At 69.8% G+C, this 113,430-nt stretch carries 97 protein-coding genes and 1 pseudogene (1 of these 98 only partly in view); 60 read left to right on the top strand and 38 right to left on the bottom strand.

Translation table 11 applies throughout. The features are described 5' to 3' along the window. Together KXR53_RS19315 and KXR53_RS19310 are read right to left on the bottom strand one after the other, a co-directional pair. Window positions 1–1,233, bottom strand: the 5' portion of a protein-coding gene (locus tag KXR53_RS19315; protein WP_437376889.1) for a flavin monoamine oxidase family protein. Its footprint begins 375 nt before the window's first position; only the first 1,233 of its 1,608 coding nucleotides appear in the window; its start codon is at window positions 1,231–1,233; its stop codon lies beyond the left edge, outside the window. 34 nt (window positions 1,234–1,267) lie between these two features. Beyond that, window positions 1,268–2,842, bottom strand: coding sequence for a flavin monoamine oxidase family protein (locus KXR53_RS19310; protein ID WP_437376888.1), 1,575 nt, complete (start codon window positions 2,840–2,842; stop codon window positions 1,268–1,270). Window positions 2,843–3,114: 272 nt separating this feature from the next. Here KXR53_RS19310 and KXR53_RS19305 point away from each other — a divergent pair, with 272 nt between their 5' ends. After that, complete coding sequence (locus KXR53_RS19305; RefSeq protein ID WP_437376887.1) at window positions 3,115–3,843, top strand: response regulator; 729 nt, start codon at window positions 3,115–3,117, stop codon at window positions 3,841–3,843. Here the strand turns inward: KXR53_RS19305 and KXR53_RS19300 are convergent. Further along, window positions 3,807–9,836, bottom strand: coding sequence for an AAA family ATPase (locus KXR53_RS19300; protein ID WP_437376886.1), 6,030 nt, complete (start codon window positions 9,834–9,836; stop codon window positions 3,807–3,809). The genes KXR53_RS19305 and KXR53_RS19300 overlap by 37 nt on opposite strands. Before the next feature lie 169 nt (window positions 9,837–10,005). On the opposite strand from KXR53_RS19300, the gene KXR53_RS19295 reads away from it, so the two are divergent. The 11 genes from KXR53_RS19295 (at window position 10,006) to KXR53_RS19245 (ending at window position 20,904) form a co-directional block, all read left to right on the top strand. Then, a complete protein-coding gene (locus KXR53_RS19295) occupies window positions 10,006–10,194 on the top strand; it encodes a hypothetical protein (RefSeq protein WP_437376885.1) in 189 nt (62 codons plus the stop codon). A gap of 455 nt (window positions 10,195–10,649) precedes the next feature. After that, window positions 10,650–11,435 carry a gamma-glutamylcyclotransferase family protein gene (locus KXR53_RS19290; RefSeq protein ID WP_437376884.1) on the top strand — a complete coding sequence of 262 codons (786 nt, stop codon included), beginning with the start codon at window positions 10,650–10,652 and terminating at the stop codon, window positions 11,433–11,435. A 239-nt stretch (window positions 11,436–11,674) separates the two neighbouring features. Further along, entirely contained in the window at window positions 11,675–12,952 is a 1,278-nt protein-coding gene (locus KXR53_RS19285) for an ABC transporter substrate-binding protein (protein WP_437376883.1), read from the top strand. A gap of 183 nt (window positions 12,953–13,135) precedes the next feature. After that, on the top strand, window positions 13,136–14,047 hold the full coding sequence (locus KXR53_RS19280) for a carbohydrate ABC transporter permease (RefSeq protein WP_437376882.1): 912 nt from the start codon (window positions 13,136–13,138) through the stop codon (window positions 14,045–14,047). Then, a complete protein-coding gene (locus tag KXR53_RS19275; protein WP_437376881.1) occupies window positions 14,044–14,907 on the top strand; it encodes a carbohydrate ABC transporter permease in 864 nt (287 codons plus the stop codon). Before KXR53_RS19280 ends, KXR53_RS19275 begins: the two co-directional genes overlap by 4 nt. A gap of 25 nt (window positions 14,908–14,932) precedes the next feature. Next, window positions 14,933–15,832 carry a nucleoside hydrolase gene (locus KXR53_RS19270; RefSeq protein WP_437376880.1) on the top strand — a complete coding sequence of 300 codons (900 nt, stop codon included), beginning with the start codon at window positions 14,933–14,935 and terminating at the stop codon, window positions 15,830–15,832. A 95-nt stretch (window positions 15,833–15,927) separates the two neighbouring features. Further along, window positions 15,928–16,638, top strand: a complete 711-nt coding sequence (locus KXR53_RS19265) for a transcriptional regulator NanR (RefSeq protein ID WP_437376879.1) — start codon at window positions 15,928–15,930, stop codon at window positions 16,636–16,638. Window positions 16,639–16,688: 50 nt separating this feature from the next. Then, the gene (locus KXR53_RS19260) at window positions 16,689–18,095 is read left to right on the top strand and encodes an adenylate/guanylate cyclase domain-containing protein (RefSeq protein WP_437376878.1); all 1,407 of its coding nucleotides are present in this window, start codon (window positions 16,689–16,691) and stop codon (window positions 18,093–18,095) included. A 161-nt stretch (window positions 18,096–18,256) separates the two neighbouring features. Further along, on the top strand, window positions 18,257–18,958 hold the full coding sequence (locus KXR53_RS19255) for a hypothetical protein (protein ID WP_437376877.1): 702 nt from the start codon (window positions 18,257–18,259) through the stop codon (window positions 18,956–18,958). Between the two features lie 21 nt (window positions 18,959–18,979). Next, entirely contained in the window at window positions 18,980–19,819 is an 840-nt protein-coding gene (locus KXR53_RS19250; protein WP_437376876.1) for a phosphotransferase, read from the top strand. Window positions 19,820–19,962: 143 nt separating this feature from the next. After that, window positions 19,963–20,904 (top strand): ribose-phosphate diphosphokinase, encoded by a 942-nt coding sequence (locus KXR53_RS19245; protein ID WP_437376875.1) that lies wholly within the window; start codon window positions 19,963–19,965, stop codon window positions 20,902–20,904. 55 nt (window positions 20,905–20,959) lie between these two features. Here KXR53_RS19245 and KXR53_RS19240 read toward each other — a convergent pair whose 3' ends face one another. From KXR53_RS19240 to KXR53_RS19215, 6 genes are all read right to left on the bottom strand, one after another. Further along, window positions 20,960–22,009 carry a Gfo/Idh/MocA family protein gene (locus tag KXR53_RS19240; RefSeq protein ID WP_437376874.1) on the bottom strand — a complete coding sequence of 350 codons (1,050 nt, stop codon included), beginning with the start codon at window positions 22,007–22,009 and terminating at the stop codon, window positions 20,960–20,962. Window positions 22,010–22,012: 3 nt separating this feature from the next. Continuing rightward, window positions 22,013–23,086, bottom strand: a complete 1,074-nt coding sequence (locus tag KXR53_RS19235; RefSeq protein WP_437376873.1) for an ABC transporter permease — start codon at window positions 23,084–23,086, stop codon at window positions 22,013–22,015. Then, window positions 23,083–24,630, bottom strand: a complete 1,548-nt coding sequence (locus KXR53_RS19230; RefSeq protein WP_437376872.1) for a sugar ABC transporter ATP-binding protein — start codon at window positions 24,628–24,630, stop codon at window positions 23,083–23,085. The genes KXR53_RS19235 and KXR53_RS19230 overlap by 4 nt, the downstream gene beginning before the upstream one ends. After that, the gene (locus KXR53_RS19225; protein ID WP_437376871.1) at window positions 24,627–25,319 is read right to left on the bottom strand and encodes a DUF2291 family protein; all 693 of its coding nucleotides are present in this window, start codon (window positions 25,317–25,319) and stop codon (window positions 24,627–24,629) included. Before KXR53_RS19225 ends, KXR53_RS19230 begins: the two co-directional genes overlap by 4 nt. A gap of 154 nt (window positions 25,320–25,473) precedes the next feature. Continuing rightward, complete coding sequence (locus KXR53_RS19220; protein WP_026870013.1) at window positions 25,474–26,412, bottom strand: D-ribose ABC transporter substrate-binding protein; 939 nt, start codon at window positions 26,410–26,412, stop codon at window positions 25,474–25,476. Between the two features lie 67 nt (window positions 26,413–26,479). After that, complete coding sequence (locus KXR53_RS19215) at window positions 26,480–27,307, bottom strand: phosphogluconate dehydrogenase C-terminal domain-containing protein (protein WP_437376870.1); 828 nt, start codon at window positions 27,305–27,307, stop codon at window positions 26,480–26,482. Window positions 27,308–27,409: 102 nt separating this feature from the next. On the opposite strand from KXR53_RS19215, the gene KXR53_RS19210 reads away from it, so the two are divergent. Both KXR53_RS19210 and KXR53_RS19205 read left to right on the top strand, forming a co-directional pair. Then, window positions 27,410–28,654, top strand: coding sequence for a ribulose-bisphosphate carboxylase large subunit family protein (locus KXR53_RS19210; protein ID WP_437376869.1), 1,245 nt, complete (start codon window positions 27,410–27,412; stop codon window positions 28,652–28,654). Between the two features lie 274 nt (window positions 28,655–28,928). Further along, the gene (locus KXR53_RS19205) at window positions 28,929–30,302 is read left to right on the top strand and encodes a four-carbon acid sugar kinase family protein (protein ID WP_437376868.1); all 1,374 of its coding nucleotides are present in this window, start codon (window positions 28,929–28,931) and stop codon (window positions 30,300–30,302) included. Between the two features lie 4 nt (window positions 30,303–30,306). Here KXR53_RS19205 and KXR53_RS19200 read toward each other — a convergent pair whose 3' ends face one another. From KXR53_RS19200 to KXR53_RS19185, 4 genes are read right to left on the bottom strand one after another with little or no spacing between them, the layout of a single operon-like run. After that, on the bottom strand, window positions 30,307–31,929 hold the full coding sequence (locus KXR53_RS19200; protein WP_437376867.1) for an ABC transporter ATP-binding protein: 1,623 nt from the start codon (window positions 31,927–31,929) through the stop codon (window positions 30,307–30,309). Next, window positions 31,922–32,887 (bottom strand): ABC transporter permease, encoded by a 966-nt coding sequence (locus tag KXR53_RS19195; RefSeq protein ID WP_437376866.1) that lies wholly within the window; start codon window positions 32,885–32,887, stop codon window positions 31,922–31,924. Before KXR53_RS19195 ends, KXR53_RS19200 begins: the two co-directional genes overlap by 8 nt. After that, window positions 32,856–33,770, bottom strand: a complete 915-nt coding sequence (locus KXR53_RS19190; RefSeq protein WP_437376865.1) for an ABC transporter permease — start codon at window positions 33,768–33,770, stop codon at window positions 32,856–32,858. Before KXR53_RS19190 ends, KXR53_RS19195 begins: the two co-directional genes overlap by 32 nt. Window positions 33,771–33,798: 28 nt before the next feature. Next, complete coding sequence (locus KXR53_RS19185; protein WP_437376864.1) at window positions 33,799–35,304, bottom strand: ABC transporter substrate-binding protein; 1,506 nt, start codon at window positions 35,302–35,304, stop codon at window positions 33,799–33,801. A 260-nt stretch (window positions 35,305–35,564) separates the two neighbouring features. On the opposite strand from KXR53_RS19185, the gene KXR53_RS19180 reads away from it, so the two are divergent. The 4 genes from KXR53_RS19180 to KXR53_RS19165 are packed head-to-tail and all read left to right on the top strand — an operon-like array spanning window position 35,565 to window position 39,716. Further along, window positions 35,565–36,716 (top strand): sialidase family protein, encoded by a 1,152-nt coding sequence (locus KXR53_RS19180; RefSeq protein WP_437376863.1) that lies wholly within the window; start codon window positions 35,565–35,567, stop codon window positions 36,714–36,716. Continuing rightward, window positions 36,713–37,663: a 4-hydroxythreonine-4-phosphate dehydrogenase PdxA gene (pdxA, locus tag KXR53_RS19175; RefSeq protein ID WP_437376862.1), complete on the top strand. Its 951-nt coding sequence runs from the start codon at window positions 36,713–36,715 to the stop codon at window positions 37,661–37,663. The genes KXR53_RS19180 and pdxA overlap by 4 nt, the downstream gene beginning before the upstream one ends. After that, window positions 37,660–38,580, top strand: coding sequence for a dihydrodipicolinate synthase family protein (locus tag KXR53_RS19170; RefSeq protein ID WP_437376861.1), 921 nt, complete (start codon window positions 37,660–37,662; stop codon window positions 38,578–38,580). The genes pdxA and KXR53_RS19170 overlap by 4 nt, the downstream gene beginning before the upstream one ends. A 20-nt stretch (window positions 38,581–38,600) precedes the next feature. Further along, entirely contained in the window at window positions 38,601–39,716 is a 1,116-nt protein-coding gene (locus KXR53_RS19165) for an iron-containing alcohol dehydrogenase (RefSeq protein WP_437376860.1), read from the top strand. Between the two features lie 4 nt (window positions 39,717–39,720). On the opposite strand, the gene KXR53_RS19160 is transcribed toward KXR53_RS19165, so the two are convergent. Genes KXR53_RS19160 through ehuB form a run of 7 tightly spaced genes read right to left on the bottom strand, consistent with a single transcriptional unit; the run spans window position 39,721 to window position 45,519 of the window. Then, complete coding sequence (locus KXR53_RS19160; protein WP_437376859.1) at window positions 39,721–40,461, bottom strand: FadR/GntR family transcriptional regulator; 741 nt, start codon at window positions 40,459–40,461, stop codon at window positions 39,721–39,723. A gap of 9 nt (window positions 40,462–40,470) precedes the next feature. After that, a complete protein-coding gene (locus KXR53_RS19155; protein ID WP_437376858.1) occupies window positions 40,471–41,637 on the bottom strand; it encodes a four-carbon acid sugar kinase family protein in 1,167 nt (388 codons plus the stop codon). A 58-nt stretch (window positions 41,638–41,695) separates the two neighbouring features. Beyond that, window positions 41,696–42,415: a GntR family transcriptional regulator gene (locus KXR53_RS19150; RefSeq protein ID WP_437376856.1), complete on the bottom strand. Its 720-nt coding sequence runs from the start codon at window positions 42,413–42,415 to the stop codon at window positions 41,696–41,698. Then, window positions 42,415–43,218, bottom strand: coding sequence for an ectoine/hydroxyectoine ABC transporter ATP-binding protein EhuA (gene ehuA / locus KXR53_RS19145; protein WP_437376855.1), 804 nt, complete (start codon window positions 43,216–43,218; stop codon window positions 42,415–42,417). The genes KXR53_RS19150 and ehuA overlap by 1 nt, the downstream gene beginning before the upstream one ends. After that, the gene (gene ehuD / locus KXR53_RS19140; RefSeq protein ID WP_437376854.1) at window positions 43,215–43,883 is read right to left on the bottom strand and encodes an ectoine/hydroxyectoine ABC transporter permease subunit EhuD; all 669 of its coding nucleotides are present in this window, start codon (window positions 43,881–43,883) and stop codon (window positions 43,215–43,217) included. Before ehuD ends, ehuA begins: the two co-directional genes overlap by 4 nt. Next, entirely contained in the window at window positions 43,880–44,608 is a 729-nt protein-coding gene (gene ehuC, locus KXR53_RS19135) for an ectoine/hydroxyectoine ABC transporter permease subunit EhuC (RefSeq protein ID WP_437376853.1), read from the bottom strand. Before ehuC ends, ehuD begins: the two co-directional genes overlap by 4 nt. Before the next feature lie 50 nt (window positions 44,609–44,658). Continuing rightward, complete coding sequence (gene ehuB, locus KXR53_RS19130; RefSeq protein ID WP_437376852.1) at window positions 44,659–45,519, bottom strand: ectoine/hydroxyectoine ABC transporter substrate-binding protein EhuB; 861 nt, start codon at window positions 45,517–45,519, stop codon at window positions 44,659–44,661. Window positions 45,520–45,776: 257 nt separating this feature from the next. Between ehuB and KXR53_RS19125 the strand changes: the two genes are divergently transcribed. Genes KXR53_RS19125 through KXR53_RS19105 form a run of 5 tightly spaced genes read left to right on the top strand, consistent with a single transcriptional unit; the run spans window position 45,777 to window position 51,995 of the window. Then, window positions 45,777–46,952 (top strand): M24 family metallopeptidase, encoded by a 1,176-nt coding sequence (locus KXR53_RS19125; protein WP_437376851.1) that lies wholly within the window; start codon window positions 45,777–45,779, stop codon window positions 46,950–46,952. After that, on the top strand, window positions 46,952–48,208 hold the full coding sequence (locus KXR53_RS19120; protein ID WP_437376850.1) for a sarcosine oxidase subunit beta family protein: 1,257 nt from the start codon (window positions 46,952–46,954) through the stop codon (window positions 48,206–48,208). The genes KXR53_RS19125 and KXR53_RS19120 overlap by 1 nt, the downstream gene beginning before the upstream one ends. Before the next feature lie 7 nt (window positions 48,209–48,215). Then, the gene (locus KXR53_RS19115) at window positions 48,216–48,527 is read left to right on the top strand and encodes a sarcosine oxidase subunit delta (protein ID WP_437376849.1); all 312 of its coding nucleotides are present in this window, start codon (window positions 48,216–48,218) and stop codon (window positions 48,525–48,527) included. Next, on the top strand, window positions 48,524–51,484 hold the full coding sequence (locus KXR53_RS19110) for a sarcosine oxidase subunit alpha family protein (RefSeq protein WP_437376848.1): 2,961 nt from the start codon (window positions 48,524–48,526) through the stop codon (window positions 51,482–51,484). The genes KXR53_RS19115 and KXR53_RS19110 overlap by 4 nt, the downstream gene beginning before the upstream one ends. Continuing rightward, entirely contained in the window at window positions 51,477–51,995 is a 519-nt protein-coding gene (locus KXR53_RS19105; RefSeq protein ID WP_437376847.1) for a sarcosine oxidase subunit gamma, read from the top strand. Before KXR53_RS19110 ends, KXR53_RS19105 begins: the two co-directional genes overlap by 8 nt. 83 nt (window positions 51,996–52,078) lie before the next feature. On the opposite strand, the gene KXR53_RS19100 is transcribed toward KXR53_RS19105, so the two are convergent. Both KXR53_RS19100 and KXR53_RS19095 read right to left on the bottom strand, forming a co-directional pair. Next, window positions 52,079–52,861: a glucose 1-dehydrogenase gene (locus KXR53_RS19100; RefSeq protein WP_437376846.1), complete on the bottom strand. Its 783-nt coding sequence runs from the start codon at window positions 52,859–52,861 to the stop codon at window positions 52,079–52,081. A 36-nt stretch (window positions 52,862–52,897) separates the two neighbouring features. Beyond that, complete coding sequence (locus KXR53_RS19095) at window positions 52,898–53,872, bottom strand: sugar-binding transcriptional regulator (RefSeq protein WP_437376845.1); 975 nt, start codon at window positions 53,870–53,872, stop codon at window positions 52,898–52,900. A 261-nt stretch (window positions 53,873–54,133) separates the two neighbouring features. On the opposite strand from KXR53_RS19095, the gene KXR53_RS19090 reads away from it, so the two are divergent. Genes KXR53_RS19090 through KXR53_RS19060 form a run of 7 tightly spaced genes read left to right on the top strand, consistent with a single transcriptional unit; the run spans window position 54,134 to window position 61,743 of the window. After that, window positions 54,134–55,015 (top strand): transketolase, encoded by an 882-nt coding sequence (locus KXR53_RS19090; protein ID WP_437376844.1) that lies wholly within the window; start codon window positions 54,134–54,136, stop codon window positions 55,013–55,015. Continuing rightward, window positions 55,012–55,962 carry a transketolase family protein gene (locus tag KXR53_RS19085; protein ID WP_437376843.1) on the top strand — a complete coding sequence of 317 codons (951 nt, stop codon included), beginning with the start codon at window positions 55,012–55,014 and terminating at the stop codon, window positions 55,960–55,962. Before KXR53_RS19090 ends, KXR53_RS19085 begins: the two co-directional genes overlap by 4 nt. Before the next feature lie 3 nt (window positions 55,963–55,965). Beyond that, window positions 55,966–57,447 carry an FGGY-family carbohydrate kinase gene (locus tag KXR53_RS19080; RefSeq protein WP_437376842.1) on the top strand — a complete coding sequence of 494 codons (1,482 nt, stop codon included), beginning with the start codon at window positions 55,966–55,968 and terminating at the stop codon, window positions 57,445–57,447. Window positions 57,448–57,484: 37 nt separating this feature from the next. After that, a complete protein-coding gene (locus KXR53_RS19075) occupies window positions 57,485–58,465 on the top strand; it encodes an ABC transporter permease (RefSeq protein WP_437376841.1) in 981 nt (326 codons plus the stop codon). A 49-nt stretch (window positions 58,466–58,514) separates the two neighbouring features. Beyond that, window positions 58,515–59,444: a sugar ABC transporter substrate-binding protein gene (locus tag KXR53_RS19070; RefSeq protein WP_437376840.1), complete on the top strand. Its 930-nt coding sequence runs from the start codon at window positions 58,515–58,517 to the stop codon at window positions 59,442–59,444. After that, a complete protein-coding gene (locus KXR53_RS19065; RefSeq protein ID WP_437376839.1) occupies window positions 59,444–60,961 on the top strand; it encodes a sugar ABC transporter ATP-binding protein in 1,518 nt (505 codons plus the stop codon). Before KXR53_RS19070 ends, KXR53_RS19065 begins: the two co-directional genes overlap by 1 nt. Before the next feature lie 14 nt (window positions 60,962–60,975). Continuing rightward, entirely contained in the window at window positions 60,976–61,743 is a 768-nt protein-coding gene (locus tag KXR53_RS19060) for an SDR family oxidoreductase (protein ID WP_437376838.1), read from the top strand. Window positions 61,744–61,801: 58 nt separating this feature from the next. Here the strand turns inward: KXR53_RS19060 and KXR53_RS19055 are convergent, their stop codons facing one another. Further along, complete coding sequence (locus KXR53_RS19055; RefSeq protein ID WP_437376837.1) at window positions 61,802–62,641, bottom strand: FAS1-like dehydratase domain-containing protein; 840 nt, start codon at window positions 62,639–62,641, stop codon at window positions 61,802–61,804. A gap of 203 nt (window positions 62,642–62,844) precedes the next feature. Between KXR53_RS19055 and KXR53_RS19050 the strand changes: the two genes are divergently transcribed. The 5 genes from KXR53_RS19050 (at window position 62,845) to KXR53_RS19030 (ending at window position 68,271) form a co-directional block, all read left to right on the top strand. Continuing rightward, window positions 62,845–64,086, top strand: coding sequence for an extracellular solute-binding protein (locus KXR53_RS19050; protein ID WP_437376836.1), 1,242 nt, complete (start codon window positions 62,845–62,847; stop codon window positions 64,084–64,086). A 4-nt stretch (window positions 64,087–64,090) separates the two neighbouring features. Beyond that, window positions 64,091–65,029 carry a carbohydrate ABC transporter permease gene (locus KXR53_RS19045; RefSeq protein WP_437376835.1) on the top strand — a complete coding sequence of 313 codons (939 nt, stop codon included), beginning with the start codon at window positions 64,091–64,093 and terminating at the stop codon, window positions 65,027–65,029. Between the two features lie 8 nt (window positions 65,030–65,037). Further along, window positions 65,038–65,853 carry a carbohydrate ABC transporter permease gene (locus KXR53_RS19040; protein WP_437376834.1) on the top strand — a complete coding sequence of 272 codons (816 nt, stop codon included), beginning with the start codon at window positions 65,038–65,040 and terminating at the stop codon, window positions 65,851–65,853. Window positions 65,854–65,875: 22 nt separating this feature from the next. Beyond that, window positions 65,876–67,204: a sulfatase-like hydrolase/transferase gene (locus tag KXR53_RS19035; protein ID WP_437376833.1), complete on the top strand. Its 1,329-nt coding sequence runs from the start codon at window positions 65,876–65,878 to the stop codon at window positions 67,202–67,204. A gap of 71 nt (window positions 67,205–67,275) precedes the next feature. Beyond that, window positions 67,276–68,271: a LacI family DNA-binding transcriptional regulator gene (locus tag KXR53_RS19030; protein WP_437376832.1), complete on the top strand. Its 996-nt coding sequence runs from the start codon at window positions 67,276–67,278 to the stop codon at window positions 68,269–68,271. 52 nt (window positions 68,272–68,323) lie between these two features. Here KXR53_RS19030 and yghX read toward each other — a convergent pair whose 3' ends face one another. The 6 genes from yghX to KXR53_RS19000 all read right to left on the bottom strand — a co-directional run bounded on the left by yghX (window position 68,324) and on the right by KXR53_RS19000 (window position 75,516). Beyond that, window positions 68,324–69,211: a YghX family hydrolase gene (yghX, locus tag KXR53_RS19025; protein ID WP_437376831.1), complete on the bottom strand. Its 888-nt coding sequence runs from the start codon at window positions 69,209–69,211 to the stop codon at window positions 68,324–68,326. Between the two features lie 120 nt (window positions 69,212–69,331). Continuing rightward, on the bottom strand, window positions 69,332–70,978 hold the full coding sequence (locus KXR53_RS19020) for an ABC transporter ATP-binding protein (RefSeq protein ID WP_437376830.1): 1,647 nt from the start codon (window positions 70,976–70,978) through the stop codon (window positions 69,332–69,334). Between the two features lies 1 nt (window position 70,979). Continuing rightward, window positions 70,980–71,846, bottom strand: coding sequence for an ABC transporter permease (locus KXR53_RS19015; protein WP_437376829.1), 867 nt, complete (start codon window positions 71,844–71,846; stop codon window positions 70,980–70,982). Next, on the bottom strand, window positions 71,843–72,799 hold the full coding sequence (locus KXR53_RS19010) for an ABC transporter permease (RefSeq protein WP_437376828.1): 957 nt from the start codon (window positions 72,797–72,799) through the stop codon (window positions 71,843–71,845). The genes KXR53_RS19015 and KXR53_RS19010 overlap by 4 nt, the downstream gene beginning before the upstream one ends. Window positions 72,800–73,031: 232 nt before the next feature. Continuing rightward, on the bottom strand, window positions 73,032–74,645 hold the full coding sequence (locus KXR53_RS19005; protein WP_437376827.1) for an ABC transporter substrate-binding protein: 1,614 nt from the start codon (window positions 74,643–74,645) through the stop codon (window positions 73,032–73,034). Window positions 74,646–74,850: 205 nt separating this feature from the next. Beyond that, a complete protein-coding gene (locus KXR53_RS19000; RefSeq protein ID WP_437376826.1) occupies window positions 74,851–75,516 on the bottom strand; it encodes a haloacid dehalogenase type II in 666 nt (221 codons plus the stop codon). A 207-nt stretch (window positions 75,517–75,723) separates the two neighbouring features. Here KXR53_RS19000 and argE point away from each other — a divergent pair, with 207 nt between their 5' ends. From argE to KXR53_RS18980, 4 genes are all read left to right on the top strand, one after another. Then, entirely contained in the window at window positions 75,724–76,872 is a 1,149-nt protein-coding gene (argE, locus tag KXR53_RS18995) for an acetylornithine deacetylase (RefSeq protein ID WP_437376825.1), read from the top strand. An 87-nt stretch (window positions 76,873–76,959) separates the two neighbouring features. Then, complete coding sequence (locus tag KXR53_RS18990) at window positions 76,960–78,237, top strand: NAD(P)/FAD-dependent oxidoreductase (RefSeq protein WP_437376824.1); 1,278 nt, start codon at window positions 76,960–76,962, stop codon at window positions 78,235–78,237. 35 nt (window positions 78,238–78,272) lie between these two features. After that, window positions 78,273–78,983: a GntR family transcriptional regulator gene (locus tag KXR53_RS18985; protein WP_437376823.1), complete on the top strand. Its 711-nt coding sequence runs from the start codon at window positions 78,273–78,275 to the stop codon at window positions 78,981–78,983. A gap of 17 nt (window positions 78,984–79,000) precedes the next feature. Further along, window positions 79,001–79,489: an Lrp/AsnC family transcriptional regulator gene (locus KXR53_RS18980; protein ID WP_437376822.1), complete on the top strand. Its 489-nt coding sequence runs from the start codon at window positions 79,001–79,003 to the stop codon at window positions 79,487–79,489. A 146-nt stretch (window positions 79,490–79,635) separates the two neighbouring features. Here the strand turns inward: KXR53_RS18980 and KXR53_RS18975 are convergent, their stop codons facing one another. Continuing rightward, window positions 79,636–80,571: a 2-hydroxyacid dehydrogenase gene (locus KXR53_RS18975; RefSeq protein ID WP_437376821.1), complete on the bottom strand. Its 936-nt coding sequence runs from the start codon at window positions 80,569–80,571 to the stop codon at window positions 79,636–79,638. Window positions 80,572–80,573: 2 nt separating this feature from the next. Beyond that, the gene (locus KXR53_RS18970) at window positions 80,574–81,425 is read right to left on the bottom strand and encodes a GNAT family N-acetyltransferase (protein WP_437376820.1); all 852 of its coding nucleotides are present in this window, start codon (window positions 81,423–81,425) and stop codon (window positions 80,574–80,576) included. A gap of 192 nt (window positions 81,426–81,617) precedes the next feature. Between KXR53_RS18970 and KXR53_RS18965 the strand changes: the two genes are divergently transcribed. Both KXR53_RS18965 and KXR53_RS18960 read left to right on the top strand, forming a co-directional pair. Beyond that, a complete protein-coding gene (locus tag KXR53_RS18965; RefSeq protein WP_437376819.1) occupies window positions 81,618–82,721 on the top strand; it encodes an NAD(P)/FAD-dependent oxidoreductase in 1,104 nt (367 codons plus the stop codon). A gap of 2 nt (window positions 82,722–82,723) precedes the next feature. Further along, a complete protein-coding gene (locus KXR53_RS18960; RefSeq protein ID WP_437376818.1) occupies window positions 82,724–84,196 on the top strand; it encodes an aldehyde dehydrogenase family protein in 1,473 nt (490 codons plus the stop codon). Between the two features lie 28 nt (window positions 84,197–84,224). Here the strand turns inward: KXR53_RS18960 and KXR53_RS18955 are convergent, their stop codons facing one another. Continuing rightward, window positions 84,225–84,860 carry an NrsF family protein gene (locus tag KXR53_RS18955; RefSeq protein WP_437376817.1) on the bottom strand — a complete coding sequence of 212 codons (636 nt, stop codon included), beginning with the start codon at window positions 84,858–84,860 and terminating at the stop codon, window positions 84,225–84,227. Continuing rightward, window positions 84,857–85,414, bottom strand: coding sequence for a sigma-70 family RNA polymerase sigma factor (locus KXR53_RS18950; RefSeq protein WP_437376816.1), 558 nt, complete (start codon window positions 85,412–85,414; stop codon window positions 84,857–84,859). The genes KXR53_RS18955 and KXR53_RS18950 overlap by 4 nt, the downstream gene beginning before the upstream one ends. Window positions 85,415–85,744: 330 nt before the next feature. Here KXR53_RS18950 and KXR53_RS18945 point away from each other — a divergent pair, with 330 nt between their 5' ends. From KXR53_RS18945 to KXR53_RS18925, 5 genes are read left to right on the top strand one after another with little or no spacing between them, the layout of a single operon-like run. Continuing rightward, on the top strand, window positions 85,745–87,079 hold the full coding sequence (locus tag KXR53_RS18945) for a hypothetical protein (protein WP_437376815.1): 1,335 nt from the start codon (window positions 85,745–85,747) through the stop codon (window positions 87,077–87,079). A 25-nt stretch (window positions 87,080–87,104) separates the two neighbouring features. Beyond that, complete coding sequence (locus KXR53_RS18940; protein ID WP_437376814.1) at window positions 87,105–87,620, top strand: YqhR family membrane protein; 516 nt, start codon at window positions 87,105–87,107, stop codon at window positions 87,618–87,620. Beyond that, complete coding sequence (locus tag KXR53_RS18935) at window positions 87,620–89,230, top strand: thiamine pyrophosphate-binding protein (RefSeq protein ID WP_437376813.1); 1,611 nt, start codon at window positions 87,620–87,622, stop codon at window positions 89,228–89,230. Before KXR53_RS18940 ends, KXR53_RS18935 begins: the two co-directional genes overlap by 1 nt. Further along, complete coding sequence (locus KXR53_RS18930) at window positions 89,208–90,440, top strand: OpgC family protein (RefSeq protein ID WP_437376812.1); 1,233 nt, start codon at window positions 89,208–89,210, stop codon at window positions 90,438–90,440. Before KXR53_RS18935 ends, KXR53_RS18930 begins: the two co-directional genes overlap by 23 nt. A gap of 33 nt (window positions 90,441–90,473) precedes the next feature. Then, on the top strand, window positions 90,474–90,947 hold the full coding sequence (locus KXR53_RS18925; protein ID WP_437376811.1) for a YHS domain-containing (seleno)protein: 474 nt from the start codon (window positions 90,474–90,476) through the stop codon (window positions 90,945–90,947). A 9-nt stretch (window positions 90,948–90,956) separates the two neighbouring features. On the opposite strand, the gene KXR53_RS18920 is transcribed toward KXR53_RS18925, so the two are convergent. Both KXR53_RS18920 and KXR53_RS18915 read right to left on the bottom strand, forming a co-directional pair. Next, complete coding sequence (locus tag KXR53_RS18920) at window positions 90,957–91,724, bottom strand: anti-sigma factor family protein (RefSeq protein WP_437376810.1); 768 nt, start codon at window positions 91,722–91,724, stop codon at window positions 90,957–90,959. After that, window positions 91,714–92,274 carry a sigma-70 family RNA polymerase sigma factor gene (locus KXR53_RS18915; RefSeq protein WP_437376809.1) on the bottom strand — a complete coding sequence of 187 codons (561 nt, stop codon included), beginning with the start codon at window positions 92,272–92,274 and terminating at the stop codon, window positions 91,714–91,716. The genes KXR53_RS18920 and KXR53_RS18915 overlap by 11 nt, the downstream gene beginning before the upstream one ends. Window positions 92,275–92,421: 147 nt before the next feature. Here KXR53_RS18915 and KXR53_RS18910 point away from each other — a divergent pair, with 147 nt between their 5' ends. The 3 genes from KXR53_RS18910 to KXR53_RS18900 are packed head-to-tail and all read left to right on the top strand — an operon-like array spanning window position 92,422 to window position 94,286. Next, on the top strand, window positions 92,422–93,390 hold the full coding sequence (locus tag KXR53_RS18910) for an MBL fold metallo-hydrolase (RefSeq protein WP_437376808.1): 969 nt from the start codon (window positions 92,422–92,424) through the stop codon (window positions 93,388–93,390). Window positions 93,391–93,402: 12 nt separating this feature from the next. Continuing rightward, window positions 93,403–93,855, top strand: a complete 453-nt coding sequence (locus tag KXR53_RS18905) for a tetratricopeptide repeat protein (RefSeq protein WP_437376807.1) — start codon at window positions 93,403–93,405, stop codon at window positions 93,853–93,855. Beyond that, on the top strand, window positions 93,852–94,286 hold the full coding sequence (locus tag KXR53_RS18900; RefSeq protein ID WP_437376806.1) for a DoxX family protein: 435 nt from the start codon (window positions 93,852–93,854) through the stop codon (window positions 94,284–94,286). Before KXR53_RS18905 ends, KXR53_RS18900 begins: the two co-directional genes overlap by 4 nt. On the opposite strand, the gene KXR53_RS18895 is transcribed toward KXR53_RS18900, so the two are convergent. Next, a complete protein-coding gene (locus KXR53_RS18895; protein ID WP_437376805.1) occupies window positions 94,265–95,281 on the bottom strand; it encodes a Gfo/Idh/MocA family protein in 1,017 nt (338 codons plus the stop codon). The two genes, KXR53_RS18900 and KXR53_RS18895, sit on opposite strands and share 22 nt — an antisense overlap. After that, window positions 95,278–96,255 (bottom strand): Gfo/Idh/MocA family protein, encoded by a 978-nt coding sequence (locus tag KXR53_RS18890; RefSeq protein ID WP_437376804.1) that lies wholly within the window; start codon window positions 96,253–96,255, stop codon window positions 95,278–95,280. Before KXR53_RS18890 ends, KXR53_RS18895 begins: the two co-directional genes overlap by 4 nt. Window positions 96,256–96,348: 93 nt before the next feature. On the opposite strand from KXR53_RS18890, the gene KXR53_RS18885 reads away from it, so the two are divergent. The 8 genes from KXR53_RS18885 (at window position 96,349) to KXR53_RS18850 (ending at window position 104,457) form a co-directional block, all read left to right on the top strand. Next, the gene (locus KXR53_RS18885; RefSeq protein ID WP_437376803.1) at window positions 96,349–97,068 is read left to right on the top strand and encodes a FadR/GntR family transcriptional regulator; all 720 of its coding nucleotides are present in this window, start codon (window positions 96,349–96,351) and stop codon (window positions 97,066–97,068) included. Window positions 97,069–97,088: 20 nt separating this feature from the next. Further along, window positions 97,089–98,678, top strand: coding sequence for an ABC transporter substrate-binding protein (locus tag KXR53_RS18880; RefSeq protein ID WP_437376802.1), 1,590 nt, complete (start codon window positions 97,089–97,091; stop codon window positions 98,676–98,678). Window positions 98,679–98,739: 61 nt separating this feature from the next. Continuing rightward, the gene (locus tag KXR53_RS18875; protein WP_437376801.1) at window positions 98,740–99,699 is read left to right on the top strand and encodes an ABC transporter permease; all 960 of its coding nucleotides are present in this window, start codon (window positions 98,740–98,742) and stop codon (window positions 99,697–99,699) included. A gap of 1 nt (window position 99,700) precedes the next feature. After that, window positions 99,701–100,585 (top strand): ABC transporter permease, encoded by an 885-nt coding sequence (locus KXR53_RS18870; RefSeq protein ID WP_437376800.1) that lies wholly within the window; start codon window positions 99,701–99,703, stop codon window positions 100,583–100,585. A 20-nt stretch (window positions 100,586–100,605) separates the two neighbouring features. After that, a complete protein-coding gene (locus KXR53_RS18865) occupies window positions 100,606–101,532 on the top strand; it encodes a dihydrodipicolinate synthase family protein (RefSeq protein ID WP_437376799.1) in 927 nt (308 codons plus the stop codon). 8 nt (window positions 101,533–101,540) lie between these two features. Continuing rightward, window positions 101,541–102,557 (top strand): ABC transporter ATP-binding protein, encoded by a 1,017-nt coding sequence (locus KXR53_RS18860; protein ID WP_437376798.1) that lies wholly within the window; start codon window positions 101,541–101,543, stop codon window positions 102,555–102,557. Window positions 102,558–102,559: 2 nt separating this feature from the next. Next, window positions 102,560–103,528 carry an ABC transporter ATP-binding protein gene (locus KXR53_RS18855; protein ID WP_437376797.1) on the top strand — a complete coding sequence of 323 codons (969 nt, stop codon included), beginning with the start codon at window positions 102,560–102,562 and terminating at the stop codon, window positions 103,526–103,528. Further along, window positions 103,525–104,457: a dihydrodipicolinate synthase family protein gene (locus tag KXR53_RS18850; RefSeq protein ID WP_437376796.1), complete on the top strand. Its 933-nt coding sequence runs from the start codon at window positions 103,525–103,527 to the stop codon at window positions 104,455–104,457. The genes KXR53_RS18855 and KXR53_RS18850 overlap by 4 nt, the downstream gene beginning before the upstream one ends. A 9-nt stretch (window positions 104,458–104,466) precedes the next feature. Here KXR53_RS18850 and KXR53_RS18845 read toward each other — a convergent pair whose 3' ends face one another. After that, window positions 104,467–105,972, bottom strand: coding sequence for a PLP-dependent aminotransferase family protein (locus tag KXR53_RS18845; protein WP_437376795.1), 1,506 nt, complete (start codon window positions 105,970–105,972; stop codon window positions 104,467–104,469). A gap of 261 nt (window positions 105,973–106,233) precedes the next feature. Here KXR53_RS18845 and KXR53_RS18840 point away from each other — a divergent pair, with 261 nt between their 5' ends. The 3 genes and pseudogenes from KXR53_RS18840 to KXR53_RS18830 all read left to right on the top strand — a co-directional run bounded on the left by KXR53_RS18840 (window position 106,234) and on the right by KXR53_RS18830 (window position 113,430). After that, on the top strand, window positions 106,234–110,262 hold the full coding sequence (locus tag KXR53_RS18840) for a beta strand repeat-containing protein (RefSeq protein WP_437376794.1): 4,029 nt from the start codon (window positions 106,234–106,236) through the stop codon (window positions 110,260–110,262). 254 nt (window positions 110,263–110,516) lie between these two features. Then, window positions 110,517–112,760: pseudogene (locus KXR53_RS18835) on the top strand (beta strand repeat-containing protein); the annotation flags it as partial. Beyond that, on the top strand, window positions 112,660–113,430 hold the full coding sequence (locus KXR53_RS18830; protein WP_437376937.1) for a M10 family metallopeptidase C-terminal domain-containing protein: 771 nt from the start codon (window positions 112,660–112,662) through the stop codon (window positions 113,428–113,430). The pseudogene KXR53_RS18835 and the gene KXR53_RS18830, both read left to right, overlap by 101 nt.

The raw sequence follows: 113,430 nt of genomic DNA, 5'->3' as shown, positions 1-113,430 counted from the left end.
ATTGGGCCGGCCGCCAAAGCGGGGGCCGCTGTGACGCACCCCCTCCCAGTAGTCGACCGAGATGCCGTCGGTGTAGGCGGCGACCAGCAGCGAATTGCTGTTCCGCGGGTCGCCGCCCAACTTGCCCTCGGTCTCGAAATAGTAGATCTGGCGCAGCGGCAGGTCGGTGACGGAATCGCCCGAATGCAGGCCCAGCGCATGCCACCAGGGGTGCGGATAGGCCAGGGCGAATTTGTACAGGGCATGGCCGGTGACGGTGGCCAGCAGCTTCGCCACCCCCGGCTTGGCGAAGAACTCGCTCGGCCCGGCCCGGTCCAGCGGATGCTCGGCGATGCGGTCCAGCGACCGCCGCGGCATCGCCAGGATCAGGCGGCGGGCCAGGGCGACATGGTCGCGCCCGGCGTCATGGTCGTGGAAGGTCAGGGTGTAGAGCCCGTCCTGCCGCCGGGTGAAGGCGATCAGCTCCTGCCGCAGACGGACGCGGCCGCCGGCGGCCGCGAACTCGTCGCGCAGGCGCCAGGGCAGGGCCTCGTAGCCCTCGGGCAGATGGACATACGGGGTCTGGTTGGCTGGTATCGACCAGTCCTCCATGTACCAGGGGATGGCCTCGGCGGCGTTCCAGTTGGTCAGCACCGTGTTGAAGCCTCCGCCGGCGAGGGCGAGGTTGTAGGCCTCGACGCTCAGCTGACTCAGCAGCACCTGCCAGAAGCCGTGCTGGCGCAGCGGGAAGCCGTTCAGCGTGGCGGCGGCGCAGGCGGCGCGCAGCTCCGCATTGGTCATCTTCGTGGCGCCGGGCATGATCGCCTCGATCGCCTGCACCACCAGCTGCGACGGCGACTTGCCGCGCTCCTCATCCGTCAGCCAGTACGGCACCACCGAGGGGTCGGAATACTGGCCGACATGGAAGCGGTGGCCGCGCAGATAGGCCAGGTTCTGGGGCCCGCCCATCGGAAATTTGACCGTCTCGAAGCCCAACCGCCCGACCAACCACATGACGATGGGTTGGGACGTCATGATCCGCATCCCGCCCAGCTCGGCCGGCACATGCGGCATGCCGGGCAGACGGACGGTGTCGAGCCGGCCGCCGATCCGGTCGCTCATCTCGAACAGGTGGATGCCCGCCGCCGGGATCCGCGAGTCCGGGGCGGTGGCGAGCCGCCAGGCGCTGTACACGCCGCCCATGCCGCCGCCGATGATCGCGCAATCGATCACGCCGTCAGGCCCTGCGCTCATGGTCGTCACTCCCTCTGGACGGATGGATTGCCTCTCAGATGCTCACGATCTGGTCGACCGCCTCGAGCGCGGCGATCAGCGCGCCCTGGATCCAGGCCTGGTCCAGGGAGCAGTGCTCGCCGGCGAAGAACAGCCGGCCCTCCGGCCGCTTGCAGTCGAGGAAGATCGAGCCGAGCTGCCCCGGCAGCAGGAAGGCGAAGGCGCCGGCCGACCATTTGTGCGACTGCCAGCAGATCGCCGCGGCATCGACGACCATGTCGTCATCCAGGATCTCCGGATGGAACCGGGCGACGCCGCGGCGCACCGCATCGACCCGGGCGTCCGGATCCATCAGCCCGAGGCGCAGCGCGTCGGAGCCCCAGCAATAGGCGCCGAGCAGCGCCCCCGGCAGCGAGGCATCGGCATGCGGCGCGGGCGAGGTGCGCTCGTCATGCGCCGGGCCGGTGTGCGGGCTGGACCAGGGCGCCGGCCGCAGCGGGCCGCGTTCGACCTGCAGATGATCCATCGGATAATAGGTCTGGCGCTGCAGCCCGTCGGAGATCGAGCCGCCGCCATAGATGCCGTAGCGCGACTGCCAGAACCGCTCGCGGCAGTCGAGGATGACCTTGGTCGAGGCGGCATAGGCCATCTGGCTGATCGACAGGCGCTTGCGGTAGCTGAAGCCGTCCAGCTCCATCCGGCGCATGACGCCGAAGGGCAGGGTGCACAGCACGTAATCCGCGGTCAGCGTCTGCGGCCCCTCCGGCCCGGTATAGCCGATCTCGACGCTGGTCTCGGAGGTCAGGCTGATGCGGGTGACCTCGTGCTGCAGCAGCACGGTGCCCGGGCGCAGCATCGCCGCCAGCGTGTCGGGCAGCTGGCTCATGCCGCCATGCAGCGTGGTCAGGTTGTTGCCGGTGCCGACGATGGTGTCGCGGATGAACATCGTCACAGCCTTGTCGAACCAGACGGCGAGGCTGGTATAGGCGCCGACCAACTGCTTCACCGGCTGCGGCAGCACGGTGTCGAGAAAGGCGCCGAGCGACAGGCTGTCGAGAGTGCGCAGCCGGTCGGTCGTCAGCTCGCCCCGGAACAGGCTGTCCTGCTCCTCGGCGGTGAGGGTGGCGATGGCGTTGGCCTGCACCCAGCCGAAGATGGCGCCGCCGGGATCCTGCGGATAGGCGCCGGCGGGCGAGGGCGGCGTCTCCGGCAGGCCGTAGCGCGGATAGATGCGGCTGCGGCTTTCGCTCAGGCGGCAGATCACGTCGTGGATGTCGAGGAAGTTCTGCGGGACGCTGTTCACGAACGGGATCAGCCGGCCGGACAGGCCGGCGCGGTCGATGTAGTAATGGGTATAATCGTGCGCCTGCGGGACGCGCATCGCCCCCAGCTCGTTGTAGCTGCCGTCCTTGAAGTGGTGGGTCAGGATGCGGCCGCCGATGCGCTCGCTGCCTTCGAGGATGGTGACGCCGTGGCCGAGCTGCTGCAGCTCGTAGGCGGCGACCAGGCCGGCGATGCCGGCGCCCAGGATCACGACATGCTTGGCGCCGTGCCCGGCATTGTCCCGCCGGATCCGCTGCAGCATTTCGGCGATGGGAACATGCGGGTAGGTGCTCTGCTGTTCGGACATGCGCGCCTCCTCGCGGGTCGAGCGGGGCCGGGACGAAATGCCCTGCTCAAAAGGATTTTAGAAAAAACGCTGGGAATTCCTGTTCCACCCGATGTTTTACTGTCGTGGCGACACCATCGGATGCCGAATCCTGCCGACTCGTGTAGCATGCAGGGCGGTGTGGGATGTAAACCGGATTTGAACGGCTGTTCGCATGCATCGGCGACGCTGCGGCGGCGAGGAAGGGCAGCAGGCGAGTAGGACTATATTCTGATGAGCACGGGACGCCGTACATGACGGGTGGCGCCGGAAGGCGGTATCGCCTGATCGTGGTGGAGGACGATCCGGTCACGCGCTCGATGATCGCGCGCTATTTCGCCGAGCAAGGTTTCGAGGTGGAGGAGGCCGCGACCGGCGCCGAATGCCGGCGGGCCATGAAGCGCAGCCCCGCCGACCTGCTGTTCATCGACATCCAGCTGCCGGACGGCGACGGCTTCGACCTCGCCCGCGAGATCCGGGCGACGAGCGCGGTCGGGATTATCTTCGTCACCCAGAGGGACAGCGAGATCGACCGCGTCGTCGGGCTCGAGTTGGCCGGCGACGACTATGTGACCAAGCCGGTCAAGCTGCGCGAATTGCTGGCCAGGTCGCGGGCGCTGCTGCGCCGCCGCGGGCTGGAGCGTGATGCCGCGCGCCACAACTCCGTGGTCAGCTTCGACGCCTGGCTTCTGGACCAGACACGGCGCGAGCTGACGACCCGGGACGGCACCCCGGTGCGCGTGACGCGCGGCGAATTCGATCTGCTGGCCGCGCTGGTTCAGGCCAATGGCCGGCCGCTCAGCCGCGACTATCTGGTCGAGGTGGTCAGCAACCGCGACACCGAGGTCGGCGACCGCACCGTCGACGCGCTGGTCGCCAGGCTGCGCCGCAAGCTGCAGACCCCGGCCGGCGGACCGCCGGTGATCGTCACCGTGACCGGGGTCGGCTACAAGCTGGGCGTTCGCACCGATGCCCACGGCTGAGCCGCCGACCGCCGCATCTCCGCCATCAGGGCTGCGATCGACATCCGGCGGAGCGGGGCCAGCTCGGCCGCCATGTCCGCCAGGCCGTCGATCGGTACGTCCTGGTTCGCGCAGGCTTCGATCGTGGCGGCGTGCCGGGCGAGGTGGGCCAGGCCGAGCGCGCCGGCGGAGCTGCTGAGGCGGTGGGCCAGGCGGGCCAGGCCGCGACGGTCGCCGGCCGTGGCCGCCGTGTGGATGGCGAGGATCATCGGCCGCGATACCCGGTGGAACATCAGGGCAAGCCGCGCCAATTCGCCGGTCCCCAGGATCTCGTGGCGCTCGGCATAAAATTCCCGGTCGACCAGGGCCGTCGGATCGGCCGATGCCGCCGGCGGCTCCACCGGCGAGCGGGCTTCGGATATGGCCGACAGCATGCGCTGCAGCACGGCCAGCTGCAGCGGCTTGCCCAGGATGCGCTCGATGCCCGCCAGGGCGCAGCGTTGCCGGCTGCCGTCGGTCAGATCCGCGGTCAGCGCCAGGATCTGGGGCGGCTTGCGGTCGCCCGGCAGCGCCCGGATCCGCCGCGTCGCCTCGAGCCCGTCCATGCCGGGCATGTGCAGGTCCATCATCACGACGTCGAAGTCGCCGGCCGCCGCCGCCTCGATCGCGGCCTGACCGCCGTCGGCGAGGGTCACGCGGTGGCCCAGCCGGCCCAGCAGCCCGGCGGCCACGGCCCGGTTGATCGGGTCATCGTCCACGACCAGGACTGAGAGCGCCGGGCCGGCCTCGATCGGCGCGGGGGCTGCCGACCGCGTTGTGCCAGGCGTTACCGGCACGGACAGGCGGAATGTGCTGCCGGCGCCCGGGGTGCTGTCGACCGCCAGCGTGCCGCCCAGAAGGTCGACGATCCGCCGGCAGATCGCCAGGCCCAGCCCGGTGCCGCCATAGCGCCGGGCAATCGATGAATCGGCCTGGATGAAGTCGCCGAAGATCCGCTCGTGCATCTCCGGGGCGATGCCGATCCCGCTGTCCTTCACCGCCACATGCAGCGTCGACCGCGGCATCGCCCCTGCCATCGGATCGAGCCTGACCGTCACGCTGATGCCGCCCTCCGAGGTGAACTTGACGGCGTTGCTCAGCAGGTTGATCAGCACGCGGCTGAGGCGGCGGGAATCGCTGCGCAGAACCGCCTCCGGCGGCGCGTCGACGGCGAGGGTCAGCGCCAGCCCCTTGGCCGCGACCTGCGGACGGATCAGTTCGACCGCGTCGGTCACCAGCCGGCGCAGGTCGAAATCGTGCAGATCCAGCGCCTCCTGGCTGTTCTCCAGCCGGGCGTAGTCCAGGATCCCATCGATCAGATCGAGCAGGGATTTGCCCGATTCCTCGGCGATCTCCAGATAGCGGCGCTGCTCCTCGGGCAAGGGGGCGCGATCGAGGATCTGGAGCATCCCGAGCACGCCGTTCATCGGCGTCCGGATCTCGTGGCTGACGACCGCCAGGAAGCGTGATTTCGCTTGGTTGGCGATCTCGGCGGCCCGCCGGGCCCGGCGGGCCTCCCGCTCCTTGGCCACGGCGCGTTTGCGGGCCGTGTCGAGTTCCGCGGTGCGCTCGCTCACCTTCTGCTCGAGTCCTTCATTCGCCCGCAGCAGGTCCGTGCGCGCGCCGTCGAGGGCGGTGAACAGCCGGGCGTTCGCCAAGGCGATCGCCGCCTGCGCCGCCAGGACCTGCACGACCTCCAGACGGCGGGGGCTGAAAACCCCGGCGGCCAGGTTGTTCTCGAGGTAGATCAGCCCGTCGACCTGGCCGCGCTCGTCCAGCGGGGCGCACAGGATCGAGGCGACGCCATGGGCGCGGATGTAGGGATCCCGCAAGAACTCGGGCGAATGCTGGGCGTTGTCCAGCACCAGGGCCTCGCGCGTGCGCAGCACATAGGACAGGACCGATTGGGGCACGGCATCGCTGTCCTCCAAGCGCCCGGAGTCCCCGGCGGCGAGGACCGAGACCTCCCGGTCGCGCCCAATCGCCTCGACATGCAGGCCGTCGTCGCGCCGCAGGACCAGGACGCCGTAGGACGCGCCGGCGCTGTCCTGGATCGCGCCGAGCACCCGCTGCACCAGCTGGCGCAGGTCGATCTCGCGTGAGATCGAATGCGCGGCCCGCAGCACGGCCCGGAAATCGATGTCATCCTCGCCGGAGGGGCTGCCGGCCTCGCGCAGCGAGGCGCGGCCGGCGCGCGACCGCGCCGCCAGCCGCGGGAATTCCTGCTCCAGCGCGGCCACCTTGGCGGCGGCTCCCCAATAGCCGTACAGCGTCGCCGCCTCGCGCAGATGGGCCATCCCGGCGACGTCGTTGCCCAGGTCCAGGCAGAAGCGCCCGGCATATTCGTTCGCCAGCGCGGCGTAATGGGTCTGCTTGGCGGCCTCGGCCCGATGGATGGCATCGCCGTAGAGGCGAAGCGCGTCGCCGGTTCGCCCATCGGCCCGCGCCAGCTCCGCCTCGGCCAGGCCGTGCATGGCGCCGAAATTGTGCGGGTTCAGCTCGCTCCAGCCGCGCAGCCTTTCGCGCCGCGCCGCGAAATCCTCACCTCGGTCGCCGCCATCCGCCAGGGCCGCCAGCAGCAGGAAGGCGACGCCGTCGGCCTCGGCCGCGACGCCGGCGACGGCAGGCAGATGCGCCGCGGTCGGGCCGATCAGGCGGCGGGCCGCGCCGAGATCCCGGAACACCAGGGCAAGCTGCAGCCGCCGGATCAGGTAGTTGCCGCGCGCGACGAGATCCAGCGTCCCAAGATGGGCATCTTCTTCCGATTGGCTCCGCACCCGGTCGCGGGCCAGGCTGGTCGGCGCCGCGGTCCGGCCCATCAGCGCCGCGGCGAAATCGATCTGCATCCGGCAATGCTCGGCCGCCGTCCGGTTCCGCTCGCCGATCAGCCGGAGATGCTCCTCCCCGATGCGGGCCACCTCGGCCAGCGCGCCGCCGCTGCCGAGCAGGTGGATCACGTAGGCGGCGGCATGGTAGGAGCCGAACTGGATGTCGCCCATCTCGAAGCCGGCCCGGATGCCGTCGAGATTGAGCTGCAGCGCGCCCTCCAGCGGGTGCAGCCAGTGCCGCAGAAAATAGGTGTAGACGAAGGTCACGCTGGCCGTCAGCGGATGGCCAAGCCGCGCGTCGAGGGTAATGGCGGTCCGGGCGAAGGCGTCCGCCGCCGCGCTGTCACCCGTCATTCCCCGCAGGGTCAGAGCCAGGGTGACGATGATCCCGGGCGCCAGCGCGTCACTGCCGTGCCGCAGCATCAGATTGGCGTTGCGCAGCGCCATCAGCGCGTACAACTCCGGCTGCAGCGTGTTGTGGGCATCGGGGGCCAGGCGGAACAGGATCTGCATCGCCGCGGCCAGGCGCCGGTCGCGCAGGGGAGGCAGGTCCAGCAGCGCCTCGGCCGGGCGCCCGGCCATCAGCCGCTGGAACTCGGCGAATTCCGCGGCCACGGCCTCGCGCTGCTGCTCCACCGTCACCGGCAGCTCGATCCCGACCAGGCGCAGCCCCCGGCGTCCGACCTCGATCGCCTCCTTCTCCAGCAGGCGCGCATCGAGCGACACCAGCTGCAGCATGGCCAGCTGCAGCCGGTGCTCGTCGTCCCTGAGCCGCGCGGCCAGCGCCTCGACCTCCCGGTCGAAGGCGACGTGGTCCTGGGTCAGCATCCGGCACTCGGCCAGCAGCAGCGCCGCTTCGGCGATGTCGTCGTAGCGGGTCTCCCACAAGCCGGGATCGGCCAGGCTCAGCCCGGTCTCGGCATAGTCGCGGGCGGGGCCGAAGGCGGCCGCAGCCCGCGCCTGCCGGGCCGCGATCAGGTTGATCTCGGCGCAGCGGGCCCGCAGCGCCGGGTCGTCGTCCAGGTCGCCCGCCGCATTCAGGTGTCGGGCGATGGTGAAGGCGGCCGCCGGCAGTTGGTCGGACGCGGTCCGCTCCAGCAGCACCAGGGCGATGCGGCGATGCAGCGCCGCGGGGTCGGGCGTCAGCCGGTAGGCGGCCTCGCGGATCCGGTCATGGGCGAAGCCGACACCGCCGTCGCGGGCGACCATCAATCCTTCCAGCACGGCGTCGTCCAGGATCGGGCGCAGCGCCGGGACGTCGAGGCCGAGGACGGCGCCGAGCACCTCCGCTTCGACCTGCATGCCGATGCAGGCGCTGGTGGCCATCACGCGCTGCAGCTGCGCCGGCAGATGGCCGATGCGGTCGGCCAGGAAGCCGACCACGTTGTCGGTCGCTTCCACCGCCGCGATGCGCTCCAGATCCCAGTCGCCGGAGGGGCCGATGGCCCCGCTCTCGCGCAGATGGCCGAGAAGCTGGCGCGCGAACAGCGGGTTGCCCAGGGTCTTGGCGTGCACCAGGGCGGCGGCCCTGGCCGCCTGGTCCGGCCGGCCGCGATAGGCGGCGACCAGCATGGCCTCGATATCCTCCGGCGTCAGCGGCTGCAGGTCGATGCGGCGCAGCCCGCCGAGCTGCGTGTCGAGCGTGTCCTGCAGCGCGGTTTCGAGGTCGGCCGCGCCGCCGCGGCAGGTGCCGATCAGCAGCAGCCCGCCCTTGGGCGCGGCGGCGCAGATCGGGCCGAGCAGTTCCAGGCTCGCGGCATCAGCCCATTGCAGATCGTCCAGCAGCAGCACCAGCGGGCGGTCCGGCGCGGCGAAGACGGCGACCAGCTCGCGCACCGCCTGCGCCAGCCGGCGTCCGGCCTCCGCCGGGGCCAGCATCACGGCCGGGGGCTGCGGCCCGATCAGCCGGTCGAGGCCGGGCACCAGCTCGGCCAGCGCGCTCGCGCTGCGGCCCAGCCGGTCCAGCAGCGCGGTGCGCCAGGCCGCGACCATCGCGTCGGGCTCGGTCAGCACGCTGCGGACCAGCCCGGCGAAGGCCTGGGCGAGGCCGAGATAGGGCACGTCGCGCTGCTGCTCGAACTTACCCGCGGCGAAGCGGCCGCCGGCCTGGGCCACGCGATCGCGAATCGCGGCCGCCAGCACGGTCTTGCCGATGCCAGGGGCCCCGGTGACCAGCACCGCGCTGCTGCGGCCGGCCCGTGCCGTCTCGAATTCCTCCTGCAGCGCGGCCAGCGGGGCGTCCCGGCCGTACAGGATCGAATCGCCGAAGGCGTCGCCGGCCGTGACGGCGAAGGCGGTGATGCGCCCGCCCGCCGCCCCTGCGGGTTCGAAGCCGGCACGGCAGCGCCCCAGATCCGCCGCCAGATCCGCCGCACTGTGATACCGCGCCGTCGCGTCCTTCATCAGCAACGTCGTCACGATCTCCGCCAGCACCGGCGGAAATTCCGGCAGCAGCGTGTCCAGCGGCACCGGGCGCTGGGCGAGATGGGCGTGCAGCAGATCCAGGCGTTCCGCGCCGACGAACGGCGGACGGCCGGCGAACAGCTGATACAGGACCGCGCCGAGCGAATAGAGATCCGCGCGATGATCGACCGGCCGGTTCATCCGGCCGGTGCGCTCGGGGGCGACGGTGGTCAGGTCCTCGACCGCCGGCAGGGCCTCGGCCGGAACGGAATCGCCGCGACCCAGCACCACGGCTCCGCCGAAATCGATGTAGTTGACCCGGTTGTCGGCCGGATTGATCACGATGTTGTGGGCGGACAGGTCGCCGTGTAGCACCCCGCGCTCATGCACATGGGCCAGACCGAGCGCCAGGGTCTCCGCGATCGCGATCCGGTGCGCCAGATCCGGCGGGGCGGCGGCGGTCCAGTCGGACAGGGTGATTCCGCCGATGTCCTCCAGCACCAGGACTGGTCCCTCCGGGCCGTCCGGCTGCAATCCGAGCGGACGCACGACGAAGCCGGATTCGAAGCGCGACAGAATCTCGTATTCGCGCCGCAGCTGGTCGAACAGCCCGACCGCCGGCTCGCCGAGCCCCTCCTTCAGGATCACCGGCCGGCCGTCCTCGAGGACCACGCGGCTCACTGTCGTGGCAGGAGTGCGGTGGATCACCTCGCGACGGCGAGCCTGATAGGGGTTGTCCGGCACGGCTGGTACCTTATCCGGGGCAGGCGCGGCGCTGCCTGTCGATCAATCCCATACCGGCCGTATCCGTCAAGATCCCGCAATCTGTGCCGGCCGGCGCCGCTTTTCGCTGGAGGATCCGCCTCTCCGATGCCAAGCTGGCATCATTCTTTGATCGAATTACGATGACGCCATGACCAAGCCTCGGCCTCAGGCCAACGACAATCACAGCCCGGAAGACCTCTGCGGGTTGCGGATCGACGAGATGAAGCGCCAGCTGGTCGCCAAGATCACCTGCGCCGCGCGCCGCGTGCAGCCCTCGCCCTCCGAACCGGTCCGGACGTCGGAACGATATTTCTCGCGGCCGACGGTCGACCTTTGACGGGATGAACCGCTCCGCCGCAGGATCGCGGCGCGAGCGGGCGTCGCGACAGAGACGCAGGTTTTGTCATCCTCCGTCACGACTCGCCATTTCACTACAAGCTGCGAACGCCGATCATCGCCGCGGCCCGGGCAGGGCATGCAGGGCAACGCCGGCGGTGTCGGCCGAGTTCTATCCCGCGCCTGCCATGATTTCTCGGCCGATATTCGCAAATATCGAGTCGATTTATTCTTTAATTTTTCCGGTATCGAAAATGAATCGTGATCTTTAGCGGGCGGAATCGCCTTGCTGCGGGCTTGGTCTGGTCTTTATAGATTTCGAAGGTTTTGTTGATCGGTCCTCGACGGCAATTGATTTCACGAGGAATGGGTACAGTCGGTGATCGAGGTCGCGGAGGTCGACACAACCCCCGCTCGACCCGGCTGACGGACAACTTGGATGGGGGATGAGACACCATGGATCGCAGACACCTGATGATCTCCGGACTCGCCGCGCTCATGCTGGCTGCGACGGCATCCGGAGCCGGGGCGGCGGAGTGGTGGGGGAAGAAGCTGCCCGGCCAGCCGCAGAACTTCATCTTCGGCTACGGATCGCTGATCAACACGACGTCCCGCAATTCCACCGCGACCAAGCCGATCGACGCGCTTCCGGTGCGGGTCTCGGCCTCCTTCGGCTATGTCCGGGCCTGGGTCGACCGCGCGAAATCCGGTTTCACCGCCCTCGGGTTGCGCAAGCCGAACGCCGACGAGCAGGCGATGACGATCAATGGGGTGCTCTATCCGGTCGAAGGCGACGATATGGCTCTCTTCGATCAGCGCGAGGCCGGCTACAAGCGCATGGAAGTGCCGCGCGACGCGATCGAGGCGGTGTCCTGGGAGCAGGTGCCCCCCGACGGAAAGATCTGGGTCTATGTCTCGGTCGGAAAGGACGGCACGCCCGGCGAAGGCCTGCAGCCGCCCTCGGCCGACTACCCGCTGCTGCAGTCCTATGTCGATGTCGTCATCGACGGCGCCCTGGAATACGGCCCCGATTTCGCCCGCGAGCTGATCGAGACGACCGCGGATTGGAGCCCGTATTGGCTGAACGACCGCGAGCTTCCCCGCCGGCCCTGGGTCTACGACAAGAACTACGCGACGGTGGACAAGCTGCTGGAAGACACGGCGCCGGCCGCGCCCCACCTCAAGGACCGCCTGTTTCCCGAGGTCTATGCGGTCCGCAACGTGGCGCCGGCCGCGCGGTGAGGTGCGGCAGACACCACCTCCGCAACGGACCGACATACTCCTGAGCCGCATTTGAGCCGAGGCCCCACGGGCGATGCCCGCGGGGCCTTGTCTTCTGAGGGCGAATCCGGGATCGCGCAAACCGGCATAATCGCTGGTTGACTCATCATACCAGCACACCATAATGCCGATAACCACGGGCGGGCCGAACCGCCGGACATAAGACGACCGCAACGTCTCCATCGCCGGGGGAGGGCGAAATGCAGGCTCTGACGCGTCGATCCATGGTCGCGGGCGCAGCGATGCTGACGGCGGCGTTCTTCGCCGTTCCCGGCTGGGGCCAGGAAGCGCCGGCCAAGCCGGTCACGATCGAGTTCTTCGGCCTCGCCTCGCACAACTGGCCGCTCGTGATCGAACGCTTCCAGGCCGACTATCCGACCGTCACGGTGCATTTCACCAAATTCGGCACGGACGAGCTGAAGCAGGCGCTGCGCGTGGCCGCCGCCTCGGGCAAGCTGCCGGACGCCTGGTGGAATTGGGGCGGGTCGCTGGCCTCGCCTTACAATCGCGGCGGGCACACTGTGAAGCTGACGCCGGAGCTGCTGGCGGCGCTCGGGGTCGAGGCGCATGTGACGCCGGCGGCGCTGGCCATCACCCGCGACGGCGCCGACCTCTACGGCATCCCGAACAAGATCGGGCCCTTCGGCTTCATCTACAGGAAAGCGCTGTTCGAGAAGTACGGACTGCAGCCGCCGCAGAGCTTCACCGATCTCGAGAAAGTCGCCGAGACGCTGAAGGCGAACGGCGTCACGCCGTTCTCGATCGGCGGCAAGTTCAGCTGGATGACGATGCGCTTCTTCGATTTCTTCCTGGAGCATTACGCCGGGCCGGAGGGGCACGATGCGCTGCTGGACATGAAGGAGTCCTGGGAGTCCGAGCCGGTCATCCAGTCCTTCGCCAAGCTGAAGGAATGGGCCGACAAGGGCTATTTCCCGGACGGGTTCCTCAATGTCGACCCGGCCACCAATATGCCGCTGCTCTACAACGACCAGGCGGCAATGGTGTTCGACACGCCGAGCCTCGAGCTCAGCCGGATCATGCGCGAGGGCAAGTCGCCGGCCGATTACGGCACCTTCCCGCTGCCGACCGATCGGAGCCCGAAGCGGGTGCCGGGGTCGCCGTCGCAGATCCAGGTCAATGCGAAATCCTCCGAGGACGTCCGCAAGGCCGCCCTGCTTTTCGCCAGCTACGTCGTGCGGCCGGAGATCGCGCCGGTGACGGCGCAGGCGGTCGGCTACCCCAGCGCCACCAAGAACATCCTTCCGGCCGAGGACCTGCCGATCCAGCGGCAATGGTCGCAGTGGACCCAGGGTGAGATCGGCTTCTACCGCCTGACCGACCAGGGCCTGCCGCAGGATGTCGTCGCCGCCTATTTCGAGGCCCAGGATTCGGTTCTGCTCGACCTGATGACGCCGGAGGAGGCGGCGGCCCAGGTACAGGAGGCGATCGAGCGGTCCAAGACCCGCGCCAGCAACTGACTCATGAAAGGATCGTCATTGCGACCCCGGCGAAAGCCGGGGGAAGCAATCCAGAGCCGCAGGAGCGGATGCATGGATTGCTTCGTCGGCTTCGCCTCCTCGCAATGACGGTTCTCTTGCAGGAGAGGATGAGTCCGATCACGGGCTCGTCGGTGTGACCCACACCAGCAGGAGATCCGCGGCATGGCAGAGGCCGGCCTGCAGACGAGACGGCTGTCGCGCAAATTCGTGGACGAGGTGGCGGCGCCCTGGCTGTTCCTGGCCCCGGCCGCGCTGATCTTCATGGTCGTGCTGGTCTATCCGATGACCTACTCGACCTGGCTCAGCCTGTTCCGCTGGGACGGCGTCTCGCCGGACAAGGTCTGGGCCGGGCTCGGCAACTATGTCGAGCTGTTCACGCGCAACCGGGTGTTCTGGATCGCGCTCAAGAACAACGTGGCGTGGAGCCTGCTGTCGCTCGTCGTCCCGACCGGCATCGGCCTCGCCCTGGCGCTGGCGCTCGACGGACGGTTCCGGGGCAGCGCCTTCTTCCGCAGCGTCTTCTACTTCCCCGCGATCCTGTCGATGAGCATCGTCGGGCTGATCTGGAGCTGGATGTACCACCCCAGCCTCGGCCTTCTGAACCAGCTGCTGGAGGCGCTCGGCCTCACCGGGCTGGAGCGCAACTGGCTGTCCGATCCGAAGATCGCGCTCTACTCCGTCTTCGTCGCGGCCGCCTGGCACAATGCCGGCCTGCCGATGCTGCTGTTCCTGGCCGGGCTGCAGACTATCCCCAAGGAGGTGCTGGACGCCGCGCGCATCGATGGCGCCGGCCGGTTCCAGCGCTTCTGGTACGTCACCTTCCCGCTGCTGCGCGAGACCACCATGGTGGTGGTCGCGATCACCGCGATCAACTCGCTGAAGGTCTACGACATCATCTACGTCATGACCTATGGCGGCCCGGCGAACCGCACCCAGGTGCTGGGCAGCTGGATGTATTTCCTGACCTACAACCACAACGAGGTCGGGCTGGGCACAGCCATCGCCGTCATCCTGTTCCTGCTGACCCTGGTCTTCGCCGTGCCCTACACCCGGCACATGGTGCGCAGCCGATGACGGACGCCGCCGTTTCCTTCGCCGGCACGGCAGTCCGGCCTTTCCGCCTGCGCTTCGGGTCGCTCGGCTTCTACGCCGCGCTCGCGATCGGCGGGATGGTCTGGACCGCGCCGCTGATCATCCTGGTCTTCACGGCGCTGAAGAGCGCGGGCGACTTCGCCCAGAACGGCGCCTTCGCCCTGCCGCAGTCGCTCGAATTCGGCAATTTCGCCAAGGCCTGGGCGATCGGTATCAAGACCTATTTCTGGAATTCGCTGGTGCTGACCGTGCTGAAGGTCCCGGCCGGGGTCTTCATCTGCTCGCTCGCCGCTTTCGCCCTGACCAAGATGAAGATGCGCGGCGGCGGCATCGTCTTCACCGTCTTCGTGCTCGGCCTGATCGTGCCGATGCAGATGACGCTGGTGCCGCTGACCCTGCTGTACCAGCGGCTGAACCTGATCGACAGCCTGCCCGGGCTGTTCTTCCTCTATCTCGGCTTCGGCCTGCCGCTCGGCATCCTGGTGCTGCGCGGCTTCTTCCGCTCGATCCCGGCGGAGATGATCGAGGCGGCGCGGATCGACGGCTGCACCTGGTGGGGCGTGTACCGGCGGGTGGTGATGCCGCTCGCCACCCCGGCGGTCGTCTCGCTGCTGATCCTCGACGGCATCGCCACCTGGAACGAGTTCATCCTGGCCCAGATCTTCATCCGCACCGAGGCGCAGCGCACCCTGCCGCTCGGGGTGGTGCAGTTCAGCACCGAATTCTCGACCGCCTATGATCTGCTCGCGGCCGGCCAGCTGATCACGATCTCGCCCTTGCTCCTGCTCTACCTGTTCTTCCAGCGCTACTTCGTCCACGGCATGGCCGGGGCGGTGAAGTGAGCGCGCCAGCGAAAGGAACCGACAATTGCTGCCCCCGGAGAAGAAGGCCCGCCTGATCCTGAACACCGACGCCAAGAACGAGGCGGACGACCAGTACGCCATCGTCCATGCGCTGCTGACGCCGAGCTTCGATTTCCACGGCATCATCCCGGCGCATTTCGGGTCGCTGAAGTCGAAGACCAGCCTCAAGGACAGCCATGACGAGGTGATCAAGCTACTGGAGCTGATGGACCTCTCCGGCCGGGTGCGGGTCGCCGACGGCGCCGAGGGGGCCATGCCGGACGAGCGGACGCCGGTGCCGTCCGCCGGCGCCCATCTCATCGTCGAGGAGGCGATGAAGGACGACCCGCGGCCGCTCTACGTCGCCTTCCTCGGGCCGCTCACCGACATGGCCTCGGCGCTGCTGATGGAGCCGAAGCTGAACGAGCGCAACGTCGTCGTGGTCTGGATCGGCGGCGGGCCGTGGCCGACCGGCGGCCGGGAATACAACCTGTCCAACGACATCCACGCCGCCAATGTGGTGATGCGGTCGAAGGTCCAGCTCTGGCAGATTCCGATGACCGTCTACCGGATGATGGCGGTCGGCTATGCCGAGCTGTACGAGCGGGTCTACGACAAAGGGCCGATTGGCAAATACCTGGTCGACCAGCTAGTGGAATGGAATCTGAAGGCCCATGCCGGCCCGATCGAGCACCGCTCGCTCGGTGACACGCCCGCTTTGTCGGTGATCCTCAACCCGAACGGCGGGATCTCGGAATGGGTGCCGGCGCCGGAGTTCAGCGACCGGATGCATTATGTCCACACCGGCGCCCACCGGCCGATCAAGCTGTATCATTCGATCGATGGGCGCTGGATCCTTGAGGACTTCTTCGCCAAGCTCGCCCGCTTCGCCCGCGGCGAGCAGGAGTTCGCCGCCTTCGGCTGACCGCAGTGATGGCGGCCGGTCCGGATGGTATGATGAGCGCGCCATACCCTATCCGGGCCGCGGCATCGCGCGGCTGACGCAGGAGGTCTCATCAGGTGCGGGATTCTGTCGAGCCCATCGTCCGCAGGAAGCTGTGGCACGAGGTCTTCGATCGCCTCAGGGCGATGATCACCAATGGCGAGCTGGCGCCGGGCGACGCCATGCCGTCGGAGCGGGACCTGATGGACCGGTTCGGGGTCGGGCGGCCGGCGATCCGCGAGGCGATGCAGGCGCTGGCCAATATGGGGCTGATCACGATCAGCCACGGCGAGCGCGCCCGCGTGCGGCAGCTGACGGCCAAGTCGATCATCCAGCAGGTCGACCTCTCCGCCCATATCCTGCTCTCCGCCTCGCCGGACAGCCTCGAGCATCTGAAGCAGGCGCGCCGCTTCTTCGAGCGCGGCATGGTGCGCGAGGCGGCGGAAAGGGCGACGGAAGAGGACATCGCCCGGCTGGAGGAGACGCTGCGGGAGCAGAGCGGCAAGCTCGACGACCCCGGCGCCTTCATCGCCGCCGACATGCGCTTCCACACCCAGATCGCGGCGATCTCGGGCAACCCGATCTTCGAGGCGGTCAGCGAGGCGATGCTGAGCTGGCTGCGCGAATACCACACCGAGATGCTGATCTGGACGGGGAAGGAGAACGTCACCCTGTCCGAGCACCGGGAGATCCTCGACCACATCCGCCGGCACGACCCGGATGCGGCGGAGGCGGCGATGGTCCGCCACCTCGACCGGTCCGCGGTGCTGTACGCGCATCACGGGTAGGGACGGCGCACCGCTTTGGCGTCTTCTTCGATTTGGCGTAAAGTCGAGGCATGAGCGAGGTTCAGGCCCTGTTCGCGGCCCTTCGGCAAGCTGCCGACGGGGAAGCTGCGGCGGCGGTGGAGCGGCTGGTACAAGAGGGACCGGACCGCGCGCTCTGCCGCGTCAACGTCTTCGACTTCGCGGCTCAGACCGGGATCGACGTCGAACGCGTCATCGCGGTGTTCCTGCACGCCGCACGCCTCGGGCTGTTCGAGCTGTCCTGGAACGTGCTCTGTCCCGGCTGCGGCGGCGTTCTGGACGCCAACACCACGCTGAAGACCCTGAACCGGGACGAGTACAACTGCGCTCTCTGTGCCGCGGGTTACGAACCTACGCTCGACGAGATGGTGGAGGTGGCCTTTACCGTGAGCCCGCGGGTGCGCCGGATCGGAGCGCACGACCCCGACACGCTGCCGCCGGTGGAGTATTGCCGCCAGGTGTTCTGGGGATCCGGCGTCGATCTGCCGCCGAATTTCGAGCAGTTGATCGAGGACATCACGCTCGATCTCGTCGAACTGCCGGCCGGCGAAAAGGCGCTCCTGTCGCTGCAGCTCCCGGCGGAGTTCCTCATCGTCTGCGACCCCGTGAGCCATGCGACGCAGTTCCTCGACGTGAAGGGCGAGCCCACGCGCGATCGCCAGACGCTCTCCTTCATCATCGATCCGGTGCATCGGCCGAACGAAACCGTCTCGCTGCGGCCCGGGCCGCTGCGCCTCTCCGTCGAGAACCGCACCAATCGTCGGGTGCTGGCGGGGGTCTGGATCGCCGGGCCCGCGCTGCACGAACTCCTCGGCCGGCGCAAGCCTTTCCTGACGGCAAAGCGCCTGCTCACGAACCAGACGTTCCGCGACATCTACCGGACCGACACGCTGGACGTCGACCAGCGGCTCAAGATCACGAGCATGACCTTCCTGTTCACCGATCTCAAAGGGTCGACGGCGCTGTATGAGCGCGTCGGCGACCTGGCTGCGTTCGACCTGGTGCGCGCCCATTTCCGCGTGCTGCACGAGATCGTCGCGGCCGAGGCCGGCGCCGTGGTCAAGACCATCGGCGACGCCGTGATGGCCACATTCCCGACACCCGATCGCGCCGTGGCCGCCGCGCTGCGCATGCGCGACGCCATGGGGCACCTCAATGACGCGCACGCAGGCGAAGACCTGGTGCTCAAGATCGGCATCCACGAAGGGCCGTGCCTCGCGGTCACACTCAACGAGCGGCAGGATTATTTCGGCCAGACCGTCAACATCGCCGCCCGCGTCCAGACTCTGGTGAATTCACGCGCCATCTTCGCGACGGAACCGGTCGTGAGGGATTCCGATACCGCGAAACTGCTGCAGACCAGCGGAATCGAGCCGGTCGCCCAACGCCACACGCTGCGCGGTATCGCAAACGAGCTGACGCTTTACGAGATTCCCTAGCTTCCGGTTCTGGTGTGCTGTGGCCATGGAACTGGCAAGGGCACGGGCCGTTTCCCAACCAGAGGCTGACGATCCGTCTCGGAGCGTAGGCACCTTGATTCCGCTGCCATGCCGACCACTGCGGCAGAGCGATGACAGATCGGCGCGCCAAGGAGGCTGTCATGCCGGAGCCGGGACAAGGTGAGACCGGGCAGCGCATGCTGCAATTCATGACGACCGAGCATTTCGCGCTGCAGACTGCCCGGGCAGCCACGATCCAGGAGGCGAACCAGCGCGCCAATCTGTTCCTGACGTCGGTCTCGAGCGCGACGATCGCCCTCGCTTTCGTGGCGCAGGTCACGCAGATGGGCCAGCCATTCGTCTTGTTCAGCCTGATCCTGCTGCCCTGTCTCTATTTCATCGGCATCGTTACCTTCGTGCGGGCGGTCCAGGTCGCGATCGAAGACATGGTGCACGCGCGCGGTATCGCGCGAATCCGCCACTACTACGTCGAGATCGCGCCATTGATGGAAAAGTACCTGATCCATTCCACGCATGACGACGATCAGGCGGTCCTGACCGACAAGTCCCTCGAGCCGTCGCGCTGGCAATCCTTCATGAGCACGGCGGGCTTGGTGAGCGTCATCGCCGGGGCCATCGCCGGCGTCTTCGCAGGGGTGGTCGTGAAGGCGGTCGCCGGCTCGACCGTCACTGCGCCCGTGGTTCTGGGCATCACGATCTTCGCAATGAACGTCGTCCTCCTGCGGCGCTATCACGTTCGGGCCTGGACGACCGCCGAGCAGAGACTGGCGGTGCTGTTTCCGAGCGCGCCCGATCAATATCAGGTGGCCGGGGCGCAGACCCGCACCGCCGGCCGACGCTGACGCTGTCCCCTCAGCCCGCCCATGACCAAGGACACCGAGACGACACCGCTCACCGGCGGCGGGAGAACCGCTGTCGCCCGACGCGGCGGGGTGGTCATCCGGGACGCAGGCCCGTGGAGCCGCTCGGTCCACTCCCTGCTGCGCCATCTACAAGAGGTAGGTTTCGCGGCAGCACCCCGCGTGGTGGGAGACGGTTTCGACGAGCAGGGCCGGGAGATCCTGACCTACCTCGATGGCGACATCATCAACCCGGCGCCCTGGACGGACGAAGCCATTCACGAGCTCGGCCGCCTGATCCGGCGGCTGCACGACGCGACGGCATCCTTCCGACCGTCGAGGGACGCGATCTGGCGCCCTTGGTTCGGCCGGGAGGTCGGCTCGCCCGACATCATCGGGCACTGCGATGCGGCGCCCTGGAACATCGTCTCGCGGGACGGCAGGCCCATGGCGCTGATCGACTGGGAGGCGGCAGGCCCTGTCGACCGGCTGACCGAGATCGCCATGGCGGCCTGGAACAACGCCCAGCTCTACGACGACGATGTCGCCGAGATGAACGGCCTGCCCGAAGCCGGGCACCGCATGAGGCAGGTGCGCATCTTTGCGGATGCCTACGGGCTGCCGGCCCACGACCGGCGGCGCCTCGGCGACAGGATCATCGAATTCGCCGCCCGGAGCGCCGCGAACGAGGTGATCGAGCAGCGGATCACGCCCGAGACCGAGCATGCGCCGCGCGTCTGGGGCATCGCCTGGCAGACGCGCAGCGTCGCCTGGCTGATCCGCAACCGCGACGCCCTTGAGGCCGCTCTGAGTCGAAGAAAGATCGCGATCAGGGGCCGAGGTCGGCCGGTCGATAAGATCTGATGGATAGCGTCATGAGCCGCTCCGAGCCTGTGCTTTTCCAGCATCGCCGATGCGCGTCCGGAGGCAGAGTCCGGCCGTGGACAAGGCCATTCGCCGCCTCTAGCTTGGCGCCGTTCCGAAGACCCGGGCGTCCAGGGGGACCAATGGCGGATCTAGCTGTCTTCTCCGGAACCGCGCATCCCGCCCTGGCGGCGGAGATCTGCGCCGCACTGGGCGTTCCGCTCCTGCCGTCCAGGGTGCAGCGCTTCGCCAATGACTGCCTCCAGGTCCAGCTGCAGGCGAATTGCCGTGAACGCGACGTCTTCCTGGTCCAGCCGCTCAATCCTCCGGTCCAGGAGCATCTGGTCGAGCTGCTTCTGATGATCAACGCAGCCCGCGGCGCTTCGGCCTCGCGGATCACCGTGGTCGTGCCGCACTACGCCTATGCCCGATCGGACAAGAAGGACGCGCCGCGCATCTCGATCGGCGGCCGGCTGGTGGCGGATCTGCTGACCGCGGCGGGGGCCGACCGGGTCCTCACGGTCGCCTTGCACTCGCCCCAGGTTCACGGCTTCTTCAGCGTGCCGGTGGACCATCTCCATGCCCTCGGCGAGCTCGCCGGCCACTTCCGCCGGTACGATCTTTCCAACGCCGTCGTGGTTTCGCCGGACCTCGGCTATGCGAAGGAGGCCTCCGCCTTCGCGCGCCTGCTGGGCGCCGGCGTCGCCATGGGCGCCAAGCAGCGCTACGAAAACGACCGCGTCGAGATCAGCACCGTCATCGGCGAGGTGCGCGGCAAGGACGTCATCGTCATCGACGACGAGATCGCCAAGGGCAGCACGGTGCTGGAGCTGCTGGGCCATCTCCGCCGCCAGGGCGCGCGGTCGATCCGCGTGGCCTGCACGCACGGCCTCTTCTGCGGCGGCGCGCTGGAGCGGCTTGGCGCCCAGGACGATGTGCTGGAGATCGTCTGCACCAACACCATTCCGGTGGACGGCGCCGAGCGCCATCCCAAGCTCGTGGTCCTCTCCATCGCTCCCGCCCTGGCCGAGGCGATGCGCCGGATCCACGCGGGCGAGTCCGTGAGCGAGCTGTTCCACGCCTAGCCCCTCGGCATCGCGATCCCGTTTCTCGCCCGCGCGCCTCAGCCGCGGAGAGCCTTCAGGAAGGCGGTGGGGCGGCCGGTAATGCCAACTCCGCGAGATCGACGGCCAGCCCGGTCCCGGCGCTGCGATAGGCGGCCTCGACCAGGGCGAGGGTCTTGAGGTTGTCGCGGCCGGAGGTCGCGGGCTCCTGCCCGGCGCGCAGGCAGCCGACCCAGTGCTGCTGGATCGCGGCGACGCTCTCCTGGATGTTGTGCCAGGGGCGGCTGGCCCAGGGCAGCAGCCGGGGCGAGACGTCGAGCGTCTCGCTGCCGTCGCGGCCGGTCACCACCATCCGGTAGCCCTGGCCCAGGCGGATCGTGCCGTCGCTGCCGTCGACCTCGACCAGCGTCTCGGGGAAAGGCTCGGTCTCCAGCCGCGTGGCGTAGGAGCAGTCGACGACCGAGGTGACGCCGCTCTCATGGTCCAGCAGCATGGTCGCGACATCCTCGCCACGGATCGCCGGATTGACCCGCCGGGTCCGGGCGGTCAGGCGGGTGGCGTCGCCGAACAGGAAGCGGGCGATGTCGAGGATGTGGATGCCGAGATCCTCGATGATGAAGCGATCGCCCTCCGCGAGATAGGGCTGGCCCGAGAACACGTCATAGGCCGAGCGGAAGGAGACGCGGCCCCAGAACACCTCGCCGATCCGACCGGAGTCGATGATCCTGCGCACCGCCTGGATCGGCGTCTGCCAGCGGAAATTCTCATGCACCATCAGCGGCACGCCGGCCGCCTCGCAGGCCGCGACCATGGCGCGGGCGTCGTCCAGCGTGGCGGCGAAGGGCTTCTGGCAGATCGCCGGCACACAGTGCCGCGCGGCCAGCTCGACCAGCGGCCGATGGCTCGGCACGGTGGTGACGATGTCGACGAAGTCCGGCTTCTCGCGTGCCAGCATCTCTTCGGCATCGGCGTAGAGCCGGGCGATGCCGAAATCGCGGCCGGCTTTCTCCAGCCGGGCCGGGTCGCGGTCGCACAGCGCCGTGATCTCCGCGCCCTCGACATCGCGCCAGGCGTGCAGCTGGTTGACGGCAAAGAAGCCGCAGCCGATCAGGGCTCCGCGCAGCATCGCTCAGCCCTCCCGCGCCATGCGGCGCAGCACGACGCGCTGCTGCAGCCGGCGCTGCGCCTGGTCGACCACCACCGCGGCGATGATCACGAGGCCCTTGATCACGGTCTGCCAGAAGGAGCTGACGCCCATCATCACGAGGCCGTCCGACAGGATGCCGATGACGAAGGCGCCGATGATGGTGCCGCCGATCGTGCCGCGGCCGCCGGACATCGAGGTGCCGCCCAGCACCGCCGCGGCGATGGCGTTCAGCTCGAAGGTCTCGCCCGTCGCCGGGTGCGAGGCCATCAGCTGCGACGAGATGATCAGCCCCACCAGCGCGGCGCAGAAGCCGGAGAACATGTAGACGAACATCTTCACCCGGTTGACCCGGACGCCGGACAGGCCCGAGGCGCGCTCATTGCCGCCGACGGCGAAGATGTGCCGGCCCAGCGGCGTGCGGGCGGCGAGATAGGCGGCCCCGGCGGCGACCAGGATCAGGAGCCAGATGGTCAGCGGCAGGCCCAGCAGCGTGCCGGCGCCGAGCGTCGCGAAGCCGGTGGTGCCGTATTCCTCCTTGCCCATCAGGTTGGGGAAGGTGGCCCCGTCCGACAGCAGCAGCGCCGCGCCGCGGGCGACGTAGAGCGTGCCGAGCGTGGCGATGAAGGGCGCCACCTTCAGCCTGGTGATCAGGAGGCCGTTGATGGCGCCGATCAGCACGCCGAGGGCGAGGGTGATCAGCATGATCTCCGGCACGTTGAAGTAGAGCGTGTAGCCGAAGCCGAGGACCGACAGGTCGATGCCGTGCAGGATCAGCCCGCCCGCCACCATGCCGCACAGCCCGACGATCGAGCCGACCGACAGGTCGATGCCGCCGGTGATGATGACGAAGGTCATGCCGATCGCCAGGAAGGCGTTCAGCGCCACATGCTTCGACATCAGGATCAGGTTGGCGGTGCTGAGGAAGTTGGGCGCTATGGCGGAGAACACGATCACCACCGCGAACAGCGCGATGAAGGTGCGCAGCTTCATCAGATGCAGGGCGATGGCGTCGCCGCTCCAGCCCTCCCGCCCGGCGGCCTTGTCCGCTGCCATCATGCGTGCGCCTCCTCCCTGAGGATCTTGTCCGGCCCGTGCCCGGCGGCCGAGGCCGCGACGACGCGGTCCTCGGTCGCCGTGGCGCGGTCGAAGATCTCGACCAGCCTTCCGTTGCTCATCACTGCGATCCGGTCCGACAGCGCCATCACCTCTTCGAGGTCCGATGTCGCGAACAGGATGCCGAGCCCCTGGGCCGCCAGGTCGCGCATCACCCGGAAGATCTCGGCCTTGGCGCCGACATCGATGCCGCGGCTGGGCTCGTCCATCAGCAGCACCCGGGGGCCGGTCATCAGCGCCTTGCCGATCACCACCTTCTGCTGGTTGCCGCCCGAAAGGGCGCTGACCTCGATCGCCGGATCCGAGACCTTGATCGCCAGCTCGCGGATCGACCGCCGCGCCGCCTCGGCCTCCGCCGACCGGCGGATGTGGAAGCCGCGCAGGAAGCGCCGCAGGCTGGACAGCGTCAGGTTCTCGGCCACCGACAGGATCGGCACCAGCCCGTCGCGCTGCCGGTCCTCCGGGATGATGGCGAGGCCGCGGCGGATCCGCCCGGTCACGTCGCGCGCCGTCACCCGCTCGCCGTCGAGATAGATCGTGCCGCGGGCGAAGGGGTGGCGGCCCATGATGCAGTCGAACAGCTCGGTCCGCCCGGCGCCCATCAACCCGTAGAGGCCGAGGATCTCACCCGCCCGCAGCGACAGCGAGACATGGTCGACGGCGTAGCCGCCGGACTCCCGCGGCAGGCAGATCGCCTCGACCCGGAACACCTCCGGCCCCAACTCGCGGCCGTCCGCCGCTGCGAAATCCTTCATGGCGGAGCCGACCATCTGCCGCACGATCCAGGGCACGTCGATCTGGCCCATCCGCTCATGGCCGGTGATGCGGCCGTCGCGCAGCACGGTGATGAAGTCGCCGATCCGCACCAGCTCCTCCAGCCGGTGCGAGATGTAGACGATGGCGACGCCCTGGGCCTTCAGCTCGGCGATCACCCGGAACAGGATTTCGACCTCGGCGGCGCTGAGGGCCGAGGTCGGCTCGTCCATGATCAGGATGCGGGCGTCCTGCGCCAGCGCCTTGGCGATCTCGACGATCTGCTGCTGGCCGATGCCGAGGTCGCCGACCAGGGTGCGCGGGTCGATGTCGTGTTCCAGCCGCCGCAGCAGCGCGGCCGCCCGCCGGTTCTGCTCGCGATGGTCGATGCCGCGCAGCCCGCCCTTGAGCTCGCGCGCCATGAAGACGTTCTCCGCCACCGACAGGTTGGCGCAGAGGTTCAGCTCCTGAAACACGATGCCGATGCCGTGCCGCGCGGCGTCCTGCGGGCTGTGCAGCACCACAGGCCGGCCGTCGACCAGGATGCGGCCCTCGGTCGGCTGCTCGACCCCGGCGATGATCTTCATCAGCGTCGACTTGCCGGCGCCGTTCTCGCCGACCAGGACGTTGACCGCGCCGCGATGCACGGTGAAATCGACGCCCTTCAGCGCCACCGTGCCGGGATAGACCTTGGTCACCCCCTCGACCTGCAGCGCCGGCGCCTCCGCCGTCACGGCACCGCCTCCAGGCTCAGCTCGGCCGGGGTGACCAGCGGCTTCGCCTTCGGGTCGTCGAGGGTGAAGACGCCCAGCAGCGTCACCTTCTGCCCCACCAACTTGTCCCGGGGCAGGGCGGCCAGCGTGGCATCGTAGATATGCGCATTCAGCGCCTTGCCGAACTTGGCGTACTCGATCTGGTTGGCGAAGCTGTTGAAGGAGATGAAGTCGAGGCTGTCGCGCAGCGCCGTGCCCCTGAACACCGGTCCGATCTGCACGGTCAGGTCGGCCGCACCGTCGCCATCCGCATCGACGTCGATCGCGGCCGCGCGGGTGCCAGTGTTGACCGCCGTGATCTTGCCTTCGACCGTCGCCGCCACGGTCCAGGGCATGCTCTCCACCGCCCGGTAGCCGAAGCGCTTCCCGGCCTCGTCCGGGCTGCCCTGCACCGCCTGCCGCACCTCGGCGAAGGGGCCGGCCTTGGCCTTCAGATAGGGCAGCAGCTTCGGCTGCCAGATCTCCTCGACCGTCTTCTCCGGGTCGAAGGCCGGGTTGTCGAAGGGGGTCGCGACGCTGCCGGTCGCGGCCGCCGAGGCCACCTGCGGCTCGTTCTTCACGAGCTTGCAGGCGGCCAGCGGCAGGCCGGCGGCCAGGATCGCGACCGTCAGGCCAAGGGCACGAGATACTAGGCCAACGGCACGAGACATTGATCCGTCATGGCGAGCCCCGCAGGGGCGTGGCCATCCAGGGCCGCTCGCACTGGCCCCTGGATGGCCACGTCGCTTCGCTCCTCGCCATGACGGAGTTGGAAATCGGCCGATATTTCCTGCCATCGGTGGCAGCTCCTGCCTTGACCGCCCGTCACTTCATCGCGAAGGTTTCCAGCTTGCCGGCGTTCTCCGGCGTGATCAGCAGGCAGTCCATCAGCTGCTTCTCGGGCTGGCCGGTCTTGCCGGTCTTCAGGTACTGGTCGGCCTGCTCGACCGCCAGCTCGGCCTGGCGGTAGGCCGGCTGCAGCACGGTGGCCTTGATCCCGCCCTGCCGGATCGAATCCCGCACGTCGTTGCTGCCGTCGAAGCCGACCAGGATGACGTCGGTGCGGCCGGCGGCGGTCAGCGCCGCCCAGGCGCCCATCGCCATGGTGTCGTTGCCGGAGATCACGCCCTTGATGTCGGGATGGGCCTGCAGGATCGACTCCATCTTGGCGAAGGCCTCGGTCTGGCTCCAATTGGCCGACTGGCGGGCGACCATCTCCATCTCGGGATAATCGTCGATCACGTCGTGATAGCCCTGCGAGCGGATGCCGGCATTGGTGTCGGCCTCGCGGCCGACCAGCTCGGCATATTTGCCCTTCTCGCCCATCAGCCGCACGAACTCCTGCGCGCCCAGCTGGGCGCCCTGGTAGTTGTTCGACACGATCTGCGAGACGGCGACGCCGGTGACATTGATCTCGCGGTCGATCAGGAAGGACGGGATGCCGGCATCCTTCGCCTTCTGCACCGCCGCCACCGTGGCGTCGGCCCCGGCATTGTCCAGGATGATCGCCTTGGCGCCGCGGGCGATGGCGGTGTCGATCCGCTCCATCTGCTTGTTGGCGTCGTCGTCATGGACCAGGACGATGGTGTCGTAGCCCAGTGCCTGGGCCCGCTTCTGGGCGCCCTCGGCCTCCGCCTTGAAGAAGGGGTTGTCGTGCGACGGGGTGATGATGGCGATCAGGTCCGCCGCCTGCGCGGCGACGCTGAAGCCGAGGGCCAGGGTGCCGGCGATGCCGGCCGCGAGAAGCGCCTTGGTGAAACGCATGGTCTTTCCTCCCCGATGATGTCGTTGTCTTGCCGGGCGCGCGGTTCAGGCCGCTTTGCGCCCGGCCTCAGGTGATGCGTCGGATGCTGGCCGCGATCTCCTCCGGCTCGAACACCCGCTTCCAGTCCGGCCGCATCAGCGCCGGCTTGCCGAACTCGATCGCCTTGTTGCAGGCGTCGGAGAACACGCCCTCGCGCTCGTCGAAGATGGCGGAGGCCAGGACGTTGAGATGGCCGAGCAGGAAGTCGCGCGCCGCGTCGTAGGTCACGCCGCGCGCCACCACCTCGTCCATCGCCTCGCGCATCACCACCAGGAGGGTGGCGCAGACGGTCTCCGACAGGCCGGGCTCCAGCAGCGCCATCTGCTCGACCGTGACGCGGTGCGAGCGCATCACCGGCGCCCAGATCACCTTGGCGATCTCCTCGCCGAGCGCATAGGCCTCCTCCGGCCCCTGCATCAGGGCGGAGACGATGTGCTGCTTCGCCGCGATGCCGCCGAAATAGTCGGTCTTCGCCGCCATTTCCGTCTCGTCGTTGAAGATCGGCGGATGGCAGGGATGGGTGATGAAGTAGGTCAGGTCGTCGCGCTTCGGCAGGTGGCCGGCGAAGGGGGCGGCGGCGTCCAGCGCGACCACCATGGTGCCGGGCTTGAGCCGGGATTCGATCCCGGCGGCGACCTTGCCGATCAGCGTGTCCGGGACCGCGAGGATGACCACGTCAGCGCCGTTCAGCGCCGCCTCGGCCGGGACGCAGTCGATGCCGAGCGCGGATTTGAGCTGGACCCGCCCGGCCTCGCCGACCTCGACATGGCGGACGTCGAAGGACGACCGCTTCAGGTTGCTGGACAGCCGGAAGCCCATCTTGCCGCCAGCCCCGAACAGCGCGATCGACGTCATCGGACGCCCTCTCTTGTCAGTTCCTTGCCGAGACGAGTATGACAACTGGTATGATGAGTCAATCAGCATGATTCATCGCTGACCGAGCCGAGAGGGCAGGGAATGGAGCGCGTCGAAGCCGACTACCTGATCGAGACCGCCTATGACCCGCGGGCGGCGGCCGAGGCGATGGCGGGCGAGCAGTCCTCCGGCACCTTCGTGGCGGTGCCGGGCGAGACGCCGGCGCTGAAGGAGCGGTCGGCGGCGCGGGTCGAGGCACTGGAGGTGGTCGGTGAGGTCCCGGCACCGTCGCTGCCCGGTGGGGGTGGGACGGGGCCGGTCGTCCGGGCGCGGGTCACGCTGTCCTGGCCGCTCGCCAATTTCGGGCCGTCGCTGCCGAACCTGATGGCGACGGTGGCCGGCAACCTGTTCGAGCTGAAGCAGTTCTCGGGCCTGAAGCTGCTCGATATCCGCCTGCCGCCGGCCTTCGCCGTGGCCTATGCGGGGCCGCGCTTCGGCATCGCCGGCACGCGGCGCCTGGCGGGCGTCGAGGGCCGGCCGCTGATCGGCACTATCGTCAAGCCCAGCGTCGGCCTCGGGCCGGAGGAGACGGCGGATCTGGTGCGCACCCTGGCCGAGGCCGAGATCGACTTCATCAAGGATGACGAGCTGCAGGCCGAAGGCCCGGCCTGCCCGTTCGAGGCGCGCGCCCGCGCCGTGATGCGCGTGGTCAACGAGGTCGCCGAGCGGAAGGGGCGGAAGGTGATGTTCGCCTTCAACCTGACCGGCGACCTCGACGAGATGCGGCGCCGGCACGACCTCGTGCATGCGCTCGGCGGCACCTGCGTGATGGCCAGCGTCAACTCGGTCGGGCTCGCCGGCATGATCGCGCTCGGCCGCCACAGCGCGCTGCCGATCCACGCCCATCGCAACGGCTGGGGGTATCTGTCCCGCCACCCGCTGCTCGGCTTCAGCTTCACCGCCTGGCACAAGGTCTGGCGGCTGGCCGGGGCCGACCACATCCATGTCAACGGCCTGGCCAACAAGTTCTCGGAGGAGGACGAGAGCGTCATCGCCTCGGCGCGGGCCTGCCTGGCGCCGCTGTTCCCGGACAAGCCCTGCCCGATCATGCCGGTCTTCTCCTCCGGCCAGACGGTGCGGCAGGCGCCGGGCACCTGGCAGGCGCTGGGCTCCACCGACCTGATCTTCGCCGCCGGCGGCGGGATCATGGCCCATCCCGACGGCCCGGCGGCCGGCGTCGCCGCCCTGCGCGAGGCCTGGGAGGCGGCGGTCGACGGCGTTCCGCTGGCGGACTATGCCCGCGCCCGCCCGGCCCTGGCCCAGGCGCTGGAGGCGTACAAGGGATGAGAGATCCTTTCGGACTGGCCCATTTCCATTTTAGTCCCCCCTCCCCTTGCGGGAGGGGGGCAGGGGGAGGGGTCTGCGCGCGTCCGCGCGCGAATGCCCTTTCGACCCGCCCCGATTCCATGTCGGTTCGCCGCATTCCAGGGCCGGATCTGGCCGCGGGAACCCCCTCCCCCTACCCCCCTCCCGCGAGGTGAGGGGGGACTCATTTGCTTTCCCTTAGATCTCGTTTCAGCCCTTCGCGGTGCCTGCATCCGACCGGGCAGGGACCCCTCGCATGACCTCCTCCCTCCCCGACGGCCCGCTCATCTCCTGGTATGGCGACGACTTCACCGGCGCTGCCGCGGTCATGGAGGTGCTGACCTTCGGCGGCGTGCCCTCCGTGCTGTTCCTCGACATCCCGACGCCGCAGCGACTCGCCGCCTTCGCCGGCTATCGCGGCATCGGCATCGCCGGGGTGGCGCGGTCGAAGGACCCGGCCTGGATGGAGCGGCATCTGCCGCCGGCCTTCGAAGCCCTGGCCGGGCTCGGCGCGCCGATCGCGCAGTACAAGATCTGCTCGACCCTCGATTCCGCGCCCAACGTCGGCTCGATCGGCAAGGCCGTCGACCTCGCCGTGCCGGTGCTGGGCGGCTCCTGGCATCCCTTCGTGGTCGCGGCACCGGCGATCGGGCGCTGGCAGTGCTTCGGCAACCTGTTCGCCGCGTTCGGGGGCGCGGTGCATCGCCTCGACCGGCACCCGACGATGAGCCGCCATCCGGTGACGCCGATGCACGAGGCCGATGTGCGGCGGCATCTGGCGCAGCAGACCGACAGATCCTTCGGTCTTGTCGACCTGACAGACCTCCGCTGCGGCCGCGGCGAGGCGGCGCTGGAGCGGGAGATCGCTGCAGGCGCCGAGATTGTCGCCTTCGACGTGGTGGACGAAGCCGATCTCGCCGCGGTGGGCGGCCTGATCTGGCGGAACCGCGGCAAGCGGCTGTTCGCGATCGGCTCGCAGGGGCTGGAATATGCGCTGCTGGCCTATTGGCGCCGGGCGGGGCTGATCGCGCCGTCCCCGCCGGCGCCGAGCGCCGGGGCGGTCGCGCGCATCGCCGTCGTCTCCGGCTCATGCGCGCCGCAGACCGCCGCCCAGATCGCGCATGCGCTGGAGCGCGGCTTCCAACCGGTCCCGGTCGACGCCCGCCTGGCCGTCGACGCCGCGGCCTGGGCCGGCGAGATCGGGCGAGCGGTCGAGGCGGCGCTGGCCGCGATCGGCGCCGGGCGCGACCCTCTGCTCTTCACCGCGCGCGGCCCGGACGACCCGGCGGTCGCGGCGCTGAACCAGGCGCTCGCCGCCTCCGGTGCCGATCCGGCCGCGGTCAATGAGCGCATCGGCACCGGGCTCGGCACCGCGCTCAAGGAGGTTCTGCACAAGGCGAGGCTGAAGCGCGGCATCATCGCCGGTGGCGACACCTCGGGATACGGCGCTGCCGTCCTCGGCATCCATGCCCTGACGGCGCTGGCCCCGACCGTCCCCGGGGCGGCGCTGTTCCGGGCGCATGGCGACGACCCGGCCCTGGCCGGGCTGGAGATCGCGTTGAAGGGCGGCCAGATGGGCGCGCCCGACTATTTCCTCCGGATCAAGGAGGGCGGCGGCCCGGGCCCCTGACCCGCTACGATGCCAGAAGCCGTTGCCGCTCCTCGCGTCGGGCAGCCTGCACCCGCGGGTCGGGATCGAGCCCCGCCGCCAGCAGCGCCCTCGTATAGAGCTCGCGCGGCGTCTCGAAGATCTCGCGCACGGTGCCGCTTTCGATGATGCGGCCCGCCCGCATGACGATGACGCGATCGGCGAAGTCCCGCACCACGGGCAGGTCGTGAGCGATGAAGATGAAGGCGATGCCGAGCTCCTGCCGCAGCCGGTCGAGCAGCGCGATGACCTGCGCCTGGACCGAGACGTCGAGCGCGGAGACGGCCTCGTCGCAGACGATCAGCTCCGGCTCCAGGGCCAGAGCGCGGGCGATGGCGATGCGCTGCCGCTGACCGCCGGAGAACTGGTGCGGATAGCGTCGGGCGTGATCGGGGGACAGCCCGACCTGCAGCAGCAGCTCCGCCACGCGGTCGCGCCATCGCGCCTTCGGCAGGATGTCGGGATGGATCGCCCAGGCCTCGGCGATCAGATCGTGGACCGTCATGCGCGGGTTCAGTGACTGGGTCGGGTCCTGGAACACCATCTGCATCTGGCGCCGCAAGCCGAACAGCTCCTTCGCCGGCATGGCGAAGAGGTCCCGGTCCTTCCACAGGGCCCGCCCGCCGCTAGGTTTGTCGAGCTGCAGCAGCACCCGGGCGAGCGTCGACTTGCCGGAGCCGCTTTCGCCGACGATGGCCAGCGTCTCGCCGCGATGCAGCTGGAAGGACACGCCGTCGAGCGCCCGGTAGCTGCCATAGGATTTGGCGATGCCGTCGACCGCGAGCAGCGGCGTCCCGGCCGCCGGCTCGTCATGCATCCTCCCCTTGCCAGGCGCCGAGCCGATCAGCCGGCGCGTATAGGGGTGGCGTGGGTCGTGGTAGACCTCCATCGCGCTGCCGGTCTCGACGATCTCGCCCGCATTCATCACCACGACGCGGTCGGCGACCTCGGCGACCACGCCGAGGTCATGGGTGATCAGGAGCAGGCCCATGCCGGTCTCCTGCTGCAGCTCCTCCAGCAGCGCCAGCACCTCCGCCTGCACGGTGACGTCGAGCGCGGTGGTGGGCTCGTCGGCGATCAGCACATCGGGCTTCAGCGACAGCGCCATGGCGATCATCAGCCGCTGGCGCTGGCCGCCGGAGAACTGGTGCGGGTATTTGCGCAGGGCCGTTTCCGGATCGGGAATCCCGACCCGGCGGACGAGCTCCAGCGCCCGGCGGTGGGCGGCCTCCTTCGGCTCGCCATGGGCCGTCATCGCCTCCACGATCTGCCAGCCGACGCTGTAGACCGGGTTCAGGTGGCTCAGCGGGTCCTGGAAAATCATGGCGATGCGCCGGCCGTTGATCCGGCGCCGTTCCTCGGCCAAAAGCTTCAGGAGATCCCGGCCGTCGAACAGGATCTCGCCGCTGGTGATCTCCCCCGGCGGCCGGTCGATCAGGTCCAGGATCGCCGCGGCCGAGACCGATTTCCCGGAGCCGCTCTCGCCCAGGATGGCCAGCGTCTCGCCGCGGTCGAGATGCCAGCTGATGCCCTTGACGGCCTCCACGACGCCGCCCGCGGTGTGGAAGCGGACGGCGAGATTGCGGATTTCGAGCAGATGCTCAGCCATTCCTGCCTGCCCTCGCTTCGAGCCGCCAGCGCTGGACGGGGTCGAGGGCCACGCGCAGCCAGTTCGACAACAGGTTCAGGGACAGCGTGGTGAGAATGATGGCTAGGCCCGGCCAGAAGGCCAGCCACCACGCGTTACGGAGATATTCCCGCCCCTGGCTGACCATCAGCCCCCAGGTGATCTCCGGCGGCTGGATGCCGATGCCGAGGAAGGAGAGCGAGGATTCCGCCAGCATCACGAAGGCGAAATCGAGCGTCGCGATGGTCAGCAGCGTCGGCAGCACGATCGGCAGGATGTGGCGCAGGACGATCCGCCGGGGGGAGGCGCCCATGACCTTCGCGGCCTGCACGAACATGCGCTCGCGGATCTCCAGCACCTCGGCCCGCGTGGTGCGCAGATATACCGGGATGCGGGTGATCGCGAGCACGATGACGAGATTGGCGATCGAGGGCGCCAGGACGTAGAGCACGACCACGGCCAGGAGGAGCGACGGGAAGGCCATGATCACGTCGGCCAGCCGCATGATCACCTGGCTGGTGCGCCGGCCCGCGGCGCCGGCGATCAGCCCCAGCGCTGCGCCCGCCACGGCCGAGCAGAGCACCGCGCCCGCCGCGACCGCCAGCGTGTTCTGCGCCGCCACGACGATGCGCGCGAGCAGCGGCCGGCCGAGCGCGTCGGCCCCGAGCACGAAGAGCCACCCGCGGTCGAGCGAGAAGGGCGGGGCGTTCCGGCCGCGCAGATTCTGCTGGGAGGCGGCCTCGGCCAGGAAATGCGGCCCCAGGATCGCGCAGAGCACGACCACCAGGAGGACGACGGCCGCGGCGCAGGCCAGCTTGTCCCGCCACAGCATGCGCAGGATTCGCCCGAACGACCACGCGTCCGGGCCAGGATCGGCGGCCGCTCTTGTGGGGGCCTCGGTCACGGGGCTACTGCCGGATGCGCGGATCGAGGACGGCATAGGCGAGGTCGATCAGCAGGTTCATGAGGAAAATGGCCACCGCCGTGACCGTGATGGCGGCCAGGATGACGTTGAAGTCGCGCTGCAGGATGGCGTCGATCATCAGCTTGCCGACGCCGGGGAAGCCGAAGATGGTTTCGACCACGACCGCGCCGTTGAGCAGCGCCGCCGCCTGGTCGCCCATCACCGTGATCACCGGCAGCACGGCGTTGCGGAGCGCGTGGACGAAGATGATGGAGGCCGTCCGCACGCCCTTGGCGCGCGCCGTCTTCACATAGGCGGAGGTGAGGGCGGACAGCATCGAGCCGCGTACCACCTGCACCAAGAGGCCGAAGGGCCGGATGAAGAGCACGGCGATGGGGAGAATCCAGTGCCACGGGGTGCCGGTTCCGGAGGTGGGCAGCCAGCCGAGATTGATCGAGAAGAGGACGATGGCGACAATCGCGATCCAGAAGTCGGGCGCTGCCGCGGCGACGAGGGAGATGGTGGAGGCGAGGCGGTCGAAGAAGCCGCCGATGCGGAAGGCCGCGAGCGATCCGACCACCACCGCCGCCGCCATGACGAGGGCCATGGTGATGAGGGCGAGCTGCAGCGTCCAGACGAAGGCCTCCAGCACCACGTCGATGGCCGGCCGCGCCTTGCGGATGGACTCGCCGAAATCGAGATGCACGAGATCGCCGAGATAGCGGCCGAACTGGACCAGCAGCGGGTCGTCCAGGCCGTGGATCTGGCGGAACTGGTCCCGCATCTCCTGCGTCGCGTCGATCGGCAGGAACAGCGAGGTCGGGTCGCCGGTCAGCCGCGACAGGAAGAAGACCAGCACGATCAGGCCGAGGAGCGAGATCAGGCTTGCCAGCGTGCGCTGCCTCACGAGTCTCAACATGCCCGATCCGCCCTCCGCATGCGGATGCTTACTTGAAGCCGATCTCGGACAGCTGCAGCTGCGAGTTCGTGGCGATGGTCGGCTTGAAGTCGATCCGCTCGTTCACGCGGGCGAAGCTGACCATGTGGAACAGCAGCACGTCCGCCACCACGTCGTCGTGAAGATAGGCGAAGAGCTCGGACCAGAGCTTCGCGCGCTCCTCGCCCGAGGCGGCGCTGGCCTTCTCGATCAGCTCGTCGGCCTTCGGGTCGCTCATGCCCGACTGCCGGCCCTTCGAGTGGTACTTGAAGTACATCGAGAAGACCGGATCGCCCTTGGCGTTGTCGTGCTGCGCGGCGACGAGCTGCGGCGCGCGGCCTTCGGGATAGGGCTTGGAGTAGAGGCCCTCGAACTCCGCGACCTCGTACATCTTCAGGTCGACGGTGAAGCCCGCGCTCTTCAGCATGTCGAGCAGCGCCTCCATCACCTCCGTGACGTTCGGGAAGTTGTTGGTGCGGCCGACCAGCTCCAGCTTGGTGTCGACCGGAACGCCATCGGCGCGTGCCTGGGCCAGCAGGGCCTTCGCCCCGTCCGGATCATAGGCCGGCACCTTGACGTCCTTGTTCCAGCCCAGCGTCGTGGGCGGGACGATGGCGGTCGCCAGCTCCGTCCCCTTCGGCAGGACCGTGCCGATGAAGGCCTCGCGGTCCACCGCCATGTTCAGGGCCTGGCGCACGCGCTTGTCGTTGAGCGGCGCCATGGAATGGTCGAGGCGCAGATAGAAGGTCTCCGAATTCAGATAGGAGAAGTCGGTCGCCGGGTTGGTGGCATCCTGCTCCGAGATCGAGGGGGCGATGTCGGCTTCGCCCGTTTCCACCATCGCCGCCCGGACCGCGGAATCCGGACGGAACACATAGGTCGCCTTGGTCACGGCCGGCTCCTTGCCCCAGTAGCCGTCGCGGCGTTCGAGGACGAGCCTCTGCCCAGGCGTCCATTCCGACAGCACATAGGGGCCGGTGCCGACCGGCTTGCGCGTGAACTCGACCGGCGTCTCCGACGGCACGATGGTCACCAGCGACATCAAAAGCGGCAGGATCGGCTGGGCGGGGTCGGCGGTGATGTCGATGGTATGGTCGTCCACCACCTGGGCCGAGACCGTCATGCCGCCGAAATAGCGTGGCGTCTCGCAGCTGATCTTGTCGCTCATCGCGCGCTCGATCGAGTGCTTGACGTCGCTGGCGTCGAAGGCCGAACCGTCGGAGAATTTCACGCCCTGGCGCAGATGGAAGCGCCAGGTCTTGTCGTTGACCGCCTCCCAGCTCTCCGCCAGCCGCGGCACCAAGCCCTTGCCGCCGCCGACATCCAACTCGGTCAGCGTCTCCGAGACGTTCTCGAGGATGATGCGGCCGATATTGGAGCGCGTCGCCATGCAGGGCTCGACGAGGTCGACATCCTCGCCCAGCACGATGGTGACATCGGTCTTGGTCTGCGCGAGCGCCGGGCCGATGGACAGCGCCGCGAGCGCGGCGCCGATCAGCGGAAATCTGGGCAACACTTTTGGTCTCCTTGGTCCGCCTCCCTGTTGCCAGGACTATGGATCTCTCGCCTATTGTTGTCAATATCGAGTCCAATGATCGCTCGATACCGGTTCCGATTGAACTTTTAATTATATGAAAAACAAGGAAATTTATCGGATTCCGACGTGTCGGATGGTCGTTTTCCGCGTCGATACAACTTGACAACTATCGGATGGGCCAGCATCGTGCGGCATCCTGGATGTGGGCGGAGGAGCGGTTGAGCCCCGACGAGATTGCCATGCGCATGACGGGCGTCGTCGCTCCCGGCCCGGCGGGGCGGCACGAGGCCTTCCTGCCGTCGCCTGTCGTGCAGAACCATGCCGCCTTCCTGGCCTTCCTGCCGGACGGCACGCTCGCCTGCGCCTGGTTCGGCGGCACGATCGAGGGCGCGTCGGACATCTCGATTCATGTTTCGACCTTGGCGCCCGGTGCCGCGCAATGGAGCGCCGCGCGGCGGATGAGCGACGATCCCGCGCGGTCGGAGCAGAACCCGGTGATCTTCGTCGATCCGGATGGCGGCGTGTGCCTGGTCCACACCGCACAGCCCGCGGGCAACCAGGATGAATGCCTGCTGCGCTGGCGCGCGCTCGACGTCGCGGGCGGGCAGGTCTCCGCCGGGACGGCGCGCGAGCTCGACCTGCCGCGCGGCAGCTTCGTGCGGGCGCCGATCGTCATCCGCGACGACGGCGCCTGGATGATGCCGGTCTTCCGCTGCATCGGCGTGCCCGGCCGGCGCTGGACCGGCAGCCACGACACCTCTGCGGTCGCCGTCAGCCGCGACCGGGGCGAGAGCTGGACACTCACCGAGGTGCCGGGCTCGGTCGGCTCGGTGCACATGACGATCGTGCCGCTCGAGGGCGGGTGCCTGGCCGCCTTCTACCGCCGCCGGCAGGCGGATTTCGTGCACCGTTCTGAAAGCATGGATGGCGGGCGGACATGGTCGGCGCCGCAGCCCACGGACGTTCCGAACAACAACTCCTCGATCAGCGCTATCCGCCTGTCCGACGGCCGCGTGGCGCTGCTGTGCAACCCGTCCTCGGCCGCCACCTCGCAGGCCCGGCGCCGGTCGCTCTATGACGAGCTCGGGGAGGGCGATGCGCGCCCCGACGCGGAGGGCGGCTGCGCGCCGGTCTGGGGCGTGCCACGCGCGCCGCTGTCCCTCTGCGTCTCGGAGGATGGCGGCCTGACATTCCCGCTGCGGCGCGTCGTCGAGGACGGGGAGGGGACCTGCCTCACCAACAATTCGCTCGACGGCCGGAACGGCGAGCTGTCCTATCCTTCCCTGCTGGAGGGCCCGGACGGCGCGCTCCATCTCGCCTTCACCTATCACCGGCGGGCGATCAAATACGTGCGGCTCGCCCCCGGCTGGATCGACGGATACGGAGCATGAGCCAGATCATCGGCATCACCATGGGCGACCCGGCCGGGGTCGGCCCCGAGATCACCGTCAAGGCGGTGGCCGAGATGAGCGCCGAGGACAGGGCGCGCACCCGGATCTTCGGCAACCGGCCGACACTCGAGGCGGCGGCGAAGGCCGTGGGCGTCGCGGTCGACCTCGACGGCATCGTCGAGGACATCCCGGTCGAGGGGGCGCCGCTGCCCTGGGGCAAGCTGAGCCCCGCGGCTGGCGCGGCCGCCTTCCGGTTCATCGAGGCGGCGGTGCGCGCGGCCGAGGCCGGCCGCATCGGCTGCATCGTCACGGCCCCGATCAACAAGGAAGCGCTGAACGCGGCCGGCCATCACTATGACGGCCATACCGGCATGCTGGCGGCGCTGACCGGCACGAAGTCCGCCTTCATGCTGCTGGCGTCGGACCGGCTGAAGGTGATCCATGTCTCGACCCATGTGTCGCTGCGCGGCGCCATCGATCGGGTGGCGCCGGAGCGGGTGCTGGCCACCATCCGCGCCGGCGACGGCCATCTGAAGCGGCTCGGCTATCCGGCGCCGCGCATCGCCGTCGCCGGGCTCAATCCGCATTGCGGCGAGAACGGCCTGTTCGGGGACGAGGACGACCGCCTGATCGCCCCCGCCGTGGAAGCTGCCCGGGCCGAGGGGATGGATGTCCGCGGCCCGATCCCGGCCGACACCGTCTACTACCGCGCCTATTCCGGCGAGTTCGACCTGGTGGTGGCGCAGTATCACGACCAGGGGCACATCCCGATCAAGCTCACCGCCTTCGACACGGCGGTAAACGTCTCGATCGGCCTGCCGATCGACCGGACCTCGGTCGACCACGGCACCGCCTTCGACATCGCCGGCACGGGCCAGGCCAAGCACGTCAACATGAACGCGGCTATCGCCTATGCGCGGCGCCTGGTCGCCGGGAAGCCGGCATGACCGCTTCGACCGAGCCTGAGATCCGCGGCGTCTTCTGCGCCGCCGCCACGCCGTTCAACGCCGACGGCAGCGTCGATCACGCCGTCTTCGCGGCCCATTGCCGGGCGCTGATCGAAGAGGGGTGCCATGGCGTCGCGCTGCTCGGCACCACCGGCGAAGCCAATTCGCTCGGCCTGTCCGAGCGCATGGCGGTGCTGGACAGGATCATCGAGGCCGGCGTCGATCCCGCCTGGCTGCTGCCGGGGACGGCCCAAACCGCGGTCACCGACACGATCGCGCTGACGCGCCACGCCTGCCGGGCCGGCGTCCGGGCGGTGCTGCTGCTGCCGCCCTTCTACTACAAGGGCGTCGGCGAGGAGGGGCTGTTCCGCGCCTTCGCCGGCGTCATCGAGGCGGTCGGAAGCGACCGCCTGCGCGTGATCCTCTACCACATCCCGCAGGTGTCCGGCGTCGGCATTCCCCACGTGGTGATCGCCCGGCTGCGCGAGGCGTTCCCCGGCATCGTCTGCGGCATCAAGGACAGCTCCGGCGACCTCGGCAACATGCAGGCGATGATCCGCGCCTTCCCGGGCTTCGGCGTCATGGCCGGCGCGGACCCGCTGATGCTGCCGGTGCTCGAGGCGGGCGGGGCAGGGTGCATCACCGCGAGCTCCAACCTGATCGCGGCCGACCTGCGCTTCGTGTTCGAGCATTGGAATTCGCCCGAGCAGGCGGCGGCCGTCGCCGCGGCGCAGGAGCGGATCGTGCGCTGGCGCGAGCTGACCAACGCCTATGTCCAGCTGCCGACCGTGAAGGCGATGCTCGCCCGCCGCCGGGGCGGCGGCGGCTGGCTGCAGGTGCGCCCGCCGCTGGTGGAGCTGACGCCGGAGGAGCGCGAGGACGTCTGGGCGCGGATGGCCCGGCTGGAAGCGGAGTGAAGGGGCAGGCGATGCAGGGGATGGCACGGGCGATCACGCTCCACCAGCCGAAGCGGCTCGAGATCGGCGCCGGGGCGGCCCGCCGGCTGGGGGAATGGGCGTCGGGCTGCCGGCGCATCCTCGTCCTCGCCGCCGAGCACACGCGGGGCTTCGTCGACCGGCTGGCGCTCGACAGCCCGGTGACGGTGTTCGCGGACGTGCGGGCCGAGCCCGAGACGGCGGAGCTGGACGCCGCGCTCGCCACCGCGCGCGAGGCGAAGCCGGAGCTGATCGTCGGGCTCGGCGGCGGGTCAGTGATGGATGTGGCGAAGCTCGTCGCCGTGCTCTGGGACAGTGATCAGACGCTGCGGGACGTCGTTGGCCCCAACCGCGTGCAGGGCCGCCGCACCCGGCTGGCGCAGGTGGCCACCACCTCCGGCACCGGGTCGGAGGCCGGCATCCGCGCCCTGGTCACCGACGTGGCGACCCGGTCGAAGCTGGCGGTCGAGAGCCCGCACATGCTGGCCGACATCGCGATCCTGGATCCGGAGCTCACCCATTCCGTGCCGCCCGCGGTCACCGCGGCGACCGGCGTCGACGCGCTGGCCCATTGCGTCGAGGCCTTCACCAACATCAAGGCGCACGACCTGATCGACTCCTATGCCCGGATGGGGATGCGCCTGATCGGCGAATATCTCCCGCGCGCGGTCGCGAACGGCGCGGACACCGAGGCCCGGGCCGGCATGATGCTCGCCTCCTATTACGGCGGGCTCTGCCTCGGGCCGGTCAACACTGCGGCCGGCCACGCGCTGGCCTATCCGCTGGGCACGCGGCTGGGCCTGGCGCACGGCCTGGCCAACGCGATCATCTTCCCGCATGTGCTGGCCTTCAACGCGCCCGCGCGGCCGGACAAGACGGCCGAGATCCTCGCCGCGCTCGGACTCGCCCCCGCGCAGGATCCCGAGACGGTCCTGGCGTCGGCCCATGCCTTCTGCCGTGATCTCGGGGTCGAGATGCGGCTCGCCCGCCACGGCGCCCGGGCGGAGGACCTGCCCGGCTGGGCCGAGGAAGCGCATGCGATCCGGCGCCTGATGGACAACAATCCGCGCGAGATGAGCGTCGCCGACGTGCTCGGCGTCTATCGGGCGGCGATGTAGCCGCCTATTCGCCGGCGGAGGCGACCGGGTCGGCGGGGTGCCGCCGGCCTTCGAACAGGCGGTCGCGCGAGCCGCTGAGATGGCTGCGCATCTGCGCCCGCGCCAAATCGGGCTTGCGGTCGCGGATCGCCTCGAAGATGGCGTTGTGCTCCTCGAACACCTCGCGCAGCCCGTGTGCGGTCAGCTTCAGCGAGAGGCCGTGGAATTGCATGCCCACGGCGATGTGGTCCTTCAGCGCTTCCATAGCCTTGGCGAAATACTGGTTCCGGGACGCCCGGGCGATGGCGAGATGGAACATGTAATCGGCATCCTCGCGGTGCCGGTGCCGGTTGGTCGCATCCCGCATCAGCTCCAGCGCGTCCTGGATGGCCTGCAGCGACTGGGCGTCGTGGCGCTCCGCCGCCTGGGCGGCGGCCTCCGGCTCCAGCGTCAGGCGGAACTCGTAGCACTGCTGCAGATGCGAGATGTTCTCCACCTGCCCGAAGCCGAGCGGCTCCTTGAGGCCGAAGCGGCGCACGAAGCTGCCCGACCCCTGGCGCGAATAGACGAAGCCCTGGTCGCGCAGCCGCTTCAGCGCATCGCGCACCACCGGGCGCGACACCTGGAATTCGGCGGCCAGCTCATGCTCCGTCGGCAGGCGCTCATCCGCCTCATAGGCGCCGGACTTGATCGACCGCAGCATCCTCTCGAAGACGAGGTCCGCGAGCCGCTTGCGAGGCGCGAGTTTCTGTTCCTGAGCCGCCATCGCCATCCCTCACCCGCCGCAGACCGCATCGGCGATCAGCTTCAAGGCCTCGGTGGAGCCGAAGCCGCCGGATTTGGTGATCAGCACGAACCCGCCGGCCCGTGCCAGCGGCATGCCCGGCAGGACCTCGCCCGACAGCCGCACCCGGCCGATGCCCAGCCGCGCCAGCACCTTGGCGGCGGTGGCGCCGCCGGTGAGCAGCAGCATGGTGCGACCGTTCAGGCAGGTGCGGCAGAGGCTCTCGGCCAGCGCCGACACCACCGCCTCGCCCGTCGCGGGCGCATCGCCCGGTACTGCCTGCAGCAGGGTGAGGCGCCCGGCCTCTTCCCAGACGGAATGCGCGGGCGCATCGCCGTTGGGCGCCGGAATATAGCACAGGCCGGAATGGCCCTCGCGCAGGGCGTTCACCTGGGCCAGCGTGATCGGATCGCGCGAGCCGACGACCATGCTCAGGCGCATGCCCGGCGGGACGGCGCAGGCCACCAGCGTGTCGGAAAGCATGCCGGCCAGGGCCTCGGCCAGGCCGCGGGCGCCGACCAGCAGCGCTCCGTCGGCGGCGGCGAGCGCGCCCGCCATGTCCTCCCCGCTCAGCGTGTCCGGCACCGTCGACCGGCCGGCGTGCCGGCCGAGCGCCGCCGCGACCGGGATGGGCGTATCGACGCCGAAGCCGGAAAGCGATCCGTCCCGCACGATGCGGCCGAATTCCGGAATGGCCGGGAGCACCAGCAGCCGTTCGGCAGGCAGGGCCGACAATTCGGCTTCGATATTGCCCTTCAGCCGGGAGTCGATCTTCTTGAACAGCCGAAGGCCCGCGGGCAGGGCGCCCGCCACCCGCGCCACCCTCTCTGCCGCCGCGTCCGGCGCAAGCTCGCGGCTCTGAGTCGAGACGGAGAGGATGTCGGGCGCTTCCGCCAGGGCCGGCCCGAGATCGGCGAGGTCGGCCACGACGATGGTCGCCAGCCCCCTCCCGGCGAAGGGCGCCGCCGCGTCGAGAGCGCCGGTGAGATCATCGGCGATGATGGCCAGCTGCGGGCGCGCCGACGGCTGTCGCGTATCGAGCATTCGGAAGGGCTGACATCTTACAATTTCAATCCGAACTGTGCACCACAAGGCGTTCCAGATCAATTGGTTGTCGGTGCTGCCCTGCGAAGAAGATGACAAGTTGACGAGGCGCATCCGCCGCCCCGGAGGTGGGTGCGGCGCGGCGATGTGACCGACCCGGCCTCGGGCCCGGCTATCCTTGGCCAGCCTTCGGCGCCGCCAGCGCCCGCTCCGCGTAGCGCATCATGCGGGTGAAGCTCATGGAGATATGGGCGCGCCGGATGTGGCCGATCGCCTCGAGGTCGCCGATCTCGGCCGCCGCCAGCACCTCCTCCATCTCGCGGCGGAAGGCGGCGATCTCCTCGGCGAGGCCGAGCTTCGGCATCAGCTTCAGCACGACGCGCACGACCTGGAAGTAGAGACGCTCGTTGATCTCGCGCAGCGGCTGGTTCCCGGTCATCGAGCTCAGCGCCATGAAGAAATCCATGTTGAGGCGCGCATAGGCCCGGCGGTCGGTGGCGTGGTGATCGAGGTCGCATTGGGCGATCAGCGAGCGGACCCGGTCGAGGTCCTCTGCCGTCCAGGGAAGTGGCGACAGGCGCCCGATCAGCAAAGCGAGCTCCGTCCTGAGGCGATAGACCTGGGCCAGATCCTCGATCTCGACATCGGTCACGATCGTGCCGACGCCGTGACGGGGCTCGACCAGGCCTTCCGACTCCAGCCTCGCCAGGACGCGGCGGATGGGGGTCCGGCTGGTCTGGAACTCCTCGGCCAGCTCCTCCTCCGAAAGCCGGGTTCCCGGCGGATAGTCCAGGAGGCAGATGCGGTCGCGGAGGATGCGGTAGACGCGCTCGAAGCGCTCCTTCGCCGACAACTTCCCCTCCGGCTCCCGCGGCTGCGACTCGTCGGGCATCAGACGGCTTCCAGCACGGCGCGCAGGAACTGCCTGGTCCTCTCGTTCTCGGGAGAGCCGAAGATCTTTTCCGGCGGGCCCTGCTCACAGATCCGGCCGCTGTGGAAGAAACAGACCCGGTCGGCGAACTCCTTGGCGAAGCCCATCTGGTGCGTGACCATCAGCATCGTCAGGTCGAGCTCGGCCCCCAGCTTGCGAATGACGTTCAAGACTTCTCCCACCAGCTCCGGATCGAGGGCGGAGGTGACCTCGTCAAAGAGCATCACCTTGGGCCGCATGGCAAGCGCTCGGGCGATCGCGACCCGCTGCTGCTGGCCGCCGGAGAGCTGCGACGGATAATGGTTCAGCTTGTCGCTGAGGCCGACCATCTCGAGCAGATCCTTGGCCCGTGCCTCGGCCTCGGCCCTTGGCAGGCCGAGCACGGTGCAGGGCGCCTGGGTACAGTTCTTCAGCGCCGTCATATGCGGGAACAGGTTGAAGTGCTGGAACACCATGCCGATCTTGCCGCGCATGCGCCGCAGGTGGCGGCTGTCGGCCGGAACCAGCTTGCCGTTCCGCGGCATGCTGGTCAGCGGCTCGCCGTCCACATAGATGACGCCGCCATTGATTTGCTCCAGGGTCATCAGCATCCGCAGGACGGTGGTCTTGCCCGATCCCGACGGGCCGATGATCGCCACCTTCTCCCCCGGGGCGACGTCCAGGCAGAGCTCGTCGAGGACGACCAAGGGGCCGTAGCTCTTCGTCACATGGTCGAAGCGCACCATCGGCTCGTTGCTGGTCGTCGCAGTCGTTTGCGCGGTCATGTGTGGGTGATCCGTCGGTTGAGCCAGGTTTCGACCAGGCGCACGAGAACCGCCGCGACCAGGCTGAAGATCAGGAAGATGATGCCGACGATGGTGATCGGCTCGGTGTAGCGGAAGTTCTCGGAGCCGATGATCTTGGCGGTCTGCATCAGCTCCAGCACCGCGATGGCGGAGAGGAGCGGCGTGTCCTTGAATAGGGCGATCAAGTAGTTGCCGAGCGCCGGGACCACGGGCGGGATCGCCTGGGGGATGATGATGTCGCGGAAGGTGTGGAAGGGGGAGAGGTTGAGGGCGGTCGACGCCTCCCATTGGCCGCGCGCGACATTGGCCAGGCCGGCGCGGTAGACCTCCGAGCAATAGGTCGCGTAGTGCAGCCCGAGCGCCAGGACCCCGGCCGTCATCGCGTCGAGGGCGAGGCCGAACTGCGGCAGCACGAAGTAGATGAAGAAGATCTGGATCAGGAGCGGCGTGGAGCGCACGCCCTCGATGAACCCGGTCAGGGGCACCGCCAGCCATCGTGGGCCGTACATCCGGCCAATGGCGAAGGCGAGGCCGAGGATGGCGGCGATGACGAAGCCGAGGACGGTGGCCTGAACCGTGATCAAGGAGGCTCTGATCAGAAGCGGCAGGATCTCCTGGGTGAAATCCCAGTCCCAGAACATCATTGCGGCCTCCCGCGGCTCGTGCCACGGGCCGCAACGCCTTCGAGCCCGTGCATGGCGATCGTGATCAGGAGAGCGATCGCCAGATACATGACGAGGACGATCGAGAAGATCTCCACCGTGCGATAGGTGGTCGCGTTCATCTGCTGCGCCTTGAACGCCAGGTCGGAGATCGTGATCAGCGACACCAGCGCGGTCGACTTCAGGAGCTCAATGAACAGGTTGCACCACGGCGGGACCATGGCGACCAGCGCCTGCGGCAGGATGATGTCGCGCAAGGCCTGGAGGCGCGACATGTTGAGGGCAGTCGTGGCCTCCCACTGGCCGCGCGGGATCGACCGCACCGCGCCGCGCACGACCTCGGAGCCATAGGCGCCGATGTTCAGGCCGAGGGCCAGGATCGCGACCGTGACGGGCTCGAGGGTGACGCCGAACTGCGGCAGGACGAAGAACAGCCAGAACAGCTGGACCAGGGCCGAGGTGCCCCGGAAGATCTCGATATAGGCGATCGCCAGCCAGCGCAGCGGCCAGGGGGCGTACATCTTGGCCATCGCCGCGACGAAGGCGCAGACGACCGCGAGCACGGCCGCGCCTGCCGTGATCGCGATTGTCATGAATCCGCCTTCGAGCAGGCCGGGCAGGAAGATCTTGAAATCGGCGAAGCTGGCGACGACCAGGCCGGCGACGAAGGCCAGGATCGCGCAGACGGTCATGGAGCGGACGCCCATCGTGCCTCCCCTCGGGATATGGGCCCGGGCGGCGCCGGGCTCGCGCCGGCTCAGTTGCCGGCGCAGAGCTCCGCCGTCGTCTTCGTCGGCAGGAAGCCCTCGCCGAAGCCGAACGGCGTCACCAGGGCGATGTGCTCCGGGCTGCCGATGAAGGTCTTCAGCTCGGCGTTGAACGCCTCGTAGAGATCCTTGTCGTCCTTGCGGAAGGCGACGCCGCCATGGCCGACCACCGATTGGCCCGCGACCGTGCCGAAGGGCGGGGTGGATTCCACGCCGTCGTTCTTCTTGGCCATGTCGGCGATCGACAGCGCCGTCAGGGCGGCGGCGTCGGCCCGGCCGGCCTGGACGGCCTTCACCAGGCTCGACTGGTCGGGCAGCAGGACGAGCTGAGTTTGATCGATGCCCGCGTCCTTGGCGTATCCGGACTCCACGGCCCCCGACATGACGGCGAGCTTCAGGTCGGAGTCCTTGGCGATGGACTCGTAGTCTTTGATGCCCTTGGGATTGCCCTTGGGGACCAGAAAGGCCTGGCCGATGCCGTAGGTCGGCTCCGACCACTGCACCTGCTGGCAGCGCTTCGGCGTGATGAACATGCCCGCGGCGATGATGTCGAAGCGGCCCGCCTGCAGGCCGGGGATGAGCGAGCCGAACTCGGTGAGGACGCCGTCCACCTGGTTGATGCCCATCTTCTTCAGCACAGCCTTCACCACCTCGGGCGACTCGCCGGTCAGCACGCCGTCGGGTGTGGCGTAGCCGTAGGGCGCCTCGTTGGCGAAGCCGACGCGAATGTAGCCCTGGGCCTTCGCCCGCTCGAGCGTGGTTTCCGCCATCGCCGAACCGACGCCGGCAAGCATTGCGAGCCCGACGCCCAAGGCGAGCGTGGCGCGCCGCGACATGACCCACATCGTCATTCTCGTTCTCCCGTCCTCTCTGCCTCACCGCTGCGTGGCCGGGCTCCGGACGTCATGGGGCCGGATTGTCGGACCCGCAGTTAAGGAAGCCTCGCAAAAATTTGCCCGGCGATCAATAGATGTACACATATATGCTTCCAAAAATGCGCATAACCTTGACTTTCTCGGCGAACCGCCCTGTCATTCGACCATTGATGTACACAACTGGCGCGGCGGGTCCCGCGGCGCGTGGCCACCCAGACATCGGTCGGAACACCATGGTCGACGACGACATCCATCCCGGGCCGCTGGCCGCGCCCTATTTCGACGATGAGGAGTTCGGCCGCAGGCTTGCCGCCGTCCGGCGCGCCATGGCGGCGCGCGGCATCGACACGCTCCTGGTGTCCGCTCCGGAGAACATCTTCTATCTCGTGGGCCTCGACCACTGGGGGTACTTCGCCCCGCATGTCCTGATCGTTCCGGCGGAGGGGGATCTCGTCCTCGTCACCCGTGCGATGGAGCGGGTGACGATCGCCAACCAAGTGCGCAACGCCCGCTTCGAGGGGCATCAGGACAACGAGACGGCCGCGGACGGAGTAGGGCGGGCGCTGGCCTCGCGGCCGCCGCGAACGATCGGGATCGAGGCCTGGTCCTCGGGGCTGCCCCACGGCCTGGCGCAGGCGCTGCAGCATCGACTGCCGAACTCCAAATGGATCGACGCGTCCGGCCTGGTCGACGACACCAGGATGGTCAAGAGCCCCGCCGAGCAGGCCTTCATGCGCGCGGCGGCCAGGGTGTCCGACGCCGGAGCCGCCGCGGCGGTCGAGGCCATCCGCATCGGCGCCAGCGAGCGGCACGTCGCGGCGGAATGCGAGCGCGCCATGATCGAGGCCGGCGGCACCTTCCCAGGTTTCGGGCCCTTCATCCGCTCCACCCGGCGACTCGGCGAAGAGCACACGACCTGGACCGATGACAGGTTCGGCGAAGGCGACGCCGTGTTCCTGGAACTGACGGGCTGCGTCGCGCGCTTCCACGCGCCGCTCGGGCGCCTGGTCCATGTCGGCCGTGCGCCGAAGGAGGCGCGCGAGATGGCGGCCGCCACCCAGGATGCGTTCGCCGCGGTGCTCGAGGCGATGCGGGAGGGGGCGCTGTTCCGGGACGTCTACGCGGCCTGGCAGGGCGTGGTCGACCGCGCCGGCCTGTCCCACTACCGCCGGCACCATTGCGGCTACATGGTCGGCATCGGCTTCCCGCCGAGCTGGACCGGCGGCAATAAGGTCACCGGCCTGCGCCATGACAGCGACATCGTACTCAAGTCCGGTATGAGCTTCCACGTCCTGTCCTGGCTGATGGGGACCGGGCGCGGCGACTTCTTCGTCTCCGACACCGTCCTTCTCGGCCCCGACGGGCCCGAGGTGCTGACCCGCACGCCGACCGGCGTGACGGTGCGCTGATGCAGCGCTACTCGGCCGTCTCGCTCCTGCGCCACGCCCTCTCCGGCCATAAGGGCTGGGGCCGGGCGTGGCGCGCGCCGGAGCCGAAGCGCTCCTACGACGTGGTCATCGTCGGCGGGGGCGGCCACGGCCTGGCCACGGCCTTCTACCTCGCCGAGAACCACGGCATCCGGAACGTCGCGGTGCTGGAGAAGGGCTGGATCGGCGGCGGCAATGTCGGACGGAACACCACGATCGTGCGCTCGAACTATCTGCTCGACGGCAACACCCAGTTCTACGAATTCTCCATGCAGCTCTGGGAGGGGCTGTCGCAGGCGCTGAACTTCAACGTGATGTTCTCCCAGCGCGGCCAACTGGTCCTGGCCCATTCGGCGGACCAGCTCGACGCCTTCAGCCATCGCGCCAACATCATGCGGCTGAACGGCATCGACGCGGAGATCCTCGACCGCGACGAGGTGCGCCGCCTGACCCCCTATCTCGACTTCTCCGACACCGCGCGGTTCCCGATCGCGGGCGGCATCTTCCAGGGGCGGGCGGGGACGGCGCGGCACGACGCCGTGGCCTGGGGCTATGCCCGCGCCGCCGATAGGCACGGCGTCGACATCATCCAGGGCTGCGAGGTCACGGATTTCGTCCGCGACGGCGGGCGCATCACCGGCGTGGTGACGACGCGCGGGACCATCCATGCCGGCAGGGTGGGGCTCGCCGTTGCGGGGCATACCAGCGTGCTCGGCGCCAAGGCGGGGCTCGACCTGCCGATCGAGAGCCACGTTCTGCAGGCCTTCGTCACCGAACCCCTGAAGCCGCTGGTCCAGCATGTCGTCGCCTATGGGGCCGACCATTTCTACATCAGCCAGTCCGACAAGGGCGGCCTCGTCTTCGGCGGCGGCCTCGACGGCTTCAACTCCTACGCCCAGCGCGGCACCCTCGCGGCCGTGCGCGACGTCGCCGAGGCCGCGGTCGCGCTGATGCCCTGCATCTCCCGCCTGCGTCTGCTGCGGCACTGGGGTGGCGTGATGGATATGACGCCGGATGCCAGCCCGATCATCTCCCCGACGCCGGTCGACGGGCTTCATCTCAACGGCGGCTGGTGCTATGGCGGCTTCAAGGCGACGCCCGCCTCGGGCTGGTGCTTCGCCCACACCCTCGCGACGGGCGAGCCGCACCCCCTGAGCGCCGCCTATACCCTCGACCGCTTTCGCACCGGATGGACGATCGACGAAGCCGGCGCCGGTCCATACGCCTGGCTGCAATAGGGTTCCCATGCTTCGCATCGACTGCCCCTGCTGCGGGCCGCGCGACCATGACGAGTTCCGCTATGGCGGCGACGCGTCCGTGGCCCGCCCCGCCCCCGACGATCAGGATTTCGAGGCCTGGTACGCCTATGTCTTCGTCCGGGCCAATCCCAAGGGCATTCATCGCGAATACTGGCAACACGTCATGGGCTGCCGGCAGTGGCTGGTCGTCGCGCGCGACACGACGAGCCACGTCATTACTTCCGTGTCCCTTGCCAGGGAGCTTCGGGCCCAGGACCTCCAGGCCAGGGACGTCCGGGCCGAGGAACTCCAGGCATGACCCCGCGTGACCACAGGCTTGCCGAGGGCGGCCGCATCGACCGCAGCCGACCGATCGCGTTCACCTTCGACGGTCGGAAGCTGACCGGGCTGCATGGCGATACGTTGGCCTCGGCGTTGCTGGCGAATGGGGTATGGCTGGTCGGGCGCAGCTTCAAGTACCATCGCCCGCGCGGCGTCACCACCGCCGGGCCGGAGGAGCCGAACGCGCTCGCCACGCTCGGGTTGGGGGCGCGGCGCGAACCGAACGTCCCGATGACGACGGTCGAGCTCGTGGACGGGCTGGTGGCGGACAGCCAGAACCGCTGGCCATCGCTCGCCTTCGACCTCCAGTCGGTCAACGGCCTGTTCGGCCCGCTGCTCGCGGCGGGCTTCTACTACAAGACCTTCATGGGGCCGACGCGCCGGGCGTGGCGGGTCTACGAGCATTTCATCCGCAAGGCGGCGGGTCTCGGCCGGGCCGCCACCGCGCCAGACCCGGACCTCTACGATGTCCGCCACGCCTTTACCGATGTGGTGGTGATCGGCGGCGGCCCGGCCGGACTCTCGGCCGCGTTCACCGCAGGCTGCGCCGGCGCCCGGGTGATGCTGGTCGAGCAGGATTTTCTGCTCGGCGGCTCGCTGCTGTCCGAGCCCGTGGACGGGCCGGCCGCCGCCTGGCTGGCCGAGATCGCCGGCGTCCTCCGGGAAATGCCGAACGTCACGATCGCCACGCGGACGACCGCGTTCGGCCTCTATGACGGGATGACCTTCGGGCTGGTGGAGCGTCATGACCATGAGCGTCCCGATCCCGCCTCCGGCCGGGCTCGGCAGAGCCTCATCCTGCTGCGGGCGAAGGCGGCGGTGTTCGCCACCGGCGCGCTGGAGCGGCCGCTCGTCTTTCCCGACAACGACCGGCCGGGGGTGTTGCTGGCCTCCGCCGCGCGCACCTATCTCAACCGCTTCGCCGTTCTTCCCGGCCGGCGCGTCGTCGTGGCGACGGACCATGACGGCGGCTACGCGACCGCACTCGATCTCGCCCGGGCCGGAGCGGCCGTGACCGTCGCCGATGTCCGCCCGGAGATCGGGCGAGACCTGCTCGACGCGGCGCGCCACGACCGGGTCGAGGTCCGGCCGGGCACCCGGATCGCCAACCTCCGCGGCACGCTCGCCGTCCGCGGGGCGACGCTGCTCGGCCCGGACGGTGCCCGCGCCGACATGGCCTGCGATCTCGTCTGCGCCTCGGGCGGCTGGTCGCCCGCCATCCATCTGACCTCGCATCTCGGCGTGAAGCCAGTGTATCGCGAGGACATCGGCGCCTTCGTCCCCGGCCCGTTCGGGGCGGCGCAGTTCGGGGCAGGCGCCGTGATCGGCACCGTCTCCGCCCGCGGCGCCGTTGAGGACGGCCATCGGGCCGGCGCCGAGGCCGCCGCCTTCTGCGGCAGCCCCGGCCGGCCGGCGGCGCCGCCGAGCCTGGACCTGGCCGAAATTCCGCCGTCCGCTGCCGCGCGGGCGCTGCCGCCCGCTCCAGGGAAAGCCTTCGTCGATCTGCAGAACGACGTCACGACGCAGGACATCAAGCTGGCGCATCGCGAGGGCTACGAGTCGGTCGAGCATCTGAAGCGCTACACCACCCTCGGCATGGGGACCGACCAGGGCAAGACCAGCAATCTCAACGCCATCGCGCTGATGGCGGGGCTGCGCGGAGCCGCGGTCCCGGCGGTGGGCACGACGACCTTCCGTCCGCCCTACACGCCCGTCGCCATCGGCGCGCTGGCCGGGCGGAACGTCGGCCACCACTTCCGCCCGATCCGGCGCACGCCTATGCACGACTGGCACGTCGCCAACGGCGCCAAGATGCTCGAGGTCGGGCTGTGGCTGCGGCCCTGGTATTACCGCGCCTCCGGCCGCGACGTGAACGAGGCCTATGTCGCCGAGATGCGGGCGGTCCGGGAGGCCGCGGGCCTGGTGGACATCTCGACGCTCGGCAAGATCGACCTGCAGGGCCCGGATGCGGCCGTGCTGCTCGACCGGGTCTATGCCAACGGCTTCGCCTCCCTCGCTGTCGGCAAGGCCCGCTATGGCGTGATGCTGCGCGACGACGGCATCGTGCTCGACGACGGGACCGTCACCCGGATCGGGCCGGACCGCTATTTCGTGACCACCTCGACCGCCAAGGCCGCCGACGTGCTGTCCTGGCTCGAATTCCTGCTCGACACCGCGTGGACCGATCTGCGTGTCTCCGTCACCTCCGTCACCGATGAATGGGCGGGCATGTCGGTGGCCGGCCCACGAAGCCGGGAGATCCTGGCCGCGGCCTTCCCGGGGATCGACGTCTCGAACGAGGCTCTGCCCCATCTGGGCGCCCTCGACACCGAGCTCGATGGCCAGCCGCTGCGGATCCTGCGCCTCAGCTATTCCGGCGAGCGCGCCTATGAGGTCTATGTCGGCGCGGCCGAGGGGGAAGCGACCTGGCGCCGGCTGCTCGCCGCCGGCGAGGCGTTCGGGCTGAAGCCCTACGGAGTCGAGGCGCTGGGCGCGCTGCGTATCGAGAAGGGGCATGTCGCCGGCCCGGAGATCGACGGCCGGACGACGCTCGATGATCTCGGGCTCGGGCGGATGATCGGCAAGCGGAACGCCTTTGTCGGGGCCGTGCTGCGGCAGCGGGAAGCGCTTCGTGCCCCGACGCGGCCGCGGCTCGTGGGACTGATGTGCCTCGAGGCCGGCAAGCGCCTGCGCGGCGGGGCGGTGCTCTTCGCGCCCGACGACCCGATCAGCGGCCACGGCCGGGGCCGGGTCACGTCTGTGACCTACAGCCCAACCCTCGGGGCCTGGGTCGCCCTCGGCCTCTTCGCTGCCGACCGGGCGGAGCAGGGGGCGGAGGTGATCGCGGCCCATCCGGTCAAGGGCGAGACCGTGCGGGCGCGCATCGTCTCCCTGGTGTTCCTCGATCCCGAAGGGAAGCGGCTCCATGGCTGAGGACCTGGACACCGGGCCCGTCGCGCTTGCGGAGATGACGGGCTGGTCTCTGACCCAGATCGATTGCTGGCCCGGTTCTAAGTCTTCGGTCGAGGACCGCCTGGCCGGCCTCTGCGGCCTCCCGATGCCGCGGGTGGTCGGCGAGACGGTACAACGCGGCGTGCGGCGTGCGATCCGGATCGCCCCGGCGCGGCTGTGGCTCGTCGACGATGCGCCGTCCGGAACCTGCGGGCCGACCGGAATGGCCGACGCGGCGTTGGTCTCGCTGAGCCATGGCCGGCGGCGGTTTCGGCTGTTCGGGCACACGGCCCGGGATGTTCTCGCCCGCTGCGTCGCGCTCGACTGGGACGCGCCGGCCCTGTCGCCGTCCCGGGCGGCGCAGACCTCGATCCATCGGGTTCCGATCCTGCTGGTCAGGGACGCGCCGGATGCGTTCGAACTGTTCGTCCCCCGAAGCTTTGCCCAGGCCGTGCGGGAGCAACTCGAAGATGCAGCCCGCGGCGCGGATTGACCTGCCGCAGGGATCTCGGCCGAGTGTGGGGCGGCGACGTGGCCTTCGGCCTCTCCGCCGGAACTGCTGCCTGCCGTTCGCCGCTACGACATGATCAGGCCGCCATCGACATTGATGGTCTGGCCAGTGATATAGGCGGCGTCGTCGCTGGCCAGGAAGGCGACCAGGCCGGCCACGTCTTCGCCCGTGCCGGCGCGGCCCATCGGGATACCGCGCACCCATTCCGCCATCAGCTCGCCCGGCTTGTAGTCGCCCAGCAGCTTGCCCCAGGCGGTGTCGTTGTAGGCCCACATGTCGGTGTCGATGATGCCGGGGCAGAAGGCGTTCACGGTGATGCCTTCCTTCGCCACCTCCTTGGCCAGGCTCTGGGTCACCCCGACCACGCCGAATTTCGAGGCGGCATAGTGCGGCGTGAAGATGAAGCCCTGCCGCGCCTGGCCGGAGGCGGTGTTGATCAGCCGGCCGCCGCGGCCGTGCTTGCGCATCCGGCGGATCGCCTCCTGGCAGCACAGGAAGACGCCCTTGGTGTTGACCGCCAGAACCTTGTCCCATTCCGCCTCGGTCATGTCCTCGATCCGGGCGATGGTGATGACGCCGGCGTTCTGGATCGAGATGTCGACCGTACCGAAGCGCCGTTCCGCCTCGTCGTAGAGGGCCGCGACCTGGGCCGGGTCGGTGACGTCGGCGATGAAGGACGCGGTGCGGCCGCCATCCGCCTCGATCCGGGCCGCGGTCTCGGCCACGGCGGGCTCGTTGGCGGCCAGCAGCACGGACGCGCCCTCGGCGGCGAAGCGGCGGGCGATGGCGGCGCCGATGCCGCGGCTGGCGCCGGTGATGACGACGGTCTTGTCGGTGAAGCGGGGCATGGGCTCTCTCCCGAATTGGTTTTTTCTTGAGGAAACTCAGCGGGCGAAGTCGCTGTCGGACTGGGCCAGCAGCTTTTCCGCCGTGAAGCGGTCGGTGATCAGGATGTTGATGTGCCGGCCGAGGAGGGCGCCGCGGATCGCCGCCACCTTGCGGGCGCCGCCGGCGACGCCGACGACGCGGGGGACGGCACGGATCTCGTCCAGCGACATCGAGATCACCCGGTCGTCCAGCGGCGTCTGGACCGGCGCGCCATAGGCGCCGAAGAAGCGCAGGCAGATGTCGCCGACGCCGCCGGCCCTGCCTACCGCCTCCAGCTCCTCGCCGGTGAAGACGTTGCCGCTGTTGGCCAGCATCTTCGACGGCTCGACCGCGCCGATGCCGACCAGCGCCAGGGTGATGCGCCGCCACTGCTCCATCGTCGCCCGCACATAGGGGTCGGCCAGCAGCGCCCGCTTGGCCGAGGCCGACCCGGCGACGCCGGGGGCGGGGAGGAGCTGGGGCTGCGACCCGGTGAGCTGAGCGAGCCGGGTGGTCAGGTGTGTGGCGTGGCCCTGCACCGCGGGGTTGCCCATGCCGCCCAGCATCTGCACCACCCGATCCGCCGCCACCCGCTTCAGCGGGTTGACGGCATCGACCATGCGCAGCAACGACGCGCTCCAGGACGAGATGCCGATCACCTCGCCCTGATCCAGCGTGGTCTCCAGGAAATGCGCCGCGGCGTCGCCGATGCCGGCCAGGATCGATTCCTCGCGGTCCTCGCCGCATTCGGCGACGATCGCCTCGGTCAGGCCGAAGCGGTCGCGCAATCCGGTCTCCAGGTCGACATAGGTGCCGCGCGGCGCGTTGATCGTGATCCGGACGATCGATTCCTCTTCGGCCCGCTTCAGCAGGCGAGAGATCGTGGCCTGCGAGATGTGCAGCCGCTGCGAGATGTCGGACTGCTTCAGCCCGTCGACGTAATACATCTGCGCCACCCGGGTGATCAGGCGAAGCTCGTTGACGCGGCTCATCGGTGCGCTGCCTTGACGGTGGGTTGCGCGATCGGCTGATTCGAAAGTTTATGCATAGTAATTTGATTATTCAGACGCTGTCCGACGTCCGGTCAAGCGGAAGCTGCGCGCTATCATCGCCATATCCCAGAATTTCCTCCCAACCCTCCACTCTGGTGCCTCGAGGACGCGCCGTCGAGCCGATCGGCTTGACGCGGTTCCGACTCATGGCTAGCATGAATTTAAATCTAACTATGAATAATTATTCAAACCGGAGGAGCGGTGCTCGACCCCAAGCCCCCATTCGCCATCGACGCTGTCCCCGACGCGGCGCGGATCGCCGCGGCGGACGGGGCCGAGCGGGCGCGCCTCCTGGCCGGGGCGGCGGCGGAGATCCGCGCCTCGGTCCTGCGCATGATCGGCCAGGCCGGCCTCGGCCATGTCGGCGGCGACCTGTCGGTGACCGACATCCTGGCGACGCTGTTCTTCGGCGTGCTCGACCTCGATCCTGCCGATCCGGCCCGGCCCGACCGCGACCGCCTCATCCTCAGCAAGGGCCACTGCGCCGCTGCGCTCTACAGCACGCTGGCGCTGCGCGGCTTCATCCCGGCGGATCTGCTCGGCAGCTTCATGGCGCCGCTCTCGGTGCTGAACGGCCACCCGAACCGGCGCAAGGTGCCGGGGGTGGAGGCGAACACCGGCCCGCTCGGCCACGGCCTGCCGATCGGCGTCGGCTGCGCCGTCGCGGCGCGGCTGGCCGGCGCCCCCTGGCGCACCTTCGTCGTGCTCGGCGACGGCGAGCTGCAGGAGGGCAGCAACTGGGAGGCGGCGATGTCCGCCGGCCATCGCGGCCTCGACAATCTGACCGCCATTGTCGACCGCAACCGGCTGCAGCAGGGCGCCCGCACCGAGGACACCAACCGGCTGGAGCCTCTGGCCGACAAATGGCGCGCCTTCGGCTGGGAGGTGGTCGAGCTGGACGGCCACGATCACGCCGCCCTGTGGTCGGCCTTCACTGCGGCACCGGCGGGCAAGCCGCGCTGCGTCATCGCCCGCACGATCAAAGGCAAGGGCGTGTCCTTCATGGAGGACCGGGTGGAGTGGCACCACAAGGTGCCGACGCCGGCGCAGATCGAGCAGGCGCTGGCGGAGGTGGCGGGATGAGCGCCGATATCGTCGTCCAGGCCGGCACCTTCGACTGCCGCAAGGCCTTCGCCGAGACGCTGATCGAGCTGGCGCGGACCGACCGCCGTATCGTCGCCGTGTGCAACGACTCCGTCGGCTCCAGCAACCTCACCGCCTTCGCCGCCGAATTCCCCGACCGGCTGGTCAATGTCGGCATCGCCGAGCAGGCCATGGTCGGGGTCGCCGCCGGCCTGGCCAATGGCGGGTTCGTGCCCTTCGTCTGCGCCGCCTCGCCCTTCCTGACCGGTCGGGCGCTGGAGCAGATCAAGGCCGATGCGGCCTACAGCCACCACCACATGGTGCTGTGCGGTATGAGCCCGGGCATGGCCTATGGCGAGCTGGGGCCGACCCATCATTCGATCGAGGATCTGGCCTGGACCCGGGCGATTCCGGAGCTGACGGTGATGGTGCCGGCCGACCCGGCCCAGACCCGCGCGGCAGTGCGCTGGGCCGCGGGCGCCGGCCGCCCGGTCTTCCTGCGCATCGGCCGCTTCCCGGTGCCGGAGGTGACGCCACCCGGCGCCGCGTTCGGCGAGGGCGCGACACAGCAGCTGCGCGACGGCGGCGACGTCACGCTGGTGGCGACCGGCACCATGGTGTCGCGGGCGCTGGCGGCGGCGGAGCTTCTGGCGGGGGAGGGGGTTGAGGCCCGCGTGCTGAACGTCGCCACACTCAAGCCGCTGGACCCCGAGCCGTTGCTGCGCGCGGCGGCCGAGACCGGCCGCATCGTCACCGTCGAGGAGGCGGTGGTGCAGGGCGGCCTGGGCGGTGCCGTGGCCGAGGTCGTGTCGCAGGCGCATCCGGTGCCGATGCGCATCCTCGGCGTCACCGGCTTCGCCCCGACCGGCGACACCGCCTTCCTGCTGGATCATTTCGGGCTGAACCCGGCCGGCATCGCCGCCGCTGCCCGCGAGCTGGTGGGCTGAGCCATGCCGGCGCCGCTGCTCCTCGCCATCGACCAGGGCACCAGCTCCACCAAGGCGCTGCTGGTCGATGCCGCGGGCGTGGTGGCGGCGCGCGGCGCGGCGCCCTTGGGCGAGATGCATCCCCGGCCCGGCTGGGTCGAGCAGGATCCGATGGCGATCTGGGACAGCGTCCGCGCGGCCGTGGCCGCCTGCCTGGAGGGGCAGGATCCGAAGGCGGTCGCCGCGGTCGGCTTCAGCACCCAGCGCGAATCCCTGCTGATGTGGGACCGCCGGACCGGCGAGGCGCTGTCGCCGCTGATCAGCTGGCAGGACCAGCGCACCGGCGCGCTGTGCGAGGCGCTGCGCTCGCCCGATTCCGAGCGGCTGGCGCGCGAGCGCAGCGGCCTGCCGCTCGACCCGATGTTCTCGGCGGCCAAGGCGAAGTGGCTGCTCGACAGCCTCGACCCGGACCGCATCCGCGCGAAGTCCGGGGATATCTGCCTCGGCACCGTCGACGCCTGGCTGCTCAGCCGCTTCGGCGGCGAGGCGGTGACCGAGGCCGGCAACGCCTCGCGCACCCAGCTGCTGGACGTCTGCCGCGCCGCCTGGGACCCCGATCTGATGGACTTGTTCGGCGTGCTCGAGGCGGCGCTGCCGCGGGTGGTGTCCTCGATTGGGCCGTTCCCGTCCGTCCGTGGCCTCGACCCGCTGCCGGACGGCGTGCCGGTCGCGGCGGTGCTGGGCGATTCCCATGCCGCGCTGTTCGCCCACGGCGCCTTCGTTCCCGGCCAGATCAAGGCGACGATGGGCACCGGCTCCTCGGTCATGGCGCTGATCGACCGCGCCGATACGCTCGATCCCGGCCTGTGCCTGACCATCGCCTGGTCGGTCGACGGGCCGGCGCTGGCCGCCGAAGGCAATATCCGCTCCGCCGGGTCGACGCTGCGCTGGGCGGCGGAGCTGCTGGGCCTGTCGACCCAGGAGCTGGCGGATCTGGCGGCGAATGCCTCCGGCGACGGCGTGTTCCTGGTGCCGGGATTCAACGGGCTCGGCGCACCCTGGTGGGACCTGAACGCGGTCGGCCTCCTGGCTGGCTTCACCCTCGGCACCGGACGCGCCGCGGTCGCCCGCGCGGCGCTGGAATCGATCCCGCACCAGATCGCAGACGTGGTCGAGGCCATCGACCGCAGCGTCGGCCAGGTCCGGACGCTTCATGTCGACGGCGGCCCGACCCGCAACCCGGTGCTGATGCAGGCCCTGGCCGATCTCGCCGGCTGCGAGGTGCTGCGGTCGGATACGGCCGAGCTCTCGGCGCTCGGCGCGGCGCATCTGGCCGGCCTCGGCGCCGGGATCTGGTCCTGGGGCGACCTCGCGGCGCTGCCGCGGGAGCGCCACGGCTTCGCCCCGGCGATGCCGGCCGACCGGCGCCGGGCGGCGCGGGACGGCTGGCGGCGGGCGGTGCGGCGCGCCTCGGGCGCGGTGCCGCCGGAGGCGGCGGGGCGCTGAGCCGCCCCGCCTCGTGAACAGCAAGAGGACGACAGGGATGGAAGCGCGCATCGACCAACCGGCCCCCAGGACGATCCTGCCGCGGATCAGCCTGACCAGCGGCGCCCAGGGCCCGCTGATCGGCCTGGTCCTGCTGTGCGTGATCTTCTCCTTCGCCTCGGACCATTTCCTGTCGGTCCGCAACGCGCTGAACGTGCTCGACCAGGTCACGGTGCTCGGCATCCTCGCCATCGGCATGACCGCGGTGATCGTGATCGGCGGCATCGACCTGTCGGTCGGCTCGGTCCTGGCGCTGTCGATGATGGTGATGGGCTGGCTGGCGCGCGACATGGAGCTGCCGATGGCGCTGGCCCTGCTGCTGGGCATCGGCGCCGGCGCGCTGTGCGGCTTGGCCTCGGGCCTGCTGATCACGCTGGCGCGGCTGCCCGCCTTCATCGCCACCCTGACCATGATGTCGGTGGCGCGCGGCCTGGCCAACATCCTGACCGACGGCACCCAGATCGTCGGCTACCCCGACTGGTTCACCTCGCTCGCCATCATCCGCCATTTCGGCTTCCTGTCGCTGACTGTGGCGCTGTTCCTGGTGCTGGTCGCGGCGAGCTGGCTGTACCTGACCTTCCGGCCCAGCGGCCGCAATCTCTACGCCATCGGCGGCAGCCGCGAGGTGGCGCGCCTGGCCGGCATCCATGTCGGCCGGGTGACGATCGCGGTCTATGCCGCGGCCGGGGCGTTGGCCGGCATCGCAGGCATGGCGCTGGCGGCGCGGCTCGACTCGTCCCAGCCCAGCGCCGGCCTCGGCTACGAGCTCGACACCATCGCCGCGGTCGTGATCGGCGGCGCCAGCCTGTCGGGCGGCGTCGGCAGCATCGGCGGCACGGTGGTCGGCGTCCTGATCATCGGCGTGCTGCGCAACGGCCTGAACCTGCTCGGCGTCTCGCCCTTCGTGCAGCAGGTGGTGATCGGCCTCGTGATCGCCGCCGCCGTCACCTTCGACACCCTCGGCCGGCGCAACCGCTGACCGGGATCACAAAGACGGGACGACCGTCGCAACAGGAGAGGACCGACCCATGAAGACCCGTATCGCCGTCGCCGCCCTGGCGCTGTTGGCCGGCACCGCCCTCGGCTCCAGCGCCTGGGCCGAGGACAAGGTGATCGGCCTGGCCGTCGCCAACCTGCAGGCCGACTTCTTCAATCAGATCAAGCAGTCGGTCGAGGCCGCGGCCCAGGAACAGGGGATCAAGGTCGTCACCGTCGACGCCAAGGGCGATTCCGCCACCCAGGTCAGCCAGATCCAGGACCTGATCACGCAGCAGATCGACGCGCTGATCTACATCCCGGCCGGCGCCACCGCCGCCAGCGTCCCGGTGAAGGCGGCCAAGGCCGCCGGCATACCGGTGGTCGCGGTCGACCGCAACCCGGCCGACGCGCCGGGCGACACCTTCATCGCTACCGACAGCGTCGCCGCCGCCCGCACGCTGGGCGAGCACGTCTGCAAGGTGACAGGCGGCCAGGGCAATGTCGCCATCATCCAGGGCCAGCTCGGCACCACGCCGGAGCAGGACCGCGACAAGGGCTTCAACGAGGCGCTGGCCAAGTGCCCGGGGCTGAAGATGGTGGCCAAGCAGGCCAGCACCATGTGGATGCAGGATGAGGGCTTCAACATCGCCCAGGATATGCTGCAGCGCGACCCGACCATCTCGGTCTTCTTCGGCCGGGCCGACGCGCTGGCTCTGGGGGCCGCCCAGGCGGTGAAGGTCGCCAATCTCGACCACAAGGCCTGGATCTTCGGCTTCGACGGCGATGTCGCCGGCCTCAAGGCGGTGCAGGCCGGCACGCTGGACGCGACCATGACCCAGACCACCCAGCAGATGGGCCGGCTGGCGCTGCAGTCGGCGCTCGAGCTGGCCGACGGCAAGAAGGTCCCGGCCGAGCAGCTGCAGCAGGCGACGCTGACCACCAAGGACAACGTCGCCGGCTTCATCGAGAAGCACCCCTGATGGCGGCCCCGGCGACCGTTCGCGCCGCCGCGGCGGAGAGTCCGGAGGGGTTCTCCATCCGCGGCATCGGCAAGGCCTATGGCGGCATCACCGTGCTGCAGGATGTCGATCTCGACATCCGGCCGGGCGAGGTGCTGGCCCTCCTGGGCGAGAACGGCGCCGGCAAGTCGACCCTGTCCTCGGTCATCTCCGGCCTGGTGCCGCCCAGCGCCGGCCGCATGACCTGGCAGGGCCGGCCCTACGCTCCAACGCGGCCCGGAGAGGCGATCGCCGCCGGCATCGGCCTGATCCATCAGGAGATGAAGCTGCTGCCGGAGCTGACGATCGCGGAGAATGTCTTCGTCGGCCGGCTGCCGACCAAGGGCGGCCGGATCGACCGGGCGGAGATGAACCGCCGGGCTGGCGAGCAGTTGCATCGCCTCGGCCTCGACATCGCCCCGACGAAGCTGGTCCGCGAGCTGCGGGTGGCGGCGCAGCAGCAGGTCGAGATCGCCAAGGCCCTGACGCTCAACTCGCGCCTCCTGATCCTGGACGAGCCGACCGCGGCGCTGGGTGGCGAGGAGACGGAGCGGCTGTTCCAACAGATCGAGCGGCTGAAGCGCGACGGCGTCTCCTTCATCTATATCAGCCATCGCCTCGACGAGATCGCCCGCATCGCCGACCGCATCGCGGTGCTGCGCGACGGGCGGCTGGTCGCCACCCACGAGACGGCGCAGGTGCCAGTGAAGACGCTGGTCGAGCAGATGGTCGGGCGCAGCGTCGACCGGATGTTCCCGGCCGTGTCCGTGCCGGAGGAGCGGACGCGGCTCGAGGTCTCGGGCCTCACCGCCGCCGATGGCGGCTTCCGCGACATCAGCTTCACCGTGCGCGCGGGCGAGGTGTTCGGCATCGCCGGCATCGTCGGCGCCGGGCGGACCGAGCTGGTGCGCGGCATCGTCGGCGCCGACCCCATCGCTTCCGGCCGTGTGGCGGTGGACGGCCGGCCGGTCGACCTGCGCGGCCCGTCCGACGCAATCCGTGCCGGCGTCATGCTGGTGCCGGAGGACCGCAAGCTGCAGGGCGTGGTGCTGGATCACTCGATCGCCGACAACATCGCTTATGCCAATTTCGACCGCATCGCGCCTGGCGGCTGGATCAGCCCGGCGCGGGTGCGCGGCTTCGCCGCCGAACTGATCGCGCGGATGGGGGTGAAAGGCGCGCCGGGCCAGCGCGCCGGGAATCTCTCCGGCGGCAACCAGCAGAAGGTCGTGATCGCGAAATGGATCGCGCGCGAGCCCAGGGTCTTCATCCTCGACGAGCCGACCCGCGGCATCGATGTCGGCGCCCGGGCCGCGATCTACGACGTGATCGCCGGCCTCGCCGCTTCCGGCATGGCGGTGGTCGTCGTCAGCTCCGACCTCGACGAGGTGCTGGGCCTGTCGCACCGGGTGATGGTGCTGGCCCGTGGCCGCAACCAGGGAATCCTCGACCGCGACCAGGCCAACCGCGTCTCGGTGATGGAACTCGCAACCCGCTGAACCAAGAGGACCACGTGCAGCTCTTCCGGCTCGATGATCAGATCGCCTTCGTCACCGGCGCCGGCAGCGGCATCGGCCAGCGCATCGCGATCGGCCTGGCCGAGGCCGGCGCCGATGTCGCCTGTTTCGACCTGCCGGCGTCGGAGGCCGGCCTCGCCGACACCGCCGGGCGGATCCGGGCGCTGGGCCGCCGGGCGCTGACCCTGGCCGGCGACGTGACCCAGGCGGCCGACCTGGCCCGCGCGGTGGACGCGGTCGAAACCCAGCTCGGGGCGCTCTCGGTCGCGCTGAACTGCGCCGGTATCGCCAACGCCACGGCGGCGGAGGATCTGCCGGAGGCGCAGTGGCAGCGCATGCTGGATATCAACCTGACCGGCGTCTTCCTCTCGGCCCAGGCGGAGGCGCGGGTGATGCTGCCGCGCCGCCGCGGCTCGATCGTCAACATCGCCTCGATGTCGGGCTCGATCGTCAACCGCGGCCTGCTGCAGGCGCATTACAACACCTCCAAGGCCGGGGTGATCCACCTGACCAAGAGCCTGGCGATGGAATGGGCCGATCGCTGCCTGCGGGTGAACGCGATCAGCCCCGGCTACACGCTGACGCCGATGAACCTGCGGCCCGAGGTGGCGGAGCAGCGCAAGATCTTCGAGCGCGACACGCCGATGGGCCGGATGGCGACGGTGGACGAGCTGGTGGGGCCTGCGGTGTTCCTGGCCAGCGCCGCCTCGTCCTTCTGCACCGGCATCGACCTGATCGTCGACGGCGGCTTCGTCTGCTGGTGAGGGATCGCGGATCGGCCGCCGGCCGATCCGCTCCCGATGCTCTGTGCCGGTGGTGCCGTCATGCCCAGCCGGCCTCCGCCGCCATCGCGACCGGCCCGTTCTCCCGGGCCGACCACAGCTTCAGCCCGTCGCCGTCTTCGCTGGCATGCAGGAGGAAAGCATCGTCGTCGAACAGCGGCGACAGGCTGCGGAAGGCGAAGCGTGTCGGCGGCGCGCCGCGCAGCTCCGCCGCGAAGTTGAACAGCAGCGTCGCCTGCAGCGGCCCGTGGACGATCAGGCCGGGATAGCCTTCGACCTCGGTGACGTAGCGGCGGTCGTAGTGGATGCGGTGCCCGTTGAAGGTCAGGGCGGAGTAGCGGAAGAGCAGGGGCGGGGAGGGCTCGATGCGGCGGCGGTGGCGGCCGGGCTCTGCTGGGGCAGGCGCCGTCTTCGCCCCGCCGTCGAGGCCGCGATAGACGATGTCCTGCCGTTCCCGCAGCACGGGCCGGCCGTGCGCCTCGATGGCGTGGTCGACCGTGACGAAGCAGAGCAGGCCGGTGCGGCCTTCCTTGGCCGCGACATCGGCGATGCGGGAGATGCGCCGCACGCTGTCGCCGACTCGAAGGTCATCGTGGAAGGTCACCCTGCCGCCCGCCCACATCCGGCGCGGCAGCGGGACCGGCGGCAGGAATCCGCCACGCTGCGGATGGCCGTCGGGGCCGAGCGCGGCGGTCGGCGCGGCGGGCTGGGCCAGGCAGAAATGCAGGAGGCGCGGGGCGACGTCCCCGGTCCGCGGCGGATCGGCCGGGAGATCGAGCATCGCCCGGAACTTGCGGACGAGATCGGCGGTGACGATGTCCTCCGCCACCTCCTCGCGGCCGATCCAGGAGCGCAGATGGTCGATGTCGAGGGTCGTCATGGGCGCTGCTCCTCCACTCGTCGCGGTCGGAATCGAGCGGCCGATGCTCGCCGGACCGGCACAGTACCATAGCGCCGCGGCGCGCCGATCAAGACCGGCGCCGGCCAGTCGCGCCTTGACGCTCTTTCGCGATCCGTCATATTAATCGATTAATAAAGCTGCCTCGGAGCAAGAAGGCGGATCTCCAATTAGGGAGGAGACGGATGAGCTGGTGGAGGACGAGTGCGCTCGTCGTCGGCGCCGGGCTGGGTGTCCTGGCGGCGACCGCGGCGGGGGCCGAGACGCTGACGCTCTATTGGAACGCCGGCCACGCCTATCAGGCCTATGCCGACGTGATCAAGAAATTCGAGACCGATCATCCCGGCTGGACGGTGCGCTGGGAGAAGTTCCAGTGGCCCGACATGCGCACCAAGCTGGTCGCGGATTTCTCGGCCAAGAACCCGCCGGACCTGGTCGCCGAGCCCGGCGGCTGGGTACAGGAATTCGGGCAGCAGGGCCTGCTCACGCCCCTCAACGACTTCGTCGCCGCGGACGGTCAGGCGATGGGCTTTCCCGCGGACTGGCAGCCCTATGCGGTCGAGCGGAACAAGCTCGGCGACCAGGTCTACGGCGTCCAGATCCACCTGACCTGCGCGACGTTGGTCTACAATGTCGACATGCTGAAGGCGGCGGGCTTCGACGCGCCGCCCGCGACCTGGGAGGAGTTCCGGGCCGTCGCCAAGGCGACCGCGTCCGGCGGCCGCTTCGGCTTCGCGCCCAATCCCAGCATCGGCTACTACTGGTCCTGGTTCCTGCAGAACGGCGTCCGCTACTACGACCCGACGACGAACAAGGTCACGCTCGACAGCCCGGAGGCGATCGAGGCGATCCAGTTCCTGGCCGACCTGATCCACAAGGACAAGGCGGCGACCAAGCCGGTCGCGGGCGCGGATTACGAGGGGCCGCAGAAGCTGTTCACCGCCAACCGGGTCGCCATGATCGTCACCGGCCCATGGGACGTGAAGCCGATCCGCTCCGGCAATCCGCGGCTCCAATGGGCGGTCGCGCCGTCGCTGAAGAACAAGGTGCAGGCGACCTTCGCCGGCGGCGTCAGCCTGATGATCCCGAAGGACGCCAAACATCCGAAAGAGGCCTGGGATCTGCTGAAGCGTCTGGTCGCGCTCGAGACCGAGCTCGCCGCGACCAAGGAAGCCGGCATGACCATGCCGCGCAAATCCTGGGCGGAGAACCCGGAGGTGCTGGGCGACCCGGTGATCGGCAGCTTCGCCAAATGCCTTCCCTACGCCAAGGACGTGACCGCCGAGCTCCGCCTCACCGGCAAGCACGCGCGGATCGACAAGCTGCTGCAGAGCGCGCTGGAGGACATCGTCTACAACGAGGTGCCGGCGGCCGAGGCCATGCCGAAATTCGCGGCCGAGGCCAATGCCATCCTGGCGGGCCACTAGGCCGATGCCGGCGGGCGTCGGCACGGCGGCGGCGCCCTGGCTGGGGCTCAGTCGGTCGCGCCGTCGCCTGACGCGGCGGGCGCGCCATACGATCGCGGCCTATCTCCTGCTGTCGCCGGCGATCCTCTACTTCAGCGTCTATTTCTTCTATCCGATCGCGCTCGAATTCTGGGCCAGCCTGTACAGCGGCCAGCCGCTGATCGGCGACAGCCGCTTCGCCGGCCTCGCCAACTACACCTCGGCGCTCGGTGACGATCGGGTCCGGCACTCGCTCTTCGTGACCCTGGCCTTCGCCGTGGGGGTGACGGCCGCGAGCACCGCCATCGGCCTCGGCCTGGCGCTGCTCCTCAACAAGCCGCTGCCCGGGCGGACGGTGTTCCGGGCGATCATCTTCTTCCCCTACATCATCTCCTTCGTGATCGTCGCGCTGATGTGGCAGGCGATCCTCGATCCCTATACCGGCATCCTGAACGGCCTCCTCGCGGATCTCGGTTTGCCGACGCAGAGCTGGCTGACCGAGCCCGCGACCGCGCTGCCGACGCTGATCGCCATCGCGGTCTGGAAGGATGTCGGCTACGCGATGCTGATCTATCTCGCGGCCCTGCAGTCGATCCCGACCGACTTCTACGACGCCGCCGCGATCGACGGCGCGACGCCCGGCCAGCGGTTCCGGCACGTGACCTGGCCGCTGCTGACGCCGACGACGCTGTTCATCGCCGTTGTCTGCATGATTTCCCAGTTCCAAGAGCTGGCGCCGGCCTATCTCATCACCAAGGGCGGGCCAGCGGATGCGACGCGGCTGTTCAGCCTCCACGTCTTCGAGGCGGCCTTCTTCGAGCTCAACATCGGCTACGCCTCGGCGCTCGCCTTCCTGATGTTCCTGCTGATCCTGGCGGTCACCTTCGTCCAGTTCCGGCTGTTCAACCGGGACGTCAGCTATTGAGGGCCGCCATGACACACAGGGACATGGCCTTCGGCTATCTCCTGCTGCTGCTCGCGGCGGCGCTCTGCATCTTTCCGTTCCTCTACATGCTGTCCCTCTCGCTGCAGAGCGACGCCGACATCTTCAGCGGCGTGCCGATCCTGCTTCCGGACACGCTGCAGCTCACGAACTACGTCCATATCTGGCAGAAGGCGCCCTTCGCCCGGTTCGTGCTGAACAGCGTCGTCATCGCGGGCGGGATCACGCTGCTGCACCTGATCTTCGATCCGCTCGCCGGCTACGTCTTCGCCAAGCTGGAGTTCCCGGGCAAGCGCGTGCTGTTCGTCGCGGTGCTGTCGACGCTGATGATCCCCTTCTTCATCCGCATGATCCCGCTCTACGTGCTGACCGCGCGGATGGGCTGGCTCAACACCTATCAGGGCCTGATCGTGCCCTTCGCCATGAGTGCCTACGGCATCTTCCTGATGCGGCAGTTCATGCGCCCGATCCCGGACGAGCTGATCGACGCGGCGCGGATCGACGGCTGCTCGGAGATCGGCGTCTATTGGCGGATCGTGCTGCCGCAGGTGCGGCCGGCGCTGGCCACCCTGGCGCTCCTCACCTTCGTCTTCCAGTGGAACGAGTTTCTCTGGCCGCTGGTGGCGGTGAACACCACCGAGATGCGGCCGATCACGACGGGGCTCACCCTCTTCAACCAGGAATTCTTCACCCAGTGGAACATGACGGCGACGGGCGGGGTCATCCTGTTCGTGCCCAGCCTGCTCCTGTTCCTCTTCACCCAGCGCTACTTCGTCCGCAGCGTGATGCTGGCGGGCATGAAATGACCTGTCCGGAGCCCCACACTTCATGATCCGCCCGAACGTCATCGTCTTCTTCACCGATCAGCAGCGCTGGGACACGGTCGGCGCCCATGGCAATCCGCTGGAGCTGACGCCGAATTTCGACCGCCTGGCCCGGACCGGCACCTTCGTCGCCAACTCCTTCACCTGTCAGCCGGTCTGCGGTCCTGCCCGCTCGGTCCTGCAGACGGGGCGCTACGCGACCGCGACCGGCTGCTACCGGAACGGCATCCCGCTGCCGCAGGGGGAGAAGACTCTGGCGCATCACTTCGCCGCCGCCGGCTACGACACCGCCTATATCGGCAAATGGCATCTGGGCTCGGCCGAGCCGGTGACGCCCGGGGAGCGCGGCGGCTACCTCCACTGGCTCGCCTCCAACATCCTGGAGTTCACCTCCGGCCCCTTCGACACGGTCGTCCATGACAATCACGGCAGACCGGTGAAGCTGCCCGGCTATCGCGTGGACGCGCTGACCGACGCGGCGATCCGCTACATCGCGGCGCCGAAGGAGGCGCCGTTCTTCCTCTTCCTCTCCTTCCTCGAGCCGCACCACCAGAACCAGACGGACAACTACCCGGCCCCGCTCGGCTACGAGGAGCGGATCCGCCGGAAGCTCGCCGTCCCCGGCGACCTCGCGGCGCTCGGCGGCAGCACGGCGGCGCATTTCCCCGGCTATCTCGGCATGGTCGCGCGCCTTGACGAGGCGTTCGGCCGGCTGGTCGAGGCGCTGTACAGCCTGGGCCTTCTGGAGGACACGATCATCCTCTTCACCTCCGACCATGGCTGCCACTTCAAGACCCGCAACAACGAGTACAAGCGCTCCTGCCACGAGGCGTCGATCCGGGTGCCGACGCTGTTCCACGGCCCGGGCTTCGCGGATGTCGGCGCCTTCGAGGGGCTGGTGAGCCTGATCGACCTGCCGCCGACCCTGCTCGACGCCGCCGGGATCGCCATTCCCGGGACGATGCAGGGCCGCTCGATCCTCGGCGCGATCCGGGGAGGGGAGGCCTCGCGCGAAGAGATCTTCGTCCAGATCAGCGAGCACCATGTCGGCCGCGCCCTGCGCACCCGCCGCTGGAAATACGAGGTCGAGGCGCCGGGCGGGGACGGCTGGAACGATCCGGCGAGCGACCTCTACGCCGAGGCGCGGCTCTATGACCTCGAGGAAGACCCGAACGAGCTCCGTAACCTCGTCGCCGCGCCCGCCCATGCCGAGACGCGGGCGGCGCTGCGGGGCCGCCTCCTCGCCCTGATCGAGGAGGCCGGGGAGAGGCCGCCCGAGATTCTTCCCGTCGAAAACAGAAATTGGCATGAAGGTCTGGTGAGCGAGGGCTGAGGGACGCCCGCCCGCTCCAGACCGCCGAGGCAATGGACGAGAGCAGTTCCGAACGGAAGAGGGCGCCGACCATGGCCGACGTCGCCCGTCGCGCCGGGGTGTCGACGGCCGCCGTCTCCTATTTCCTGAGCGGCGACGCCAGGCGGCTGAGATTCGTCGGTCAGGAGGCGCGCCAGCGCATCCTCGACGCCGTGGCGGAGCTCAACTACGTCCAGAACCGCACGGCCCGGCAGCTCCGCCGGCGGCAGGCCGAGCGGATCTGCCTTCTGCTGCCGCGCCTCGGCGTGCCCTTCAGCGACCGCATCGCCCAGGACGTCCAGTCCACGGCGGCGGCGAGCGGCTTCTCCACCATCATCGCGGCCGGCGACACGCCCGAGCGCGTGGACCGGATCGTGCGCGAGATCGAGAGCGGCCTGGCCGATGGCGTCATCGCCGACTGGCAGCACCTGTCCGAAGCCGAGGTCGTGCAGTTCGCCGACCGCCTCGCGGCCGCCGGTCGGCCCGCGGTGGTCTTCCACCCGTCGGTGGAGCCGGCCGGCTTCTCCGTCGTCCGCCAGCACACGGCCGAGGCGGTCGGGGTGGCGCTCGACCATCTCTACGAGGCCGGCCACCGCCGCATCGCCTATATGCTGCACGAGAAGGCGGCGGAGGGCAGCCGGCTCGCCGCCTATCGCCGCTTCCTCGCCACGCGGAAGCTGCCGCTGCGGCCGGAGCTCCTGGTCGGCGGCGCCGAGGCGCGCAAGGCCGCCTTCGCCAACGCCAAGGCGCTGGCGTCACTGCCGGAACGGCCGACGGCGCTGTTCGCCGAATCCGACCTCGCCGCCGTCACCGCTATCCACGCCTTCGAAGAGATCGGCCTCTCCGTGCCCGGCGACATCGCGGTGATCGGCTGCGGCAACATCGAGGAGGGCGAGTTCGGCCATCCGGCGCTGACGACGATCGGCCCCGAGACCACCCGCTACGACCGCCTCGCCGATCATCTGATCGGCCTCGTCACCGGCCGCGAGGGCGAGGCCCCGACGATCTTCGACGTGCCGTGGCGGCTGGTCCGCCGCGCCTCTGCTTGAGCGGGAGCGCGCCACGCCGCCGGCGATCCGCGGCGGGCGCGCCGCAAGGACATCAGGCGAGATAGCGCTTGAGCCAAGCAACCGTCCGATCCCAGGCCAGCTTGGCGGCCGCCTCGTCGTAGCGCGGTGTGGAGTCGTTGTGGAAGCCGTGATTGGTCCCCGGATAGATGTAGGCCTCGTAGGTCTTGTTCGATGACTTGAGCGCGGCTTCGTAGGCGGGCCAGCCGGCATTGATGTTGGCATCCGTCTCGGCGTAGTGCAGCAGCAGCGGCGCCTTGATCCGCTGCACGTCCTCCGGTTTCGGCTGCCGGCCGTAGAACGGCACGGCGGCAGCCAGCTCCGGATAGGCGACGGCCGCGGCATTGGCGACGCCGCCGCCATAGCAGAAGCCGATGATGCCGACCTTTCCGGTCGTCAGCTCGCTCTGCATCAGGAACTCGACCGCGGCGAAGAAGTCGTTCATCAGCTTTGTGGGATCGACCTTCTGCTGCAGCTCGCGTCCCTTGTCGTCGTTGCCGGGATAGCCGCCGACCGAGCTCAGCCCGTCGGGGGCGAGCGCGACGAAGCCGGCCTTGGCCAGGCGCCGCGCCACGTCCTCGATATAGGGGTTGAGGCCCCGGTTCTCGTGGACGACAACCACGCCCGGCACCCGGCCCGAGGCCTTGGCGGGACGGACCAGATAGCCGCGCACCTCGCCGTGCCCTTTGGGCGACGGATAGGTGATGTATTCCGGGACGATGTCGGGATCGGTGAACTCGACCTGCTGCGCCAGCGCGTAATTCGGGCTCAGCGATGCCAGGATGGCCGCCGCGCTCAGCCCGGCGACCGCGAATGTGCCGGCGCGGTCGAGGAACTCGCGCTTCGTGATCCTGCCATGGACATAGTAGTCGTAGAGTTCGAGCAATTCGGGCTGAAAGTCCTTGGCCGTGAGACGGGTCATGGGGCTCTCCTCTCCGTGCAAGCCGCGAATCCGGAAGCGGCAATACCGCCCCTCACGTTCGTTCCGAGCAGAACCGTCGGTTACACGGCCGAGATATCGGCTGAGGCCTTGTCGGCGTGGTCAGGCGGCGGAGACGGCGCGGGCGTCGACTTCGTCCAGCCAACCGGTGCGCAGCTCCGGCACCGAGGCGAGCAGGAGGCCGGTATAGGCCGCCTGCGGGGCGCGCAGCACCTGCTCGGTCGGCCCGGCCTCGACGGTCCGGCCGCGGCGCAGCACCAGCACCTCATGGCTGATCGAGCGGACGACGCCGAGGTCGTGGCTGATGAACATGAGGGAGACGCCGAGCTCGCGCTGCAGCTCCATCAGCAGGTCCAGCACCGCCTCACCGACCACGGTGTCGAGGGCGGAGGTGACTTCGTCGCACAGGATCAACTCGGGGTCGGCCGCCAGCGCCCGGGCCAGATTGACGCGCTGCTTCTGCCCGCCGGACAGCTCGCCCGGCAGGCGGTCGGCGATCGCCGCGGGCAGGCGCACGAGGTCGAGCAGGCGGTGCAGCCGCTGCCGGCGCTGGCGGTCGCCCTGGGCGTGATAGAAGGCCAGCGGCCGGGCGATGATCTGCTCCACCGTCCGGGCCGGGTTCAGCGCGGTGTCGGCGTTCTGGAACACGATCTGGACACGGCGCAGCTGGTCGCGGCTGCGGCCGCCCAGGGTCGCCGGCAGCGCTTCGCCGTCCAGCAGGATGCGGCCGCGCGCCGCCGGCAAGAGGCCGGCGATCACCCGCGCCAGGGTGCTCTTGCCGCTGCCGGATTCGCCGATCGCGCCGAGGGTGCGGCCGCGCCGGATCAAGAGGTCGATATCCTGCAGCGCGACGACCGGCGGCAGGGAGCCGGGACGCACCGCGCCGAAGCCGGCGAGCAGCCCCTCGACCCGCAGCAGCGGCACGGCCTCGGCCGGCGTCGGCTCTTCGCCAGCGGTCCGTCGCACCGGCGTGGCGGCGGCGATGAGCTGGCGGGTGTAGCCGTCCTCCGGCGCCGTCACCAGCCGCTCGGTCGGCCCGGTCTCGCGCAGCCGGCCATGGCGCAGCACCGCGATCCGGTCGGCGATCTGGGCGACGACGGCGAGGTCGTGCGAGACGTAGATGCCGGTCGTCTTCCGGGTGCGGATCACGGCCTTGAAGGCGCGCAGCACCTCGATCTGAGTGGTGACGTCCAGCGCTGTGGTCGGCTCGTCGAAAATGACCAGCTCGGGGTCGTTGATCAGCGCCATGGCCGCCATCAGCCGCTGCAGCTGTCCGCCCGAGACCTGGTGCGGATAGCGGTCGCCGATGCCGTCGGGGTCGGGCAGGGCCAGCTCGCGGAACAGCTGGCAGGCCTTCCGGCGGGCCGCCTCCGCGGTCATGGTGCCGTGGATCAGCGCGCTCTCGATCACCTGCGCCATGATACGGCGCGACGGGTTGAAGGCCGCCGCCGCGCTCTGGGCGATATAGGCGATCTGGCGGCCGCGCAGGCCGCGCAGGGTCTTGCGGTCGAGCGCCAGGATCTCGCGGCCGAAGACGTTGACCGAGCCTCCGACGATGCGGCAGCCGGCCCGGCTATAGCCCAGCGTCGCCAAGGCGATCGTGGTCTTGCCGGAGCCGGATTCGCCGATCAGCGCCATCACCTCGCCCTGGCGGATGGTGAAGCCGACATCGTCGACGATCACGGCCTCGCCGCCTTCCTCGGTGCGGGCCGTGACGCGCAGCCCGGAGACCTCGACCGTCGCCGTCATCTCAGTGCCCTCCCGCGTCCCGGCGGCGGCCGGGCAGGCTGTCGATCAGCAGGTTGACGCCAATGGTCAGCACCGCGATAGCGAGGGCCGGCATGATTACCGCCGGCGCGCCCTCGCTCAGCCCCGAGATGTTCTCGCGCACCAGCGACCCCCAGTCGGCGTTCGGCGGCTGCACGCCGAGGCCGAGGAAGCTGAGGCTGCTCAGCAGCAGCACGACGAAGACGAAGCGCAGGCCGAAATCCGCCAGGATCGGGCCGATCATGTTGGGCAGCACCTCCTGCAGCATGACATAGCCGGTGCGCTCGCCGCGGGCCCGGGCCGCCAGGACGAAATCCTCCGCGGCGATGTTGACGCCGAGCGCGCGGGTGATGCGGAAGCAGCCCGGCAGGTAGATGAAGGCCAGCGTCAGCACCAGGATCGGGGTGGAGGAGCCGAGCCCGGCCACCAGCACCAGCGCCAGCATCTTGCTCGGGATCGAGGTCAGGGCGTCGAGCGTCCGGCTCAGCAGCGCGTCGGTCCAGCCACCAATGGCAGCGGCGAACAGGCCGAGGCAGACGCCGGCGCCGCAGGCCAACAGGGTGGCGAGGCCGGCGATGCCGACCGTGTAGCGGGCGCCGAGCAGGATGCGGCTCAGCATGTCGCGGCCGAGATAGTCGGTCCCCAGCGGGAAAGCCGCGCTGATCGGCTTGAACACCTCGTAGTCGACCACCGCCCCCGCGTCATAGGGGGCGAGGGCCGACCCGAAGGCCGCGACAGCGATACAGGCCATCACGATCGCCGCGCCGATCACGCCGGGAGCAGACAGGCGCAGCCGGCGCGGCTTGCGCCGGGGAAGCGGCTCGATGTTATCGAGGGCGGGCTGGGTCATCGGCGGCGCAGCTTCGGGTTGGACAGGATCGCCGCGATGTCGGCGGCGGTGACCAGCAGCAGGTAGACGGCGCAGAACACCATGGCGCAGGACTGCACCACCGGCATGTCGCGCATGGCGACGCTGTCGACCATCAGCTTGGCGATGCCCGGATAGTTGAAGATGGTCTCGACGATGATCACGCCGCCGAGGAGGTAGGACAGGCTGAGCGCGACCGCGTTGGCGATAGCGCCGACCGCGTTGGGCAAAGCGTGGCGCAGCACGATGCGCGCCGGGCTCGCGCCTTTCAGCGCCGCCATCTCGACATAGGGCGACCGCAGCGTCTCGATCACCGCGGCGCGGGTCATCCGCGCCATCTGCGCCGTCACCACGAAAGTCAGGCTCAGCACCGGCATGGCTACGGCGCGCAGGAACTGCAGCGGCGAGGCGTTGGCGGAGACGAAGGAGAGCGCCGGCAGCCAGTGCAGATGCACGGCGAAGACCAGCACGGCCAGGGTGGCGACCAGGAACTCCGGCACCGCCACGACCGAGATGGTGGCGGTGGCCACCACCCGGTCGTACAGCGACCCGCGCCAGACGGCGGAGGTGATGCCGATCGCGAGCGCCAGCGGCACCGCGACCGCGGCGACGATGGCGGCGAGCAGCAGCGAGCTGGCGAGGCGGGTGCCGATCAGCGGGCCGATCGGCTGGCGGCTGACCAGCGACACGCCCGGGTCGCCGGTCAGCATCCCGCCGAGCCAGTGGAGGAAGCGCTGCGCCGCCGGCTGGTCGAGGCCCAGCGCCGTGCGCAAGCCCGCCACGGCCTCCGGCGTCGCGCTCTGGCCCAGGATCGCCTGCGCCACGTCGCCCGGCAGCAGCTGGGTGGCAACGAACACCACCACGGCGACGAACAGCAGGGTCAGCGCCGCGACGACCAGTCGCCCTCCGATCAGCTTCGCGATCTGCGCGTTCATCGCCCGGCCCCCGGAGAACGATTGGCTGACACGCCCATGGCCTTGGTTTGCCTCTCCCGCCGGACGCGGGAGAGGTCGGACATCCGCCAGGATGTCCGGGTGAGGGCTGGTCCAGGCCTCGACAAAATCCCCTCACCCGGAGCCGCTTCGCGTCTCCGACCTCTCCCGCAAGCGGGAGAGGCAACCGGAATGCGCCCAAGGATCTGTGAAACAGGCATCCCGAATGCCGGCGCTAGCTGTCCAGCCAGACATACTCGCCGAAGCCGTAGCCCATCAGGGCGCCCGTCGGCATCGGCTTCAGCCCCTTCAGCGTGCTGGTGTAGGCGTCGATGTTGCTGATGAAGGTCGGGATGGCCACGCCGGACCCGTCGCGCACCATCACCTGCAGGTCGTGATACATCTGCCGGCGCTTGTCCTCGTCGGTCTCGGCCCGGGCGGCGACCAGCAGCTGGTCGAACTTCTCGTCCTTCCAGCCGGACTCGTTCCAGGGGGCGTCGGATTTGTAGAACAGCGTCAGCAGCAGGTCGGCGGTCGGTCGCGGATTGATGTTGCCGAAGCCGACCGGCGACTTCATCCAGTAGTTCGACCAATAGCCGTCCGAGGGCACGCGCTGCACGTCCAGCGTCAGGCCGATCTTCTGCGCCTCCTGCTGCAGCAGCACCGCCATCTCCACCGAATTGTCGGCGGCGGGAGAGGCGACGACCGGCACGGTCGTGCCCAGCACCCCGGCCTTCTGGAAGTGGAACTTCGCCTGGTCCGGGTCGAAGGCCCGCTGCGGGATGTCCTTGGCGTAGAAGCGGTTCGAGGACGGGATCGGATGGTCGTTGGCGATCTCGGCATAGCCGCGATAGATCGCGGAGCGGATCTGCTCGCGGTTGATCAGGCACTTCATGCCGAGGATGAAATCCGGGGTGCTGCCCGGCGCTTGGTCCAGCCGCATAATCAGGTTGGTGTAGTTGCCGGCCCTCGTGTCCAGGATGCCGAAGGCGCCGGTGTCCTGCAGCTGCTTGACCGAGCGCGGATTGATGGTCGAGGCCAGCTGCACGTCGCCGGACAAGAGGGCGTTGACCCGCGCGCTCTCGTCGGCCAGCCCGAAGAACTCGATCTGGTCGAGCCAGGGGCCATCCCGCCAGTAGCCCTCGTTGCGCACGGCGACAGAGCGGACGCCGGGCGAGAACTCCTGGCACTTGAACGGGCCGGTGCCGACCGCGGTGGTGAAGTCCTTGGTGCCGTCCTTGACGATATGGAAATGGCTCGTGCCCAGGATCACCGGGAAATCGGCGTTCGGGCTCGACAGCTTGATGCGAATCTCGTTCGGGCCGGTCGCGGTGATCTCCTCGATCGCGGAAGCCAGGGCCTTGGCCTTGCTGCCGACCTCCGGGTCGAGATGCCGCTTCAGGGAATAGACGACGTCGTCGGCGGTCAGGGTCTTGCCGTCGTGGAAGGTGACGCCGCGGCGAAGCTTGATGGTCCAGACCGTCGCCTTGTCGTTGTCGATCGCCTCGGCCAGCTCCATCTGCGGCTCGCCGGCTTCGTCGATCCGGGTCAGCTTGTTGTAGAACAGGTTGCAGCGGACATAGTCGGTCGACGCTGTCTGCTTGGCCGGGTCCAGGGTGTCGGCGGTCGAGCTGGTGTAGCCGGCGACGCGGATGCTGCCGCCGCGCTTCGGCGTGTCCGCCAGCGCCCGGCTGGCGTGGGCGAACACCGACCCGCCGGCGGCGAGACCCATCCCGGCCATGCCGAGCATGCCCAGCACCTCGCGCCGGGTGGCGCCGCCGCGCAGCGCGTCCAGCACGCGCCGGCGCTCGGCGGGGCGCATTGCTTCGAAATCGCTGATCTTCGTCATGCCGCCGTCCCTCTGTTGTGCGGGATCAGAGATCCCGAGCCCCCTGGTTGGTCTGATGGCCGACCGTTTCGGTGCGCGGTATGCCGCGTCGCCTGGGCGGCCCGTCCGGGCCGCCGCGCCGTTGTCGCTGTTCCGGGTATGATGGCGGTGATCGTAAGATTGTCAACAATCTTAATGGTGAAGATGCGCCGCCGCCGAGTGGTGGCTACAGCCCGAGCAGGCCGGGCAGGCCACGGATGTCCTTGATCTCGTGATAGCCGTAATAGGGGTTCGGCGGCTCGTGCCCGCGATTCACGAAGGCCTTGTGGGTGATCCGCAGGTCGTGCGCGGTCATCAGATCGTAGCGGAAGCTGGAGGAGCAGTGCAGCACGTCCTCCGGCCCGCAGCCGAGCTGGTCGAACATGTATTCGAAGGCGCGCATGCGCGGCTTGTACGCCTGCGCCTCCTGCGCGGTGAAGACGGCGTGGAACGGAGCGCCGAGCTTGGCCACGCTGTGCGGGATCAGGTCGGTCATCGAATTGGACAGGATGACCAGCGGGACATGCGCCGCGACCTTGGCCAGCGCTTCCGGCACGTCGGGATGCGGACCCCAGCTCGGGATCGCGGCGTAGATCGCTTCCGCATCCGTCTCCCGGAACTCCACCCGCCACAGCTTGCAGCAGCGTTCGAGGGCGTTACGCACCACCTCGACATAGGGCTTCCAGGCGCCCAGCACCTCGTCCAGGCGGTAGGAAGAGAAATCGGTGCAGAAGGCGTCCATCTGCGCGACGTCGACCCGATCGGCATAGATCCGGCGGGCGGCGGGCGCCATTTCGAAATAGATCAGCGTGCCGTAGCAGTCGAAGGTGACGTATTTCGGTCTCAGGGCCATGCCGTGCCTCGGTCGTTCCCAGGTCTGCGATCGTGCCATCCTAGAAGGGGCGGGCCGCACGGCCAGCCGTCTGTGCGCCACAGGGCAGGGCGATCATGCCGTTTGCGGCGGCTCCGATGGCACGACGTGCCGATCCACCGCCGTCCTTCGGCGCGTCCGCCGGGGCGCGGCGGGGCAGGATGGCGGGGCCATGACAGGAGGAGCGGGATGAAGACGGTCGAGGAGATTCTGGCGGATCTGGTGGCGATTCCCTCCGTCTGCCGCACCGCGAACGGCGCGATTGTCGACTACGTCCGTGCCTGTCTCGCCGAACACGGCGTGGCGGCCACGGTGCTGCCGGGGCCGGAGGGCGATCGGTCCAACCTGTTCGCCACCATCGGTCCGGCGGAGGTGCCGGGCATGATCCTGTCGGCGCATCTCGATGTCGTGCCGGCGGCGCCGGAGGGCTGGACCGGCCATCCCTTCACCCTGCGCCGCGATGGCGACCGCCTGTTCGGCCGCGGCGCGGTGGACATGAAGGGCTTCGTCGCCTGCGTGCTTGCCTCCGTGCCGGCGCTCATCGCCGCCCGGCTGCCGCGGCCGGTGCACATCGCCCTGTCCTATGACGAGGAGGTCGGCTGCGTCGGGGTGCGGCACATGATCGACCGGCTGCCGCGGCTGTGTGCCCCGCCGCTCGGCTGCATCGTCGGCGAGCCGACCGGGCTGCGCCCGGTGCTGCGGCACAAGGGCAAGATCGCCCGGCGGGTGCGCGTGCGCGGCCGCGCCGGCCATTCCTCACGGCCGGACCTGGCGGACAACGCCATCCATCTGGCGGCGGAGCTGATCGTCAAGGTGCGGGACGAGGCCCGGCGACTCGAGGCTGAAGGCCCGTTCGACGACCGATTCGCGCCCCCGGTCTCGACCCTGCAGGTCGGCGTCGTGGGCGGCGGCACCGGCGTCAACATCGTCCCGGCCGAATGCGTCTTCGATCTCGAGGCCCGCGCCATCCCGGGCACCGACCCGGCCGAGCTCTGGGAGCCGATCGCACGCTTCGCCGAGGCGCGAGTCGCGGCGATGCGGGCGGAGGGGCGGTCGGTCGCGGTCGAGAGCGAGACGCTCAGCCTCTATCCGGCGCTCGACCTCGCCGACGACCATCCGCTCGCGGCGCTGGCCGAGGCGATTTCGGAGCAGCCGCGGCAGGCCGCGGTCAGCTTCGGCACCGAGGCCGGGCTGTATCAACAGGCCGGCGTGCCGGCCGTCGTCTGCGGGCCGGGCGACATCGACCGCGCGCACAAGCCGGACGAGTTCATCACCAGGGTGGAGCTGGCCTCGGGTGTCACCATGATCGAGCGGCTGACGGCCCAATCGATGTTATGATTGTTGACAATCCTACGAAGAACGTGATCGAACTAGAGCGTCGCCGCCGCGACGAGCGCTGACCCGAGCGCGCGATCAGGATCGATCATGAAGCTGGCTTCCTACTGGATGGATTCCGTGACGCCCTTCCAGGGCGCGGCCGCCGGGCCGGTCGAAGGCAAGGTCGACGTGGCCATTGTCGGCGCCGGCTTCACCGGGCTCTCGGCGGCGCTGGCGCTGGCCAAGCGCGGCGCCTGCGTGGCGGTGCTGGAGGCCGGCAAGGTCGGTGCCGGCGCCTCCGGCCGGAACGGCGGCCAGTGCAACAACGGCCTCGCCGTCGATTTCCAGGGCGTGGCGGCTCGCCTCGGCCTCGACCGGGCCCGGCTGCTGTACCGGGCCTATGACGCGGCCGTGGACACGGTCGAACGCCTGGTGCGGGAGGAGGGGATCGATTGCGATTTCCGCCGCACCGGCAAGATCAAGCTTGCCGCCAAGCCGGAGCATTTCGACAAGCTGAAGCGGGCGCAGGAGGTGCTGGCGCGCGAGGTCGACGCCGACACCGCCCTGGTCCCGGCCGCCGATCTGCGGGCGGAGATCGGGTCGGACCGGTTCCACGGCGGGCTCGTCTACAGGAAGAGCGCCGGCATGCATATGGGCCGGTTCTCCAGGGGTCTGGCCGAGGCGGCGGTGGCCCGGGGCGCCGCGATCTTCGAGGACGCGCCGGTCTCGGCACTGAAGCGGCTGAACGGCCATGCCCATGAGGTGGTGACGCCCCGCGGCCGCCTCACCGCCTCGCAGGTGCTGCTCGCAACCGGGCCGTCGCGTGCCGGCCCCTTCGCCTGGTTCCGGCGCCGCATCATCCCGATCGGCAGTTTCGTGATCGTCACCGAGACGCTGCCGCAGGCGGTGGTGGACGAGCTGATGCCGACGCGCCGGATGGCGACGGATTCGAAGAATGTCGGCACCTATTTCCGCATCCTCGGCGACAACCGGCTGCTGTTCGGCGGACGGGCGCGCTTCGCCGTCTCCAACCCGCTGTCCGACGCCAAGAGCGGCAAGGTCTTGCGACGAGCTCTGCACCGGGTCTTCCCGCAGCTCGGCGAGGTTCGGATCGACTATTGCTGGGGCGGGATCGTCGACATGACCGCCGACCGGCTGCCGCGGGCCGGCATTCACGATGGCCTGTATTACTCGATGGGTTACAGCGGCCACGGCACGCAGATGGCGACCCATATGGGCGCGGTGATGGCCGAGGTGATGAGCGGCCGACCGGAGACGAATATCTTCCGGGACCTCGACTGGCCGGCCGTCCCCGGCCATTTCGGGCCCCCCTGGTTCCTGCCCCTGGTGGGCGCCTACTATCGGTTGCAGGACGTCCTGCATTGAGCGGCCGGGGCGACAATCACGGAAGGGGCGAGCGCATGGCACAGGCGAACGGTTCCGGCGGGAGGGTGAAGCAGCTGAAGCGCACCACCCTCTCGGGCCAGGTCAGCGAGCAGATCCGCGCCTCGATCCTCGACGGCACCTTTCCGCTCGGCTCCCAGCTCAACGAGATGGAGCTCGCGGCCAGCTTCGGCGTCAGCCGGGGGCCGGTGCGCGAGGCGCTGCAGCGGCTGATCCAGGAAGGGCTGCTGCGCAGCGAGCCGCATCGCGGCGTCTTCGTGCCGGAGCTGAGCGAGGAGGACCTGCAGGACATCTATTTCGTGCGCAGGTCGCTGGAGCTCGCCGCCCTGCGGCGGGTGATGGGCCTGCCCGGCCGGGCCGCCCTGGCGAAGAGGCTGAAGGCCATCGCCCGGCAGATGGAGGCCGCCGTCCGGCGCGGGGACTGGCCGCGCACGGCCGAGCTGGACCTGGAGTTCCACCGCGAGATGGTCGACGCCGCCGGCAGCCACCGGCTGTCCCGCGGCTACGCCACGCTGCAGGCCGAGACCATGCTGTGCCTGCACAAGCTGATGGGCGGCTATCGCGGCAACAAGGCGCTGATCGAGGAACATCAGCTGCTGGCCGACCTCGTCGGCGGCGAGGATGCCGAGGCGGCGCTGAAGGAGCTGGACCGCCATTTCGGCGACCCCGTCCGAACCTTGCACAAGGCCAACGCCGTGCGGCAGGGCAAGACCGACGCGGCCGCCTAGGAGTCGAGGAGCAGATCGTGAACCCGTCAGGCAACCGGTTGGATCAGATCGACATGAAGATCCTGGTGCAGCTGCAGCGCCAGGGCCGGATGACGAATGTCAACCTGGCGGATGCGGTCGGGCTGTCGACCAGCCCCTGCCTCTTGCGGGTCAAGCGGCTGGAGCAGGCGGGCTACATCACCGGCTATGGCGCCCATCTCAACCTCGCCAAGCTGGGCGAGACCGTCACCGTCTTCACCGAGATCACGCTCGCCGACCAGACGATGCCCTATTTCACCCGCTTCGAGGCGGCGATGCGCGGCCTGGACGAGGTGATGGAATGCCACCTCGTCAGCGGCGGCTATGACTATCTGGTGAAATTCGTCACCCGCAGCCTGTCGCACTACCAGGAGGTCATGGAGGGACTGCTGGAGCGCCCGGTCGGGATCTCGAAATACTTCAGCTACATCGTGATCAAGACGCCGATCCGGAAGATGGAGCAGCCGCTGATGAGCCTGTTCGGGTGAGAGGGCGGGCCGACGACCATTGAACCGTCATGGCGAGCCCCGAAGGGGCGTGGCCATCCAGTGAACCCGGCCCCCTGGATGGCCACGGCGCTGCGCGCCTCGCCATGACGGCTTTCAAACCGAGAGGTAGGGGACGGAAAGGGAGTTCAATATGCCTGCCGGCGGTCGACGACGTTCTCCAGCGGCAGCCCGTCCCGGTGCCGGCGGATCGCGCGGATCACCTGGCGGGCCGCCGACTCCGGATGGGTGGCGCTGGCGATATGCGGGGTCAGCATCACCTTCGGGTGCCGCAGCAGCGGGTGGTCGGGGGCGGGCGGCTCGGCCGCCAGCACGTCGAGCATCGCGGCCGAAATGTGTCCGCTGTCCAGCGCGGCCAGCAGGTCGGCCTCCACCATATGTCCGCCGCGGCCAACATTGACCAGCCCGGCCCCGGCCGGCAGGGCCGAGAAGACCTTGGCGTTCAGAATGCCGCGGGTGGCGTCGGTCAGCGGCAGCAGGCAGACCAGGATCTCGCAGCCCTGTAGGAAGTCCGGCAGTCCGGCCGCGCCGGCAAAGCAGGTCACGCCCGGAAGCGACTTCTCCGACGCGCTCCAGCCGCGCATGGCGAAGCCCAGGTCGCGCAACGCCTCGGCCGCGGCGCGGCCGAGCACGCCCAGCCCCATCACCCCGACCGTGCGGTCGGCGGCGCGCCGCACCAGGCGTGGAGCCCAGCGCCCCTCCCGCTGATCGGCGAGATAGGCGGGGATATCCCGATGCAAGGCGAGCGCGGCGTAAAGGACGTATTCGACCATGGACCGGGTGAGGTCCGGATCGACCATGCGGACCAGCTGGACCCGCGGCGGCAGGCGGTCGAGGTTCAGATGGTCGACTCCAGCGCCCAGGCCGAACAGCACCTCCAGCTTCGGCACCGACCGCTCCAGATCCTCGGGCGGGGTCCAGGCCACCAAATAGGCCGCGTCCGACGGCGGCGCGTCGGGCGACCAGACCTCGAGCCTGATGTCCGGCGCCTCCTCCCGGAACACCCGGTCCCAGACCGCACCGCGGACCGGGTCGGATTTGTACAGCAGCGTCGGGCGGCCCATGGTCAGCCCAGGGCCTGGTTGATCAGCCCGAAGGTTCGGACCGCAGGCTGCCGCGCCGGCCGGTCGCCGCGAAGCATGGTCACGACCGTGTCGACCCGGGCGAGGCCGGCGGCCGCGAGGCGGTCGGCGAAGGCGCCGTCGTCCGGCGTGTCCACCCGCAGGAACCGACCGGCATGCTCCTCCAGATGCGGCTGCAGCAGGGCGATGGCGGCGGCCTCGTCCGGCGCGACGATCGGGCCGACGACATGGCCGCGGCCGAAGGGGCGGCAGAGGCTGAAGCCGACCAGCTCGCCATCCGTCTCATAGCCGGTGCCGACCGAGCGGGCGGCGAGGGCGTCCAGCGCGGCCGACCGGTCGGCGCCACACGCCTCCTTGTCGAGTGCCCGGATCTGCGGCCAGTCCTCGGCGGCGAGCGGCCGGACCCGCCCGGCTGCGGCAGCGGTTGGCACCGGCTGCACTGTGCCCTGATGCTGATGGATCCGGCCGATCTCCCGAAATCCTTCGGAGCGGTACAGCCGCAGCCCCGCCGGTGTGGCGTTCAGCTGCAGCGCGCGGTCGCCGGCCCGGTCGAACAGCCAGCGCATCATCCGCCGCCCGGTGCCCTTCGCCTGCAGCCGCGGCGAGACGATAATCATGCCGACCGTGCCGAAATGCTCTCCGAACGGCCACCATAGGGCGGAACCGATCACCCGACCGGCGCCGTCGCAGGCCACGACGCCGTCGCCGACCTCGTACACCAAGCGCCAGTCCTCCGGCCGGTGCGCCCAGCCGACCTCCACGGTCAAAGCGTGCAGCGCCGGCAGGTCCTGCTCCGCCATCGGGCGCAAGGTCGGGGGAGGGGTGTCGTGTGGCATCACCGGATTCTCTTTGCAGGAACGGTCGGGCTGCGGTTCCGGCAGCTTGCCCCGCCCGGCCCGGCACGATCGCCCGAAAAGCCGATCACAGACCATGCGGATGCACCAAAGCGGGCAGCATTCATGGCAGCATCTGCCACCACGGCCGGTCTAGCCTTGGTCGCAGTCTCAGCGGAAACAGGGCGCATCCCTATGGCTCGTGTCGTCATCATCGGTGCCGGTATCGTCGGTCTGTCCGTGGCGCGGGCGGCGCTGAAGCGCGGACATGACGTCCATCTGCTGGAGCAGGGCGAGGTGCCGAACCCGCACAGCGCCTCCTACGACCGGCACCGGATGATCCGCTACCACTACGGCGCAGCGCTCGGCTACACCCGCATGGTGGCGCCGGCTTTCGAGGCCTGGTCGCGCGTCTGGGACGACATCGGCAGCGAAGAGTTCGAGGACACCAGCGCGATCTCGATCTCGCTGGAGGCCGGCGACTACGCCGCCAAGACGCTGGAGGCCTTCCGCGAGCTCGGCATTCGGCACGAGGTGCTGGACCGCGATGGCGTGGAGCGGCTGTGCCCGCATCTGCAGCTGCCCGAGGGCGCCTGGGGCGTCACCGCCTCGCCGGGCGGGCCGCTCTTCGCCGGCCGCATCGTCACCGAGCTGGCGCGCTGGATCGCCGAGCACGGGGCCGTGGTCGAAGGCGGCTGCCGCATCGCCCGCGTGGACCAGGAGCGCGGCGTCGCCATCCGCGCCGACGGCAGCACGGTCGAGGGCGACATGCTGGTGATCGCCGCCGGCGCCTGGCTGCCGGCGCTGATGCCGGAGCGCTACGGCGACGCGGCCACCTGGCGGCAGGGCCTCTGCTACATCGAGCCGCCGGCGCGCTTCGCGCAGACCTGGCGCGACGCCCCGGCCATCGTCACCCTCGGCGACCATGCCGGCTACACCCTGCCGGACCGCCGCGGCGCCGGCCTCAAATTCGGCCACGGCCCGCATCGCCGCCGCGCCCGGCCGGAGGTCGACGGCTTCGGCTCGGATCTCGCCACCGAGGGCGAGACGATCCTGGCGCCGTTCCGGCCCTATCTCCGGGACGCCGCGGACTACCGCCCGACCCGCATCCAGGTCGGCTACTACGTCCTCGACCCGTCGCGCCGCTTCAGGCTCGACAAGGCCGGCCGCGGCCTCGTCGTCACCAATTGCGACGGGCAGATGTTCAAGTTCGGCCCGCTGCTGGGCGAGCGCATCATCGCCATGTTCGACGGCGCCGAGAGCGCAACCGACCTCGCCCGCTGGGCCGCGGGATACTGATCATGCTCGATTTCGATCCCGCCGCCGTCGCCGTCCCCGCCGGGCACTTCATCGACGGCGCCCTCGTCACGGGAGAGGGTGAGACGATCGGCGTCCGGCGTCCCTCCGACAGCGCTCTCTATGCCGACCTGCCGGTCGCCTCCGCCGATCTGGTCGACCGGGCGGTGACGAACGCGGCCGAGGCCCAGCGCCGGACCGACTGGGCCAGCCGCCCGCCGCGCGAGCGGGCCCGGGTGCTGCGGCGCTTCGCCGATCTGATCGACGCAAGGGCGGAGGAGCTGGGGCGGCTCGAGGCGCTCGGCTCGACCCGGCCGATCGCCCAGGCCCTGTCCTTCGACGTGGCCTCGACCGCCGAAGGCTTCCGCTTCTTCGCCGAATACGCCGACAAGCTGGGCGGGGAGGTCGCCGCCACCCGCAGCGACAATCTCGGCCTCGTCATCTCCGAGCCCTATGGCGTCGTCGCCGCGATCACGCCCTGGAACTTCCCGCTCAGCATGGCGTCGTGGAAGGCCGGGCCGGCGCTGGCCGCCGGCAACGCCGTGGTGCTGAAGCCGTCGGAGCTGACGCCGTTCTCGACCGTGCGGCTGGCGCAGCTGGCGGTCGAGGCCGGCGTGCCGCCCGGCATCTTCAACGTGGTCCAGGGCACCGGCGCCGTCACCGGCGACGCGCTGTGCCGCCATCCGCTGGTCGGCAAGATCTCCTTCACCGGCTCGACCCGGACCGGCGCCGCGATCATGGCGGCCAGCGCCGCCAGCGGGGCGAAGCCGGTGACGCTGGAGCTGGGCGGCAAGAGCCCGCAGCTGGTCTTCGCCGACACGCCCAGCCCGGACCGGACGGCCCGCCAGATCGCGGCCTCGATCCTCGGCAATGCCGGGCAGGTCTGCGTCGCCGGCTCGCGCCTGATCGTGCAGCGCCGGCTGCGGGACGAGATGGTCGACAGGCTCACGACCCTGTTCGCCGAGGTGCGGCCGGGCCCGACCTGGCGCGAGGACACCAGCTTCTCGCCGATCATCTCGACCCCGCAGGCCGACCGGATCGACGGCATCGTCCGCCGCTCCCTGGCCGCGGGCGCCCGAGCCTTGGTCGGCGGCCGGCGCCTGGCCGCGATCCAGGACGGCGCCTTCTACGAGCCGACGATCCTGACCGACGTCACCCAGGACATGCCGGCGGTGCGGGAGGAGATCTTCGGCCCGGTGCTGACGGTCCAGGCCTTCGACGACGAGGAGGAGGGGCTGGCGCTGGCCGACCATCCCGACTACGGCTTGGCGGCCGGCGTCCACACCGCGGATCTCGGCCGCGCGCTGCGGGCGGTGCGCCGGCTGCAGGCCGGCACCGTCTGGGTCAACCGCTACGGCCGCACCGCGGACTTCATCCTGCCGACCGGCGGCTACAAGCGCTCCGGCATCGGCAAGGATCTCGGGCGCCAGGCGGTCGAGGCCAATCTGCGCCAGAAGAGCGTGCTGATCGAATTCTGAACGCCGGGACGGCGATGCTGTGCCCGGCTTACCAGCGCAGCCAGCGCCGGCCCGCCAGGGTGCCGATCAGCACCACGATCCCGGTCGCCAGCGTGTACCAGGTGGCGACGAAGAGCGGGCTGTCGTCCGGGCAGTGCGCGGCGTAGAAGGTCGCGGAGATGCCGCTGGCCACCAGCCCGGCGACCGCACCCGCGATGCCGGGCCGCCGCGGCGCGCCCTGGCGCAGGGCGAGCAGCAGCAGGGCCAGCGGCCCGAGCGCCATCAGCGGGATGACGATCATGCAATAGCGCGCATTTTCGCCGATCCACCGTGCGCCCCAGGTCGACATCGGCATCGCCATCATCTCCGCCGCGACCGAGACGGCCAGCAGGACCGGCGCGGCCAGCAGCGCCCAGCGCCAGGCGCCCAAGGGCACACCCGGCCGGGCCAGATGCAGGATCAGCCCGGTGGCGGTGACGGCCAGCGCCAGGGTGACGACGAACTTGAACAAGTAGCGGACGGTCTCGATCGCCTGCATCACATCCGGCCGGATGCCGACGCCGACGAAGAAGATGGCACCGGCCACGACCGCGCCGCCGGCCATCGCCGCCGCCACCGCGCGGCCGAGCGGCCAGCGGACGGGGGCGTCCTGCGCCAAGGCGGTGATCAGATCGTCGGTCCTCACTCCGGGTCACTCCGATACAAAGCGGCCAGCATCTTCAAGGCGCGGTGCAACGCCACGCGCACGGCGCCCTCGGTCATGCCGAGCCGGCCGGCGGTCTCGCGCACGCCGGCGCCCTCGACCGAGATCGAGCGCACGATCTCGCGCTGCCGGTCCTGCAGCCGCGACAGCAGGCGGTCGACATCGCGCCGCTCCAGCCCGTCCGCCGCCGGCTCGGCCTCCAGCGTGTCGATCACGTCCTCGATCGGCACGTCGACATGACGGCCGCGCCGGCGCAGCGCGTCGATCATCTTGTTGCGCACGATGGTCGAGATCCAGGGGCCGATCGGCCGCGCCGGATCCCAGGAGGCGCGCTTGAGATGGATCGCCAGCAGCACTTCCTGGACGATGTCCTCGGCATCGCTGCCGGAGGTGCCGAACAGGGTACCGCGCCGCCGGGCCATGGCGCGCAGATGCGGCGTCACCGCCTGCAGGAACAGGCGGTAGGCCCCGGCGTCGCCGGAAATCGCGGCCCGCATCCATGTCGCCCATTCTTCCTCCCGCGACGGGTCAGTCACGCGTCATCACCTCATACGGCTCCGCGTTCGGATTCGTTACAGCGGGCCGGCCGGTTCCGGAGGAGTTCGAAAAAATTCTGCCGGCGCTGTAATAGCAGCCGCACCGACGCCGAAGAAGTCGTCACAAGCCCATTGCGGCGAGCCTCTTCTGCGGAACCCGCCATGAATTATCCTCTGCTCCTGTTCGCCCCGCCGGGCATCGCCGTCACGAACGGCTGAGCCTCCGCGGCCGGAGCGCACCAGCCGGCCTCTCACAATTCGGACCGCCGCCGCGTCGCGCGATCGACGCCACGGCCGAGCCTTGCCCCAACGGGCGAGAAAGGATCCGTCATGCCGAGAGATCACTACGACCTGTCGACCAGCTCCGCCAATGCCGCGGCCACTACCGCTTTCGAAGAGGCGGTGCACGGCCTCGCGGCGCATCGGCCCTCGACCGGCGTCGCGATCGGGCGGGCGCTCGACGCCGATCCGGACCATGTGCCGGCACTGGCGCTGAAGGGCTTCGCCAACCTGATCCTGGCGCGCGAGGAGCTGGCACGCCCGGCGCGGGAGGCGCTGGCGGCGGCCCGGCGGGCCCTGGCGGCGAAGGATGGCGGCACCGCCGACGAGCGCGCTCTGGTCGAGGCCCTCGGCCTCGCCGTCGAGGACCGTTTCGCCCAGGCCGCCGACAGCCTCGACCGAAGCTTCGCCGACCGGCCGGCGACCTTCCTGCCCTTCAAGATCGCGCATGCGCTGCGCTTCATGCTGGGAGACGCCGAGGGCATGCTGGCGGCCTCGCACCGGATGATGGCGGTGTGGTCGGCCCACTTGCCCGCCGCCGGCTTCCTCCTGGGCTGCCACGCCTTCGCGGTCGAGGAGCACGGCGCCTACGCCGCTGCCGAGGCCTATGGCCGGCAGGCGGTGGCGCTGGAGCCGGACGACGCCTGGGGCCTGCACGCCGTGTCCCATGTCCATGAGATGCGCGGCGACACCAAGGCCGGCATCGCCTGGCTGGAGGGCAGCCGCGACCGCTGGTCCCGCTGCAACAACTTCAGCTTCCACCTGGCCTGGCACCTGGCGCTGCTGCATCTCGATCGCGGCGACCATGAGCGCGTGCTGCGACTCTACGACCAGGAGGTGCGGCCGATCCCGACCGACGACTTCCGCGACATGGCCAATGCGGTCTCGCTGCTGTGGCGGCTGGAGCGCCTCGGCGTCGATGTCGGCCACCGCTGGGCCGACCTGGCCGAGATCGCGCGGAAGCGTCGGGCCGACACCACCCTGGTCTTTGCCGCGCTGCACACGCTGATCGCATTGATCGCACTGGGCGACCGGCCGGCGGCGGCGGAGTTGGTGATGGCGCTGCAGGTGCGCGCCCAGGGCGACGGCGACCAGGCCCGGGTCGCGGCCGGGATCGGCCTGCCGCTGGCCCGCGCCATCGCCGGAATGGGGGCGGAGCGGGGAGGGCTCGACCGTCTCGCCGCCGCCCTGCCGGGGCTCGGCGGCAGCAATGCCCAGCGCGACCTGTTCGTCCTGGCCCTGGCCGAGGCCGCCGCCCGGCGCGGCGACGGCGAGGCGCTGCGGGAGATCCGTGCCGCCCGCCGCCGGCTGAAGGCCGAGGACCGCCTGATCGCGGCCGTCGACGGCCGCACCCTGTCCACCGCCCGGCTGCGGGCTTTCCGCTGACCTTCCCTGAACGGAGACCACGATCATGACCATGACTCAGATTCAGACCCAGGCCACCACCGCGCCATTGTTCCCGGCGCTGACCGGCCGCCTCGTCCCGACCATCCTTCTGGCCGGCATCGCCGCCGACCTGACCTGGGAGGTCTGGGCCCGCGGCATCACCCCGTTCCTGGTCGGCGGTCCGCTGGAGCCGGCGGCCCTGGTGCAGTCCGTCTTCGGGTTTCAGAGCTGGACGGCAGCGGAGCTGATCCACGCCATCGTCGGCATCGTGTTCTATCCGATCGGCTATCTGTTCATCGCCCGGCCGCTGCAGCGCGCGATCCTGCCGAAGCTGCCGCTGGTGCTGACCGGCATCGGCTTCGGCATCGGGCTGTGGGTCTTCGCCCTGTACGTCATGGCCCATGTCTTCGCCGGGCTGCCGGCCTTCCTGGGCTTCATCCCACTGGCCTGGGCCTCGCTGGTCGGCCACGTCCTGTTCGGCCTGGTCGTCGCCTATGTCGTACGGTTCCGCGAGTCCCAAACCGCTGAAAGCTCGCTGTGATGACCCGCGTCGCCGATACGATCGCCGCCACCCTGTACGCCCATGGAGTCCGTCACGCCTTCGGCATGCCGGGAGGCGAGGTCGTGACCCTGATCGACGGGCTGGAGGCGGCGGGCATCCGCTTCCACCTGGCGCGGCACGAGACGGCGGCGGCGATCATGGCCGCCGGCGCCTCGGTGACCACGGCCACGCCCGGCCTTTTGGTGGCGACCGTCGGCCCGGGGCTGGCGAATGCGGTCAACGGCATCGCCGACGCGGCGCAGGAGCATGTGCCGCTGGTGGTGATCTCCGGCATCGTCGACCGGCCCACCCGGGCCCGCTACACCCATCAGGTGATCGACCACGCGGCCCTGCTGCGGCCGCTGGTCAAGGCCAGCTTCGAGGTCGAGCCGGAGAGCGCCGGCCCGACCGTGGCCCGGGCTCTGGCCTTGGCGCTGGCGGAGCCGATGGGGCCGGTGCATCTCGACCTGTCGCCTTCGGTCGCGGCCATACCCGACCTGGCGCCGCGCGTGGTCGCCCCGCCGGCGGTGCTGCGCCCGGCGATCGGCCCGCGGGACCCGATGGTCGCGGCGCTGGCTGGCCGCCTGTCGCGGGCGCGGCGGCCGCTGATCCTGGCCGGTTTCGAGGCGGCGCGGGCCGGCGCCGGCCCGGCGCTGCTGCGCCTGGCTGAGCGGCTAGGCGCGCCGGTGGTCACCACCTACAAGGCCAAAGGCCTGGTGCCGGAGGATCATCCTCTGGCGCTGGGCGGGGCCGGCCTGTCGCCGGCCGCCGACGCGATCCTGCTGCGCCTGTTCCATCAGGCCGACCTCCTGCTCTTCGTCGGCTACGACCCGATCGAGATGCGGCTCGGCTGGCTCGATCCCACCTCCGATCCGGACCGGATCGTCGAGATCACCGCCGCGCCGGCTGACCACGCCATGCATCACGCCGGGACGCGTCTGCTCGCGGATCCGGCGACCGCTGTCGCGGCCCTGGCCGAGGCGATCGATCCCGGCACAACCTGGCCGGATGGCGAACCGACCGCGGCCCGGATGCAGCTGGAGGAACGCTTCGCCGGCCGCGGCGGCTGGGGGCCGCACGCCATCATCGAGACCCTGAACCGGGCGGTGAATGATGGTGACCTCGTCACCGTCGATTCCGGCGCCCACCGCATCCTGCTGTCGCAGAAATGGATCGCGCGGCGGCCGCTATCGCTGCTGCAGTCGGCCGGCTTCTGCACCATGGCCGCGGCGCTGCCGCTGGCGATCGGCGCCAAGGTCGCCGACCCGTCGCGCCGCGTCGTCGCCGTGATGGGCGACGGCGGGCTGGAGATGGGGATCGGTGAGTTCGCCACCCTGCGCGACCTCGGCCTGCCGATCACTATCGTGCTGTTCCAGGACCGGAGCCTGGCCCTGATCGCCCTGAAGCAGAATTCAGCCGGGCTGGCGCCGCATGGCGTCGGGCTCGGCCCGACCGATTTCGCCGCGGTCGCCGCCGGCTTCGGCGGCCATGGCCGCACCGTCACCAGTGCCGCAGCGCTGGCGGAGGAGTTGGCCGCCGCCCGGGACCGCGACCGCTTCACCCTGATCGCCTGCAGGTTCGACGCCGATGCATATCACCAGGCCTTCTGAGCCGCCGGCGCCGGCGGCACTCTCCGTCGCGGCGGCCAAGCCCCGGCGCGACCCGCGGCTCGACGTCTTCCGCGGCCTCGGGATGCTGATCATCCTGATCGCGCACATTCCGGAGAACCCGTGGATCCTGTGGATCCCGGCGCGGTTCGGCTTCTCCGACGCGACCGAGATGTTCGTGTTCCTGTCCGGCATGGCTTCGGCCATCGCCTTCGGTCGGGTGTTCGACCGCGACGGCTTCGCCCGCGGCACCGGCCGCGTCGCCCGCCGGGTCTGGCAGATCTACTGGATCCATGTCGCAGTCTTCGTCGTCGTCGCCGCGCTGGTCGCGGCGGCCGGCATCCGGCCGGGCAGCGGCGAAAGCTACATCGTCGCGCTGAACCTGCCGCATTTCTTCGCCGATCCCGCGGCCCTGCTGCCGCAGTTCCTGGCTCTGGCCTATGTGCCGAACTATTTCGACATCCTGCCGATGTACCTGGTCATCCTGGCCATGATGCCGGCGATGATCCTGGCCGAGCGGCTGCACCGGGCGCTGCCCATAGTCCTGATGGCGGCGCTGTGGGGCCTGGCCCAGGCGCATCTCCTGGACTTGCCGGCCGAGCCCTGGTCGGACCGTGTCTGGTTCTTCAACCCCTTCGGCTGGCAGCTGCTGTTCTATCTCGGCTTCTTCCTGATGCGCGGCACGCTGCCGGCGCCGGGACCCGGCCGCGGCCTGACGATCCTCGCCCTGGTCGTCGTCCTGGCGACCGTGCCCTTCGCCTGGTACCGCATCATCGAGGCCTCGCCCTTCTTCGGCTTCTGGGCGCAGGCGCTGATGCCGCTGACCGACAAGACCCATTTCGGCCTGCTGCGCCTGGTGCATTTCCTGGCGCTGGCCGTCCTGGCGATGCAGCTGGCCGGGCCCGGCGGCCGGCGGCTGCACGGGCCGGTGGTCGCCGTCGTCTCCAAGGTCGGACAGCAGACGCTCGCGGTCTTCGTCTCCGGCATGGTCGCGGCCCAGCTGCTGGGCATGGCGCTGGACCATACCGGCCGCGACCCGTTCGCCGTCGCCGCCGCGAACCTGGCCGGCTTCGCCGCACTGGTCGCGGTCGCTTATGCCGTCGCCTGGTTCAAGGGCGGGGCCGGTCCCGGACTGGCCCCCCAGGACCGGCGCATCCACGACCTGGAGCAGGAGCTGGCCCGGCAGCGCGCGACGGCGCTGCTGGCCCAGTGACCCCCCGATCCGCAACCACGAAAGGAGCCTGTCATGATCCGTCGAACCGTGCTGGCGCTGGCCGCCCTGGTCTGCATCGCGCCTGCGATGCCGGCCGCCTGGGCGGAGGCGCCGCGCCCGGTCAACACCTTGGGCTCGACCGACCATGTCGCGATCCGCGGCTACGATCCGGTCGCCTACTTCCGCGAGGGCGCGCCGCGGCAGGGCAAGCCTGAATTCGCGGTCCAGCGCAACGGCGCCACCTGGTGGTTCGCCAGCGCCGAGAACAAGGCGCTGTTCGAGAGCGATCCGCAGAAATACCTGCCGGCCTTTGGCGGCTTCTGCGCCTATGGCACGTCCCAGGGCTATCTGGTGAAGGTCGAGCCCGAGGCCTGGTCGATCGTCGACGGGCGCCTCTATCTCAACTACGACCTCGGCGTCCGCGAGATGTGGCTGAAGGACACCAAGGGCTATATCGCCCGGGCCAATACGAACTGGCCCGGTCTCGACCATGGCGACATCAAGTGAGCCGGCCGGTCAGAGCAGGCTTTGAAGCTCGCGCAGCTCGCCCTCGTTGAGGTCGGACACGGCCCAGTACGCCATGCCCGCCCGGCTCCAGCCGAGCAGGTTGTAGCCGGCGACCCTGGCCGAAACGGGCGCGGCCGCTCGACTGTCCGACGGCCAGACGAAGACGGTGATCTGGTGCAGGCGCCGCCGGTAGACCAACGCCGCGACGCGCTGGCCGTCGACATAGTCGAGCCGACCGCCGACCAGCCGGAAGCCTTCGCCCGACAGGTCCTTGACCACGGGCGCGTAGTCCAGCCGCCCCGCGAACCACGGCTTGACGGTGTGGGTGTCGGCCGACGCGACCTGGACCGGATCATCCTGCAGCAGCGAGCGGACATGGGCGGCGAGCACGTCGCGGGAGACGGCGGCCTCCTCCCCGCTCCGCTGCATCCACCAGGCGGTGCCTGCGATCGAGAGGACGCAGGCCAGCAGGATGACCGCGGCCCGGCGCAGATACGGGGACAGGCCCTGCACGACGCGGTCGGCGAAGGTGCGGCGGAAGCCGGGCTCGGTCTCTTCCGCCTCCATCGCCAGCCGTGCCGACATCCGGTCCAGCAGCTTCGGCGGTGCCGGCTCGCGGGCCTGCTGTAGGTGATTGCGCAGCCGCAGCAGCTCGTCGCGGATGCGGGCGCAGTCCGGGCAGTCCGCGGCGTGCGCCGACACCGCATCGCGCTCGCCGGGCGGCAGCTCGCCGTCGACCAGGAGGGCGATCCGGTCGCGGGCCTGATCACAGCGCATTGCGGCTCTCCTGCGCGAGCAGCTGCCGCAAGCGATCCCGCAGCTGGTCGCGGGCACGGGCCAGGCGCGACATCACGGTACCGATCGGAACGTCCGTCACGCTGGCGATCTGCTGATAGGTCATGCCCTCGAATTCCCTGAGGACGATCACCTCCCGGAAGATCGGCGGCAGCTCCGCCAGGGCGCCGCGCACCAGCGTCTGCTCGGCCCGGCTCAGCAGCATCTCCTCGGCGGAGGGATCCTCGCTCGCCACGTCGAGCCCGCGGTCGTCCTCGTCGTCGCGGCGCGGCAGCACGCCGTCGAGGGAGATCACATTGGCGGTCCGCTTCCGCGCCGACAGCCAGCGATAGGCGACGTTGCGCACGATGGTCAGCAGCCACGGCTTGATGTCGTCGCCGGCCAGCCCGTCATAGGCGCGGAAGGCGCGCAGATAGGCGTCCTGCACCACGTCCTGGGCGTCGTCGCGGTCCCGCAGCAGCCAATAGGCGAGGTTGTAGGCGGCATCCATATGCGGAAGCGACAGCCGCTGGAAATCGCGAGGCGCGGTCATGCGGTCAGCTTAGGCCAATTTGCCGGGGCACCTCAGATATTCGATCCCGCCCGGCCCCGGTTTATTCCCGCCGATGTGCATCGGGAATAAACGCGGCCCCTGCTGGATCTCCTCGGCAGGTGCTCCCCTCATCCATGGAGAGATCGGATGCCCGGTCCGTCCCGTCGTGACTTCGTGCTGTCCTCAGCCCTCGCCGCGGCCTTCGGGCTCGGCGGGAAGCTCGCCGTCCCGGCCGCCTTCGCCCAGGCGCCGGCTGCGCCGCAAACAGGCTTTCACAAATACAAGGTGGGCTCGGTCGAGGTGACGGCCCTTTATGATGGGATGTGGGCGAAGCCGCATGACCGCGCCTTCATCAAGAACGCCTCGGTCGAGGAGACGAAGCAGGCGCTCGGCAAGGCAGGGCTGCCGACGGACCACGTCACGATTCCCCTGACCGTGGTCGTGCTCACCATCGACGGCCGGCACGTCATGGTGGACTCTGGTTCGGGCGGGCAATGGCAGCCGACCGCGCAGGGCGTGCTCGGCCCCATGGCGGCGGCCGGCATCGATCCCGCCAAGGTCGGCACCATCCTGATTTCGCATTTCCACCCGGATCACATCTCCGGGCTGATGGAGAAGGGCACCAACAAGCCGGTCTTCCCCGATGCCGAGCTGGTGGTGAGCGCCGCCGAATACAGGTGGTGGACCGAGCCCGGGCGCGTCGAGAAGCTGCCGGAGGCGCGCCGGCCGCTGGGCCAGCGCATCAACGCCGTCTTCCCGACCTGGAAGAACTTCACCCTGGTGGAGGAGGAGAGGGAGGTCGCGCCGGGCATCCGTCTGGTGAAGGCGCCGGGCCATACCCCCGGCCACTCCGCCTTCCTGCTGTCCTCGGGATCGGAGCAGCTGCTGATCTCGAACGACACGGCCTATGTGCCGGCCCTGCTGGCGCCGCATCCGGAATGGCGGGGCGCCTATGACCAGGACGGTCCGCTGGCGGTCCAGACCCGCCGGGCGCTGCTCGACCGCGTGATTGCCGACGAGATGCGGGTCTGCGGCGCGCATTTCCCGTTCCCCGGCTCCGGCCGCTTCGCCAAGGACGGCGCCGCCTACGCCTTCATCCCGGACACGGTCGCCTGACGGGAGCCGACGATGAAAGCCCTGCGCCCGCTCGTGTTCGCCACCCTGCTGGCCGCTGCCGTATCGCCGGCGCTGGCGGTCGACAGACACTTTTCGACCGACGCACCGGACCTCGACGGCATCCGCGACAAGATCGAGGCCGCCGACTACCGCGGCGCCATCGCCGATCTCAACGCCCTGATCGACGACGGCGTCCAGCACGCCGATGTCTACAACCTGATGGGGTTCAGCCTGCGCAAGAGCGGCGACACCGGGGCGGCGATGACCTTCTACCGGAAGGCCCTGGAATTCGATCCCGACCACAAGGGCGCGCTCGAATATTCCGGCGAGCTCTACCTGCAGCTCGGCGATGTCGCCAGGGCCCGCGAGAACGAGGCCAGGCTGAAGGCGCTGTGCCCGCAGGGCTGCGAGGAGCTGGCGGATCTGCAGCAGGCGATCGAACAGGCAACGGCGAAGTCGCAGTGACGAGCCGGCGAGGCCTGCGGGATGGCGGCGAGCTCGCCGGCCGCGCGTTGCTGGGGCTGCTGTTCGTGCTGGAGGGCTTCGGCAAGCTCGGCGCCTACGACGCAGCGGCCGCCTATATGAGCGCGTTCGGCATGCCGCCGCAGCTGCTGCCCGCGGCCATCGCCGTGGAGCTCGGCGCCGGGCTGCTGGTGATCGCCGGCTGGCACGCGCGCCTCGCTGCCATCGGCCTGGCGGCGTTCTGCATCGTTGCCGCCATCGTCTTCCACACCCGGTTCGGCGACCGCAACCAACTGATCCATTTCGAGAAGGATCTGGCCCTGGCCGGCGCGTTCCTGATCCTCTGGGCGCGCGGTGCCGGGCGCCTCTCGCTGGATGCGTGGCGCGCCGGCCGGCGTGGCGCCAGATCCGATCAGGCTCCAGCCGCCTCATAGGCGGCCGGCGACGCCAGGGCGACCTCGCTGCGGGATCGCTCGGCCTGCATGGCCGCCTCGATGCAGGCGATGAGATGACGGGCGTAGCCGCCATCCGCCGGGTTCGGCGCATCGCCCTGGATCAGGCCGAGCATCGCCCGCCATTCGCGCTCGACCGCGCGCTGCATCCAGTCCGGCTCGATCGAGTGCGGGACCGGGGTCCAGACACCGCCCCGGCCGATCGCGACGCCCTGGTCGAAATCGAGGCGCAGGGTCCCGGCCTCGCAGATCAGGTCCATGGCGAAGCCGACGCCGCCGTCGCGATAGCCGACGCTCGCCACCTGGCCGATCCGGCCGTCGGCGAAGCGCAGCAGCATCAGCGCGGTGTCGTCGGCCTCCTGGTCATGGAAATGGGTCCCGGCCATGGCCGAGACTGCCGCCACCGGGCCATCCATCAGCCAGACCAGCCGGTCGAGCGCGTGGATCCCGGCGGTCAGCAGCATGCCGCCGCCGGTCTTCGGCGACAGGTGCCAGGGCTGGCGGTTCGCCTCCATCCACAGCTTGATCAGCCAGCTGCTGCCGAGGACCGGGCGGCCGATGCCGCCGCCCGCGACGATCTCCCGGGCGGCGAGGCAGGGCAAGGCGAAATGCATGATGTGGCCGACCATCAGATGGACGCCGGCCTCGGCCACCGCGGCGTTGATCGCGTCGCATTCGGCGACGGTCGGCGCCATCGGCTTTTCCAGCAGGATGTGCTTGCCCGCTTGCGCCGCGGTGATCGCCATCCCGGCGTGGAGATGGTGCGGCGTGGCGATCAGCACCGCGTCGACTGACGGGTCGTGGAGCAGCGCCTGCCAATGGGCATGGGCATTGCCGCCGTGCTCCCGCGCGAAGGCCCGGGCGGCGTCGATGTCCTGGCGGCAGACCGCCGCGACACGCGCGCCCGGCACGGCGGCAATGGCCCGCGCGTGGATCGCACCGAAATAGCCGGCGCCGATGATGCCGATGCCGATCATGCTGCGGCCTCCTCGTAAGCCCGGTCGATCAGGCGCATGGCCTGCAGATAGTCCGCGATCCCGACCCACGGGGCCGCGCCGCGGGCGAGGCGGTCCAGCGTGTCGGCCATGAAGGCCTTGTACCGGTCCGCCGGCAGGATCGGGGTGAGGTCGCGCGCCCGGCCGTCGTCGAGCGTGGCGACGCGGCAGCTGTCGCCGCGGTCGAGGAGATAGGCGTTGCGGGCCGATACCCGCCATTCGAAGTCGCCGCCCGGCGCCATCGAGGCATAGGTGTAGCCGGCCTCGACCGTCGCGATCATGCCGTCCGGCGCCCGCAGGGTGACAACCGCATACTCCTCGACCGCCTCGCCGTAGAGGCGGCGGTCGATGGCGGCCGAGACGACGGCGAGGTCGGCGCCGCCGGCCAGGGCCAGCGCGGCGTCGATGCCGTGGATGCCGAGGTTGCGCAGCGCCCCGCCGCCGCCGATGGCCGGGTCGAGGACCCAAGGCACCCCGTCCAGCCGGTAGCGCTCCGGCGGGCCGTTCACGATGCGGAACTGGGCGTGCGAGACCGGCCCGAGACGGCCGGCGCGTTGCAGATCCTCCATCTCCCGCCAGATCGGACCGCAGCGGTTCGGCAGCGGCACGGCGGCAAAGAGGTCCTTGCGGCGCGCCTGCTCGGCCACCGGCTCGAGGGCAGCCGTCGAGACCGCTGCCGGTTTCTCCAGCACGATCGGCAGGCCGGCGTCCATGCAGGCGAGGGCCAGATCCGGCACCCGGTCGGGGCGGCCCATGACCACGGTCAGGTCGGGCCTTGCCGCGATCAGCGCCTCGACCGTGGCGCAGGAAGGCACCCGGTGATCGGCGGCAAAGCTCCGCGCCGTCGCAAGCTCTTCGTCCCAGGCGGCCACGACTTCCGCGCCGGCCGCACGGGCGGCCTCCAGATGCATGCGCGCATGCCAATGCCCGACCCCTGCCAGCGCCACTCGGGCCATCGCTTCCTCCATCTGATCGACTTGACAGATATCCTACAAGTCGGCAAGCATCTGGCAAGTTCGATGGGACGGTGAGGCGGAAGGTCGGTGTCGATGATGAAGGAGATCAAGCCGCTCGCCCGGCCGCCGCTGCTCCATGTGTCGGTGCAGGAGAGCTTGAAGAGCTATATCGACGACAACAATCTCGGTCCCGGTGCGGCGCTGCCGCCGGAAAACGACCTGGCGCAGCAGCTCGGCGTCAGCCGCAACTCCGTGCGCGAGGCGATCAAGGGGCTGGAATCGCTCGGCATCCTGGAGACGCGGCGCGGCATCGGCGTGTTCGTGAAGGCGTTCTCGTTCGAGCCGCTGCTGGCCAATCTGGCCTATGGCCTGGGCGGCGCGCTGCGCGAGGTCGAGGAGGTGCTGGAGATCCGGCGCGTGCTGGAGGTCGGCCTGATCGGCAAGACCATCCAGCTGATCGGCGAAGATGATCTCGCCGCGCTGAAGGACACGGTCGAGCGCATGCGGCAGAGGGCCGAGCGGAACGAGAGCTTCGCCGAGGAGGACCAGGAGTTCCATTTCCTGCTGTTCCGCTGCCAGAACAACCGGATGCTGACCAGCCTGATCGATGTGTTCTGGAAGGCCTTCTACAAGGCCTCCGACTTCGTGAACCTGGCCAATCTCGACCCGATGGCCACCTGGCGGGATCACTACGACATCTACGCCGCGGTCGCGGCGCGCGACGTGGCGGCCGCCCGCAGCCGGCTCGACCAGCACTATGACGGCATCGCCCGTCTCCTCGCGACCCGCAAGGACGCGAAAGCACAAAGCTGAATCCAAATAGGGAGGAAACGATGAAATTCGGGATGGTGGCATCCGCGCTGGCGCTCGCCGCCGCGATGCTGGCGGGAACGCCGGGCGGCACGGCGCCCGCCCTGGCGCAGGAGCCTTCGACGATCACCGGCGGGTTCGATGTCGGCCCGGGCGGCTTCCAGGGCAACTTCAACCCGCTCGCCGCGACCGGCGGCTTCACCTGGCTCAGCCTCTATTTCGAGCCGCTGGTGATCTACGACGCCAAGCTCGAGACGATCACCGGTGATCTGGCTACAAGCTACGAGGTCAGCGCCGACAAGCTTCAATACACCTTCAAGCTGGCCGACACGAAATGGCATGACGGCCAGCCCTTCACCTCGGCCGATGTGAAATTCACCATCGAGACGGCGAAGAACGGCGCCACCGGCACGGTCTTCGCTGCGCGCCTCGGCGCCATCACCTCGGTCGAGACGCCGGACGCGCACACGGCGGTGCTGAAGCTGTCCACGCCGAATGCGGGGCTGCTGGCCACGCTGACCCAGCTGATGATGCTGCCGCAGCACGCGCTCAAGGACATTCCGGCGAATTCGCTCGCCAAGCACGAATGGTGGTCGAAATCGCCGATCGGCACCGGCCCCTACAAGTTCTCGCGCTACGTGACCGACCAGTATGTCGAGCTGGTCGCCAATGCCGACTATCGCGGCGGCAAGCCGGTCACCGACCGGATCATCAACCGCTACTTCGCCAACACCGCCGCGGCCGTGGCGGCGCTGCGCTCCGGCGAGATCAGCTTCAGCTATGTCGAGGCCGACGACGTCGCGACCTTCCAGGGCAACGACGCCTTCAAGGTGATCGAAGGCAATTCCTTCGTGGTGAACTATCTCGGCTTCAACCAGGAGGTCCCGCTGTGGAAGGATGTGCGCGTGCGCCAGGCGGTGATGCACGCGATCAACCGCGAGGCGATCGTCCAGAGCCTGTACAAGGGCGCCGCCGAGATCGCCAATTGCGGCTATGTCGCCGACCGGCTGCTGCCTTCGGACATCGACACCTACGCCTATGATCCGGAGAAGGCGAAGCAGCTGCTGGCCGAGGCCGGCTGGGACCAGATCAACGGCAGCAAGCCGATCCCGCTGCTGACCTATTACAACACCCCACTGGCGGCGAATGTGCTGGCGGCGGTGCAGGCGATGCTGGCCCAGGTCGGCATCAATGTGGTGCCGCGGGCGGTCGACACGCCGACCTACAACGCCACGATCTACGCCCAGAACCCGGACTGGTCGCAGTTCCCGATGGTCTACGCCGGGCTGCAGAACGGCCCGGACCCGAGCGCCATCAACATCGGCCTGAACGAGAAGCAGATCCCGCCGGCCGGCGCCAACTTCCTGCGCATCCGCATGCCGGAGGTCACATCCGCCTTCGACGCCGCGATGAACGAGACCGACGATGCCAAGCGGACGGAACGCTACCAGGCGGTCTGCAAGGCGATGAACGCCAACCTGCCCTGGGCCACCATGTGGGTGGCCAAGCGCTACGGCGTCGCCTCCAGCAAGCTGAAGGACTTCGTCTGGACCCCGGCCCCGGCAGGCGGCCCCTTCGAGTCTCATCCGGAAAAATGGGCGATCGGCGGTTGAGGTCATCCGAAGGGCAGGGCAGTGCGGCCGGCAAGGCTGCACCGCCCTGCCAGGGAACGCCATGCTGAACTATTGCCTTCGTCGCCTCGCGGTCGGGATCGGCATGCTGGTCGCCCTCAGCCTGCTGATCTTCATCCTGCTGCGGCTCGCGCCCGGCGACCCGATCGACGCCTACATCAACCCGAATGTGGCGATGTCGCAGGAGGAGATGGCGGCAGTGCGCGCCCGTCTCGGCCTCGACCAGCCGCTGCCGGTGCAGTACCTGGCCTGGCTCGGCGGTGCGCTGCGTGGCGATCTCGGCTTCTCGCTCCAGCGCAACGGCGAGACGGTGCTGGGCCTGGTCGCCGAGCGGATCGGCCCGACCCTGCTGCTGATGGTCACCGGCCTCGCGATCGCTATCGTCATCGGGATCGGCGCCGGCATCGTCGGCGCCGTGCGGCGCAACTCGGCGACGGATGTCGGCCTGTCCGTCGCCGCCTTCCTCGGCATCTCCAGCCCGGCCTTCCTAACCGCGCTGGTCGGCCTCTACGTCTTCTCCGTGCTGCTCCGCTGGGCACCGTCCGGCGGCATGCTGACTCCCGGCGCACCGTTCTCCCTCGGCGACCTCCTCAGCCATCTGATCCTGCCGGCGCTGCTGCTCTCGATCGGCCATGCCGCGCTGATCATGCGCTACATGCGCGCCTCGCTCTTGGAGGTGCTGAACCAGGACTATGTCCGCTCGGCCCGCGCCAAGGGGGTCAAGGAGTTCTGGGTGATCATCAAGCACGCGCTACGCAACGCGCTGCTGCCGGTCGTCACCCTGATCGGCTCGACCATCGGCATCGCCGTCGGCGGGGCGATCTTCCTCGAAAGCGTCTTCAACTGGCCGGGCATGGGTCTGCTGCTCGTCAATGCGGTCGAGACCCGCGACTACCCGGTGATCATGGGCGCGACGCTCGTGGTCGGCGCCTGCGTGATCGTCGCCAACCTCCTCACCGACATCGCCTATGCGGCGATCGACCCGCGGATCCAGGTGACCTGACATGGCGGTCGTCGACCTCTCCCGCCGGCGCGGCGGCAACGGCCCGCTGGCCCGCGCCTTCTGGCGCTTCGCGGCCAATGGCGCGGCGCTGGCCGGCATCGCCATCCTGGTGCCGATGCTGGTCCTGATCGTCGCCTATCCGCTGATCCTCGGCCACAAGCCGAACGACATCGACCTGCTCGCGCTCAACAAGGGACCCAGCGCGGCGCATTGGCTTGGCACCGACGGCGTCGGCCGCGACATCCTGGCCCGGGTGCTGCAGGGCGGGCGCATCTCGCTGCTGGTCGCCGTCGTCTCGGTCGCGATCTCGGTGGTGGTCGGCTTCCTGATCGGCGCGGTCTCGGCCATGGCCGGCCGCTTCGCCGATGCCGCGATCATGCGCTTCGTCGACCTTGCCATGACCCTGCCGCCGGTGATCTCGCTGCTGGTCCTGGCCTCGATCACCGGCGCCGGTATCGTGCCGACCATCATCGTCATCTCGCTGCTGTCCTGGCCGGTGCTGGCGCGCATGGTGCGGGCCCGGCTGATGGAGCTGCGCGAGCGCGACTTCGTCGTCGCCGCGCGCGGCATGGGCGCCGGCCTCGGCCATCTCCTGTGGCGGCACGGGCTGCCGAACTCGATCGACATCCTCGTCGTCTACGCCACGCTGCAGATCGCCGCCGCCATTCTGCTCGAAGCCGGCCTGTCCTTCCTCGGCCTCGGCGTGCCGCCGCCGGAGGCGAGCTGGGGCAACATGCTGAACGCCGCGCGCAGCACCGTGGTGCTGGAGCAGTACCCCTGGCAATGGCTGTTCCCGGGCGCGGCCCTCGTGATCACCGTGCTCGCCATCAACTTCGTCGGCGACGGCCTGCGCGACGCCTTCGACCCCCGATCCGAACTCAACTGAGCCGCGAGAAAAAGCCCATCATGGCACCAGCCCCAGCCTTCCACGGCGTCGTCCCGCCCGTCGTCACCCCGCTGACCGCGGATTTCCAGGTCGACTACCCGTCCTTCACCCGCGTACTCGAGCACCTGATCGACGGCGGCGTGCACGGCCTGTTCGTGCTCGGCTCGACCAGCGAGGTGGTGTTCCACGACGAGGCGACGCGGCGGCGGATCCTGGAGCATGCGGTCAAGGTCGCGAATGGCCGCGTGCCCGTCCTGGCCGGGGTGATCGACCCGACCACCGACCGCGTCATCGGCCACGCCAAAGTCGCACAGTCGATCGGCGTCGACGCGGCGGTGGTGACGGCGCCGTTCTATACCCGTACCAGCGCGCCGGAGGTCGCCGACCATTTCCGCTATGTGCGCGACGGCATCGACCTCCCGGTCATCGCCTACGACATCCCGGTCTGCGTCCACGTCAAGCTCGACCGCGCCAGCGTGGTGACGCTGGCCCGCGAGGGCACCATCGCCGGCCTCAAGGATTCGAGCGGCGACGACGGCAATTTCCGCTTCGCCCTGATGGACCTCGCCGACAAGCCGGAAGTCGCGATGATGACGGGGTCGGAGATCGTCTGCGATTCCGCCCTTGCTGCGGGCGCGCACGGCATCGTGCCCGGCCTCGCCAATGTCGACCCGCACGGCTATGTCCGCCTCTACGATCTGTGCCGCAAGGGCGACTGGACGGCGGCGCGCAAGGAGCAGGAGCGGCTGTGCCGCCTGTTCGAGATCGTCTGGGTCAGCCTGCCGCGCACCAGCGCCGGCTCGGCCGGCGTTGGCGGCTTCAAGACCGCGATGCGCCGCCTCGGCATCATCGAGACCAACGTCATGGCCCGGCCGCAGCGGGCGCTGAACGACGCCGAGGCCGCCAAGGTCGAGGCGATCCTGAAGGCGACCGGCCTACTGGCCTGAGAGGAAAGATGGCGGAGGCTCAGCACCCGATCCTCGATGTCAGCGGGCTGCGGACCGTGTTCCGCATCCGCGGGCGCGAGGTGACCGCGGTGGCGGATCTCGACCTCGCCATCGGCGCGGCGGAGACCGTCGCGCTGGTCGGCGAGTCCGGCTCGGGCAAGTCGGTGACGAGCCTCTCCATCATGGGCCTGCTGCCGGCCAAGGCCGGGCGCGTGGCCGAGGGATCGATCCGCTTCCGCGGCAAGGACGGGCAGGAGCGGGATCTCGTGACGCTGGACGGGGAGGCGCGGCGGCGGATCCGGGGCAACGACATCGGCATGGTGTTCCAGGAGCCGATGACGAGCCTCAACCCGGTCTACACGATCGGCGACCAGATTGCGGAGCCGATCCGGATCCATCTCGGCCGCGACCGAAAATCGGCCTGGGCCGCGGCGGTCGATCTGCTCGACAGCGTCGGCATCCCCGACCCGAAGCGCCGGGCCGGGCAGTATCCGCACGAGCTGTCGGGCGGCATGCGCCAGCGCGCCACCATCGCCATGGCGCTGGCCTGCGATCCGACGCTGCTGCTGGCCGACGAGCCGACGACGGCGCTCGACGTCACCATCCAGGCGCAGATCCTCGACCTCTTCAGGACACTGCAAGACCAGCGCGGCATGGGGGTGCTGTTCGTGACCCACAACCTCGGCGTCGTCGCCGAGATCGCCCACCGCGTGGCGGTGATGTATGCCGGCCGGATCGTCGAGACCGGGCCGGTGCGCGAGGTGTTCCGGCATCCGCGCCACCCCTACACGATCGGCCTGCTGGCCTCGGTGCCGAAGCTGGGCGAGGCGACGCGGCTGAAGGCGGCGGGCGCCAAGCTGGCCACCATCCCCGGCACGGTGCCCAGCCTCGCCGCCATGCCGCCCGGCTGCGCCTTCGCCGGGCGCTGCCCGCATGCGGTCGAGGCCTGCCGCGCGGCCGTGCCGGCGCCGGCCGAGGTCGCCCCGGGCCACTTCAGCCGCTGCATCCGTTGGCAGGAGCTCTGACCATGGCCGATCCGCTTCTCGCCGTCCGCGGCCTGGCCAAGCATTTCGGCCCCGGCGCCTTCGGCCGCGGCCCGCTGGTGCGCGCGCTCGACGACATCAATTTCGACGTCAACCGCGGCGAGGTGGTCGGCCTCGTCGGTGAATCCGGCTCGGGCAAGACCACGATCGGCCGTTCGGTGCTGCGGCTGATCGAACCGACCGCCGGGGAGGTCGTCTTCGACGGCCTGGACCTGACCAGGCTGTCGCGCGCCGAGATGCGCCGGCAGCGGCGGCGGATGCAGTACATCTTCCAGGACCCGTTCGCCAGCCTGTCGCCGCGCATGACGATCGGCGAGATCCTGACCGAGGGCCTCGCCATCCAGGGCATCGGTACAAGGCGCGAGCGGCTGGACAGGGCGCGAGCGGCGCTGCAGGCGGTCGAGTTGCCGCCGGATGCGGTCGAGCGCTACGCCCATGAATTCTCCGGCGGACAGCGCCAGCGCATCGGCATCGCCCGGGCCCTGGCGCTGGAGCCGGAGTTCCTGGTCGCCGACGAACCGGTCTCGGCGCTCGACGTCTCGGTGCAGGCGCAGATCATCAACCTGCTGCGCGACCTGCAGCTGCGGCTCGGCCTGACCATGCTGTTCATCTCCCACGACCTCGCCGTCGTGGAGTTCATCTGCGACCGGGTGATCGTGCTTTATCTCGGCCGCATCATGGAGATCGCGCCGAGCGAGCGGCTCTACGCCGCGCCGAAGCACCCTTACACGCGGGCGCTGCTGTCGGCGATCCCAGAGCCGGACCCCGACCGGCCGCGCCAGCGTCAGATCCTGAAGGGCGACATCCCGAGCCCGGCCAACCCGCCCTCGGGCTGCGTGTTCCGCACCCGCTGTCCCCACGCGATCGACGCCTGTGCCCGGGTGGTCCCGCCACTGGAGGAGGTGGAGCCGGGGCATTTCAAGGCGTGCATCAGACAGGACGTCAGCCAATGACCGGGACGAAGGCCGTGCTGCGCGGCAACTGGGCGACGCTGCTGCTGCCGATCGCGGATGACGACAGCATCGATTTCGGCCGCCTGGCCGAGGAGATCGACCTGCTGATCGCGGCGCGGGTCGACGGCATCTATTCGAACGGCACGGCGGGCGAGTTCCACAACCAGACCGAACGGGAATACGCCGCGATCCAGACGCTGCTCGCCGAGAGATGTCGGGCCCGCGGCGTGCCCTTCGTGATCGGCGCCTGCCAGCCGGACCCGAGCCTGGCGCGGGAGCGGGTGCGGCTGGCGCGGGATCTCGGGCCGGCAGCGATCCAGGTGGTGCTGCCGGACTGGTGGCCGGTGACCGAGCCGGAGGCGGTCGACTTCCTGGCGCTGATGGCGGAGGCCGCCGGCCCGGTGCCGCTGATCCTCTACAACCCGCCGCATGCCAAGCGCGTCCTGGCGCCGGAGGAGCTCGGCCGGCTGGTCCGGGCGGTGCCGGCGGTGGCCGGCATCAAGCTGGCGGATGGCGATGACGCCTGGTACGCGGTGGCGAAGCAGCATCTGTCCGGCACCGCGCTGTTCGTCCCGGGCCATCACCTCGCCACCGGCATGGAGCACGGCGTCGCCGCCGGCGCCTTCTCCAACGTCGCCTGCCTCAGCCCGGCGGGGGCGCAGGCCTGGACTGACCGGATGGCGGTCGCCATCGAAGCCGCCCTCGACCTGGAGCGCCGGATCTGCCGCTTCATGGACCAACACATCGTGCCGTTCCGGAGCCTGCACGGCTATTCGAACGCGGCGCTCGACAAGCTGCTGGCGGCGATCGGCGGCTGGGGCCCGGTCGGCACGCGACTGCGCCGCCCCTACCGCTGGATCGACGAAGCCGAGGCTATGCGCCTCCGTCCGATCGCGCGGACGATGCTGCCGGAGCTGTTCCCGGCCTAGCGGAACCGGTCACCCCGCCTGCCGGCCGCCGTGCCGCTGGGCGCGGACCAGCCGCGCCATCAGCTGGATGCCGGGCTCGATGCGGTCGACCGGGATGGCGGAATAGCCGAGGCGGACCACGTTTTCCGGCGGCACCGGGTGGTCGAAGAACACGGCGCCGGGGTCGAACAGCAGGCCCTGCGGCGCGGCCGCGGCGGCGACGGCGTTCATCGACACGTCAGCCGGCCCCTCGGCCCAGAGGGCGGAGCCGCCGGCCGGCAGCCGGAACTCGAATTCGGGCAGATGGGTGCGCAGTCCTTCCCCGATCGCGGCGACACGCTCGCGATAGGCGGCGATCAGCCGCTTGATCGCGGCGTCGTGGTGGCCGAGCTGCAGGAACAGCGCCACCGCGCGCTGGTTGTTGGCCGGCGGGTGCCGCGCGATCAGCCGCCGCATCGCCCGGGCCTCGGCGATGAACTCCGGCGCCGCCACCATGAAGCCCAGCCGCAGCCCCGGGGCCAAGGTCTTCGACACGCTGCCGACATAGATCACCCGGTCGTCGCGGTCGAGCGCCTTGAGCGCCGGGTTGGCCTCGCCGACGAAGGTCAGCTCGCTGTCGTAGTCGTCCTCCACGATCACTAGGTCGTGCACCGCCGCCGCCTGCAGCAGCTCCTGCCGGCGCGCCAGCGGCATGGTCACGGTGGTCGGGTTCTGGTGACTCGGCTGCACGAACAGCATGTCGCATCCGGCCAGGCTGCCGCTCGGCTTCAGCCCGTGACGGTCCATCGGCAGCCCGACGATCCGCGCGCCGAACTGCCGGCACAGGTTGCGGATATCGGGATAGCCGGGCTGCTCGATCCCGGCCGTCCTCTCCGGCCCCAGCAGCAGGGCGGCGGCCAGGTACAGCGCCTGCTGCGCCCCGAACGTGACCAGGATCTGCTCCGGCGACACCCAGATGCCGCGGCGCGGCAGCACCCGCTTCTGCAGCTGCTCGATCAGCAGCGGGTCGTCGGCGTCGACATGGTCGCCGGCCCAGTCGCGGATGGCGACGGAGCGCAGCGTCAGCTGCACCACCTCGCGCCATTCCGCGATCGGGAACAGGGTCGGGTCCGGCTGGCCGTAGACGAAGGGGAAGCGGTAATTGTACCAGTCGAGCGGCTTGGTCACGTGCCGGGTGCGGGACGGGCGGCTCACCAGCCGCCCGGTCCAGTCCGGCCGCCGCACCGGCGGGTCGGGCCGCGTCCCCGCCGCCCGCGCCGCATTCTCCAGCGCCGCCGGATGGACCATGTGCCGCGACCGGCTGTGCGCCGTGATGAAGCCTTCCTGGGTCAGCTGGTCATAGGCCAGGATCACGGTGTTGCGGCTGATGTCCAGGATCTCGGATAGCCGGCGCGACGACGGCAGCTCGGTGCCCGGCGGCAGCCGCCGGTCCAGCACCGCCTGGGCGATGGCGCCCCGCAGCTGGGCCTGCAGGGTCAGGTCCGGCCGGCGCGACAGCGTCAGCAACTGCCGCCACAGGATATCGTCGGCCGCCACGCGCCCCCCACAGCAACGCCCACGGCTTGAATAAGATCTTATTTCGCCGACCGGCGCAATCTGGACTCATCGATTCCGGTCATCTGGACTCATCGGAGCCGCATCTGGACCCATGGAGTTGTCCGATCTGGACCTAACCAGGTATGCGCAACGTCTGATAAATCCCGTCCACTGCGATCTGCCCCGGTCCCGAGGGGCGCATTCGACGCTCGGCCGCTCCCGCAAGAAGTGCGGCGCCGACCCGACAGTGGAGGACATTCCGTGACCCAGACCCTCAACGGCACCGCCGGCAATGACACTCTCACCGGGACCGATCCGGGCAATCCGGCCAACCCGGACGGCATCGACATCATCAATGGCGGCGCGGGCGATGACGCGTTGAACGGCCTGGCCGGCAACGACACCATCCAGGGCGGCCTGGGCGCCGACACCATGAATGGCGGCGACGGCATCGACACGCTCAGCTTCGCCAATGCCACCGCGGGCGTCGGGCTGGCCTTGAACGCCTTCGGCGCCGCGGGCGAAGCCGTGGGCGACATCATGAGCGGCTTCGAGAATGTGACCGGCACCGCCTTCGGCGACCAGATCGCCGGCGACGGCGGAAACAACGTGATCGATACCGCCGGCGGCAACGACTACATCCAGCTCAGCGGCGGCGCCGACACGATGATCGCCGGCGACGGCTACGACATCCTCGACGGCCGCGTCTACGGCGCGGCCATCGACGTCAACCTGAGCACAGGGATCGGGCAGGGCGGGACCGCGGGCTGCACCTTCTCCGGCTTCGAGCTGGTCCTGGGCACGGGCTTCAACGACATCCAGACCGCCAACCTGAACATCGGCACCACGCTGGCCGGGTTCGGCGGCGCCGACACGCTCAACGGCGCCAATGGCGATGACGCCCTGTACGGCGACAACTTCGCCGGCGCCGTCGTCACCGGTGGCGCCGACACGCTGAACGGCGGGGCCGGCAGCGACGTTCTCGAAGGCGGCCAGTTCGGCGACGTGCTGAACGGCGGCGCCGGGGTCGACAGCATCAACTACTACGGTTCCGGCGCTGCGGTGGCCATCAACCTGGCCACCGGGGCCGCATCCGGCGGCGAGGCCCAGGGCGACACGCTGATCGACATCGAGAACGTCAACGGCTCGGGCTTCGCCGACGTTCTGACCGGCAGTGCCGTGGCCAACAGCCTCTTCGGCTATGAGGGCAACGACCTGCTCGACGGCGGCGCCGGAGCCGACGCGCTGGACGGCGGCAACGGTACCGACCAGGTGACCTATGCCCAGGCGACCGGCGGGGTCGCCGTCAACCTAGCCCTCGGCAGCGGCCTGGGCAACATCGCCCAGGGCGACACGCTGGCCAACATCGAGAACGTCACCGGCTCGGCCTTCAACGACATCCTGTTCGGCAACGGCGTGGTCAACGTGCTGGACGGCGGCAACGGCAACGATCTGCTCGATGGCGGCGCCGGGGCAGACACACTGAACGGCGGCGCCGGCACCGACACGGCGAGCTATGCCCAGTCGAACGCCGGGGTCACCGCCGACCTCACCTTCGGCGGGAATTCGGGTGGCGACGCCCAGGGCGATACGCTGACCGGCATCGAGAACCTGATCGGCTCGGCCTTCGCCGACACCCTGCGCGGCGATGCCGGGGCCAATGCGATCGACGGCGGCGGCGGCGACGACCAGATCGCCAGCTATGGCGGTGCCGACGCCATCAACGGCGGCGCCGGCATTGATACGGTCTATTACGACACCGCGGCGGTGACCGTTGACCTGGCCACCGGCCAGGGCTTCGGCGGCGACGCCCAAGGCGACACCTTCCAGAATGTCGAGAACGTCGTCGGCTCGGCCTTCAACGATACCCTGATCGGCGACGCCGGCGCCAACTCGCTCAGCGGCGGCGACGGCAACGACACGATCCGCTCCGGCGCGGGGAACGACGTCGTCAGCGGCGGCAACGGCAACGACGCGATCAACGCCTATGGCGGCGCCGACGTCATCAATGGAGGCGCGGGCATCGACACGGTCTATTACGACGGTTCGACCATCGGGGTGCTCGTCAACCTAGCCACCGGCACCGGCACGGGCGGCGACGCCCAGGGCGACACGCTGTCGGGCATCGAGAACCTCATCGGCTCGGCCTTCAACGACACTCTGATCGGCGACGGCGGCGCCAATTCGCTCGCCGGCGGCGGTGGCGACGACACGCTCCGCGGCGGCGCCGGGGCCGATGCCCTCAACGGCGGCGCCGGCATCGACACGGCCAGCTACGCCGGGTCCGCCGCCGCCGTTTCGATCGACCTGCGAAACGGCGGCGCCTCGGGTGGCGACGCCCAGGGCGACACGCTGACCGGGATCGAGAACGTCATCGGCTCCGACCTCGCCGACAACCTGATCGGCAATGCCGGCAACAACCGGATCGAGGGCAGCGCCGGCGACGATGCCATGGCCGGAGAAGCCGGTGCGGACGCCCTGATCGGCGGTGCCGGCATCGACACGGCCTGGTACAACAACTCGACCGCCGCCGTGTCGATCGACCTCCGAAACGGCACCGGCGCGGGCGGCGACGCCCAGGGCGACACCTTGGACGGGATCGAGAACGTCGTCGGCTCCGGCCTTGCCGACAACCTGATCGGCAATGCCGGCGCCAACAGGATCGACGGCGGCGCCGGCAATGATGCCATGGCCGGGGAAGCCGGCGCGGACGCCCTGATCGGCGGCGCCGGCATCGACACGGCGTGGTACAACAACTCGACCGTCGGGGTGACCGCCAACTTGGCCAGCGGCACCGGCGCGGGCGGCGATGCCCAGGGCGACACGCTGGCGGGCGTCGAGAACCTCGTCGGCTCGGCCTTCAACGACACCCTGATCGGCGACGGCGGCGCCAACTCGCTCACCGGCGGCGACGGCGACGACACGATCCGCTCCGGCGCGGGGAGCGACGTCGTCGGCGGCGGCAACGGCAACGACCAGATCAACGCCTATGGCGGCGCCGACGCCATCAATGGCGGCACGGGCATCGACACGGTCTATTACGACGCCTCGGCCGTCGGCGTGACGATCGACCTGGCCGCCAACACCGCCTCGGGCGGCGACGCCGAGGGCGACACGCTGTCCGGCATCGAGAACCTCGTCGGGTCGGCCTTCGCCGACCGGCTGTTCGGCAATGACGGCGCCAATGCGCTGAGCGGCGGGGCGGGCGATGATTTCCTGCACGGTGGGGCCAGGGCCGACACGCTCAACGGCGGTGCCGGGTCGGACTTCGCGAGCTACCGGGGTTCGGTCGCGGCGGTGGCCGTCAACCTGCTGGCCGGCATCGCCTCCGGCGGCGACGCTCAAGGCGACACCCTGACGGGTATCGAGAACCTGTATGGGTCGAGCCTCGACGACCAGCTCACCGGCAGCGACGTCCGCAACATCATCGGCGGCGGGAATGGCAACGACAGCATCGCCGGCAATGGTGGCGATGATTCCCTGTCGGGCGAGGGCGGCAACGACAGCCTCGACGGCGGCGTCGGCGCCGACCGGCTGATCGGCGGCGCCGGGGTCGATACCGTCCATGGCGGCAACGGCAACGACAGCGTCGATGCCGGCGGCGAGAACGACCAGGTCTTCGGCGAGGCCGGCCATGACAATGTCTATGGCGGCGCCGGCGACGACCAGATCGACGGCGGAGACGGCAACGACATCCTCGAGGGGAATGGCGGGGCCGACGCGCTGACCGGCGGCGCCGGCATCGACACGGCCAGCTATGCCGGCTCCGCCGCCGGGGTGGCGGTCAATCTGGCGACCGGAGCGCTGTCGGGCGGTGACGCCCTGGGCGACACGCTGACCGGCATCGAGCAGGTGATGGGCTCGGCCCAAGCCGACACGCTGACCGGCGACGCCAACGCCAACACCCTGTGGGGCATGGCCGGCGACGACGTGCTCAGCGGCGGCGGCGGCGGCGACGCGCTGAAGGGCGGCGCCGGCAACGAACGCTTCGTCTACACCGCCCTGTCCGACAGCGCGGTCTCGGGCCTCGGCAAGGACGGGATCACCGACTTCTCGACCGGCGACCGGATCGACCTGTCCGCGATCGATGCCGACGGCAACGCGGCCAATGGCGACACCGCCTTCAGCTTCGGCACCGGCGACTTCACCCGTCAGGCCGGCGAGCTGCGGGTGGTGACGGTGGGGGCGATCCAGGTGGTCTATGCCGACGCCAACGGCGACAAGGCCCCCGACTTCGCCATCAACGTCATCTCCGACCATGCCCTGACGGCGAGCGACTTCCTGCTCTGACGGATCGTGCGGCCCGGCCGCCCGGAGCGGCCGGGCGGCCCTTTCGGGCGGAACTTCGCCATTTGTGGTTACCGGCCCGGCCTCCCTGTCGGGATGCGCCGGCAAGTTGAATCCTTGCTGGCGAGATTTTCGCCTGACGGGATATGCAGGACTTCTGCTAGATCTTTCATATTTTCAGGCTCTAGCCGACCGGGGCGCATTTTAGCCCCGCCGTTCCCCTGGGACCGGCAGCGCCCGACTCAGGAGGAAGATCCGTGACCCAGACCCTGAACGGCACCGCCGGCGCCGACACCCTGACCGGGACCAATCCGGGCGATGCGGCCAACCCGGACGGCATCGACATCATCAATGGCGGCGGCGGCAACGACACGCTCAGCGGCCTCGGCGGCAACGACATCATCTCGGGAGGCGCGGGCCAAGATGTCCTGAGCGGCGGCGCCGGCATCGACACGCTCTCCTTCGTCAACGCCGCCGCGGGCGTCGGGCTGGCCCTGAACGCCGTCGGCGCCTTCGGCGAGGCGCAGGGCGACAGCATGAGCGGCTTCGAGAACCTGATCGGCAGCAATTTCAACGACCAGCTCGCCGGCGACGGCGGTGTCAACGTCGTCCGCGGCGGCGCCGGCAACGACTACATCCAGATCAGCGGCGGCGCCGACACGTTGGACGGCGGCGCCGGCAGCGCCGATATCTTCGACGGCCGCGTCTGGGGCTCGGGCCTCACCGTCAACCTGCTCGCCGGGACCGTGACCGGGGGCGTGACCATCATGGGCATCGAGTGGGTCCTGGGCACCGGCTTCAACGACACCCAGACCGCCAATCAGTCCGTCGACACCATCCTGGCCGGGGGCGGCGGCAACGACACGCTCAACGGCCTCGACGGCAACGACCAGCTCTACGGCGACAATTTCAGCGGCATCGGCGGCAGTGGCACCGACACGCTGAGCGGCGGCAACGGCAACGACTATCTTGAGGGCGGGGTGCTCGGCGACGTGCTGAACGGCGGCGCCGGCACCGACACCGCCGGTTATGCCCAGTCCAGCGCCGCGGTGACCGTCAACCTGGGCACCGGGGCCGCATCCGGCGGCGAGGCCCAGGGCGACACCTTCAACAGCATCGAGAACGTCACCGGCTCCAACTTTGATGACGTGCTGACTGGCAGCGGCGGCGCCAACACCCTCACGGGCGGCGGCGGCAACGACCTGCTCGACGGCGGCGCCGGGGCCGACGTGCTGAACGGCAGTGCTGGCATCGACACGGCGACCTATGCCGCGTCCACCGCGGCGGTGAGCATCAACCTGCTGACCGACGTCAACACCGGCGGCTTCGCCCAGGGCGATGCGCTGAACACGATCGAGAACCTCACCGGCTCGGCCTTCAACGACACCCTGGTCGGTAGCGCCGCGGCCAATGTGCTGACCGGCGGCAACGGCGACGACGCGCTCCAGGGCGGCGCCGGGGCCGACGCGCTAATCGGCGGTGCGGGCACCGACACGGTGACCTATGTCACCTCCGCCGCCGGCGTCACGGTCAGCCTCTCGACTTTCAACGCGACGGGCGGCGATGCCCAGGGCGACACCTTCAGCAGCATCGAGAACCTCACCGGCTCGGCCTTCGCCGACCTGCTCAACGGCGATGCCGGGGTGAATGTCCTGATCGGTGGCGCCGGTGACGACGTGCTCTCGGGCCGCGGCGGCGCGGACGCTCTGCGGGGCGGGACCGGCACCGACACGGCCGACTATACCGCCTCCACAGCGGCCGTCACGGTCAGCCTCGCGACCAACACCGCGACCGGCGGCGATGCCGAGGGCGACACCTTCAACGCCGTCGAGGGCGTCAGCGGCTCGAACCTCGCCGACGTCCTGACCGGCAATGCCGGATTCAACGCCCTCACCGGCGCCGGCGGCAACGACCTGCTCGACGGCGGCGCCGGCGCCGATGCGTTGAACGGCGGCGCGGGCGCCGATACGGCGACCTATGCCACCTCGACCGCCGGCGTCACGGTCAACCTCGTGACGGGCAGCGGCTCGGGCGGCGAGGCCCAGGGCGACACGCTCACCGGCATCGAGAATCTCATCGGCTCCGGCTTCGGCGACCGGTTGTACGGCTCCGCCGCGGCCAACGTCCTTGATGGCGGAGCCGGCGACGACACGCTCCGCGGCGGGGCCGGGGCCGATGTGCTCGACGGCGGCAACGGCCTCGACTTCGCCAATTACCAGGGCTCCGGCGCGGCGGTTGTGGTCAACCTGATGGCCGGCACCGCTTCGGGCGGTGATGCCGCGGGCGACACGCTGACCGGCATTGAGAACCTGTACGGGTCGAGCCATGACGACCAGCTGACCGGCAACAACACCCGCAACATCATCGGCGGCGAGCTCGGCAACGACACGCTCGCGGGCAATGGCGGCGACGACGTGCTCTCGGGCGAGGGCGGCAACGACAGCCTCGATGGCGGTGACGGCGCCGATCGCCTCGTCGGCGGTGCCGGGGTCGACACCGTCCATGGCGGCACCGGCAACGACAGCGTCGATGCCGGCAGCGAGAACGACCATCGACGGCGGCGAGGGCAACGACATCCTCGAAGGGAATGGCGGGGCCGACACGCTGGCCGGCGGGGCCGGCATCGACACGGCGAGCTACGCCGGCTCCGCCGCCGGGGTGTCGGTCAACCTGGCGACCGGCGCGACCTCGGGCGGCGACGCCCAGGGCGACACGCTGACCGGTATCGAGCAGGTGATGGGCTCGGCCCAGGCCGACACGCTGACCGGCGACGCCAACGCCAACACCCTGTGGGGCATGGCCGGCGACGACGTGCTCACCGGCGGCGGCAACGGCGACGCGCTGAAGGGCGGCGCCGGCAACGACCGCTTTGTCTACACCGCCCTGTCCGACAGCGCGGTCTCGGGCCTCGGCAAGGACGCGATCCGGGATTTCTCGGTCGGCGACAGGATCGACCTGTCGGCGATCGATGCGGACGGCAACTCGGCCAATGGCGACACTGGCTTCACCTTTGGCACCGGGGACTTCACCCGCCAGGCCGGCGAGCTGCGGGTGGTTACGGCGGGGGCGATCCAGGTGGTCTATGCCGACGCCAACGGCGACAAGATCCCGGACTTCGCCATCAACGTCATCTCCGACCACGCGCTCACCGCGGCAGACTTCGTGCTGTAG

This window comes from Inquilinus limosus (genome assembly GCF_051487185.1).
Lineage (GTDB): Bacteria > Pseudomonadota > Alphaproteobacteria > DSM-16000 > Inquilinaceae > Inquilinus > Inquilinus limosus_F.
This window is presented reverse-complemented; position numbering and strand designations above follow the sequence as displayed.

What these genes read in the sequence shown, in the direction of transcription:
- KXR53_RS19160 (WP_437376859.1), bottom strand. Translation starts at nt 40,461, where the DNA reads ATGGCGGCTCAGGAACAGAAACTCGCGCCTCGCAAGCGGCTCGCGGAC.
- KXR53_RS19030 (WP_437376832.1), top strand. Translation starts at nt 67,276, where the DNA reads ATGGCCGACGTCGCCCGTCGCGCCGGGGTGTCGACGGCCGCCGTCTCC.
- KXR53_RS19180 (WP_437376863.1), top strand. Translation starts at nt 35,565, where the DNA reads ATGCGCATGACGGGCGTCGTCGCTCCCGGCCCGGCGGGGCGGCACGAG.
- KXR53_RS19115 (WP_437376849.1), top strand. Translation starts at nt 48,216, where the DNA reads ATGCTTCGCATCGACTGCCCCTGCTGCGGGCCGCGCGACCATGACGAG.
- KXR53_RS19215 (WP_437376870.1), bottom strand. Translation starts at nt 27,307, where the DNA reads ATGACGTCGATCGCGCTGTTCGGGGCTGGCGGCAAGATGGGCTTCCGG.
- KXR53_RS19055 (WP_437376837.1), bottom strand. Translation starts at nt 62,641, where the DNA reads ATGACGACCCTCGACATCGACCATCTGCGCTCCTGGATCGGCCGCGAG.
- KXR53_RS19105 (WP_437376847.1), top strand. Translation starts at nt 51,477, where the DNA reads ATGGCTGAGGACCTGGACACCGGGCCCGTCGCGCTTGCGGAGATGACG.
- KXR53_RS19225 (WP_437376871.1), bottom strand. Translation starts at nt 25,319, where the DNA reads ATGTCTCGTGCCGTTGGCCTAGTATCTCGTGCCCTTGGCCTGACGGTC.
- pdxA (WP_437376862.1), top strand. Translation starts at nt 36,713, where the DNA reads ATGAGCCAGATCATCGGCATCACCATGGGCGACCCGGCCGGGGTCGGC.
- KXR53_RS18885 (WP_437376803.1), top strand. Translation starts at nt 96,349, where the DNA reads ATGATGAAGGAGATCAAGCCGCTCGCCCGGCCGCCGCTGCTCCATGTG.
- KXR53_RS19165 (WP_437376860.1), top strand. Translation starts at nt 38,601, where the DNA reads ATGGCACGGGCGATCACGCTCCACCAGCCGAAGCGGCTCGAGATCGGC.
- KXR53_RS18970 (WP_437376820.1), bottom strand. Translation starts at nt 81,425, where the DNA reads ATGCCACACGACACCCCTCCCCCGACCTTGCGCCCGATGGCGGAGCAG.
- KXR53_RS19275 (WP_437376881.1), top strand. Translation starts at nt 14,044, where the DNA reads ATGACGGACGCCGCCGTTTCCTTCGCCGGCACGGCAGTCCGGCCTTTC.
- KXR53_RS19280 (WP_437376882.1), top strand. Translation starts at nt 13,136, where the DNA reads ATGGCAGAGGCCGGCCTGCAGACGAGACGGCTGTCGCGCAAATTCGTG.
- KXR53_RS19155 (WP_437376858.1), bottom strand. Translation starts at nt 41,637, where the DNA reads ATGCGCCTCGTCAACTTGTCATCTTCTTCGCAGGGCAGCACCGACAAC.
- KXR53_RS19065 (WP_437376839.1), top strand. Translation starts at nt 59,444, where the DNA reads ATGGCGGCCCCGGCGACCGTTCGCGCCGCCGCGGCGGAGAGTCCGGAG.
- KXR53_RS19205 (WP_437376868.1), top strand. Translation starts at nt 28,929, where the DNA reads ATGACCTCCTCCCTCCCCGACGGCCCGCTCATCTCCTGGTATGGCGAC.
- KXR53_RS18910 (WP_437376808.1), top strand. Translation starts at nt 92,422, where the DNA reads ATGCCCGGTCCGTCCCGTCGTGACTTCGTGCTGTCCTCAGCCCTCGCC.
- KXR53_RS19085 (WP_437376843.1), top strand. Translation starts at nt 55,012, where the DNA reads ATGAGCGCCGATATCGTCGTCCAGGCCGGCACCTTCGACTGCCGCAAG.
- ehuA (WP_437376855.1), bottom strand. Translation starts at nt 43,218, where the DNA reads ATGACCGCGCAAACGACTGCGACGACCAGCAACGAGCCGATGGTGCGC.
- KXR53_RS19045 (WP_437376835.1), top strand. Translation starts at nt 64,091, where the DNA reads ATGCCGGCGGGCGTCGGCACGGCGGCGGCGCCCTGGCTGGGGCTCAGT.
- KXR53_RS19015 (WP_437376829.1), bottom strand. Translation starts at nt 71,846, where the DNA reads ATGACCCAGCCCGCCCTCGATAACATCGAGCCGCTTCCCCGGCGCAAG.
- KXR53_RS18925 (WP_437376811.1), top strand. Translation starts at nt 90,474, where the DNA reads ATGATCCGTCGAACCGTGCTGGCGCTGGCCGCCCTGGTCTGCATCGCG.
- KXR53_RS18905 (WP_437376807.1), top strand. Translation starts at nt 93,403, where the DNA reads ATGAAAGCCCTGCGCCCGCTCGTGTTCGCCACCCTGCTGGCCGCTGCC.
- KXR53_RS18880 (WP_437376802.1), top strand. Translation starts at nt 97,089, where the DNA reads ATGAAATTCGGGATGGTGGCATCCGCGCTGGCGCTCGCCGCCGCGATG.
- KXR53_RS19190 (WP_437376865.1), bottom strand. Translation starts at nt 33,770, where the DNA reads ATGTTGAGACTCGTGAGGCAGCGCACGCTGGCAAGCCTGATCTCGCTC.
- KXR53_RS19095 (WP_437376845.1), bottom strand. Translation starts at nt 53,872, where the DNA reads ATGAGCCGCGTCAACGAGCTTCGCCTGATCACCCGGGTGGCGCAGATG.
- KXR53_RS19245 (WP_437376875.1), top strand. Translation starts at nt 19,963, where the DNA reads ATGGCGGATCTAGCTGTCTTCTCCGGAACCGCGCATCCCGCCCTGGCG.
- KXR53_RS18990 (WP_437376824.1), top strand. Translation starts at nt 76,960, where the DNA reads ATGAAGCTGGCTTCCTACTGGATGGATTCCGTGACGCCCTTCCAGGGC.
- KXR53_RS18920 (WP_437376810.1), bottom strand. Translation starts at nt 91,724, where the DNA reads ATGCGCTGTGATCAGGCCCGCGACCGGATCGCCCTCCTGGTCGACGGC.
- KXR53_RS18935 (WP_437376813.1), top strand. Translation starts at nt 87,620, where the DNA reads ATGACCCGCGTCGCCGATACGATCGCCGCCACCCTGTACGCCCATGGA.
- KXR53_RS19310 (WP_437376888.1), bottom strand. Translation starts at nt 2,842, where the DNA reads ATGTCCGAACAGCAGAGCACCTACCCGCATGTTCCCATCGCCGAAATG.
- ehuD (WP_437376854.1), bottom strand. Translation starts at nt 43,883, where the DNA reads ATGATGTTCTGGGACTGGGATTTCACCCAGGAGATCCTGCCGCTTCTG.
- KXR53_RS18965 (WP_437376819.1), top strand. Translation starts at nt 81,618, where the DNA reads ATGGCTCGTGTCGTCATCATCGGTGCCGGTATCGTCGGTCTGTCCGTG.
- KXR53_RS19235 (WP_437376873.1), bottom strand. Translation starts at nt 23,086, where the DNA reads ATGATGGCAGCGGACAAGGCCGCCGGGCGGGAGGGCTGGAGCGGCGAC.
- KXR53_RS19100 (WP_437376846.1), bottom strand. Translation starts at nt 52,861, where the DNA reads ATGCCCCGCTTCACCGACAAGACCGTCGTCATCACCGGCGCCAGCCGC.
- KXR53_RS19255 (WP_437376877.1), top strand. Translation starts at nt 18,257, where the DNA reads ATGCCGGAGCCGGGACAAGGTGAGACCGGGCAGCGCATGCTGCAATTC.
- ehuC (WP_437376853.1), bottom strand. Translation starts at nt 44,608, where the DNA reads ATGGGCGTCCGCTCCATGACCGTCTGCGCGATCCTGGCCTTCGTCGCC.
- KXR53_RS19070 (WP_437376840.1), top strand. Translation starts at nt 58,515, where the DNA reads ATGAAGACCCGTATCGCCGTCGCCGCCCTGGCGCTGTTGGCCGGCACC.
- KXR53_RS18870 (WP_437376800.1), top strand. Translation starts at nt 99,701, where the DNA reads ATGGCGGTCGTCGACCTCTCCCGCCGGCGCGGCGGCAACGGCCCGCTG.
- KXR53_RS18895 (WP_437376805.1), bottom strand. Translation starts at nt 95,281, where the DNA reads ATGATCGGCATCGGCATCATCGGCGCCGGCTATTTCGGTGCGATCCAC.
- argE (WP_437376825.1), top strand. Translation starts at nt 75,724, where the DNA reads ATGAAGACGGTCGAGGAGATTCTGGCGGATCTGGTGGCGATTCCCTCC.
- KXR53_RS18855 (WP_437376797.1), top strand. Translation starts at nt 102,560, where the DNA reads ATGGCCGATCCGCTTCTCGCCGTCCGCGGCCTGGCCAAGCATTTCGGC.
- KXR53_RS19170 (WP_437376861.1), top strand. Translation starts at nt 37,660, where the DNA reads ATGACCGCTTCGACCGAGCCTGAGATCCGCGGCGTCTTCTGCGCCGCC.
- KXR53_RS19000 (WP_437376826.1), bottom strand. Translation starts at nt 75,516, where the DNA reads ATGGCCCTGAGACCGAAATACGTCACCTTCGACTGCTACGGCACGCTG.
- KXR53_RS19220 (WP_026870013.1), bottom strand. Translation starts at nt 26,412, where the DNA reads ATGCGTTTCACCAAGGCGCTTCTCGCGGCCGGCATCGCCGGCACCCTG.
- KXR53_RS19005 (WP_437376827.1), bottom strand. Translation starts at nt 74,645, where the DNA reads ATGACGAAGATCAGCGATTTCGAAGCAATGCGCCCCGCCGAGCGCCGG.
- KXR53_RS18975 (WP_437376821.1), bottom strand. Translation starts at nt 80,571, where the DNA reads ATGGGCCGCCCGACGCTGCTGTACAAATCCGACCCGGTCCGCGGTGCG.
- KXR53_RS19295 (WP_437376885.1), top strand. Translation starts at nt 10,006, where the DNA reads ATGACCAAGCCTCGGCCTCAGGCCAACGACAATCACAGCCCGGAAGAC.
- KXR53_RS19120 (WP_437376850.1), top strand. Translation starts at nt 46,952, where the DNA reads ATGCAGCGCTACTCGGCCGTCTCGCTCCTGCGCCACGCCCTCTCCGGC.
- ehuB (WP_437376852.1), bottom strand. Translation starts at nt 45,519, where the DNA reads ATGACGATGTGGGTCATGTCGCGGCGCGCCACGCTCGCCTTGGGCGTC.
- KXR53_RS19050 (WP_437376836.1), top strand. Translation starts at nt 62,845, where the DNA reads ATGAGCTGGTGGAGGACGAGTGCGCTCGTCGTCGGCGCCGGGCTGGGT.
- KXR53_RS19285 (WP_437376883.1), top strand. Translation starts at nt 11,675, where the DNA reads ATGCAGGCTCTGACGCGTCGATCCATGGTCGCGGGCGCAGCGATGCTG.
- KXR53_RS19020 (WP_437376830.1), bottom strand. Translation starts at nt 70,978, where the DNA reads ATGACGGCGACGGTCGAGGTCTCCGGGCTGCGCGTCACGGCCCGCACC.
- KXR53_RS19195 (WP_437376866.1), bottom strand. Translation starts at nt 32,887, where the DNA reads ATGCCGTCCTCGATCCGCGCATCCGGCAGTAGCCCCGTGACCGAGGCC.
- KXR53_RS19110 (WP_437376848.1), top strand. Translation starts at nt 48,524, where the DNA reads ATGACCCCGCGTGACCACAGGCTTGCCGAGGGCGGCCGCATCGACCGC.
- KXR53_RS18915 (WP_437376809.1), bottom strand. Translation starts at nt 92,274, where the DNA reads ATGACCGCGCCTCGCGATTTCCAGCGGCTGTCGCTTCCGCATATGGAT.
- KXR53_RS19150 (WP_437376856.1), bottom strand. Translation starts at nt 42,415, where the DNA reads ATGCCCGACGAGTCGCAGCCGCGGGAGCCGGAGGGGAAGTTGTCGGCG.
- KXR53_RS19080 (WP_437376842.1), top strand. Translation starts at nt 55,966, where the DNA reads ATGCCGGCGCCGCTGCTCCTCGCCATCGACCAGGGCACCAGCTCCACC.
- KXR53_RS19240 (WP_437376874.1), bottom strand. Translation starts at nt 22,009, where the DNA reads ATGCTGCGCGGAGCCCTGATCGGCTGCGGCTTCTTTGCCGTCAACCAG.
- KXR53_RS19260 (WP_437376878.1), top strand. Translation starts at nt 16,689, where the DNA reads ATGAGCGAGGTTCAGGCCCTGTTCGCGGCCCTTCGGCAAGCTGCCGAC.
- KXR53_RS18945 (WP_437376815.1), top strand. Translation starts at nt 85,745, where the DNA reads ATGCCGAGAGATCACTACGACCTGTCGACCAGCTCCGCCAATGCCGCG.
- KXR53_RS19305 (WP_437376887.1), top strand. Translation starts at nt 3,115, where the DNA reads ATGACGGGTGGCGCCGGAAGGCGGTATCGCCTGATCGTGGTGGAGGAC.
- KXR53_RS18860 (WP_437376798.1), top strand. Translation starts at nt 101,541, where the DNA reads ATGGCGGAGGCTCAGCACCCGATCCTCGATGTCAGCGGGCTGCGGACC.
- KXR53_RS18830 (WP_437376937.1), top strand. Translation starts at nt 112,660, where the DNA reads ATGGCGGCGACGACGTGCTCTCGGGCGAGGGCGGCAACGACAGCCTCG.
- KXR53_RS18875 (WP_437376801.1), top strand. Translation starts at nt 98,740, where the DNA reads ATGCTGAACTATTGCCTTCGTCGCCTCGCGGTCGGGATCGGCATGCTG.
- KXR53_RS19210 (WP_437376869.1), top strand. Translation starts at nt 27,410, where the DNA reads ATGGAGCGCGTCGAAGCCGACTACCTGATCGAGACCGCCTATGACCCG.
- KXR53_RS19035 (WP_437376833.1), top strand. Translation starts at nt 65,876, where the DNA reads ATGATCCGCCCGAACGTCATCGTCTTCTTCACCGATCAGCAGCGCTGG.
- KXR53_RS19010 (WP_437376828.1), bottom strand. Translation starts at nt 72,799, where the DNA reads ATGAACGCGCAGATCGCGAAGCTGATCGGAGGGCGACTGGTCGTCGCG.
- KXR53_RS19290 (WP_437376884.1), top strand. Translation starts at nt 10,650, where the DNA reads ATGGATCGCAGACACCTGATGATCTCCGGACTCGCCGCGCTCATGCTG.
- KXR53_RS18850 (WP_437376796.1), top strand. Translation starts at nt 103,525, where the DNA reads ATGACCGGGACGAAGGCCGTGCTGCGCGGCAACTGGGCGACGCTGCTG.
- KXR53_RS18940 (WP_437376814.1), top strand. Translation starts at nt 87,105, where the DNA reads ATGACCATGACTCAGATTCAGACCCAGGCCACCACCGCGCCATTGTTC.
- KXR53_RS19200 (WP_437376867.1), bottom strand. Translation starts at nt 31,929, where the DNA reads ATGGCTGAGCATCTGCTCGAAATCCGCAATCTCGCCGTCCGCTTCCAC.
- KXR53_RS19040 (WP_437376834.1), top strand. Translation starts at nt 65,038, where the DNA reads ATGACACACAGGGACATGGCCTTCGGCTATCTCCTGCTGCTGCTCGCG.
- KXR53_RS19075 (WP_437376841.1), top strand. Translation starts at nt 57,485, where the DNA reads ATGGAAGCGCGCATCGACCAACCGGCCCCCAGGACGATCCTGCCGCGG.
- KXR53_RS18960 (WP_437376818.1), top strand. Translation starts at nt 82,724, where the DNA reads ATGCTCGATTTCGATCCCGCCGCCGTCGCCGTCCCCGCCGGGCACTTC.
- yghX (WP_437376831.1), bottom strand. Translation starts at nt 69,211, where the DNA reads ATGACCCGTCTCACGGCCAAGGACTTTCAGCCCGAATTGCTCGAACTC.
- KXR53_RS18985 (WP_437376823.1), top strand. Translation starts at nt 78,273, where the DNA reads ATGGCACAGGCGAACGGTTCCGGCGGGAGGGTGAAGCAGCTGAAGCGC.
- KXR53_RS18930 (WP_437376812.1), top strand. Translation starts at nt 89,208, where the DNA reads ATGCATATCACCAGGCCTTCTGAGCCGCCGGCGCCGGCGGCACTCTCC.
- KXR53_RS19250 (WP_437376876.1), top strand. Translation starts at nt 18,980, where the DNA reads ATGACCAAGGACACCGAGACGACACCGCTCACCGGCGGCGGGAGAACC.
- KXR53_RS18890 (WP_437376804.1), bottom strand. Translation starts at nt 96,255, where the DNA reads ATGGCCCGAGTGGCGCTGGCAGGGGTCGGGCATTGGCATGCGCGCATG.
- KXR53_RS19125 (WP_437376851.1), top strand. Translation starts at nt 45,777, where the DNA reads ATGGTCGACGACGACATCCATCCCGGGCCGCTGGCCGCGCCCTATTTC.
- KXR53_RS18865 (WP_437376799.1), top strand. Translation starts at nt 100,606, where the DNA reads ATGGCACCAGCCCCAGCCTTCCACGGCGTCGTCCCGCCCGTCGTCACC.